102 protein-coding genes, 2 tRNA genes, 2 pseudogenes and 1 riboswitch (2 of these 107 only partly in view) are annotated in these 113,559 nt (G+C 67.9%); of the genes and pseudogenes, 51 read left to right on the top strand and 55 right to left on the bottom strand.

Features of this window, described 5'->3' with window-relative positions:
• From MMSR116_RS27875 to MMSR116_RS27860, 4 genes are all read left to right on the top strand, one after another.
• A protein-coding gene (locus MMSR116_RS27875) for an efflux RND transporter periplasmic adaptor subunit (RefSeq protein ID WP_010684167.1) crosses the window boundary here: on the top strand, positions 1 to 993 show its 3' portion. 348 nt of this gene lie to the left of the window's left edge; 993 of the gene's 1,341 nt are visible here — the last part of the coding sequence; its start codon lies beyond the left edge, outside the window; its stop codon occupies positions 991 to 993.
• Between the two features lie 9 nt (positions 994 to 1,002).
• Entirely contained in the window at positions 1,003 to 4,167 is a 3,165-nt protein-coding gene (locus MMSR116_RS27870) for an efflux RND transporter permease subunit (protein ID WP_010684166.1), read from the top strand.
• Positions 4,168 to 4,703: 536 nt separating this feature from the next.
• Entirely contained in the window at positions 4,704 to 5,399 is a 696-nt protein-coding gene (locus MMSR116_RS27865) for a VIT1/CCC1 transporter family protein (protein ID WP_010684165.1), read from the top strand.
• Between the two features lie 293 nt (positions 5,400 to 5,692).
• Positions 5,693 to 6,079: a hypothetical protein gene (locus tag MMSR116_RS27860; protein ID WP_010684164.1), complete on the top strand. Its 387-nt coding sequence runs from the start codon at positions 5,693 to 5,695 to the stop codon at positions 6,077 to 6,079.
• A gap of 44 nt (positions 6,080 to 6,123) precedes the next feature.
• Here the strand turns inward: MMSR116_RS27860 and MMSR116_RS27855 are convergent, their stop codons facing one another.
• From MMSR116_RS27855 to MMSR116_RS27845, 3 genes are all read right to left on the bottom strand, one after another.
• The gene (locus MMSR116_RS27855; RefSeq protein ID WP_010684163.1) at positions 6,124 to 6,837 is read right to left on the bottom strand and encodes a hypothetical protein; all 714 of its coding nucleotides are present in this window, start codon (positions 6,835 to 6,837) and stop codon (positions 6,124 to 6,126) included.
• Positions 6,838 to 6,937: 100 nt separating this feature from the next.
• A complete protein-coding gene (locus MMSR116_RS27850) occupies positions 6,938 to 7,411 on the bottom strand; it encodes an SRPBCC family protein (protein WP_010684162.1) in 474 nt (157 codons plus the stop codon).
• Between the two features lie 442 nt (positions 7,412 to 7,853).
• Positions 7,854 to 8,264, bottom strand: a complete 411-nt coding sequence (locus MMSR116_RS27845) for a response regulator (protein WP_010684161.1) — start codon at positions 8,262 to 8,264, stop codon at positions 7,854 to 7,856.
• A gap of 183 nt (positions 8,265 to 8,447) precedes the next feature.
• Between MMSR116_RS27845 and MMSR116_RS27840 the strand changes: the two genes are divergently transcribed.
• Complete coding sequence (locus MMSR116_RS27840) at positions 8,448 to 8,699, top strand: hypothetical protein (protein WP_083920235.1); 252 nt, start codon at positions 8,448 to 8,450, stop codon at positions 8,697 to 8,699.
• A 221-nt stretch (positions 8,700 to 8,920) separates the two neighbouring features.
• Here the strand turns inward: MMSR116_RS27840 and MMSR116_RS27835 are convergent, their stop codons facing one another.
• Both MMSR116_RS27835 and MMSR116_RS27830 read right to left on the bottom strand, forming a co-directional pair.
• Complete coding sequence (locus MMSR116_RS27835) at positions 8,921 to 9,241, bottom strand: PsiF family protein (RefSeq protein WP_010684159.1); 321 nt, start codon at positions 9,239 to 9,241, stop codon at positions 8,921 to 8,923.
• A gap of 368 nt (positions 9,242 to 9,609) precedes the next feature.
• Complete coding sequence (locus MMSR116_RS27830; protein ID WP_039893307.1) at positions 9,610 to 9,897, bottom strand: hypothetical protein; 288 nt, start codon at positions 9,895 to 9,897, stop codon at positions 9,610 to 9,612.
• A gap of 638 nt (positions 9,898 to 10,535) precedes the next feature.
• Here MMSR116_RS27830 and MMSR116_RS27825 point away from each other — a divergent pair.
• From MMSR116_RS27825 to MMSR116_RS27810, 4 genes and pseudogenes are all read left to right on the top strand, one after another.
• Positions 10,536 to 13,806, top strand: a pseudogene (locus MMSR116_RS27825) (efflux RND transporter permease subunit).
• A complete protein-coding gene (locus MMSR116_RS27820; RefSeq protein WP_010684157.1) occupies positions 13,806 to 15,194 on the top strand; it encodes an efflux RND transporter periplasmic adaptor subunit in 1,389 nt (462 codons plus the stop codon). Before MMSR116_RS27825 ends, MMSR116_RS27820 begins: the two are co-directional and overlap by 1 nt.
• A gap of 176 nt (positions 15,195 to 15,370) precedes the next feature.
• A complete protein-coding gene (locus MMSR116_RS27815; RefSeq protein ID WP_010684156.1) occupies positions 15,371 to 16,051 on the top strand; it encodes a response regulator transcription factor in 681 nt (226 codons plus the stop codon).
• Positions 16,038 to 17,423 carry a sensor histidine kinase gene (locus tag MMSR116_RS27810; protein WP_010684155.1) on the top strand — a complete coding sequence of 462 codons (1,386 nt, stop codon included), beginning with the start codon at positions 16,038 to 16,040 and terminating at the stop codon, positions 17,421 to 17,423. The genes MMSR116_RS27815 and MMSR116_RS27810 overlap by 14 nt, the downstream gene beginning before the upstream one ends.
• Positions 17,424 to 17,506: 83 nt before the next feature.
• On the opposite strand, the gene MMSR116_RS27805 is transcribed toward MMSR116_RS27810, so the two are convergent.
• Together MMSR116_RS27805 and MMSR116_RS27800 are read right to left on the bottom strand one after the other, a co-directional pair.
• Positions 17,507 to 17,803 (bottom strand): hypothetical protein, encoded by a 297-nt coding sequence (locus tag MMSR116_RS27805; protein WP_010684154.1) that lies wholly within the window; start codon positions 17,801 to 17,803, stop codon positions 17,507 to 17,509.
• 655 nt (positions 17,804 to 18,458) lie between these two features.
• A complete protein-coding gene (locus MMSR116_RS27800) occupies positions 18,459 to 20,060 on the bottom strand; it encodes a porin (protein ID WP_083920234.1) in 1,602 nt (533 codons plus the stop codon).
• Positions 20,061 to 20,552: 492 nt separating this feature from the next.
• Here MMSR116_RS27800 and MMSR116_RS31505 point away from each other — a divergent pair, with 492 nt between their 5' ends.
• Positions 20,553 to 20,828 (top strand): hypothetical protein, encoded by a 276-nt coding sequence (locus MMSR116_RS31505; RefSeq protein WP_010684152.1) that lies wholly within the window; start codon positions 20,553 to 20,555, stop codon positions 20,826 to 20,828.
• 29 nt (positions 20,829 to 20,857) lie between these two features.
• On the opposite strand, the pseudogene MMSR116_RS32105 reads toward MMSR116_RS31505, so the two are convergent.
• Both MMSR116_RS32105 and MMSR116_RS27790 read right to left on the bottom strand, forming a co-directional pair.
• Positions 20,858 to 21,061, bottom strand: a pseudogene (locus tag MMSR116_RS32105) (arsenate reductase); the annotation flags it as partial.
• Positions 21,054 to 21,413 carry an ArsR/SmtB family transcription factor gene (locus MMSR116_RS27790; RefSeq protein ID WP_010684151.1) on the bottom strand — a complete coding sequence of 120 codons (360 nt, stop codon included), beginning with the start codon at positions 21,411 to 21,413 and terminating at the stop codon, positions 21,054 to 21,056. The pseudogene MMSR116_RS32105 and the gene MMSR116_RS27790, both read right to left, overlap by 8 nt.
• A gap of 50 nt (positions 21,414 to 21,463) precedes the next feature.
• Here MMSR116_RS27790 and arsH point away from each other — a divergent pair, with 50 nt between their 5' ends.
• The 4 genes from arsH (at position 21,464) to MMSR116_RS27770 (ending at position 25,518) form a co-directional block, all read left to right on the top strand.
• Positions 21,464 to 22,210 carry an arsenical resistance protein ArsH gene (gene arsH / locus MMSR116_RS27785; RefSeq protein ID WP_010684150.1) on the top strand — a complete coding sequence of 249 codons (747 nt, stop codon included), beginning with the start codon at positions 21,464 to 21,466 and terminating at the stop codon, positions 22,208 to 22,210.
• Between the two features lie 789 nt (positions 22,211 to 22,999).
• A complete protein-coding gene (oxlT, locus tag MMSR116_RS27780; RefSeq protein WP_010684149.1) occupies positions 23,000 to 24,301 on the top strand; it encodes an oxalate/formate MFS antiporter in 1,302 nt (433 codons plus the stop codon).
• A gap of 305 nt (positions 24,302 to 24,606) precedes the next feature.
• On the top strand, positions 24,607 to 25,308 hold the full coding sequence (locus MMSR116_RS27775; protein ID WP_010684148.1) for a GntR family transcriptional regulator: 702 nt from the start codon (positions 24,607 to 24,609) through the stop codon (positions 25,306 to 25,308).
• 27 nt (positions 25,309 to 25,335) lie between these two features.
• Complete coding sequence (locus MMSR116_RS27770) at positions 25,336 to 25,518, top strand: hypothetical protein (RefSeq protein WP_039893305.1); 183 nt, start codon at positions 25,336 to 25,338, stop codon at positions 25,516 to 25,518.
• Between the two features lie 285 nt (positions 25,519 to 25,803).
• Here MMSR116_RS27770 and MMSR116_RS31500 read toward each other — a convergent pair whose 3' ends face one another.
• From MMSR116_RS31500 to MMSR116_RS27755, 4 genes are all read right to left on the bottom strand, one after another.
• Positions 25,804 to 25,941, bottom strand: coding sequence for a hypothetical protein (locus MMSR116_RS31500; protein ID WP_191991848.1), 138 nt, complete (start codon positions 25,939 to 25,941; stop codon positions 25,804 to 25,806).
• 1,108 nt (positions 25,942 to 27,049) lie between these two features.
• A complete protein-coding gene (locus tag MMSR116_RS27765; protein WP_010684144.1) occupies positions 27,050 to 28,783 on the bottom strand; it encodes a putative bifunctional diguanylate cyclase/phosphodiesterase in 1,734 nt (577 codons plus the stop codon).
• Between the two features lie 134 nt (positions 28,784 to 28,917).
• Positions 28,918 to 30,378, bottom strand: coding sequence for a methyl-accepting chemotaxis protein (locus MMSR116_RS27760; RefSeq protein ID WP_010684143.1), 1,461 nt, complete (start codon positions 30,376 to 30,378; stop codon positions 28,918 to 28,920).
• 795 nt (positions 30,379 to 31,173) lie between these two features.
• Positions 31,174 to 32,292 (bottom strand): PAS domain-containing protein, encoded by a 1,119-nt coding sequence (locus tag MMSR116_RS27755; RefSeq protein ID WP_010684141.1) that lies wholly within the window; start codon positions 32,290 to 32,292, stop codon positions 31,174 to 31,176.
• A gap of 638 nt (positions 32,293 to 32,930) precedes the next feature.
• Between MMSR116_RS27755 and MMSR116_RS27750 the strand changes: the two genes are divergently transcribed.
• Together MMSR116_RS27750 and MMSR116_RS27745 are read left to right on the top strand one after the other, a co-directional pair.
• A complete protein-coding gene (locus MMSR116_RS27750) occupies positions 32,931 to 35,372 on the top strand; it encodes a putative bifunctional diguanylate cyclase/phosphodiesterase (RefSeq protein WP_010684140.1) in 2,442 nt (813 codons plus the stop codon).
• A gap of 259 nt (positions 35,373 to 35,631) precedes the next feature.
• The gene (locus tag MMSR116_RS27745; protein ID WP_010684139.1) at positions 35,632 to 36,693 is read left to right on the top strand and encodes a DMT family transporter; all 1,062 of its coding nucleotides are present in this window, start codon (positions 35,632 to 35,634) and stop codon (positions 36,691 to 36,693) included.
• A gap of 205 nt (positions 36,694 to 36,898) precedes the next feature.
• On the opposite strand, the gene MMSR116_RS27740 is transcribed toward MMSR116_RS27745, so the two are convergent.
• The 3 genes from MMSR116_RS27740 to MMSR116_RS27730 form a co-directional block, all read right to left on the bottom strand.
• Positions 36,899 to 37,648, bottom strand: coding sequence for a flavin reductase family protein (locus tag MMSR116_RS27740; protein WP_010684138.1), 750 nt, complete (start codon positions 37,646 to 37,648; stop codon positions 36,899 to 36,901).
• A 966-nt stretch (positions 37,649 to 38,614) separates the two neighbouring features.
• Positions 38,615 to 38,704, bottom strand: a tRNA-Ser gene (locus MMSR116_RS27735).
• Positions 38,705 to 38,774: 70 nt separating this feature from the next.
• Complete coding sequence (locus tag MMSR116_RS27730; protein WP_051072193.1) at positions 38,775 to 39,182, bottom strand: tyrosine-type recombinase/integrase; 408 nt, start codon at positions 39,180 to 39,182, stop codon at positions 38,775 to 38,777.
• 51 nt (positions 39,183 to 39,233) lie between these two features.
• Here MMSR116_RS27730 and MMSR116_RS27725 point away from each other — a divergent pair, with 51 nt between their 5' ends.
• From MMSR116_RS27725 to MMSR116_RS27720, 3 genes are all read left to right on the top strand, one after another.
• Positions 39,234 to 39,866: a hypothetical protein gene (locus MMSR116_RS27725; RefSeq protein WP_051072192.1), complete on the top strand. Its 633-nt coding sequence runs from the start codon at positions 39,234 to 39,236 to the stop codon at positions 39,864 to 39,866.
• Between the two features lie 183 nt (positions 39,867 to 40,049).
• Positions 40,050 to 40,544, top strand: a complete 495-nt coding sequence (locus MMSR116_RS32310; RefSeq protein ID WP_051072191.1) for an AAA family ATPase — start codon at positions 40,050 to 40,052, stop codon at positions 40,542 to 40,544.
• Complete coding sequence (locus MMSR116_RS27720; RefSeq protein ID WP_010684135.1) at positions 40,442 to 41,170, top strand: AAA family ATPase; 729 nt, start codon at positions 40,442 to 40,444, stop codon at positions 41,168 to 41,170. The genes MMSR116_RS32310 and MMSR116_RS27720 overlap by 103 nt, the downstream gene beginning before the upstream one ends.
• A 445-nt stretch (positions 41,171 to 41,615) precedes the next feature.
• On the opposite strand, the gene MMSR116_RS27715 is transcribed toward MMSR116_RS27720, so the two are convergent.
• The 3 genes from MMSR116_RS27715 to MMSR116_RS27705 form a co-directional block, all read right to left on the bottom strand.
• Positions 41,616 to 41,858, bottom strand: coding sequence for a hypothetical protein (locus MMSR116_RS27715; RefSeq protein ID WP_010684134.1), 243 nt, complete (start codon positions 41,856 to 41,858; stop codon positions 41,616 to 41,618).
• A gap of 124 nt (positions 41,859 to 41,982) precedes the next feature.
• Positions 41,983 to 42,228, bottom strand: a complete 246-nt coding sequence (locus MMSR116_RS27710) for a hypothetical protein (RefSeq protein WP_010684133.1) — start codon at positions 42,226 to 42,228, stop codon at positions 41,983 to 41,985.
• Positions 42,229 to 42,555: 327 nt separating this feature from the next.
• A complete protein-coding gene (locus MMSR116_RS27705) occupies positions 42,556 to 42,861 on the bottom strand; it encodes a hypothetical protein (protein WP_010684132.1) in 306 nt (101 codons plus the stop codon).
• A gap of 232 nt (positions 42,862 to 43,093) precedes the next feature.
• On the opposite strand from MMSR116_RS27705, the gene MMSR116_RS32620 reads away from it, so the two are divergent.
• Positions 43,094 to 43,285: a ribbon-helix-helix protein, CopG family gene (locus tag MMSR116_RS32620; RefSeq protein WP_158169200.1), complete on the top strand. Its 192-nt coding sequence runs from the start codon at positions 43,094 to 43,096 to the stop codon at positions 43,283 to 43,285.
• 339 nt (positions 43,286 to 43,624) lie between these two features.
• Here MMSR116_RS32620 and tnpC read toward each other — a convergent pair whose 3' ends face one another.
• From tnpC to MMSR116_RS27685, 3 genes are all read right to left on the bottom strand, one after another.
• Positions 43,625 to 44,905 carry an IS66 family transposase gene (gene tnpC, locus MMSR116_RS27695; RefSeq protein ID WP_158169198.1) on the bottom strand — a complete coding sequence of 427 codons (1,281 nt, stop codon included), beginning with the start codon at positions 44,903 to 44,905 and terminating at the stop codon, positions 43,625 to 43,627.
• A gap of 121 nt (positions 44,906 to 45,026) precedes the next feature.
• Entirely contained in the window at positions 45,027 to 45,611 is a 585-nt protein-coding gene (locus MMSR116_RS27690; protein WP_010684129.1) for a glycosyltransferase, read from the bottom strand.
• Between the two features lie 349 nt (positions 45,612 to 45,960).
• Positions 45,961 to 47,163, bottom strand: coding sequence for a glycosyltransferase (locus MMSR116_RS27685; RefSeq protein WP_244625547.1), 1,203 nt, complete (start codon positions 47,161 to 47,163; stop codon positions 45,961 to 45,963).
• 518 nt (positions 47,164 to 47,681) lie between these two features.
• A riboswitch (TPP riboswitch) is annotated at positions 47,682 to 47,810 on the top strand.
• A 64-nt stretch (positions 47,811 to 47,874) separates the two neighbouring features.
• On the opposite strand from MMSR116_RS27685, the gene thiO reads away from it, so the two are divergent.
• The 6 genes from thiO to MMSR116_RS27655 all read left to right on the top strand — a co-directional run bounded on the left by thiO (position 47,875) and on the right by MMSR116_RS27655 (position 52,315).
• Positions 47,875 to 49,098 carry a glycine oxidase ThiO gene (thiO, locus tag MMSR116_RS27680; RefSeq protein WP_039893292.1) on the top strand — a complete coding sequence of 408 codons (1,224 nt, stop codon included), beginning with the start codon at positions 47,875 to 47,877 and terminating at the stop codon, positions 49,096 to 49,098.
• Positions 49,095 to 49,307 carry a sulfur carrier protein ThiS gene (gene thiS / locus MMSR116_RS27675; RefSeq protein WP_010684125.1) on the top strand — a complete coding sequence of 71 codons (213 nt, stop codon included), beginning with the start codon at positions 49,095 to 49,097 and terminating at the stop codon, positions 49,305 to 49,307. The genes thiO and thiS overlap by 4 nt, the downstream gene beginning before the upstream one ends.
• Positions 49,308 to 49,309: 2 nt before the next feature.
• Positions 49,310 to 50,113 carry a thiazole synthase gene (locus MMSR116_RS27670; RefSeq protein WP_010684124.1) on the top strand — a complete coding sequence of 268 codons (804 nt, stop codon included), beginning with the start codon at positions 49,310 to 49,312 and terminating at the stop codon, positions 50,111 to 50,113.
• Positions 50,110 to 50,763 carry a thiamine phosphate synthase gene (locus tag MMSR116_RS27665; protein WP_010684123.1) on the top strand — a complete coding sequence of 218 codons (654 nt, stop codon included), beginning with the start codon at positions 50,110 to 50,112 and terminating at the stop codon, positions 50,761 to 50,763. Before MMSR116_RS27670 ends, MMSR116_RS27665 begins: the two co-directional genes overlap by 4 nt.
• Before the next feature lie 265 nt (positions 50,764 to 51,028).
• On the top strand, positions 51,029 to 51,394 hold the full coding sequence (locus tag MMSR116_RS27660) for a hypothetical protein (RefSeq protein ID WP_010684122.1): 366 nt from the start codon (positions 51,029 to 51,031) through the stop codon (positions 51,392 to 51,394).
• A gap of 222 nt (positions 51,395 to 51,616) precedes the next feature.
• Entirely contained in the window at positions 51,617 to 52,315 is a 699-nt protein-coding gene (locus MMSR116_RS27655) for a YoaK family protein (RefSeq protein WP_010684121.1), read from the top strand.
• Here the strand turns inward: MMSR116_RS27655 and MMSR116_RS27650 are convergent.
• From MMSR116_RS27650 to MMSR116_RS27635, 4 genes are all read right to left on the bottom strand, one after another.
• The gene (locus MMSR116_RS27650) at positions 52,305 to 52,553 is read right to left on the bottom strand and encodes a hypothetical protein (RefSeq protein ID WP_010684120.1); all 249 of its coding nucleotides are present in this window, start codon (positions 52,551 to 52,553) and stop codon (positions 52,305 to 52,307) included. The two genes, MMSR116_RS27655 and MMSR116_RS27650, sit on opposite strands and share 11 nt — an antisense overlap.
• Before the next feature lie 134 nt (positions 52,554 to 52,687).
• A tRNA-Leu gene (locus MMSR116_RS27645) sits at positions 52,688 to 52,774 on the bottom strand.
• A 33-nt stretch (positions 52,775 to 52,807) separates the two neighbouring features.
• Positions 52,808 to 54,001 carry an FAD-dependent monooxygenase gene (locus MMSR116_RS27640; RefSeq protein WP_010684119.1) on the bottom strand — a complete coding sequence of 398 codons (1,194 nt, stop codon included), beginning with the start codon at positions 53,999 to 54,001 and terminating at the stop codon, positions 52,808 to 52,810.
• A gap of 12 nt (positions 54,002 to 54,013) precedes the next feature.
• Complete coding sequence (locus MMSR116_RS27635; protein ID WP_010684118.1) at positions 54,014 to 54,271, bottom strand: zinc-finger domain-containing protein; 258 nt, start codon at positions 54,269 to 54,271, stop codon at positions 54,014 to 54,016.
• Positions 54,272 to 54,485: 214 nt separating this feature from the next.
• On the opposite strand from MMSR116_RS27635, the gene map reads away from it, so the two are divergent.
• The 6 genes from map to MMSR116_RS27605 all read left to right on the top strand — a co-directional run bounded on the left by map (position 54,486) and on the right by MMSR116_RS27605 (position 60,353).
• Entirely contained in the window at positions 54,486 to 55,313 is an 828-nt protein-coding gene (gene map, locus MMSR116_RS27630; RefSeq protein WP_010684117.1) for a type I methionyl aminopeptidase, read from the top strand.
• Positions 55,314 to 55,319: 6 nt separating this feature from the next.
• Complete coding sequence (gene radC / locus MMSR116_RS27625; RefSeq protein WP_010684116.1) at positions 55,320 to 56,066, top strand: RadC family protein; 747 nt, start codon at positions 55,320 to 55,322, stop codon at positions 56,064 to 56,066.
• A 96-nt stretch (positions 56,067 to 56,162) separates the two neighbouring features.
• Positions 56,163 to 57,596 carry a circularly permuted type 2 ATP-grasp protein gene (locus tag MMSR116_RS27620; RefSeq protein ID WP_010684115.1) on the top strand — a complete coding sequence of 478 codons (1,434 nt, stop codon included), beginning with the start codon at positions 56,163 to 56,165 and terminating at the stop codon, positions 57,594 to 57,596.
• A 65-nt stretch (positions 57,597 to 57,661) separates the two neighbouring features.
• Positions 57,662 to 58,609: an alpha-E domain-containing protein gene (locus MMSR116_RS27615; protein ID WP_010684114.1), complete on the top strand. Its 948-nt coding sequence runs from the start codon at positions 57,662 to 57,664 to the stop codon at positions 58,607 to 58,609.
• A gap of 122 nt (positions 58,610 to 58,731) precedes the next feature.
• On the top strand, positions 58,732 to 59,559 hold the full coding sequence (locus tag MMSR116_RS27610; protein ID WP_010684113.1) for a transglutaminase family protein: 828 nt from the start codon (positions 58,732 to 58,734) through the stop codon (positions 59,557 to 59,559).
• Positions 59,560 to 59,603: 44 nt separating this feature from the next.
• Positions 59,604 to 60,353 carry a proteasome-type protease gene (locus MMSR116_RS27605; RefSeq protein ID WP_010684112.1) on the top strand — a complete coding sequence of 250 codons (750 nt, stop codon included), beginning with the start codon at positions 59,604 to 59,606 and terminating at the stop codon, positions 60,351 to 60,353.
• Positions 60,354 to 60,534: 181 nt separating this feature from the next.
• On the opposite strand, the gene MMSR116_RS27600 is transcribed toward MMSR116_RS27605, so the two are convergent.
• Positions 60,535 to 60,783 (bottom strand): hypothetical protein, encoded by a 249-nt coding sequence (locus MMSR116_RS27600; RefSeq protein ID WP_010684111.1) that lies wholly within the window; start codon positions 60,781 to 60,783, stop codon positions 60,535 to 60,537.
• 150 nt (positions 60,784 to 60,933) lie between these two features.
• Complete coding sequence (locus MMSR116_RS27595) at positions 60,934 to 61,563, bottom strand: carboxymuconolactone decarboxylase family protein (protein WP_010684110.1); 630 nt, start codon at positions 61,561 to 61,563, stop codon at positions 60,934 to 60,936.
• A gap of 161 nt (positions 61,564 to 61,724) precedes the next feature.
• On the opposite strand from MMSR116_RS27595, the gene hrpB reads away from it, so the two are divergent.
• The 7 genes from hrpB (at position 61,725) to MMSR116_RS27560 (ending at position 68,804) form a co-directional block, all read left to right on the top strand.
• Positions 61,725 to 64,187, top strand: a complete 2,463-nt coding sequence (gene hrpB / locus MMSR116_RS27590; RefSeq protein WP_010684109.1) for an ATP-dependent helicase HrpB — start codon at positions 61,725 to 61,727, stop codon at positions 64,185 to 64,187.
• Between the two features lie 45 nt (positions 64,188 to 64,232).
• Complete coding sequence (locus MMSR116_RS27585; RefSeq protein WP_010684108.1) at positions 64,233 to 64,658, top strand: PaaI family thioesterase; 426 nt, start codon at positions 64,233 to 64,235, stop codon at positions 64,656 to 64,658.
• Positions 64,659 to 64,730: 72 nt separating this feature from the next.
• Entirely contained in the window at positions 64,731 to 65,948 is a 1,218-nt protein-coding gene (locus MMSR116_RS27580; RefSeq protein WP_010684107.1) for an SMP-30/gluconolactonase/LRE family protein, read from the top strand.
• Between the two features lie 91 nt (positions 65,949 to 66,039).
• On the top strand, positions 66,040 to 66,624 hold the full coding sequence (locus MMSR116_RS27575; RefSeq protein WP_039893518.1) for a DUF1285 domain-containing protein: 585 nt from the start codon (positions 66,040 to 66,042) through the stop codon (positions 66,622 to 66,624).
• Positions 66,621 to 67,292, top strand: a complete 672-nt coding sequence (locus tag MMSR116_RS27570) for a CoA pyrophosphatase (protein WP_010684105.1) — start codon at positions 66,621 to 66,623, stop codon at positions 67,290 to 67,292. Before MMSR116_RS27575 ends, MMSR116_RS27570 begins: the two co-directional genes overlap by 4 nt.
• 13 nt (positions 67,293 to 67,305) lie before the next feature.
• Entirely contained in the window at positions 67,306 to 67,563 is a 258-nt protein-coding gene (locus MMSR116_RS27565; protein WP_010684104.1) for a DUF6111 family protein, read from the top strand.
• A complete protein-coding gene (locus MMSR116_RS27560) occupies positions 67,560 to 68,804 on the top strand; it encodes a CCA tRNA nucleotidyltransferase (protein WP_010684103.1) in 1,245 nt (414 codons plus the stop codon). Before MMSR116_RS27565 ends, MMSR116_RS27560 begins: the two co-directional genes overlap by 4 nt.
• Before the next feature lie 64 nt (positions 68,805 to 68,868).
• On the opposite strand, the gene MMSR116_RS27555 is transcribed toward MMSR116_RS27560, so the two are convergent.
• The 7 genes from MMSR116_RS27555 to MMSR116_RS27525 all read right to left on the bottom strand — a co-directional run bounded on the left by MMSR116_RS27555 (position 68,869) and on the right by MMSR116_RS27525 (position 75,825).
• Positions 68,869 to 69,270, bottom strand: coding sequence for a F0F1 ATP synthase subunit epsilon (locus MMSR116_RS27555; protein ID WP_039893282.1), 402 nt, complete (start codon positions 69,268 to 69,270; stop codon positions 68,869 to 68,871).
• A gap of 210 nt (positions 69,271 to 69,480) precedes the next feature.
• Positions 69,481 to 70,935 carry a F0F1 ATP synthase subunit beta gene (gene atpD / locus MMSR116_RS27550; RefSeq protein ID WP_010684101.1) on the bottom strand — a complete coding sequence of 485 codons (1,455 nt, stop codon included), beginning with the start codon at positions 70,933 to 70,935 and terminating at the stop codon, positions 69,481 to 69,483.
• Between the two features lie 41 nt (positions 70,936 to 70,976).
• Complete coding sequence (locus MMSR116_RS27545; protein WP_010684100.1) at positions 70,977 to 71,867, bottom strand: F0F1 ATP synthase subunit gamma; 891 nt, start codon at positions 71,865 to 71,867, stop codon at positions 70,977 to 70,979.
• 148 nt (positions 71,868 to 72,015) lie between these two features.
• A complete protein-coding gene (gene atpA / locus MMSR116_RS27540; protein ID WP_010684099.1) occupies positions 72,016 to 73,548 on the bottom strand; it encodes a F0F1 ATP synthase subunit alpha in 1,533 nt (510 codons plus the stop codon).
• Between the two features lie 54 nt (positions 73,549 to 73,602).
• The gene (locus MMSR116_RS27535) at positions 73,603 to 74,175 is read right to left on the bottom strand and encodes a F0F1 ATP synthase subunit delta (RefSeq protein ID WP_010684098.1); all 573 of its coding nucleotides are present in this window, start codon (positions 74,173 to 74,175) and stop codon (positions 73,603 to 73,605) included.
• A 217-nt stretch (positions 74,176 to 74,392) separates the two neighbouring features.
• Entirely contained in the window at positions 74,393 to 75,079 is a 687-nt protein-coding gene (locus tag MMSR116_RS27530) for a DsbA family protein (RefSeq protein WP_010684097.1), read from the bottom strand.
• 119 nt (positions 75,080 to 75,198) lie between these two features.
• Positions 75,199 to 75,825: a 2-hydroxychromene-2-carboxylate isomerase gene (locus tag MMSR116_RS27525; protein ID WP_010684096.1), complete on the bottom strand. Its 627-nt coding sequence runs from the start codon at positions 75,823 to 75,825 to the stop codon at positions 75,199 to 75,201.
• A 205-nt stretch (positions 75,826 to 76,030) separates the two neighbouring features.
• Here MMSR116_RS27525 and MMSR116_RS27520 point away from each other — a divergent pair, with 205 nt between their 5' ends.
• Entirely contained in the window at positions 76,031 to 77,275 is a 1,245-nt protein-coding gene (locus MMSR116_RS27520) for an argininosuccinate synthase (RefSeq protein WP_085988029.1), read from the top strand.
• A gap of 177 nt (positions 77,276 to 77,452) precedes the next feature.
• Here the strand turns inward: MMSR116_RS27520 and MMSR116_RS27515 are convergent, their stop codons facing one another.
• On the bottom strand, positions 77,453 to 78,097 hold the full coding sequence (locus MMSR116_RS27515) for a hypothetical protein (RefSeq protein WP_010684094.1): 645 nt from the start codon (positions 78,095 to 78,097) through the stop codon (positions 77,453 to 77,455).
• Between the two features lie 62 nt (positions 78,098 to 78,159).
• Positions 78,160 to 78,918: a monofunctional biosynthetic peptidoglycan transglycosylase gene (mtgA, locus tag MMSR116_RS27510; RefSeq protein ID WP_432419880.1), complete on the bottom strand. Its 759-nt coding sequence runs from the start codon at positions 78,916 to 78,918 to the stop codon at positions 78,160 to 78,162.
• A gap of 47 nt (positions 78,919 to 78,965) precedes the next feature.
• On the opposite strand from mtgA, the gene MMSR116_RS27505 reads away from it, so the two are divergent.
• Positions 78,966 to 79,937: a polyprenyl synthetase family protein gene (locus tag MMSR116_RS27505; protein ID WP_010684092.1), complete on the top strand. Its 972-nt coding sequence runs from the start codon at positions 78,966 to 78,968 to the stop codon at positions 79,935 to 79,937.
• Positions 79,938 to 80,480: 543 nt separating this feature from the next.
• On the opposite strand, the gene mmsB is transcribed toward MMSR116_RS27505, so the two are convergent.
• From mmsB to MMSR116_RS27485, 4 genes are all read right to left on the bottom strand, one after another.
• Positions 80,481 to 81,710 carry a multiple monosaccharide ABC transporter permease gene (gene mmsB, locus MMSR116_RS27500; protein WP_010684091.1) on the bottom strand — a complete coding sequence of 410 codons (1,230 nt, stop codon included), beginning with the start codon at positions 81,708 to 81,710 and terminating at the stop codon, positions 80,481 to 80,483.
• Positions 81,707 to 83,242, bottom strand: a complete 1,536-nt coding sequence (mmsA, locus tag MMSR116_RS27495; protein ID WP_010684090.1) for a multiple monosaccharide ABC transporter ATP-binding protein — start codon at positions 83,240 to 83,242, stop codon at positions 81,707 to 81,709. Before mmsA ends, mmsB begins: the two co-directional genes overlap by 4 nt.
• An 89-nt stretch (positions 83,243 to 83,331) precedes the next feature.
• Positions 83,332 to 84,405, bottom strand: a complete 1,074-nt coding sequence (chvE, locus tag MMSR116_RS27490) for a multiple monosaccharide ABC transporter substrate-binding protein (RefSeq protein WP_010684089.1) — start codon at positions 84,403 to 84,405, stop codon at positions 83,332 to 83,334.
• Positions 84,406 to 85,041: 636 nt separating this feature from the next.
• Entirely contained in the window at positions 85,042 to 85,791 is a 750-nt protein-coding gene (locus MMSR116_RS27485; protein ID WP_010684088.1) for an SDR family oxidoreductase, read from the bottom strand.
• Between the two features lie 206 nt (positions 85,792 to 85,997).
• On the opposite strand from MMSR116_RS27485, the gene MMSR116_RS27480 reads away from it, so the two are divergent.
• The 5 genes from MMSR116_RS27480 (at position 85,998) to mutS (ending at position 92,370) form a co-directional block, all read left to right on the top strand.
• Positions 85,998 to 87,731, top strand: a complete 1,734-nt coding sequence (locus MMSR116_RS27480; RefSeq protein ID WP_039893279.1) for a patatin-like phospholipase family protein — start codon at positions 85,998 to 86,000, stop codon at positions 87,729 to 87,731.
• A 98-nt stretch (positions 87,732 to 87,829) separates the two neighbouring features.
• Complete coding sequence (locus MMSR116_RS27475) at positions 87,830 to 88,027, top strand: hypothetical protein (RefSeq protein WP_010684086.1); 198 nt, start codon at positions 87,830 to 87,832, stop codon at positions 88,025 to 88,027.
• A gap of 38 nt (positions 88,028 to 88,065) precedes the next feature.
• The gene (locus MMSR116_RS27470) at positions 88,066 to 88,923 is read left to right on the top strand and encodes an alpha/beta fold hydrolase (RefSeq protein WP_010684085.1); all 858 of its coding nucleotides are present in this window, start codon (positions 88,066 to 88,068) and stop codon (positions 88,921 to 88,923) included.
• A gap of 321 nt (positions 88,924 to 89,244) precedes the next feature.
• A complete protein-coding gene (locus tag MMSR116_RS27465; protein WP_051072188.1) occupies positions 89,245 to 89,538 on the top strand; it encodes a hypothetical protein in 294 nt (97 codons plus the stop codon).
• A 114-nt stretch (positions 89,539 to 89,652) separates the two neighbouring features.
• Positions 89,653 to 92,370: a DNA mismatch repair protein MutS gene (gene mutS, locus MMSR116_RS27460; RefSeq protein WP_010684083.1), complete on the top strand. Its 2,718-nt coding sequence runs from the start codon at positions 89,653 to 89,655 to the stop codon at positions 92,368 to 92,370.
• A gap of 50 nt (positions 92,371 to 92,420) precedes the next feature.
• Here the strand turns inward: mutS and MMSR116_RS27455 are convergent, their stop codons facing one another.
• Together MMSR116_RS27455 and MMSR116_RS27450 are read right to left on the bottom strand one after the other, a co-directional pair.
• Positions 92,421 to 92,870: a response regulator gene (locus MMSR116_RS27455; RefSeq protein ID WP_010684082.1), complete on the bottom strand. Its 450-nt coding sequence runs from the start codon at positions 92,868 to 92,870 to the stop codon at positions 92,421 to 92,423.
• A gap of 42 nt (positions 92,871 to 92,912) precedes the next feature.
• Positions 92,913 to 93,989 carry a histidine kinase dimerization/phosphoacceptor domain -containing protein gene (locus tag MMSR116_RS27450; RefSeq protein ID WP_083920231.1) on the bottom strand — a complete coding sequence of 359 codons (1,077 nt, stop codon included), beginning with the start codon at positions 93,987 to 93,989 and terminating at the stop codon, positions 92,913 to 92,915.
• Between the two features lie 205 nt (positions 93,990 to 94,194).
• Between MMSR116_RS27450 and MMSR116_RS27445 the strand changes: the two genes are divergently transcribed.
• The 3 genes from MMSR116_RS27445 to MMSR116_RS27435 all read left to right on the top strand — a co-directional run bounded on the left by MMSR116_RS27445 (position 94,195) and on the right by MMSR116_RS27435 (position 97,283).
• Positions 94,195 to 95,580, top strand: a complete 1,386-nt coding sequence (locus tag MMSR116_RS27445; RefSeq protein WP_010684080.1) for an AmpG family muropeptide MFS transporter — start codon at positions 94,195 to 94,197, stop codon at positions 95,578 to 95,580.
• Between the two features lie 25 nt (positions 95,581 to 95,605).
• Positions 95,606 to 96,544, top strand: coding sequence for an EcsC family protein (locus tag MMSR116_RS27440; protein ID WP_010684079.1), 939 nt, complete (start codon positions 95,606 to 95,608; stop codon positions 96,542 to 96,544).
• A 79-nt stretch (positions 96,545 to 96,623) separates the two neighbouring features.
• Complete coding sequence (locus MMSR116_RS27435; protein ID WP_010684078.1) at positions 96,624 to 97,283, top strand: MgtC/SapB family protein; 660 nt, start codon at positions 96,624 to 96,626, stop codon at positions 97,281 to 97,283.
• A gap of 141 nt (positions 97,284 to 97,424) precedes the next feature.
• Here the strand turns inward: MMSR116_RS27435 and ilvA are convergent, their stop codons facing one another.
• The 4 genes from ilvA to MMSR116_RS27415 all read right to left on the bottom strand — a co-directional run bounded on the left by ilvA (position 97,425) and on the right by MMSR116_RS27415 (position 101,526).
• Positions 97,425 to 99,056 carry a threonine ammonia-lyase, biosynthetic gene (gene ilvA / locus MMSR116_RS27430; RefSeq protein ID WP_432419921.1) on the bottom strand — a complete coding sequence of 544 codons (1,632 nt, stop codon included), beginning with the start codon at positions 99,054 to 99,056 and terminating at the stop codon, positions 97,425 to 97,427.
• Positions 99,043 to 99,390 (bottom strand): diacylglycerol kinase, encoded by a 348-nt coding sequence (locus MMSR116_RS27425; protein ID WP_010684076.1) that lies wholly within the window; start codon positions 99,388 to 99,390, stop codon positions 99,043 to 99,045. Before MMSR116_RS27425 ends, ilvA begins: the two co-directional genes overlap by 14 nt.
• Complete coding sequence (locus tag MMSR116_RS27420) at positions 99,387 to 100,445, bottom strand: AbrB family transcriptional regulator (protein WP_039893275.1); 1,059 nt, start codon at positions 100,443 to 100,445, stop codon at positions 99,387 to 99,389. Before MMSR116_RS27420 ends, MMSR116_RS27425 begins: the two co-directional genes overlap by 4 nt.
• A 145-nt stretch (positions 100,446 to 100,590) precedes the next feature.
• A complete protein-coding gene (locus tag MMSR116_RS27415) occupies positions 100,591 to 101,526 on the bottom strand; it encodes a LysR substrate-binding domain-containing protein (RefSeq protein WP_010684074.1) in 936 nt (311 codons plus the stop codon).
• Between the two features lie 135 nt (positions 101,527 to 101,661).
• Between MMSR116_RS27415 and MMSR116_RS27410 the strand changes: the two genes are divergently transcribed.
• The gene (locus tag MMSR116_RS27410; protein ID WP_010684073.1) at positions 101,662 to 103,251 is read left to right on the top strand and encodes a catalase; all 1,590 of its coding nucleotides are present in this window, start codon (positions 101,662 to 101,664) and stop codon (positions 103,249 to 103,251) included.
• An 84-nt stretch (positions 103,252 to 103,335) separates the two neighbouring features.
• On the top strand, positions 103,336 to 103,812 hold the full coding sequence (locus MMSR116_RS27405) for a cupin domain-containing protein (protein WP_010684072.1): 477 nt from the start codon (positions 103,336 to 103,338) through the stop codon (positions 103,810 to 103,812).
• Here MMSR116_RS27405 and MMSR116_RS27400 read toward each other — a convergent pair.
• The 8 genes from MMSR116_RS27400 to MMSR116_RS27365 all read right to left on the bottom strand — a co-directional run.
• Positions 103,764 to 105,008 carry an MFS transporter gene (locus tag MMSR116_RS27400; protein ID WP_010684071.1) on the bottom strand — a complete coding sequence of 415 codons (1,245 nt, stop codon included), beginning with the start codon at positions 105,006 to 105,008 and terminating at the stop codon, positions 103,764 to 103,766. The genes MMSR116_RS27405 and MMSR116_RS27400 overlap by 49 nt on opposite strands.
• An 18-nt stretch (positions 105,009 to 105,026) precedes the next feature.
• Positions 105,027 to 106,706 (bottom strand): apolipoprotein N-acyltransferase, encoded by a 1,680-nt coding sequence (lnt, locus tag MMSR116_RS27395; RefSeq protein ID WP_010684070.1) that lies wholly within the window; start codon positions 106,704 to 106,706, stop codon positions 105,027 to 105,029.
• Between the two features lie 10 nt (positions 106,707 to 106,716).
• Positions 106,717 to 107,850, bottom strand: coding sequence for a hemolysin family protein (locus MMSR116_RS27390; RefSeq protein WP_010684069.1), 1,134 nt, complete (start codon positions 107,848 to 107,850; stop codon positions 106,717 to 106,719).
• Positions 107,851 to 107,886: 36 nt separating this feature from the next.
• Positions 107,887 to 108,366: an rRNA maturation RNase YbeY gene (gene ybeY / locus MMSR116_RS27385; protein ID WP_010684068.1), complete on the bottom strand. Its 480-nt coding sequence runs from the start codon at positions 108,364 to 108,366 to the stop codon at positions 107,887 to 107,889.
• Positions 108,367 to 108,368: 2 nt separating this feature from the next.
• Positions 108,369 to 109,475, bottom strand: a complete 1,107-nt coding sequence (locus tag MMSR116_RS27380) for a PhoH family protein (RefSeq protein WP_039893271.1) — start codon at positions 109,473 to 109,475, stop codon at positions 108,369 to 108,371.
• 37 nt (positions 109,476 to 109,512) lie between these two features.
• A complete protein-coding gene (miaB, locus tag MMSR116_RS27375) occupies positions 109,513 to 110,850 on the bottom strand; it encodes a tRNA (N6-isopentenyl adenosine(37)-C2)-methylthiotransferase MiaB (protein ID WP_039893270.1) in 1,338 nt (445 codons plus the stop codon).
• Positions 110,851 to 111,016: 166 nt separating this feature from the next.
• Entirely contained in the window at positions 111,017 to 112,756 is a 1,740-nt protein-coding gene (locus MMSR116_RS27370) for an L-lactate permease (protein ID WP_010684065.1), read from the bottom strand.
• A gap of 165 nt (positions 112,757 to 112,921) precedes the next feature.
• Positions 112,922 to 113,559: the 3' portion of a lysophospholipid acyltransferase family protein gene (locus MMSR116_RS27365; RefSeq protein ID WP_010684064.1), read on the bottom strand. 232 nt of this gene lie beyond the right edge of the window; the window shows 638 of its 870 coding nt (coding positions 233–870); its start codon lies off the right edge, out of view; it ends in the stop codon at positions 112,922 to 112,924.

The raw sequence follows: 113,559 nt of genomic DNA, 5'->3' as shown, positions 1-113,559 counted from the left end.
ATGCTGCCGGTGCGCGCCCCCGGCACCGTCGCCTTTGAGCGGCGGGTCACGCATCTCAAGCCGCGCACGCAGGGGCGGGTTCTGAGCCTCGCGGTCCAGCCCGGCGACAGGGTCGCGGCCGGCCAGACCCTCGCGACCCTCGACGCCGGCGGCATCCTCGACGCCCGCAACGGGCTGCAGGCTGCGCAGGCCGCGCTAGGGGAGGCACAGGCCTCCGAAGCGGTGGCCGCGCTGCAGGTGAAGCGCGGACTGGAGCAGCTGAAGTTCGGCGGCGTCGCCCAGGCCGAGGTCGAGCGGCGTCAGGTCGATCTCGCCAAAGCGCAAGCGGCCGTGAAGTCGGCGCAGGCGAATGCCGACCTGTACCGGGCCCAGTACCAGCGCCTCGCCCCGGCCGAAGGCGCCGCGCCCGGCACCAGCGCCGTGATCACGCCGATCAGCGGCGTGGTGACGAGCGTCGGCATCACGCTGGGCGAAGTGGTCGACACCGGGCGGGACGCCTTCACGGTGGCCGACCCTGCCCGCATCGTCGTGCTGGCACACCTTTACGGGGCTGACATTGCCCGGGTTAAGGCGGGCGACACGGCCTCGGTGGAGAGCCCGATGCCCGGTCATCCGGCCTTCGAGGGCCATGTCCGCTCGGTCAACGCGGCCCTCGATCCGGCGACGAATACCGCCCCCGCGCGGATCGAGCTCGACAACCCGCAGGATCTGCTGCGCGCCCACCAGTTCGTCGCCGTCACGGTCACCGCCGACCTCGGCCGCGACGGTGCGACCATCCCGGCGGCCGCCGTGCAGCAGACGGAAGGCGGCCCGATCGCCTTCGTGCGCAAGGCCCCCGATCAGTTCGAGCGGCGCTCCCTGACGCTCGGCATCCAGCGCTCGGATTGGGTGGAAGTGCGCCACGGGGTGGCGGCGGGCGAGACGGTCGCGACTGCGGGCAGCTTCGACCTCAAAGCCATTCTGCTGCGCGGCCTCCTCGGCTCGACGGATTGAGGGGCGGCGATGAGGAGCTGGTTCGCCCTGCTGGTCCGCCGCCGGTTCCTGGTTCTGATGATCGCCCTCGCGGCGGCGGCCGGCGGGGTCGCCAATCTCGAAGGGCTCTCCATCGACGCGGTGCCGGACATCTCGCCGAAGCAGGTGATGGTTCTCACCCTTTCGCCGGGTCTCGGTCCCCTGGAGGTCGAGCGGCTCGTCACATTCCCGGTCGAGAGCGCGATGGCCGGCGCTCCGGGGCTCTCCAGCGTCCGCTCGACCTCGCGGGCCGGGGTCTCGGCGGTCTACGTCACCTTCGACGAATCCATCCCGGTCACGGCGGCGCGGGCGGAGGTGTTCCAGCGCCTGCCCCAGGCCAAGAGTTTGATGCCGGCGGGAGTCGGCGACCCGCAGATGGGCCCGATGGCGACCGGCCTCGGCGAGATTTACCAGTTCGAGTTGCGCGGACCGGCCTACACGCCGATGCAGCTGAAGCGCATCCTGCAATGGACCATCGCGCCGAAGCTGAAGCTGACCCCCGGGATCGCCGATGTGAACATCTACGGCGGCCAGATGCCGACCGACGAGGTCCGCGTCTCGGCGGAAGCGCTGCGCCGCTACGGTGTGACCCTGGCCCAGGTCTACACGGCGCTCGCCGAGAACAACGCCGCCCGCGGCGGCGCCTACATCGAGCATAACGATCAGCAGGAGACGATCCGCGGCCTCGGCCTCGCCAAGGGCCCGGAGGACATCGCCAACATCGTCGTGGCGACGGGGCCCGGCGGCGTGCCCGTCACGCTCGGGACGCTGGGCACGGTGCAGGAGGCTCCTAAGGTCAGGCTCGGCGCCGTCACCCATGATGCGCAGGGTGAGACGGTCGTCGGCATCGCGCTCATGCGCTACGGCGGAAATGCCAGCGCGGTTGTCGAGGAGGTGAAGAAGACGGTCGCGGATCTGCGCAAGCAGCTTCCGCCGGGAGTCGAGATCGTCCCCTATTACGACCGCAGCGCCCTCGTGGACCGCACGATCCACACGGTGGAGCACAATCTCCTCGAAGGGGCGGTGCTGGTGATCGTGGTCCTGCTCCTGCTGCTCGGCAACCTGCGCGCCGGGCTGATCGTCGCCGCCGCGATCCCGCTCTCGATGCTGATGGCCTTCGCCGGGATGCGGCTGCTCGGCCTGTCGGGCAACCTGATGAGCCTCGGGGCGATCGATTTCGGGCTGATCGTCGACGGCGCCGTGGTGATGATTGAGAACGTGCTCCGCGCCCGGGGCGAGCACCCGGACCGCCCGGCCCACGACCTCATCCGCGACGCCGCCGCCGAGGTGGCCCGCCCGGTGATCTTCGCGGTGGCGATCATCATCATCGTCTACGTGCCGATTCTCGCCCTCGAGGGCGTCGCGGGCAAGATGTTCGCCCCGATGGCACTCACTGTGATCCTGGCGCTCGGCTCCTCGCTGATCGTCACCCTGACCCTGATGCCGGCGCTCGCGGCGATCTTCCTCTCCGGACGCGGGATCGGCGAGCGCGAGACGCGCCTCGTCCACGCCGTGCGCGGCGCCTACACGCCCGTGCTGCGCTGGGCCGAACGGCACGTGCTCGTGACCGTGATCACGGTGCTCACCCTGTTCGCCGGCTCCTGCGTGGTGGCCACGCGGCTCGGGGGCGAATTCCTGCCGAAGCTGTCGGAAGGCTCGATCGTCATCACATCGGAGAAGTTGCCCGGCATCTCGCTGGACGCCTCACTCGCCACGGTGACCCGGATCGAGCGGGTGCTGAAATCCTTCCCCGAGGTGAAGCGGATCGTCTCCCTCACCGGCAGCGCCGAGATCCCGACCGATCCGATGGGCGTCGAATCGACCGACAGCTTCATAACCCTCACCGATCCCTCCACCTGGACGACCGCCGACAGCCAGGAGGGTCTCGTCGCGGCCTTCGACAAGCGCCTCCGGGGGGACGTGCCGGGCGTCGCCTACAGCTTCTCGCAGCCGATCCAGATGCGGATGGACGACCTGCTGGAGGGCGTGCGCGGCGACGTCGCGATCAGCCTCTACGGTGACGACCTCAAGGTCCTGAGAGACACGGCCGATTCCATCGTGCGGGTGGTGTCGGGACTCCAGGGTGCGGCCGACGTGAAGGCCGAGGCGCAGGCCGGGATGCCGGCCCTCTCGATCCAGGTCGACCGCGCGCGGGCCGCGCGCTACGGGATCAACGTCTCGGACGTGCTCGACGTGGTCGAGAGCATCGGCGGACGCAACGCCGGGATGGTCTACGGCGACGACAACGCCATCACGGATATCGTCGTCCGGCTCGATCCGGCGGACCGCAGCGACATCGAGCGCATCCGCGCCCTGCCGGTGGGCCGGCCGGGAAAGGAGAACGGCTCTTCGATGACGGTGCCGCTCGCGATGGTGGCCTCGGTGGACGTCACCTCCGGCCCGGCACAGATCAGCCGGGAACGGCTGCAGCGGCGGATCTCGATCCAGGCCAACGTCCGGGGCCGGGACGTGCAGAGCTTCGTCGATGCCGCGCAGAAGGCCGTGTCCGACCAAGTGAAACTGCCGCCGCGCTATGCGCTGCAATGGAGCGGCCAATACCAGAACCTGCAGGAGGCGACGGCGCGCCTCTCGGTTGTGGTGCCTGCAGCCCTGGCGGGGATCCTCGTCCTCCTCGTCGTGATGTTCGGCGACATCCGGCTCGCCGGCCTGATCTTCCTCAACGTGCCGATGGCGGCCACGGGCGGCATCCTGGCGCTGGCCCTGCGGGCCATGCCGTTCTCGATCTCGGCGGCGATCGGCTTCATCGCGACCTTCGGCATCGCGATCCTGAACGGTGTGGTGCTGACGAGCTACATCCGCGACCTCGAAGGCTCCGGCCTCGACCCGAGAGAGGCCGCGACCCGTGCGGCGGAGATGCGCCTGCGTCCGGTGATGATGACCGCACTCGTCGCGGCGCTGGGCTTCCTGCCGATGGCCCTCTCGACCAGCGCGGGGGCCGAGGTGCAGCGCCCGCTGGCCACCGTGGTGATCGGCGGGCTGATCTCCGCGACGCTCCTGACCCTCGTGGTCCTGCCGGCGGTCTACCCGGTGGTCGCGGCGTTGCGTCTGCCCTTCGGTGGTTCGCGAGGCGGCGCAGTGCAGGAGCGACGGCCTTCGCCGCGCCACCAGCATGCGCGGGAAGGTGCCGATGGATGAGCGCGGTCAAGGCCGGGTTCGCTCCGGGCCGGGACGGCCAACCCATCTCGCGACGAGGCCCGCTTGAGCCACTCCCAGGGAAAGCGCACCTTCACCCGCCCGAACTCGCCGCGGTGGGTCTCCTCGCCCGGCGGATCCGTCACGATCGCCATCTGCAGGCCCTCGACCCTGGGCTTGGCCCCCGCGACCGGACGGTCGTACGTGTCGTGCCGGATCACCGGGACGGTCGTCGTCAGGTTCGCCCCCCGCATCGCCCGCACCCGCACCCGGCTGGGCGGCGCGCGCGCCGTGAACCGCCCGGCATGCGGGCCCTTGACCGTCCCTTTGGAAACGGTTGTTCGCGCTTGGCCGACGATGAGCCGGCCGTCAGTCGAACCGCAGAGAAGCGCGCGAACTCATGACGGATCGCACGGTTGAGGCACGGCATCGTGAGCCCGCCGAGCAGGCGTGTTCCACGCGGCTGCCGTCCTCGTCCCTCACGGCCTCCGGCACGACGCCGTGCTGAGTCAAACGCCACCCTGGAGATCCTGACGACCATGCGCCCCGTCCACGCCGAAAGGCATCTCATCGACCGTATCGGCTGGCTGCGCGCCGCCGTGCTCGGCGCCAACGACGGCCTCGTTTCCACCGCAAGCCTGATCGTGGGCGTCGCCGCCTCCGCCGCCAACACGGGCGAGATCCTGGTCGCGGGCAGCGCCGGCCTCGTGGCGGGCGCGATGTCGATGGCGGCGGGCGAGTACGTCTCCGTGAGCTCCCAGGCCGACACCGAGCAGGCCGACCTCGCTCGCGAGCGTCGCGAACTGACCGACGACCCGGCGGCGGAGCGGGAGGAACTGGCCCGGATCTACGTTGACCGCGGTCTCGACCATGCGCTGGCGCTTCAGGTCGCCGAGCAACTCATGGCGAAAGACGCGCTGGGCGCCCACGCCCGCGACGAGCTCGGCATCTCGGAGGTCACCACGGCGCGCCCGGTCCAGGCCGCGCTGACCTCGGCGGCGACGTTCTCGGCCGGTGCAGCCCTGCCGCTGACGGCCGCGGCGCTCTCGCCTGGCAGTCTCGCGGTCTACACGGTGTCCGGGGCCTCGTTGGTGTTCCTAGCGGTGCTCGGGGCGCTCGGCGCCAAGGCGGGCGGCGCCCCCGTCGCGCGGGCCACGGCGCGCGTGACGTTCTGGGGCGTGCTGGCCATGGCCGTGACGGCCGGTATCGGAAGCTTGGTCGGCAGGGCCGTCTGATTGCTGCCTCGCGCCGCGGCAAGGCCGCTTTGGCACCGCAGAATCCCGGAGCCTGAGTTCTGCGTCACGTCTGAGACGTGGATGGCTGATAAAATCAACTGAAATCCATTTCATCCTGCCTTGCCGGTTCTCTTCATAAGTATCGTCAAGCACTTCGTCGCTCATGCCGGAGATGTGATTGATCGGGCTGCTTCGAACCGGAACGGCTCGCCGACGCGTGGTGTTTCCGGCGGCGCTCATGTCCGGGACCCTTGCGGGGTGGCGGGCCGCGCAGTGGAGAAAGGATCCCGTCGATGGACAAGACAGTCGCTGGCCTGATCGGAGCGGTCACGCTCCTGGCCGCTGCCGACCCGGCGCAGGCCGCCATGCCCGCCCCGACCGGACTGAGGGAGGCCATGCAGGTCGAGAGTTACGGAGACCTGCTCAAGCCCATCCCGGATGCGGTAGCGCTCCTGAGGGAGTCCGACGAGGCGGCCGCGAAAGCCGAACTCCTACCGGCCGCCTCCGACGGCGAGGCTACCGTTCAGCAGGCTCAATACTACTATCACCACCATCACCATCACCACCGGTTCTTCCGGCCGTTTTATCATCACCATCACCATCATCACCACCGGTACTACCGGCGGTACCACCACCATCACCATCATCACCACGGGTACTTCGTGCCCTACGGCTACTGAGCACGCCGCGTCGGGGCGGGACAGGGCTCCCGTCGCGACGCGTCTCAGCGGGAGCTCTTCGCGGCGCCCAGAATTCGCCTGTAGGTGCCGTCGAAAACCGTATTGGTCGCTGAGGTCCATTGGGTATCGGCCGACAGGGTCTGGCGGCTCGCGTAGATGCACCGCGACTGCAGCTCGCGCTCGGCCGCCTCCGCCTCGGACATCTGCACGAGTTCGAAATCAGCCTCGGCCGGAACGATGCTCACCTGCATGAATGGCTCGTCCTTGCGGAAGACGTGGGTCTGGCCCTCGTCGGGAGCCTTGAACACCATGAAGTACATCATCGGCCACCAGTGCCTCAGGAGGGCCGGAACCGCGACCGGCACGGTTCCCGTCCGGTCGGTGTAGAAGCGCGGATGCGTCTCGGTCTTGATCGCCCAGCCTTCCTCGACCTTGAGGTCGATAAGGATCTGGTAGGTGTAGTAGGCGTCGCCGAAGCTCCGGAACGGCGGCCACTGCAGGCCGGGCTCGGGCGACTCGCCGAAATCGCCCTCGAAGGCCAGCTTGCCGTCCCGCGTGCTGACCCGCAGCTCGGCTTCGTAGGGGTAGAACAGCTCGATCCCGCCCTTGGCCGCCTCCGAGAAGGGAATGCAGTGCCAGGCATATTCCTGTGAGCCATCTGCCCGGGGTTCGGCCTTGCCGGCCCAGCCGGGAATCTCAAGACGCGTGCGCCGGGGTCGCAACCCAGGCTCGATCAGCCTGAACTTCACCTGTCGCATGCCTGGCCGTTCCCGTGCTGTCCCGACGGAGGTGACGTGTCGCCCGAGGCGTGCCCCGCCCCGACGGCGAGGCGGGAGCAGCCCTGACCCGCTGGCGCGGTTACTTGGCCTTGTCGGCGATGCCCTTCAGGCCCGCGTCGTAGACGCCCGCGATCGCCTCCTGGGCCTTGTCGTCCGGCGCACCCTTGGCCTTGAAGGTGCCGGTCCAGGTGACCTTCGATCCGCTGCCGTCCTTCTCCACCCTGATGGTCGACTTGTAGTCCTGCACCGGCAGCGGGCCCGAGAGGATCGTGTAGGTGTAGTCCATCTTCTTGTCGTTGCGGGACTGCTCCTCCTCCACGATGGTCCCGCCGCCCTTCAGGGACAGGGTGCGCTCCTCCTTGCCGCCCTTCTTCGAGAGCACGCACTTCTCGATGACGGGGTGCCAATCGCCGATGCCGCAGAACCCGCCGATGGTTTTCCAGACGGTGTCCGGTGAGGCCGCGACGGTCGCGGTCTTCGTGACTTCCAGGGCGAGGGCCGGCGTGGCGAGCACGGAGGCAAGAGCCACGACAGGCACGATAGTCTTCAGCATCTGGCGTTTCCTCAAGGATGTCGTCGTTCGCCCCTTCGCGGGGATCCCGCCAAGGTAGCGCGCGGCATCGGGCCGAACATTCCCACCCACGGATCGGTGAACGAGGGCCTTCACGGGACGGCCAGGCCCCTGGGACCCGGTGGCGTGAGTTCACGCCCGAACTCGTCTTCGGCGAAATCTCCGATGGCAGGGGTTGAAGCGGGGACCGACATGAGGCGTCGGGCACCCGGTCCACGTTCATCGGCAAATCTTCGAAATGACCAAGGTCGGGCCTCAGCAGATGCCGGGGCTGCCGAAGGACACGACCAGCCTGCCGCGCTTCTCGAAATCAAAGTTCGATCTCGTGGCGGAGGGGGTTCGCGGGTCTGATGCGATATGCCTGATCCCGATTACCGCCGCAGGCCCGACCGCGGCCAATATCCGGGGCGGCCCATGGCCGACGCTACTCGCGCAGGGGCTCCGGCTTCTGGCCATCCGGCAGGATGTCTTTGAGGTGGTCGTGCACCATTTCGGCCGTGAACGGCTTGCCGATGAAGCGGGCCCCGTCCGGCATGTCTCCGGGTCCCGGATGCACTTGGCCCGAGGCGACGACGATGGCGATGTGGGGCCAATGCCGGGCCGTCTCGCGCGCCAGGGCGAAGCCGTCACGGGATCCCGGCATCTGTACGTCGGTGAAGAGCAGGACGATCGAGGCATGCTCACGGTCGAGCAACGTCATCGCCCTATCGCCATCGCAGGCCTCAAAGGTGCGGAACCCGGCGTCCCCCAGGATGTCCATCGCATCCATGCGGATGAGGCCGTCGTCGTCCACGACGAGGGCGCAAGGCGCTGAGGCATCGGCTGGATCGGTCATCGACACTCAAGTCCGAAACCAGACGAAAGGGTCCAGACGCGCGTTTCGGATGGCTACCGACCACGCGCGCTGTCTGGGCCGGATGCGGCCCGCCGCAGATCGCCCATGACATCCGTGCGAGGCCTTGGAACGAGGTGCCGCAGCAGCACGTTTGAGGGCGAATCCTAGTCCAAGAGAGACGCTATGCGCGCAGTGACCATCGCTTCCGTTCTGGCCTTCACGGCCTTCGCCGGCCTCGGTCAGGCCGAGGCCAAGGGCTGCCTCAAAGGTGCCGTCGTCGGCGGCCTCGCCGGTCACATGGTCGGGCACGGCGTGGCAGGGGCGGCGGCGGGTTGTGCCATCGGCCACCATCGTGCGAACCGCACCACCACGACGAATACGGTTCCGACCTCCGCAGGATCGGCGTCCACGACCACCCCGTCACGCTCCTACTGAACGTCGCGCCCCGTCCAGCGGGACAGTCATCGCACGGGGAGGAAGGGCCTCGGCCCACCGCCGGGACCCTTTCGCCTCGTGGACCCGTGACCGCAGCAAGGACGCCCCCGCCCCCTCGGCGAACGTTGCCCGCAGCGGAGCACACGTCCGGTCGACGCCGGCCGAACGCGCCATGAACGAGCCGCCTCGGCGGTCCGCAGAGATCGCTGTGGTTCCGGCACCTAACCCTTCAGACAAGTGCTCATGAAAGCCTTGCGCTCGGCACCTTTCAGGCTCTTGGCCGAGGCATCCGTGTTGCAACTTTTCATCTTGGCCTGCTGCGGGGTCAGGTCCTTGGCCGGCGCAGCGGTTTTCCCGGCGAGGCAGTCCGCCATGAAGTCTTTGCGTGCGGCGCCGGTCAGCTTTTGTGTACCAGCATCCACGTTGCAGGATTTCATCCGATCCCGCTGCGCCGTCTGAGCTGCCGAGGGTGCGGGGCTCTGCGCCGCGACGGGAAGCGTGCAGGCAAGGACGAGAGCCGAGGCAAAAGCGAGCGTACGCACGGCGAAAGGCCTCCATTGATGGAGGCTGATCGTAGCCGATTGCGACAGCGCAAGTCAGGATTGAAGCTGATGCTATCCCATCAATTTGCGGCGAGGGCCGTCCTATCCGGCCACCCATCGCGACGGGCTCCGGCACGAGAACAGCGACCCGGAAACCTCCTCCAGGCGCTCATGAAGCGGCGATCGGATGTGCGTCCTTTCCGACCCTGAACGGCCTTGCGCAAGATTTTGAAAGCGGACGTGTCCTGCACCGTCACACCTTCATCCCAGCCGCAGTCTTGCGCTGGACATGACGACAGGTTTTCGAAGCGCTCGGTATCGGCTCGCGGAGATCGGGTGGTGTCTCTGCAGGCTGCCATCAACCTGTCCTAAGGATAGGCATGGCGCCGTGTGCGCTCGAACCTGTCGGCGCAGGGCTTATCGAAGAGCGCGCACGGAGGCTGAGCGCCCAAAGGTTCGGCCAGCATGGGTTGTCCGCCGATGTCGCCCAGCGCGTGACGCTGAGAATATTGCGATCGCGGATCGAAGTAGGGGTCCGACGTGTAGCTGCTCATGAACGCGCCTCCGGCAGCCATCTCGCTTTCGGACCACGCTGGCGCCATGAAACCGTACAAGGCAGCCAGAATAAGAACGATAAGCTTTTTCTGATGCGACATCGATTTGTCCCGAGCAGACCAAGTCTGAGAGGGCTTCCGGTGTTTGAGTGATGTGTCTCGGAGGCATCGCTGATCGGCGTCACTGGGTGAGGCCGCATCAATCAGCGGTCGTTGGACCGCGTAAGCTGATGCCGAGGCGGTCGTCGAGCCATTGTAAAGGCGTCCGCTCCAGCGCGATCGAGAGAGATCGATACCCTGTTCTCTTCATACTCGTTGTGTTGACGCGACGAAGATCGGGACCGGATCGATCGACGGAGAGTTCCCGCCAGCTGTCTTTTCCGATCGATGAAATGCAATTAAATACGATACCAAAATCTCAAGGCAGATTTTATTTATAAAACTAATTTTTGTTGCTGAACGTCATGGTCTGCGGACGTCCTGAGTTTCGATGAAGCGCTCTCGGCTCAGCGCGCAGTTTTTGAAATTTCGAACACGTCATTTTTCAGAAATAAAAATTGCTTCAAGATCTAAGAGCGAATTCATTCGAAGCACTATCGAGGTTGATTTATATCATCGTGAAGCTGGGCATAAGCCTCGCTCATCCTCCACACCGCGAGCCTCTTTCTGCTATCTTAGACCGAGGCCGGAGACGGGGCCCGGAGATCCGCAGAACCGGGGCGAAGAGTGCGATTGGCCGCATGGATCTTGTTCGGTTTGCCCTGAAGTTCCGCAAGAGCTTTTATGTTCTTGCCGTCGTCATGTTCCTCGCAGGCATCGGCTCGATCGCGGTGGCACCGAAGGACGTGCTGCCGTCCGTGGACATACCGGTCGTCGTGGTGGTCTGGACCTATAACGGTCTTGACGCCACCGATATGGTCCAACGCATCACGAACTACAGCGAATTTTCGCTGTCGAGCAACGTGAACAACATCCGGCGGATCGAGTCGACGTCGATCCAGGGGACCGTGACCGAGAGGATCTACTTCGATTCGGCGGTCAGCATCGATCTCGCGATGACGCAGGTCGATTCGGCAATGAACGCCATCCGCTCGCGTATGCCGCCTGGGGTGCAGCCGCCGGTGATCATGCGGTTCTCCGCGTCATCGGTGCCGGTCATCCAGATGGCTCTGTCGTCGTCCAAGCTGCCCCTCACCAAGGTCTTCGATTATGCCCAGTACCGGACCCGCCGGCGGCTCGCCGAGGTGCCGGGCTCGACCCTGCCGTCCCCGTACGGAGGCGCCCCGCGTCAGGTGATGGTCGATCTCGACCCCGCCAAGCTGCGCGCGATCGGCATGACGCCGCTCGATATCTTGAACGCGGTGCTCAAGCAGAACCTCGTCGTGCCGTCCGGGCTCGCGAAGATCGGGCGGCAGCAATACACGGTTCGGCTCAATTCGAGCCCGCTTCTCGTCGATCAGCTCAATCGCATCCCGATCAAGGTCGAGAACAATCAGCCGGTCCTTCTGCGGGACGTCGCCCAGGTGCGGGACGGTGCGCCGCCGCAGATCAACATCGTCCGCGCCGACGGTCGCCACTCCGTCCTCCTGCAGGTGCTGAAGAACGGTGCGGCCTCGACGCTGGATGTCGTGAACGCTGTCAAGGCCGCCCTGCCCGACATCAACGCGGCCGCGCCGAAGGGCATGACGATCACGCCGCTGTTCGATCAATCGGTCTTCGTCTCGGACGCCATCTCCGACGTGGTGCGAGAGGCGGTCATCGCGGCCGGCCTCACCGGCCTCGCGATCCTGCTGTTCCTGGGCTCGTGGCGCTCGACCCTCGTGGTGCTCGTCTCGATCCCGCTCTGCATCCTGACATCCCTCTCGATCCTGGTCGCCATCGGGCAGACCATCAACGTGATGACGCTGGGCGGGTTGGCGCTCGCGGTCGGTATCCTGGTGGACGACGCCACGGTGGCGATCGAGAACACCTACCGGATGTTCGAGGAGGGGTTCCCGTTTCGGCGCTCGGTGGTGGAGGGCGTCGCGGGCATCGCCAAGCCGGCGCTGATCTCGACGCTGGCGATCTGCTCGGCCTTCTCGGCGGTCTTCTTCCTCACAGACGCCCCCCGCTACCTGTTCGTCCCGCAGGCCGAGGCGGTGGTATTCGCGATGCTGACGTCCTACCTGCTGTCGCGGACGCTCGTCGCCATCCTGATCGACGTCCTCGTCGCCCCGGGAATACGCCCGGCATCACGGCGGCGCGGAGCTGGCAGCCAACGGCCTAGCGCCGCAGCGACGGCGTTCGATCCTCGGCCGGCTGCTCGGCTTCGCGCGGCGCCCGCTCCTCTGGGTGTTGAGGTATCCGCTGCGCGGCGCGCTCGCCTTCCGGGGTGCTTTCGAGCGCGGCTTCACGCGGTTCCACGCGGGCTATGTCGGCCTTCTCTCCGCCGTGCTCCGGCACCCGGGCCGCGCCCTGTGCGGCGTGCTCTCGGTCTTCGCGCTGACCGCGGCGATCTTCCCCTTCGTCGGGCAGGATTACTTCCCGCAGATCGAATCCAGCCAGATGACGCTGCATATCCGCACCCGGCCTGGCCAGCGGATCGAGCAGGCCGAAAAACGGTTCGCGCAGGTCGAGGACGTTGTCCGGCAGGTGGTCCCGAAGGACGAGCTCGGCCTCATCCTGGACAATATCGGCTTGCCGGCCTCGAATTATAATTTCGCGTTCATGGACGCGTCGTTCGTCGCCTACAATGACGGTCAGATGCTGATCAACCTCAAGGGCGAGCACAAGCCGATCTCGTTCTATGAGGCGCGCCTGCGCAAGGTCCTGCGCGACGCTTTCCCGGACGACGTCTTCTATTTCCAACCCTCCGACATCATCACGCAGATCCTGAACTTCGGCACGATCGCACAGATCGACGTGCAGGTGTCCGGGCGCCACGACGCCGAGGACCTTGCCGTGGCGCGCGACCTCGTCCGCCGCATCTCTGCCGTCCGGGGCGCCGTCGACGTCCATCTGCACCAGATCGTCGACGCGCCGCAGATGTCGGTGAACGTCGACCGCAGGCTCGCCTCGGAGATGGGCGTCAGCGAACAGTCCATCGCGCAGAACATGAATGTCTCGCTGTCGGGCTCCTTCCAGGTCAGTCCGAATTTCTGGGCCGATCCGAAGTCCGGGATGCCCTATCAGCTCTGGGTCCAGACGCCGGAATGGCGCAATGCCGACATCGACCAGCTGATGAATACGCCGGTCTCGGTCCATGCGACCGGCCATGACCGGCCGGGCATTCCGATCCTCCTGTCGAACATCGCCACGATGCAGCGGCAGCCGGAGCAGACGGTGATCAATCACGTCAACCAGCAGCCGACCTTCGACATCCTCGCCAACGTCCAGAACGCCGATCTCGGCAGCGTCCGCACCGCCGTGGACGGGATCGTCGCCGACGCCCAGGCCCGGCTGCCGGCCCCGGACAAGATCCTGGTCCGCGGCCAGATCGAGAGCATGGAGAGCGCCTTCACGCGGATCGAGATCGGGCTCGGGATCGCGCTGGTGGCGGTCTACCTGCTGCTCGTCCTGAACTACCAGACCTGGGTCGATCCCTTCGTGGTCATCGCCGCGCTGCCGCTCGCCTTCTGCGGCATCGTGATGAGCCTGTTCATCACGGGCACAGCCTTCTCGATCCCGGCTCTCTTCGGGGCGATCATGTCGGTGGGGGTGGCGAGCGCGAACTCGATCCTGCTCGTCACCTTCGCCAAGGAGCACCGGGAGGCCACGGGCTGCTCGGCGCGCGAGGCCGCCCTGATGGCCGGCCATACACGGCTGCGGCCGGTGCTGATGACCGCCTCGGCGATGTTTCTTGGCCTGATCCCGATGGCGATCGGCTCGGGCGAAGGCGCCGAGCAGAACGCCGCCCTCGCCCGCGCGGTCATGGGCGGGATCGGCATGGGCACGCTCTCGACGCTGCTCTTCGTCCCGCTCCTCTACACCCTGCTCCGGCACAATCCGATCAAGCCCCTCGAGGATTATTGATGCGCCCAGAGTCCGACGTCCACGCGTTCGACGCCCACGTGGCCGCCGAGCGTGCGCATCGCCACGCCGTCGAGATCGATCCCCTGCGGCAGGACGGGGTCGGGGAGACGCTGGCGCATGCCGATCTGCCGCCCCCGCGCAAGCGGCCCTTCCTGGTGGCTGCCCTGGCGCTCGGAAGCGCCCTCGGCCTCGGCGGCTGGCACCACTGGCAAACCTACCAGGCCTCGCTGGTCACGCAGGCCGAGACGGCCGACTTCGTCCCGACGGTGCGAACCCTGTCGGCCACCGAAGACGATCGGCCGATGACGCTGACCCTGCCCGGCCAGACCGAGGCGTTCGACCATGCCGACATCTTCGCCCGCGCCACCGGCTACATCGCCGAGCGCCGGGTGGATATCGGCTCGCGGGTGAAAAAGGGCGATCTGCTCGTGCGCATCGCCGCCCCCGACCTCGACCAGCAGGCACGCCAGGCCGAGGCCCAGCTCGGCCAGTTCCAGGCCCAGCTCGCCGTCGCCCGCGCGGATGTCGAGCAGGCCAAAGCCAACGTCACGCTGGCCAACGCCACCGATGCCCGGACCTCGACGCTGGCCGGCCAGGGCTGGGCGTCGAAGCAGAACGCCGATCAGACCCGCGCCGGCATGCTGACGGCCACCGCGGCCCTGACCGCCGCCGACGCCAAGGTGCAGGTCGCCGAGGCGAACATCACGGCACAGCAGGCCAAAGTCGACCGGCTGCGGACGCTGACCACGTTCGAGAATGTGGTCGCGCCCTTCGACGGTGTCGTGACCGCCCGCATGGTCGATGTCGGCGACCTCGTCCACGCCGATACCGGCGGAGGGACGCCGCTCTTCTCCATCGACAGCACGGATATCCTGCGCGTCTCGGTCCAGGTGCCGCAATCGGCGGCAGTGGGCATCCACGACGGCGTCCAGGCGCGGGTGCGCGTCGCGCAGATGCCGGATCGCGCGTTCGACGGGACGGTCTCGCGCAGTTCGGTCGCCCTGCGCTCCTCCGTCCGGACCCTCGACACCGAGGTCGACGTGAAGAACCCCGACGGGGTCCTGCGTCCTGGTCTCTACGTCGCCGTGACCTTCGCGGTGCCGCGCACGCATCCCCGCGTGACCGTGCCGTCCGAGGCGCTGATCTTCGATGCGACGGGTACGCGCGTCGCGGTCGTTCAGCCCGACGACACCGTGCAGCTCCGCTCGATCACAATCGCGCGCGATCTCGGCACCCGGCTGGAGCTGCGCTCGGGGCTGAAGAGCGGCGAAACGGTCGTCCTCAACCCACCGGCGACCCTGCAGGACGGCGCCCGGGTCGTTTCGAAGGGCGGTTCCGCCTCTGAGGCGCCAATCGCCAAGCTCTCCGAGCAGGCCAGTGCGGAGTGAGACGGATGGTCCAGTCCAATCACGATCTCGTAAGCTTTGCCGGCCAAATGACGCATTCCGCCAACGCAGACCGGCCGCCATTTGACAGCGCGCCCGGAGAGGATAATCCCGGCTGCCCTGCAACAGCGCAGGAGAACAAGTCGGGCGGTCGAATACAAAATAAGAAGGAAAAAAGAATGCCCAGTGTATTGGTCGTCGAGGATGATCGCCGCGTCGCCGCCGAGATCGGTTCGGCGCTCGCGGAATACGGCTTCCAGGTCGATGAGGCGCCGAGCGGGACGACCGGCCTCCGCAAGGCGATGGAAGGCAACTTCGACGTGATCGTGCTGGATCGCATGCTGCCCGAGATCGACGGCCTGTCGCTGCTCACCAGGCTGCGTGCCGCGAAGGTCTCGACGCCCGTTCTGATCCTCAGCGCGCTCTCGGCCGTCAACGAGCGCGTCGACGGCCTGCGCGCGGGCGGCGACGACTACCTCGCCAAGCCGTTCGAGTTCATCGAGCTGACCGCCCGCGTTGACGCGCTGGCCCGGCGCAAGATGGCCGCCGAGGCGGTCAACGAGCTCGTGGTCGGCGACCTGCGCCTCGACCTGATCGAGCGCGTGCTTCACTGCGCCGGGCGACCGGTCGAGCTGCTGCCCAAGGAGTTCGCGATCATCGAGTTCCTGATGCAGAATGCCGGCGTGCTGGTGAGCCGCAAGATGATCTTCGAGTCGGTCTGGGGCTACAGCTTCAATCACCAGTCGAGCGTCATCGACGTGCACATCGGCAAGATCCGCAAGAAGCTCGATCCCGACGGGATGAACCCCCGGATCCACACGGTCCGCAACACGGGCTTCATCCTCCGTGCGCCTTCTTGAGGTTCGCCGCACCAGCGGCTTCCGGGTCGCCAGCCTGTTCTTCGCGACCTTCGGAGGCGCATCGCTCGCCCTGTGCGGCTTCCTGTACGTCGACACGCGCAGCTACGGCCGCAAGGCCGCCTTCGAGTGGGTGGAGTGGGAGTCGAAGCATCTCTTGAACCTGCCGCCCCGGGCCCTGCGCGAGCGTATCGACGCATCGGAGGATTTCGCGGAAGGCGGGCGCCCGCTTGTGCTCTTCGGACCGGATCATGCGCGCCGCGCCGGCGCCCCGATCCCCTATCCGGCGACGGCACCAGTCGGGCACCCCTTCGTCCTGACGCAGCAGACGGACCACGGGGCACGCACGCTGTTCAGCCAGCTCACGCTGCTGCCGAGCGGCGAGTACGTCCTCGTCAGCCGCTCAGCCAAGGATCTCCAGTCGCTGGAGAACGCCCTGGTCGAGACCTTCTCCTGGGGTATGGCGGCCACGATCGTCATCGGCCTGATCGGCGCCGTGATCTTCGGCGTCGGATCGCTTCGTCAGAACGAGGCAATCACCTCCGCGGTGGTCCGCATCATGCGCGGCGACCTGAGCGAACGGCTGCCGACGCGTGGCGTCTCGGCCGATCTCGCTCACCTCACCCGCGTGGTGAACGACATGCTCGACCAGCTTGAGCGGTTGATGCTGGAGATCAAGGGCGTGAACGAGAACATCGCCCATGACCTGCGGACGCCGCTCACCCGGGTCGTCGGGACGCTGGAACGGTCCCTGCGCAAGGCCGACAGCGTCGAGGCGTTCCGCGCCTGCAACGAGGACGCGCTCGCGGAAGTCAAGTCGATCGTCATCCGGTTCTCAGCGTTGCTGCGCATCTCCGAGATGGAGGATCGGTTGCGCCGATCCGGGTTTACGCAGGTCGACTTGGGCCGGTTGCTCGAGGATGCCGTGGAGTATTACGAGCCGCTGGCGGCCGAACGGGGCATCCAGCTCCGGTGGAAGCGGCCAGACGGTGCCGCCGACGTGGAGGGTGACCGCAGCCTGATCTTCGAGGCCGTGAGCAACCTGATCGACAACGCCCTGAAGTTTACCCCATCGAGAGGCTGGGTCGAAGTCGCGCTCCTGCAGAACCCTACGGCTATCCGCGTCACGGACAACGGCTGCGGCATCCCGGCCGAGGAGCTGACCGCCGTCCGAGCTCGCTACCGCCGCGGCGCGTCCCGAACCGACAAGAGCGGGTTCGGCATCGGACTGAGCTTGGTCGATTCGATCGCGCGGCTGCACAGCGCGGTGTTTGACATCGCCAGCGACGGGACCGGCTGCCGGGTCACCCTGCTGTGGCCTCATCAGGACCGCGGGTCCGTTCTTCTCGGCGCCGCCCCGGTCGAAGCCGGCTGAGGCCCGCGCCCTCCCCGGTCTGCGCCGGATGGGACCGGCGTCGCCTGCCGCGGCAGCGGCAGGCGACGAACCGGCGTGATCGATCAGTAAGACGGAGCGCTGTGACGGCGCACGCGGGTATTCAGATGGCTCCACTGCCGGTTCGACGGAACGGATTCGACGTAGGCAGGCTGCTGGGGCGCATAGGCGTGGTAGCCGGTCGCTCCCTCCCACATGCCTCCCGCCTTGTCGTTGCCTTCGGCAGAGGACCACGCGTCGAGCCCGCTGCCGCTCGTCCTCGTGATGAGGCTGGGATCGATCTGCGCGCCGGAACCTTGGGCGAAAGCGGCGCCCGAGATCAGCATCGCGCCGAACGAGCAAACCAGAACAAGATTTTTCATGATCCGATCTCAGATTTAAGCTGTCGCGTCTCGGCGACGGGAGTACAATGTGAGGGAGTCTCGTTTTAAATTCCATATTTTATTGCAGAATAATTCTTTCGGTCTTTGAAGTGCTTTGAATTTATAAATTCTGTTTCAAGCGCGTCCTGTCGCGCGTGCCGCCGCAACGGTCGACGCTCTTATCGGCGGCCGATCGGGTTCAAATCCCGGTGCCCGGCCATGAACGTCCCACCGTGTGGGCCTGCCGAAGGGGATAGCGGGAGCGGCGGCAATCCGTGAGGCACCATCGGCCGGGACCCGTCTATCGCGTCAGGGCGCCCGCGGTCAGGTGCTCGAGATCGAGGCCGCAACACGAAAATGCCGACCGGTTTCCCGGTCGGCGAAGTCGTATGGGTCTGAAGCTTTGGGTTCGATTTGACCTGCCCCGGTACCTGAGCCCGTCAACTTCGAAACCGTAGCCAACGCTCGCTCGGCGACAAAAATGGCCTCCGAAGAGCTGATTCACTTGTATACTACTGTGATTGATCGGCAATAAAAATCGGTTTTAAATGCTGAAAGCGCGATCGATACTGTGTCGCCTGCAAAAAACTGAGGGCCCAGCCGTTCGGCTGGGCCCTGCCTGATCGAGCGCGGGACGAGACGTGGAGCGGCTGCGCTAGAAATCCCGCTGCACGCGGAACCGGAATTGCGCCGCGTCCTGTGCATTCACGTAGCGCAACGAATTCTTCGAGATATCCGGCGTGACACCGCTGTTGAGAGCGGTACGGATGTACTCACCCTCGACGCCGATATCGAGGTCCTTCACCGGCGTCCAGATCAGGCTCGCGCCGGTGACGATCTGGTTGTTGCCGCGCAGCACCGGGCTCGTCGCGAAGGCCAGGGCATTGGCCGCACTGGCGCCCGCAGGCGCGAAGCCGAAGCCCAGGAGACCGAGGGCGTTGCGGCCCTTCGGGTTGTAGTCGATCTCCGCGTAGCTTCCGAAGAACGCCGAGCGCCAGGTTGGCGTCCAGTAATGGAGCATCGAGGCGACGGCCGAGAAGCTCGTCGATAGCTCAAGCCGTCCCGTGGTGGGATTCAGCACGGCGTCGGCGTAGTACTGGGCGAAGGAGCCACCGCCCACTGGCGCGGCTCCGAGGGCGTCGTACGGAGCCGTGTAGTTGGCGATGCCCGTGTATGTGATAGCGCCCTGGCCGTACGCACCCTGGAGGTAGAGGGCATCGCCCGTCGCTATGAACGGCAGGTTGACCTTCAGGCCGCCCTGCAGCGCCCAGCCGTAGGCGTTCGAGGCGCGACCGGTGGGCGAGATACCGAGTGCGGTCGTCGCTGTCGTGACACCGGCCACCGTGCTTCCGGCATCGCCAGCGTTGATCTCGTGGACGGCCGCTGACACCTGTGCCGATCCCCAGGCTTGGTCGATGCGCGCGACGCCGATGAAATCGGGCATGCGGCTCTTCTGGGTCACGTCGACGAAGGCGACGTTGCCGGGCCCGACGACGATGGGAGCCAGAAAGGTCGACGGGGTGAATGGATTGAAGGCGTTGCTGTAACCCGCGAACCCGCCTGTGCCCGTGAAGGCGCCGACAGCGGAACCGGTCCCGAAGATCGGAAAGCGGCGATAGGTCGGATCTTCCATCGACGCGGTCAGTGTGAAGCCGTTCCCGAGTGTCGCCGAGTAGGCGAGCAGGTTCGTGCTGAATGTGTCCGAGCCGGCCGTGCCGCCGATCAGTTCGAAGTCATGCGCGTAAAAGTCGAAGAACGAGGCTGCCCGACCGGCCGTCAGCCCGGCGAACTGGATGAACGCCTTGTCGGCGTTGATAAAGGACTGCGTCCGACCGAATGCGTCAGCACCCAGGCCTGGAACCGCGAGGCTCTCGCGCTGACGCGATCCGGAGGTCAGGAACGGGCCGCTGCGGTTGGCGACGTCGAGGCGCAGGAAGGCACGGAGCGTGCCGTAATCCGTCTGCGTGCGCGCATCGAGGTTGATGCGCAGCAGGCCCAGATAGCCGGTCAGGTCGCCACCAGCCCCCGTGCGGACCTTGCTGGTCTGGTACAGAAAATCGTACCGCGCACGACCCGAGATGCGGATGCAGGTATCGCCGCCGGGAATATAGAAGAATCCAGCGCCATAGGCGTTGCACACGCGCACGTACTCGATCGGCGCGGCCTTCGTTGTTGGAAGATCAGCTGCCTCAGCCGCGACGCCTGAGACGAGAACGGCCGAACCGCACAACAAGAGCGTCTTAAGATCAGTCATCATGTCCCCACGTACGACGCCGCGAGCACATACGTGCAAGCGTCAACCCAAAGCTCTGCGATTGGGCCACGGGGTGCTCCCGTTTCCAGCGGCCTGTCACAGTAATTAGGAGATTTGGCCGATCACGAGATCGACAGCTTGACCGTATCGAAGCTGTCTATGTTTGACAAATAAAATGCGATTTGGATTTAAAATCGATATTATGTTCGTAAAATACATTTTCGATTACAAATCGGTCCGATAGCGCAGGCCCTTCGACTTCCGGCCTGGGGCGGCTTGGAGCGGCTTGAAGTGCATGTCGGGACGGGATCCGCATACGGGATGAACGTCCGTCCATTCGCAGGCCGCCCCTCGAAGCTTCAAATTTTGAAATCTTCATTCGCTTTTGTGATCGATTTTCGAAGTCGTGCGCCGATTTCAATTTACAAATCGGGAGCCGGTATGGTCTTTAAAGATCATTACGAGTATGAAATTGGCATTTGAGGGGAATAGACTATGCGTGAGCTGGATTTTTGGATTGCCGGCGCATCCCTGATGATCCTGGCTTGGTCGTTGTTCGGCCTGCTCGCGTTCTCGCATTCCTACGTGATGTTTTTGCCACTGAGCGAATCGCTGAAGTACGACGACGCGGGCAACACCCTGACCGGCGTGGCCTTGATCGCGGTTAGCTCTGCCTATGTGGCCGCCGTGCTCATTCGGATCGTTTGGGCGATCCGAGCCGGGCTGATCAGGGCCCTGCGCGTCGCCAGCGCCGCCACCCCGCCGGCTTGAGGCTGCGCCGTTCGAGGGGCTCCCGGTGAGGGCGTGCCTTTCTCGCGTGGGAGATCGCGCAGGGTGATCCCGGCTCGCGCAGCGAGGCACCGGATCGCAGCCCGGTTCGACGGCGTCTTGAGGGACGCGATCCCGTGAGGCTCGATCCCGGCGTTCCTGATCACAGCCTGGGCGTTTCGGGACGTGCCGCAGTCCGGGACGGGGCCGGTCACCACATCGAACGGCTCAGGGATGGGCAACGTCTCCAGCGATCGGGCAACAGCTGGACAGAGCCGCGACGGCCGGCTCGCAGACCTCGGGCCGGCCCTGGCAGCAATCCTTCATCAGGAACTCGGCCAATCCGGACAGGGCCGGATAGGCAGCGCTGTAGACGATCAACCGGCCCTCGCGCCGCGAGGCAACCAAGCCGGCGCGGCTGAGCTCCTTGAGATGATGGGACACAGTGGCGGCGGAGACGCCGACCGAGACGGCCAAGACGCCTGAGGCCAGGCCCTCCGGGCCGGCGGCTACGAGCGCCCGTACCAAGCGCAGGCGGTGTTCCTGCGCGAGGGCCGCGAACGAGGCGAGGGCTTGCGGTTCGTCCATTTTCATTTCAATCTTCAAATGAAGCTTTGAACGTATCGGAAGGCCGATTCTTGGACAAGCCCGCACGACCCTTCACCGATGACCTACCGAACCTCAGCACAGCGCACTTCGCGGTGCCAACCCGCGAACGCGTGCAAGCGGCGACGCCGTTCACGCACCCGCCGCGCTTCCTGATCCTCTATGGCTCGCTGCGGGAGCGCTCGTTCAGCCGGTTCCTCGCCTACGAGGCCGCCCGCCTGCTCGAGGCCATGGGCGGTGAGGTGCGGATCTACGACGCCCACGGTCTCCCGCTGCCCGACGACACCACCGCCGACCACGTGAAGGTGCAGGAGTTGCGCACCCTCTCGATCTGGTCCGAGGGACAGGTCTGGGTCTCTCCGGAGCGGCACGGCAACCTGACCGGCGTGATGAAAAGCCAGATCGATTGGCTGCCGCTCTCCGAGGGCAGCGTGCGGCCGACCCAGGGGCGGACTCTGGCCGTCATGCAGGTCTCCGGCGGCTCACAGAGCTTCAACGCCGTCAACAGCCTCCGCATCCTCGGCCGCTGGATGCGGATGATCACCATCCCGAACCAGTCCTCGGTGCCGATGGCCTACAAAGAATTCGATGCGGCCGGCCGGATGAAGCCGGGGCCGCTCTACGAGCGCGTCGTCGATGTCTGCGAAGAATTGATGAAGTTCACGCTGCTGACCCGCGAGCGGGCGGACTACCTCGTGGACCGATACAGCGAGCGGAAGGAACGCGAGCCGGATCGATTGAGCGACGTCGCTGCCGACGTCGGTTTCGGAAAGCGTTAGACGTCTTCCTACAGAGATCGACGGGCCGCGGCTCAAAGGTCCGAAATGGGGTGCACCCGGACCGGCAGCACTGCGCCCATCGCGGCCATTCAGATGGCTCTTGCAGCGTCTTGGATCTGGAGACCGTGAGCCAGGAGCCAGCGCGGGCGGATGCTCTTGCGCATCGGACCCGTCATTGTCCGGGCCTGATCGATCTTCGGTCCGCCCCACGCTGTACGTCTGAGGTACCATTTCTGCGGGCAGCCAGTCGTTGCCTGCGCGCCAGGGTCACCCTCTTACCTGAAGGTCGCACCAAGCTTCGAATACGAAGCTGCAGTGCCCGCTCCACGTTTCGAGTTTATCCTCTGTTTGACTTCGAACGCTTCGGCCCGAGCTGACCCTGCCATCCGGCCTGGTCTTTCTTCAACCAGCCAAGCCATCTGCATCGTCGAACATCCGAAGCGAACGGGCGCAACATGGACGACCTCACGCGTCGCCCTCAAACCCAATCCCGGCGTCGGTGACGTCGGCGCGGGCGATGAACACTTTCGAATTTCGGTCTGGATTGACGCGACGCCGGCAGAACATTCGAGCAGCACGTCCGAAGATCAATTATAATCCCACTTCAAAAACTCAAGATGTTGAATTATTTCTCTTGCCATCCGATACTGGCACACAGAATAATGCATGCCGTCATGCCAGTATCGGAGCCCGACACGTGGTTCCGGCGAGGGCAAGCGATACGGCGACGTGCACGCCAATCCTATAGCACGCCGCCGAACGTCAGCGCAGGGACGAGGGAGGAAGCTCATGGCCATGCCAGAGGCGAGATCGGATACGGCGACACCCAGTACCAACCGATGGTTGCAGATCGTGCTCGGCGTGATCTGCATGGTTGCGGCGGCCAATATTCAATATGCGTGGACGCTGTTCGTTCCCGAGATTCAGAAGACCTTCAGTTGGGACCGCGCCGCAATCCAGGTCGCCTTCACCATCTTCGTCGTCGTCCAGACCTGGCTGACCCCGATCGAGGGCTACTTCATCGACAAGTACGGCCCGAGCCGCGTCGTCATGTTCGGCGGTCTGATGACGGGCCTAGCCTGGGTCATCAACTCCTACGCCACCAGCTTGAGCGGCTTCTACCTCGGCTCGGTGGCCGGCGGTATCGGCGTCGGCTGCGTCTACGCCACCTGCGTCAACAACGCGCTCAAGTGGTTCCCGGACAAGCGCGGCTTGGCGGTCGGGCTCACGGCGGGCGGCTACGGCGCCGGCTCGGCGCTGACCATCCTGCCGATCGCCAAGATGATCGATAGCGGCAACTACGCCCAGGCCTTCTTCGTCTTCGGCCTGATCCAGGGCGCCATCATCATCGCCGCCGCCATCGCCATGCGCGCGCCGCGCAAGGATCAGGTGCCGTTCTCCACCAAGGTCCTGCAGTCGCGCCGCGACTACACGCTGGGCGAGGCGCTGCGCACCCCCGTGTTCTGGGTCATGCTGCTGATGTTCACCTGCACGGTGACGGGCGGGCTGATGGCGGTGGCCCAGCTCGGCGTGATCGCCCAGGACCTCGGGGTGAAGAACTTCCAGGTCAACCTGTACTTCTTCGCCATGGCGGCACTGCCCTTCGCGCTGATGCTCGACCGGATCATGAACGGCATCTCGCGCCCGCTGTTCGGCTTCATCTCGGACCGGATCGGACGGGAGAAGACGATGTTCATCGCATTCGCGATGGAGGGCATCGGCATCGTCGCTTTGGGCTACTTCGGCTCGAACCCGTGGGCCTTCGTGATCCTGTCCGGCGTCGTGTTCCTGGCCTGGGGCGAGGTCTACTCGCTGTTCAGCGCCACCGCGGCCGACACCTTCGGCTCCAAGCACATCGGCAAGATCTACGGCGTGCTCTACTGCGCCAAGGGCTTCGCGGCGCTCTTCGTGCCGGTGGGCAACCTGATCATGCAGGCGACCGGCACCTGGGCCACGGTCCTGTACACGGTGGCGACCATGGACCTGATCGCCGCCATCCTGGCGATCGCGGTGCTGCGGCCGATGCTCAAGCAGCACCACGCGGCGAACAACAACGCGGCGGCTCCGGCACTGACGCTGGCGCACGCCTGAGCGCAGGGCGCGGCCGCTCTCAGCGGCTCAGCGAAAGCCTCGATGAAAGTCTCGACGCCCCGGCTCCGGAATCCTGGAGCCGGGGTCGAGACGACCGGCCCAGTCGCGCGTCTTCGGCACGCAGACCGTCGGTTCCACGGCACGCCTGCTCAGCGCAGACCGCCCCGAGGCTCTGCGGGTGCACCCTCGATCGGGGGATGCACGGCTTCCCGAGCACCGCACTTCTGCTCGACATCCCGGCGGCGCTTCGGCGCATTCCCCAGACCCGAGTCCAAGATCAATTCTGTCGTTCCCGGAGTTCTACTGTGCTGCAGCCCTCCGACACCTCTCTGGGCCTCACCTCGATCGGGCAGACGGTGAGCCTGCGTGAGCAGGCCTACGACAGCATCAAGCAATCGATCCTCGCGATGGACCTCTACGACGGATCGGCGCAGATCCGGCTGAACGAACATCAGATTGCGCAAGAGCTTGGCATCAGCCGCACGCCCGTCCGAGAAGCCCTGACACTTCTGGAACGGGAGGGCTTCGTGTCCACGGTGCCACGCCGCGGCCTTTTCGTGACGCGCAAGACCAAGCGTGAGATCATCGAGATGATCACAGTCTGGGCCGCGCTCGAGGGCGGGGCCGCACATGCTGCGGCAAGGCACGCATCGGACGCCGATCTTCACCAGCTCAGTCGAGCGTTCGAAGATTTTGAGCTTTCCACCCTGCCGGAGCACGTGAAGGCCTATGAAGAGGCCAACCTCAACTTCCACCAGACGATCATCCGTCTCGGCGGTTGTGGGCTGATGGTCGAGATGACGGCCAACCTGTTCATCCACATGCGGGCACTTCGATCGATCTTCCTCCATCGGCCGGGGAGGATTGAGGACTCGTTGCGCGAGCATGCGGCCATCATCGTCGCCCTGCAGGCCCGCGACGCAGAGCAGGCTGCAATCCTCGTCCGGGATCATGCTCTCGGGCTGATCGCACACGTCGAATCGCATTGGGCTTGGCCCGAGCGATAGGCGTCATCCCTGTTGGAGGAGCGACCTATGCTACCGACGGTTCAGACCACCGACTTGCTCGGTCTGGGCTTTCTGCTCATCGGGCTCGTCGGAGCGGGCGTCGCCCGCGCAAGCTGGTTGCCGCGTTTCGCCGAGGAGCCGCGCGAGGAACTCGCGGGCGGGGCACTGTTGGTGGCGATCCTGGGCCTCGCCTTCGTGCTCGCCGAATGAGCAACGCGACCTGCGTAGGATCGAGCACTTCCCATTCGACACCGACCCGGCTTCGGGCCGGCGACGGTCGACCGGTCCCGCTTCCGGCCCCTCCTCAGTGTCGGGGGTGTGAGCAGAGTGGATGTTTCCCACTCTGCGTCCGAAGACGGGATCCGTCGAAGCGGATGCCATCTCCGCGTCGGCCGCAGCGGCATGACAGGCCGCTCCAGGCACAGGAGGCTCACCTTACAGGATGGACAAAGTCCGCCCCCGTGTCCCGTTTGCGCCCGGCGAGCCCGTCCTGGCTCAGGCCAGGGTCGGGACCGGGCCGGTGAAGCCGGCGGCCGGCTTGTCGCCATCGAAATGATTGGCGAGCGCCACCACGATCGCGATGTTGGCGAGACCCGCGAAGGGAAGGAGAGCGAGAGCGGTGAGGAGGGTCATCGGCGGCGTCCTGTTGTGCGGTGCGTGAGAGTTGATATCGCACTGCACACAGCCGACTGGTATGCCACATGCCGCACGCCAGAAATGCAGATATTGCATAGGCAGGCCGACACCATCGTCGGCCGCGAGCGATGATCAGCCAGTGAGCGTCGCCGCACGAACGCCTCGGAGGCAGTCCGTCGAGCCACAGACCAGAGAGCCTCCTTCGATTGGCCACCGCCTCATCGTCCGATCAGTGCTCATCGCGCGCGCCAGTGAGGCTCATCTCCGTGCACGCCGGGACGCAGGGCCGTTGCATTCCGCTCGACGGTCAGCCGACGGCGCCGAGTCGACGGACGGCCGCTCTCGCGATCTGCTCGAGGCTGTCTGCGCGGCTGACATAAATCGGCATGAGCCTGTCCAATTCTACAGCGTCCCTCGTCGGAGCGGGCCTGCGGCTTGCGGTCAGGTCCGGTCACCCGCCTTGCGCCCGCATCGGCCAAGCGTTGGCCTTTGCCGGCACTGCCGGAGCGGATTTCGGCAGAGATTACTTGTCGTGTTCCGGTTGCGCAGCAGCAGACAGTGTCCGGAGGCCCGCAAGGCATCATCGATCACAGGTCATCTTGGCTCAAGACTCGAGGCATTCCGCCATCGGCGCCGTTGAACGTCCTTGAAGCCCTGGCCTCAGCGAGCGCCGACAAGCCTGCGTCGGTGATGGTCCACTCGACGACGGACTGGCCTCGCAGAGGGTGCGGCCAAGCCACACCGTTCCGCTCGATCAGGCCGAGCCGTTCCAGGAGCAGATTCCGCACATCATCGGCCGCCATGGTGCGATTGCGGGCCGCGATCAGGGATAGGCGTGCGTCCTGCGTCCGTTTCAAGAGGGCGCCGACTTGTTCGCCCGTTCGCCTACGTACAGTCATCGCGCCACATTCAGGAAGTTGCTGACTTCGAAGGCTCTCAACAGCGAGACCTATTGGGCATCGCTCGGCAGGCGCTCAATTGTCGAGATCCGAGGGCGCGCTCGACAGCACCTGGCGCTCGGCGCCACGGCGAGCGCGCAGAGCGTTACGCCAACCTGAACCCCTGTGACTTCATGATGCCTTCGCCGAGCGGGTGAAGTCTGACCTCAAGCCGCCAGAGAGGACCGGGGATTCTCAACGAGGAGGTGAAGGGCCGCGGCCGCCTCCGCGACGGGCATGACGGGGAAGAAAAAGTAGCCTTGAAGTCGATCGCAGCCGATCTCGACGAGCTTGCGATACTGCTCTTCGGTCTCGACGCCTTCCGCTGTCACCAACATACCAAGTCGGTGAGCCAACTCGACAATGCTTCGAACGATCGTTTCATCGCGATCGCAATGGCCGATGTTCATGACGAAGCTGCGGTCGATCTTGAGCCGCGCGATCGGAAGTTCCCGCAGATGCGTCAGCGAGGCATAGCCGGTGCCGAAGTCGTCGAACGCGACCTCGATACCGCTCTCGCTGAGCCGGGCGAGTTCCTGCCGGACGGAACTGGACCGCTGCCCCAGGAACAGTCCTTCCGTCACTTCGACACCGATGCAGCTCACGGGCACGTCCTCGGCGGCCAATTGAGCCAACAAGCGCGTCGAGAAGCCCCGCAGATCGAAATCGGCTGCCGACGTGTTGAATTTGATCTTTTCAAACGGGACACCCGCTCGCAGCCATATGGCGGCCTGTCGGATCGCTTGCCTCTGGACCATCTGGCCAATGGCGGACATCAGGCGTGGAGAGTCGAAAACGTCCTTGAACCGTCCCGGCGTGAGGAGGCCATGCTCCGGGTGCCGCCATCGCAGCAAAGCCTCGCACGAAGCGGGTGACTTGCAGTCCGATGCGACGATGGGCTGGTAGAACAATTCGAATTCACCCCGGACGAGACCGATCTTGGCCTGCTCCTGGATGTCGACCCGGCGCTGGGTCGCCGCGAGCATGGGGGCCTGAAAGGTCACGCAGCGATCCCGTCCGAGACGTTTCGCCTGATAGAGGGCGATGTCAGCGCATTTGATCAGCTCTCCGGCCGAGGTGCCGTCGGCCGGGAAACGCGCCAAGCCGATACTGGCCGTGACATTGAACACGCCTTGGTCGAGTTCTATCGGCTGCCGAATCGTATCCTGGGCCTCTTGAATGAGGGCGGAGGTCTCCGCACCGTGATCCGGCAGGACAGCGGCAATCTCGTCTCCGCCAAGACGTGCGGCAAACCCTCGTCCGACCAGGACCGCGTGGAGCCGATCCGCCACCGTTCGGAGGACGCGGTCGCCGACGTCGTGTCCATTGACATCGTTCACGTCCTTGAAATGGTCGATATCGAGCATGAGGACGCGCAAGCCTTGCTCGTGCCGTTCCGAGTTCGTCATCAGGTCGGCGAGCAGGGCCTGAAGGCCATTCCGATTGAGCAGACCCGTCAGCGGGTCGCGGCTCGCCATGTCGCTGAGACGCTGCTGCGCGGCTTTCTGTTCCGAGATGTCGAAGCGGCAGGCGACGTACCGAACGATTTTGCGACCGGCGTCGAATTCCGGAATGATGGTCGTCGCAACCCAGTACAAGGTACCGTTCTTGTCGCGATTACAGATCTCGCCCCGCCAGGTTCGGCCCGCACGGAGCGTCCGATACATCTCTTCGAAGAACGCCTTGCCGTGACATCCGCTGTTGAGGATGCGGTGGTTCCGACCGAGAAGTTCCCCGCGGCTGTACCCGCTGATGGCGCAGAACCGATCGTTGACTTGGATGATCCGACCGGCCGGATCCGTGACGGCCACGATCAAGACATCATTGACGGCGTCGATCCAGAAATTCTCCTCGACATTGGCTGTTCTGAGACTGTTGTCTTCCGGAAGGCAATGAGCCATGAGATCACCAAATCAAGCACCTGCGCGCGTCGGACATCGAGCCAAGCTATTGCTTGACTCGACGAGCAAGGCACTCGGCAGCCCCCTTCCGTGTTCGCCCACATCTGTCCGCGACCGGTCCCGTGCGTGAGCCGTCAGCCGGTCTTGAGGAACTTTTCCATGCTGGCACCGAGGCCGGCCGATCGGGCGGCCAGCGTTTCCGAGATCTGCCGGACCATCTCGGCAAGCTTACCGGTCTCTCCGGCCGCGGCCGAGACACCCGTGATGTTGGAGGACATCTCCTGCGTCGAGGCAGCCTGTTCCTCGACCGCGCTTGCGATGGCCAGCGTCAGCTTCGACAGTTCGGCCACCTCGTCGGTGATCATCCGGATCGCCGTCACGGCCTCGCCCGTGGCTTCCTGAATGGCCCGGACCTTGTCGGTGATTTCGCCGGTCGCCTTGGCGGTCTGGCCGGCCAGTTCCTTGACCTCGGTGGCGACCACGGCGAAGCCGCGGCCGGCGGCCCCGGCGCGCGCCGCCTCGATCGTGGCATTCAGCGCCAGCAGGTTGGTCTGGTCGGCGATGGATTTGATCATGCCCACCACCGTGTCGACCTCGGCCGCGTTCGCGGCGAGATTGCGCACCGTCGCGTCCGTGGCCGCGGCCTGGGTGGCGATCTGCTGGGTGCGCTCCGACACCCGGCCGACCTGCCCCGAGATCTCGTGGATCGAACTGGTCATCTCCTCGGAGCCGGCTGCGACCGAGTTGGCGCGCTCGCTCGCCTCGTCGGCCGATCTGTTCAATCCCTGGGCCGAGTCCTTCATCTCACCGATGGCCATACCGAGCGCATCGACGACGCCGGCGACCTCGCCCGCCATCGCGACCTGCGCGGTAACCACGGACCACGTCAGCATCGGTCCAAGATAGGTGCCGTCCAAGTCGGTCATCGCGGAAACCTGCAGATCGAGGGTTTCCGGCCCGACCTTGATCTTGGTCCGATGCGGCAGGCGGCTGGCATCGGCCAGCATGTTGCGCTGGTGGTGCGGATTCTTATGAAAAACGTCGAATGACCTGCCCATCATGTCGGACACCTTGATCGGCAGATACTTCTCGATCGATTCCAGCGTCTTGCGCGAGGTGTTGTTGATATAATCGATCTTGAAATCGTTTCGTGGATCTGCCGTCATGACCGCGACGGGCATATCGTCGATCATGCGCAGCAGCCGGCTCGCTTCCTTTTTCTTGTCCGTGATGTCGCTGGCGAACTTGATGACCTTAAGGGGGCGTCCATCAGGCCCCGGGACCGGGTTGTAGGTGGCTTCGAGCCAGACCTTCGCGCCCGATCGCGCCTTGCGCTGGAACTCCCCGGCGACGAACTCGCCGCTGCGAAGCTTCTTCCACAGGTTCGCGTAGTCGGAGCTTTCGGCGACCTCATCCTCGACAAAGATACGGTGATGCTGGCCTTGTATTGCGGCCAGCTCGTAGCCGACCATGGACAGGAAGATCGGATTGGCACCCCGTATCGTGCCGTCCATCTCGAACTCGATGATCGCGAGAGACTTTCTCAGCGCGTCGAGTGTCGACTGCGATTCATTGTAGGTCGCACGGAAAAACATGGCCAGGCTCTCAAGTGATCGATTGCTTATATCTCCGGAGATTTGAATACAGCATTAAATGGCGATCCCGGATTCGAGCGCGGCATGAACGAATGCATGTCATTCGACCGTGAATATGATCCTACCTTCCGCTTTCGGTGGTCGATGGAAGAAATCGTTTCGATTGGAACGAATTTTTCGCGACGCCAGCGGGTACCTCGCTACCTGCGGGCACCGCGAGGGCAGGCCTGCCTCTTCCCGTTTCCGGGCAACCGCGTTCGAAGGCGGGCTGAACAGGTTCTCGCCCTGCATAAACTTGGATCGACACTCGAGATACGGAACGCGGGTGAGCGCTCGAACAGACCGGCTCTGCATGGCCGTCGATTGTCCGGCGCGATGCTGTGTTTGCTCCGCGTCGTATCCGGTGATCCGTGTCCATTGGACAGCACGGTCGTTCGGAAGGGTCTGATCCGGATCCGGCGTTGGCCGGGTTCGACCAATGGCGCGATGATCGTTGTGGCGATAGCCGGCGAAGAACGAGGTCTTCCTCACGCCTGCGCGGCATCCGGAGCGATCGTATCGTGCGATCAGAAGGACCGTGCCCCCTGAGCGACCCCGATGGGCCTGTGCCGTGGGCGCGGACTGTATCGGGTCTCACCGAAAGGGGTCGGCGCATCGGCGCCCGGGCGGCTTTACGGCAACGCCTTCACCGGCCGTCACGATGAGGACGGAGCGCGGGCGCCGCACGCGAACCACGGCTGCGATCCGAGCCGGGCGTACGTGCCTGGCGCCGCCGTCATGCGGGGCGCTGGGCCGTCACGCCTCGCGGATACCGGGCCTCTTGCCTGCCTCGAAGATGAACTCGACGCCGGCACCCTCCAGGGCACGGCGCACGGCCAGCAGCGTGTCGGGGCGCGACCGGACTTCGGAAGCGGGATCCTCCAGCCGGTTGAGCGTGGATACCGAGACTTTGGCCAAGGCCGCCAACTCGTCCTTCGACAGGCCGGTCAAGCCGCGTGCCGCCCGAATCTGTCCGGGCGTGAGGAGATCCTCCATCTCGGATGGCCTGTGGGCGGCGTTCGTCCCCTTCGGCCAATCCGTCGCCGCGTCGGTCGTCGACGACGAGGCACCGTAGCGGCTGCGGCCCGCCACCTTGAGGCAAACGCCGACCCATTCGCGGACCGACCCATCGCGGTTGAGCACCGGCGCACCGCGGGCATTGAACCAACGGTAGATGCCGTCCGCGCAGAGCACGCGATAATCGGTGTTGTAGGGCTCGGTGTGCTCGACCGCCGTGGTCCAGGCGGCGAGCGTGCGGGCGCGGTCGTCCGGGTGCACAGCATCCAGCCATCCCCACCCCTGCATCTGCGCGTGGGTCTGGCCGGTCAGCGCCATCCACTGCGGCATCTCGCTGGGCTCGCCATTGGCCTTGTTGACCCAGAAGACCGAGGCGGTGGCGGCGACGAGTGCATTCAGCCGATCATGGCGCTGCATGAGGGCGATCATGGCATCGTGCTGCGCGGTGACGTCGAAGACGACGCCAAGGCCCTGGCTCGGAATGCCGTCCGGACCGAGAACGACCTCGGCGTGGTGCAGGACCCAGCGCTGGGTCCAGTCTGGCCGGATGATGCGGAACTCGCGGCTGATCGGCTGGCCGGACCGCAGGACCGCGATCTGGTCGCCATGCGCGGCCCGGTCTTCGGGATGGATCATGTCGAGGCCGAAGCCGAACGTGAGTTCGGAGGCGGGGTCCAGGCCGAGGATGCGGTAGAGGCCGGGCGAGGCCTCCAACCGATCCGCGCGCAGGTCTGCCGACCAGAAGCCGACTTTGCCGGTGTCTTCGATCAACTTGAGGAAATGGCGCGACGAGATCTGGCGCGGCGGCACGCCCACCTCCGCCGGCACGGAGCGCCGCATCAAGGCACGTGTGGGCACCGCTCCGCCTCCCGACACCGATGTCGCATGCTGTGGCAGTCTTCATGTCATGGCGCCGGTTTACAATTCATTAAAATGCACGATTTCTGTCGCTAAGACTGCACGATCGCGGCCCGCGGCCGTTTTCGACGAGGGTCGAACGGTCTTCGTGTTCTCGATCGACGCTTTCCGATCATGCGTCTTCGAATTTCATGCCTCGCTAACGAACAGCCCGGCCACGAATGCTCAAGACAGCCGGTGATGGCATGAAAATCTCCATCTCCGTCGGCTCTCGAGCCGCAAGCTTCGAAAAGACAGAAAATTCGATCCAAAAATCGACGAATCGACCCGTGTTTCGCCGATCGCTTTGAGACTCCAGCAGCGCGCGTCGCTCATCCTCATGAAACAGGACGGCAAGGGACTTCTTCGGCGTAGGGGCATCACATGCGGCTTCAGAATCACGATCTCCCAATCCGGCCGCTTCCGCCGAACGCCTTGCCGGTCGCGTCCGGCGTCGAGGGCACGCGATCGGCGATCCACGCCCATCTCCAGGCTGCCCCCGGCGACAGCTCTCGCGTCCCCCAAGCGGTGGACCGGGCTGGCGTGATGGCCGGGCCGGCGTTCGAGGCGCCGCGTCCGGCCGCGCGGGGTGCGCGGTGATGAGTGAGATCATATTGCCGGCTGACACCGACGAATTGACCATGTCCGACCAGGACACGCGCCTGCGCGAGGCAACGCGCGCTGCGATGCTGGCCGAGACGCTGCAGCTCGGAAGATACACGGCGTTTACCCAGGCAGCCGTCGTGCTGGTGCTGACGGCCATCTTCTGGGAGGTCGCGTCGCACCAGTACCTCGCCGGCCTGTCCGCGTCGGTCACCGCGCTGTGCACTCTGGCCATGGTCGCCTTGCGGCGCTACCACGGTCGTCTCGGCGAGGACGCCATCGCCCGCGAGTCCTTCGTGGTGCTCCATGGCCTCGCGCTCGGTCGGGGGCTCGCGTGGGCGAGCATGCCGGCGGTCCTGCTGCCATCCCTCGACAATGCCTACCGGATCGTGGTCGGCGCGGTCTGCGCCGCCCTGATCTCGCACGCCTATGTCGCGGGCCCGATCTTCTCCCTGGCGGTGCTCGCCGTGGCCCCCGTCGTGATCGGCCTGTTCGTCGGGCTCGCCGGCTGCGAAGGCCCGGTCGGGCAGTATGTCGGGATCCTTCTCGCGATCTACGCGGCTTTCGTGTTCGTCAGTGCGCGTCGGATATGCTGTCACTCCTACCAGCGAATCCGAGACCGGGTCATCGTACGCGCGCAGAGCGAGACCATCGGGTTCCTCCTCAGGGATTTCGCCGAGGGCACGAGCGACTGGCTCTGGGAGACCGACACGGTCGGGCGTCTGCGGCAGGCTCGCGCGGCGGTCGCCGCCCTGCTCGGCATCGAGGCGGCCTGGCTGCGCCACCGGACGCTATCCGCGCTTCTCCGGGAATTCGCCGACCCCGACGGCGATGGTGCGGATGCGGCCGCGGTCGCTGCGGCCGTCGAGGCCCGCGCGCCGTTCCGCGACCGAACCATCCGGCTTCGTACGGCAGACGGGATCCGATGGCTCACGCTCAACGGCAAGCCCGTCTTCGACGCACAAGGGGCGTTCGCCGGCTATCGCGGCGTGGGCTCGGACGCCACCGAGAGCCGGGAGGCGCAAGCCCGCATCGCCTTCCTCGCGGGGCACGACAGCCTGACGGGCCTGCCCAACCGCGGCGGCTTCCAGGAAATGCTGGCGGCACTCTGCCGCGAGGTCCGCACGTCCGAGCGCCGGAGCGCGCTGTTCTACCTCGACCTCGATGGCTTCAAGGCCGTCAACGACAGCCGCGGCCATCTCGTCGGCGACCGCCTCCTGAAGGAGGTCGCCGTGCGCCTGCTCGCGATCGGCGGCCCACACGGCGGCTATCGCCTCGGCGGCGACGAGTTCGCCGTGGTCGTCCGTGACGTCGAGCGCGCCGAGGCCGAGGCGCTGGCTTCACGCATCGTGGCCGAGCTTCGGCGACCGTTCCAGATCGACGAAGCCCAGCTGGAGATCGGGGTCAGCGTCGGCATCGCCTACGTGCCGGACGATGCGATCGAGCCGGCGAGCCTGCTCATGCGCGCCGACCTTGCCCTCTACGCGGCCAAGGCGGACGGAAAGGGATGCTGGCGCACCTTCGATCCTTCGCTGGAGGAGCGGGTCGTCCGCCAGCGACAGCTCGATCTGGACATGCGCGCTGCCCTCGCGGCCGACGAGATGGAACTGCACTACCAGCCCCTGGTCGACATGAGGAGCGGCCGCGTCACGGGCTTCGAGGCGTTGCTGCGCTGGAACAAGCCAGGATATGGCTGGGTCTCGCCCGGCGAGATCATCCCGATCGCCGAGACGACCGGCTTCATCGTCGAGATCGGGCGCTGGGCCCTGCGCCGCGCCTGCACCGACGCCCGCGACTGGCCCGACCTGCGGGTCGCGGTGAACATCTCCTCCATTCACGTGCGCATGCCGAGCTTCCACGAGGAGGTGGCGGCCGTCCTGCGCGAAACCGGCCTCGCGCCGGGACGCTTGGAGATCGAGATCACCGAGTCGGTGTTGTTGGATCACGGTCCGGAGGTATTGGAGAACCTGAAGCGCCTGCGCGCGACGGGCGTCAGGATCGCGCTGGACGACTTCGGAACGGGCTACTCCAGCCTGAGCTACCTGACCGAGTTTCCGTTCGACAAGGTGAAGGTGGACCGCTCGTTCGTGCGCGACCTTCAGGGCCGCCCCGAGAAGGTTGCGGTGGTCGAGGCCATCGCTCGGATGGCGCGCGCCCTCTCGATGAACGTGACGGTGGAGGGCGTCGAGACCCGCCAGCAACTCGACGTCCTCAGGGAGAAGCGCTGCGATATCGCCCAGGGTTTCCTCTACAGTCCGGCACGCCCGGCCTCCGAGCTCGCGACCCTCATCGCGCGGATCGAGGGCGTGCCCCTGCCGCCGCCGGCGCGCGAGGATGCGCCGAGGGGCCGGCCGGTCGTAAGAGCCTCCGATGCAGCGGCTGAGGGGAAGCCGCCCTCCAACGCGCGCCCGGTGCTTTCGCTGGTTCGCGCCTTCTGACCAACAGGCGCACGTTCGCTTGGACGCGTGAGGCCCATCTGCCTTCGACGAACGGATCCCGGACGGGCCAGCGGCTTTCGGCCGGCTCCGGCCGCATCCACGGGCACGGATGAACGGCTGAGTTGGGTGATGGCCGCCGGTCTGCTTCGGGGACGAATGCAGAGACGCGAACGCCGCCGCCGTGCCTGCTTCCGCTCCTTCGCGGAAGGTCGGAGGATTCGATCTCGGGCGCTCGAGGGAGTCCTGCTACAGGTGCGGGATGAAGCGCGTCTATTCTCACCTGTGGCCTGGGGTGCCGCTGGCCCTCGTTTCGGCCGTCCTGTTCGGTGCCTCGACCCCGTTCGCGAAGCTCCTGCTCGGCACGGTGTCGCCCCAACTGCTCGCGGGGCTGCTCTACCTCGGTGCGGGCGTCGGTCTGGCAGCGGTGCATGGCGGCCGGGCTGCTCTCGGCGTTCCGGCCCGGGAAGCTCCTCTACGCCGTCACGATCGACCCTGGCTGGCGGCGGTGGTGCTGTCGGGTGGGTTGGCCGGGCCGCTGTTGCTGATGCTAGGGCTGTCGCGCACCTCTGCCGCTTCCGGATCGCTTCTGCTCAACCTCGAAGGGTTGGCGACCATGCTCATCGCGTGGGTGGTGTTCCGGGAGAACGTCGATCGGCGGCTCCTGCTCGGTGCGTCCGCCATCCTTATGGGCGCGGTCCTGTTATCGTGGAACGGCGAAGGTGTGTCCCTCGATGCGGGCGCGGCGTTGATCGCCGCTGCCTGTCTGGCCTGGGGCATCGACAACAACCTGACGCGCAAGCTCTCCTCGGCCGACCCGGTTGTAACGGCCATGATCAAAGGGGTGGTAGCGGGCAGCGTCAACGTCGTTCTGGCGCTGCTGCTGGGCGCAGCCGTACCGCCGATGGCGGTCATCGGGGCAACGGCTCTGGTCGGCTTCCTCGGCGTCGGCGTGAGCCTCGTCCTGTTCATGCTCGCGTTGCGCCACCTCGGTGCAGCGCGCACCGGAGCCTACTTCTCCCTTGCGCCCTTCATCGGCGCGGTGATCGCCGTGGCGCTCCTGCGCGAGCCGATAACGGTGCAGCTTGTCGTGGCCGGTCTGCTGATGGGAGTGGGCCTTTGGCTGCACCTCGCGGAGCGGCACGAGCACGAGCACATCCACGAGGTGATGGAGCACGAGCACGCCCACGTCCACGACGAGCACCATCCGCATCATCACGATGGGCCCGTGACGGAGCCGCACACCCACTGGCACCGGCATGAGCCGCTGCGTCACACCCATCCGCACTACCCCGACCTACACCATCAGCACGGCCATGCCTGAAGGTTCGGAGCCGGGGCGTCGGCTGCGGGGCGAAGGATCAGTATCTGCTCCCGAGGCGAAGGTGCCGAATGGCCCAGGAATGACGGCTTTCGGGCAACGGTGCCGGCCGTCCGCACGATTGGCATGGGTCGAAAGCGGGCAGGCTGCACGGGGTGAGCTTCGGCCGGTTTGCTTTCGAGCGACGATGAATGAAAACGGACCGCAGCTAACCGAGCCTGAGATCTCTATTGGGATCGAACGCATCGCGGCCGGTCTCGCGCCATCCCGCCGGGTCAAGGACACCGTCGCGAGCCCTCTCCACGTCGGGCATGCGGTAGCTCTTCTCCTCGATCTCCGCGAGCCGGGACGGAACGATCTCGATGCTCGACACGCCGTAAAGCTTCTGAAAGTTCATGATCAACGGCTGCCACTTGCCTGGATCGATGCGGTTCTCGTGTCCTTCCATCAGCAAGCCCGGATGAACATGGACACGGGTGATGCGCACCGCGAAGGCCGAGATCAGGCCCGCAACCTGGGGATCGTCGTCCATGATCCCGTGCCGGGCCGCGACGACGGCCTCCAGTTGGATAGGGCACTCCAGCGCGCGCGGGGCGGCCACGGTCTGCGACGCGATGGGTGTGAGGCCGGCCACCTCGAACTTGGACGGCTCATACGTGTAGCCCAGCCGTCGTTTCAGTTCGGGTATCGTCTCGGTGCCCGTCAGGCGCGCCAGCCTGTTCACCGCGTCAGCCTGTCTCGGTGACGCCAGATTGAGGACGCACTGACCCGTGCGGATCATGTTCTGCGGCGTCTGCGAGGCGGTCTGGAGACCGAGCATGCACCGCCAACCGAGCCACCACGCGGAGGACATCGGCGCAAGGTTGGCGGTGCCGTCCTCGTTCTGCGTGCTGATGAGGACCACCGGGGTTCCGAGGTAGAGGATCGACGGCTCGATTGTGACGTGGGGACCGTTCACGAGTGGCTCCGTGGCTTGGCGATGGACCACGTATGCGACTGCCCAGTCTGTGACGCTTCCCGCTTCTTGCGCCGCAATTCAACTTTCGCGCGCTGCATCGATTCGCATGCCGCTCGAACGCGGACCGGCGCACAGTCACCCCAAACCGCGATTGCAGAGCGGTCACTCGGATGACCGCTCCCAGGATGCACCCACGGGCTCTTCGCACGACCGGCATGAGTCGGATGCAGAACAGCGGCTCGGGGTGGCTTTCCGCCGGTCGGTTTCGGGATGCAAACCCTCCGGGGCGACATGCTGAAGCAATGCAGAGAGACTGGTGCACGGACTCAGACGGATGGTTCAGGGGACCGGCTGACGGCGGAGAGGATGTTGGTGGCCGGCTTTGTCCAGACGAAAAGTCTGCTTCCCCGCGCGCCGTCAGGACGCCGGCCCAGCGCCTGATGGTGGATGGCGCGAGCTTCGCTTCGACCGCGTAGGCCTCGAAGACCGGACGCCAGGGAACGGATCCCGTCGGTGCGAACGGAACGGCCGGAATGCTCGAAGGACCAGAAGCGACCCTTCTCGAGTTGCTTCGCAAGGCACAATCGGATCGACGCCGATTGGAAGGAGCCTGTACGCCGCCTCCGGGCACACCTTCGGGTAGCGGCGCGAGGGCGGCCAAGCCAGCCGCCGATCGCCTCAGAAGCCTCCACCGCTCGTCGCTCTCGACGGCTGCCGGGCGGTACCGCATCCTGGAAAGAGCCGACTCCTCCGTTACGAGCGGCCTGCGCTCCTCGCACCTTCCGAGCAGCGGTTGCAATTCCTTGAGCACTCGGCGCCGGAACCAGTCCATGGCCGTCTTCGGATCGCGCCACGGGCGCGCGGACGGCAGCGGCCTGGTGTGTACCACCTTTGTGCACCACCGCGACGGCCATAAGCACCAGAGATGCTTAAGCTTTATTCCGGATCAAAGGCTTAGGGAAGGTCTGGCGGAGAGGGGGGGATTCGAACCCCCGATGCCCTTGCAGGCATGCCGCATTTCGAGTGCGGTGCATTCAACCGCTCTGCCACCTCTCCAAAGCACTAGGATCATTGCAAAATCGGTGCTTTTGCAGGTCGGTTGTAAACCCTGCTTGCTACCGGATTGCTACCCAACACTCCGCGGACGCTTCTCTAGCGCCTGCGATAGGGCCTCGTCAACGCGAGCCACGACCACTTCCTGCATCCCCGGCAACACGTGGCTGTAGAGGTCCAGGGTTATGGACACCCGGGAGTGGCCGAACCTTTTAGAGGCGACCTTCGGGTGCACGCCCTTGGCCAGCATGTGGGTGGCATGGGCATGCCTGAGATCGTGCAGCCGGATCTTCGGCAGGTCTCCCGATGCCGCGATTTTGCGCCAGGCCTGGGTCAGCGTCCGAGGCTGGATCGGCTCGCCGTCCTCGCGCGTGTAGACGAACGTCCCCTCCCCTTGCCAGACGCCGAGCCTAGGCAGATCTTGAGCCTGCTCGACTCGGTGCAGCCGAAGGCTCTCAACCAGCATCGCGGGCAGCGTCACCAGCCGCCCCTTGCCCGACTTCGGCGGCTTGTATCGGACGCCGGCCTTCGTTTGCTCCGCGCTCTCGGCGATCGTCAGCTGGCCTCACTCCAGATCGACGTGCCGCCAGCGAAGGGCAACAATCTCCCCGCGACGCAGGCCGCACAGGACACCGGCGGCCGCTACCTGACGGTCACCGGCCGGCATGTGCCCGGCACGCCGACCGAGATCCGAGAGGCACCACGCCTGATTGCCTACCTGCAGGAAAGGGCGGACCAGATCCGGGCGGCTCAGAAGGCGGCTGCCGGCCTCGCCCGAGAGCAAGAGCGAAAGAAGGCGGAGAAGCGAACGCAGGAGCCGCCCAGGCAATCCACGAGCGAACGCGCCTCAGCGAGCGCGCGCGAGCGTGGCCCGCGCGACGGCTCGGACTTCTGGCGCACCGTCAACGACCGGGCGCTGGCGAACCTGGACGCGTGGATGACGAGCGTGTTCCCGAGCGTCCGCTATCAATCAGGGACCGGCGCCTACAGGGTCGATCAGCGCGACTTGGGCGAGGGGTACGAAGAGGATCTGTCCCTGCACCCGGATGGGATCCAAGATTTCGGATGTGGGGACATGGGCGATGCTCGCGCCGGTGCCCGTCCGCTCATAGACATCGTCCGAGACTACCTACCGGCCACGGACCTAGCGGCGGCGGCCATGTAGCTGTGCGAACGCCTGGGCGTCCGGCCGGAGGACATCGGGTGGCGTGGCAGCGCGGACGCTTCGTCTGATGGCCCGCAGCAACAGGGTAAGGATGGAAGCGCCCAGCACCAGGAGGGGAAGGGGCCGAAGCCGATCGCGCTGCGATGGCACCGTGACGCCAGCACGGACCCGGATCGCCCATGGTTGGTTCACAACCTCATCGCCGAGGTCGGCAAGGGGCTGCTGTCCGGGCCGTGGGGCTCGGCGAAGACCTTCATAGCTCTGGACCTGTCAGGCTGCGTTATGACCGGCGAGCCATTCGCAGGGCGCAAGGTGATGCGCCGCGGCGGCGTTCTTTTCATCGCGCACGAAGGAGCCTTCGAGATCCCGATCCGGCTCAAGGGCCTCGTCGAGGGGAAGGCGGCCGGTACGGCCATAATGCAGGCAGCCGCCGGCGAGCGCCCCGTCGATCCTAATGACATGCCGTTCGCATGGATCGAGGAGTGCCCGCGCCTCGTCGACCGCGATGCCGCCGACACGCTTGTCCTGACGGCCGATGGGGCGGGCGCGAACTGCGCGAGCGCTACGACCTGCCGTTGGCGCTCATCATCGTCGACACGGTGGCGGCTGGGGCCGGGTTCGACGACGAGAATAGCGCTGCAGAGACGCAGAAGGTCATGGGTGCGCTGGCGCGGTTGAGCCACCACACCGGCGCCTTCGTGCTCGGTGTCGACCACTTTGGGAAGGCGGTCGAGACAGGGACGCGCGGATCAAGCGCGAAAGAGGCGGCGGCGGATACGGTGCTGGCCGCCCTGGCGACCCGGGACGAAGCCGGGAACATCAGCAACATGCGGATGGCCGTGCGGAAGGTGCGCGGGGCCAGGACGGGCGTGGAGACGCCCTACAGCCTGGACGTCATCGAGATCGGCGAGGATCGGTTCGGCGATCCTGTCACGACCTGCGTCGTAACCTGGCAGACCGACCGCAAGCCCATGGTGACCGCGGTGACGGGCAAAGATCCCTGGACCAAGTCGCTGAAGACGCTACGCGACGCCATCAACAACGCATTGGCGGGTTCCGGGAAGCGTGTCAGGCCGTTCGGCGGCGCCGGACCTGAGGTCATGGCGGCTCGGCAGGATGACGTGCGGCAGGAATTCTACGCCGCCTATCCGGCCGATGGGGAGACCGACACTCAGCGTGCGGAGGCCAAGAAGAAGGCTTTCAAACGCGCCCTGCTGCAGGGCGTCGAGAATGGCCTCATCGCGACGCGCGACATCGAAGCGGCGCCCCACGTCTGGCTAGTTGTGGAGGGCGGACATGACTGAGAGCTTGCCACGGGGGACACCGGGGACGTGGGGGGACATTGTCCCCTTTGTCCCCCGTGTCCCTCCACCATCTCAGCCAAGGTGATGCGATGACGCCTATGTGGTCGCGTCGGCGTCACCGGCACCGCATGGCTGCGTTCCAACCTATGTTGTAAACCGAGTGTCACCTCATTCTGGCAGGCATAGTTTGCCGCCGGCTGTTTGAGGGGGAGCCATGACGAGAGAGTTCGTCGCGGCACGTGTGGCGCAGTTTTCGTTCGTGATCTACGAACCGCCGAGGGCCGGACTGCCGCGGCTAGCCGTCTGCTTAGGCCCAGAGCAATCGGTTCGTGGAGGGGAGGCGTTCGATAGCGAAGAGGCTGCGGAGACTCGCACAGAGCGTTGCGTGCGGGACTTCAGACGAGCCTTGGGAGAGTTGCGCGCTGATCACCTCTGAGACCGTCTTCTACCAAACGTGCTCGGTCACGAGCTGCCCGCTCTGATCGAACGTGCCCTGCCACCCGCCATCGTAGTGATGAACTGTGACGCGCGCGCTGCCCGCATCCACCCAGCTTCCGGGGACGATCAGAACCCTGGCGTTTCCCTCAATCACAGAGCGCTTCAGCGTCGTCGCACTCACGCCGATGCGCTGTGCCACATTCTCTGGGTCAACGATCCAGACACTGGGGAGATCAAGATCGAGCCTCATCGGAAAGCGCCTCTGCCGGGACACCTGAGCGTCTTCTATTGCTAAGGGCTGTGGGTTTCTTCCTCCAAATTAGGGAGAGGGCAAAAGGCTTATCCTGAACCGACATGCCCGCACGACAGACCGGTCAGGTGGCTGGATCCTCGACAACCGGCACGGCGAAGAACTTGAACGGATCTTCGACCACCCCGCTCTGCGCATCCATCGCATCCGCGCAGTGCTGACTTTCAACCGGCGTCGAAGGCCGCGATGTGAAGGTCGCGGTAGGCGCTTCCAGGCTCGCGGCTCGGATCTGCTTCTCCACTTCGCCCTCATGGGTCGAGTGGCAGAACATCCAGGGCTCGCCGTCCTTCTCGATCGTCACGTAGGCCATGTGGCTCCTCCTGCGGTTCGGGAGAGACAACGCGGCAGGAGGCAATCGGGCAGCGGGTGATCGTCGCGGTGACGCGTCACCTGTTCGCGCCTAGCCTCTCTCGAAGTTCATGGCTCGCACACCGATGGGTGCCGATGTTCGTCCCACCCGATCAGCGATCCGTTCCGCCGCCGTGGGAGCCGTCGCGGCGACCGTCGCGAGACTCGAAGCGGGGCGAGGACGCCGCCGTGATCCTCATCATCCTCGTATCGATCTTGGCGCTGTTCGCACCAATCGCGGGCGGAACGCTCGTTGGGGTGGCCGTGGCATTGTTCGGAAGATAAGCGTTCAGCCCTGCCGCCCCGGCATCCAGCGCGACATGAACCCCGGCGACCGGACGACATTGGTGCCATCCTGCCCCGCCTGCTCATCGTCTGGCAGCAGCGACCCGATCAGCTGCAGCAGGTCGTCCCGTTCTTGGCCTTGGAACAGCACGAGGAACGATCCGAGGTCGAGCTGAACCTCCGGATCACTCTCGCAGGGCCGCTGCAGCACGTAGGGCTGACCGGTTTTCAGATCCCGGGTCAAAGCATAGCGGTCACCGCGCGGACCGACGTGAAATTCTCTCGCTGCTCGCGGCGTCTGCTCAATCATGGTTGTCCCCTACGCAAAACTCGACAATCAAGCTGCGGCATATTGGCATAAAATGCTGGGAGCCAATATAACATAGGACAACAGTGCACAACTGTTGGCAACGGCGGTCACTTGCAGGATCCTTAATAGCCGTCGCGCAGCGCTTGTCGATCTAGCCTCGGCGAGACAAAGTTCTGCCTACGCAGCAAGCGAGGCGTAGCGACATCATGACCAACCTCTTCGAAGAGATGCTTTGCTTCGGCTGAAGGTCGAGACCGACCTCGCCCGAGCCGTCGAGGCCGCTGCTCGCCAGCGCGGCCAGACCATGAGTGAGTTCACGCGCCAGAGCCTGCGTGCGCATCTCGCCCGCCATGGTGCTCGTCTCAGCCCAGACGACGGCCCCTGTCCTGCCGGCCCGGCGGCCGCCCTCGCTCGTGCGGCTTGAGGGAGATCGGCATGAACACGATCTCCCGTTTCAACCTTCGCGACGAACGCAACCTTGCTACGGTCGTCGGCCCCCATCCCTGAGGCTCAGCGCAACGCCGCCCGCGCGTCGTTCCGGAAATACTTGATGCAGCGCGTGCCGGGCTACACGGGCGGCGACACCGTCCCGATGCTTCCGGACGGGACGATCCCTGGCCTCGGCTACAAGCCCGGCTCGGGCGGTACTCCTCGGCTGCCTGGGCAGGGGGGCGGCCGCGGCTCTATCCCTGGGATCCCGGACTCGGTGCCGATGACGGCGGATGAGCGCAACCGTAATTACCCACGCGTTTGATGGCAGGGTTCAAGCGCCGATGGTTTTGAGGATGGCGTCGAAGGAACTGCTGCCTGTGAGGCGCGCGGTGTCGACGACGGTGCGGATGGCGGCCTCGCCCTCGGCCGCCCACATGGCGCGGTAGCCGTTGGTCACCTTCCGCTGCACGACGGCCGGACGAAGCAGCCGCTCGGAGCCGTTGTTGGTCGGCTCGACCTTTCCGGGATAGGCGAGGAAGACCAGGAGCTGATCGCGCGCGCGGCTGATCTTGGCCTGCAGGTCGCGGGTCAGGTCACAGCGGCTCGGCGTGGCCAGGATGGCGCCGAGCTGCCGATCAAGGCTCCGGCGCTTGGCCGAGAGCGTCGAGGCAGCCAAGTCTGTGACGCGCTCGGCCAGGGCGAACACGTTCTGTAGCCAGAGTTGCAGACGCCAGGGGACGGGATCGTCGCTGGCCTCGACGGCGTAGGCAACGTCGCGGGCCAGATGAGCCAGGCAGGTCTGGTGCTCATCCGCATGGCCCTGTTGGGCGGTGTAGCGATCCGAGATCCACACTGCGGGCCGATGCCCGTCCATCATCTCGCGCACCACGACAGCACCGCGCGTCGGCGAGGCCGTGTGCACCACGGCTTGCGCCGAGTGGAACAGCCAGTGATAGGCGTTCGAGCCCTCGATGCGCACGCCGGTCTCGTCGCAGGCGACGACCTCAGCCTTGCGCAGGGTCGTGATGGCCGCGTCGCGACCAGGATGGAAGCAGCCCTGCGCGCGGCGGAGCAGGTTCATCAGCCCGCCCTGGCTGAGCGTGAGGCCGAACAGGTCGGAGAGCGCCGCCTGCAGCCGCTCATACGAGAGCGCCTGAAAGGTCTTCAGGTACGTCGCCACCGCATGCAGCCGCGGACCAAACGCGGTGCCGCGCGCCGCCTCCGGCACCGGTGCCACCACCCGCTCTCCACAGCGCGGGCAACGGACCGCGAGACGCTGGTGCTGCGTCACGATCGGCTCCACCGCGGGCAGCTCGATCTGCTCGGCGACGCTGACGATCTCTGCCGGAAGAGCGGCGTGCAGGCTGGCGCCGCAGCACGCACACGCCTCGGGACGATGCTCGACGACTGCGTCGGGATCATCGCTGACGACGCGGCTATGGCCCTCGTGACCGGGCTTGGCGCCGCCGGGCTTTGAGTGCTCCCGCTGCTCCTTGCGATCGGTCGCGGGCGGCTTGGACGAGGTCCGCGAGGTCTTCTCTGGCCGCTGCAGCCGCAGCACCAGCTCGATCAGCTCCTCGCGGCTCAGCCGTTCCAGTTCGCTGCGGCCCATCCCACGAAGGAATCAGCGAAATTCGCCCCGCGCAAGAGACGACCCGCGCAAGAGGCAAGCTTGGCTCGGCAGGAGCGCAGCCGCGGGCGTTCAACCGACGACCAAGCTACCCCGTGGGTAATTACATGAATGGATCCGTCTCGGTCTTCAACGCCTGCTCCAAGACAGCAATCATGCGTTGGGCGGTCGCATCATCGAGATGACGTGCTCCGTCCTTGCCACGCCGAATTTTCAGCGATAGAGCCTCCACCTCACGCTTATCGGAACACTCCAGAAACTCATGTACGACGCCACGATAACGCCAATCCACTCGATTGTTCAAAAGATGGTTGCGCCAATAGCTTGTTTGATCATCGACGATTTCCAGCTGATAGGCGATGTCGCTCAATTCGGGCATGACGAATCCTGGGGGAACGATCAGGTCGTCGTCGGCGTCAATGATCAGCGAGTACTCGGCCCGTGACCGAGCTAGGCTCAAGGCCTCGTTCCGGTTGAACGCGAAGTCGACCCACGGCCGTTCGACGAGCATGCCGGGCATATCGATCATCGCGGTGCGGATCACGTCCTGGGTTCCATCCGTGGAGCCTGTGTCGACGATAATCCAATGATCAATAAATGGCCGAACAGAGTCCAAGCATCTTGTAATAACGTGCGCCTCGTTTTTGACGATCATAGACAAACATATTGTCTGGTCAGATGCGTTCATGCTATGAATCCCCCGGTATACCGAGAACGCCGCGATCATTGCGGCCGCAACTGTCTATCTCAAGACTGATTGCGAAGTAAATTTGAAGTTCTAGTTTATAAAGCTTACTTATTCTTTTATCTGTTAAATAAAAATCATGTTATTTCCTGGTAGAAAATCCGATTGTGTGGCAATATTCCTCGTGGAGTACAAAACGATAACGCGGCTCGTTCAGAGAGAGAACGATCTTGATCAATTGTAGCGGATATCAAACTGCTGGAGAAATTCTGCGGAAGCAGATTGAGCCCGCACGCTCCGACGTATCTTGGAACTGCTGCCCTCGCATTCGGATACGCGAGCCCAACGGTCTTCAAATTTGCCAATCCGGCATAAAGTCCGATGTGTAAGGTACCGGCTGACAGCCCCAGGCAGGATCAGTCAATTTGGCCAGCGCCTCACGAGCCAAGGTGATGCTTCGCTGAAGGATATCGGGTGTCACATCGGCTTGCCTCATGATTTTCAAACATGCCGATATACAAAGTCGGTATTTTCCAAGATGGAATACGCTATCGGCCAATTCATGCAACATACCGTATTTATATACGGACGTATCGATGCTGACACCTTCAGCGGGCACATCTAAAGCGATGCCCGCTTCCGCGTAGGACAGTGCCGTCGCGAACTTCCCTTGCGATCTCAGATAACGACACGCACTGTAACGCGCCTCAGCGCGGTCCGGACAGATTGGTATGATCTGATCATACATCTTCAAAACGGTTTCGGCCGGTGCGCCGAGCTTCTCCATGATACACACGGCCTCGAGCAGACTCAGGTAAACCTCTTCCTCGTCGAATCCAAATTCGCCTCGCCGCAAGAAGTGGTCGAGAGCTTTGAAATGCTGGCCCGTATCGCGGTAGGATCTTGCCAAATAGAACGTATAGCGTGAGATCAGGAACGGATCTGCTTCGGTCGATAGAGCCTTCTCCATCGCCGCAATGTCGCGCAGTTCGGTCACTCGGTCGCGATGCCGCGCCCCGTCGTCGCCGTAGCGCATGAACAACGGCAGCGCCGGTGTCTCCGGATTGCCGGAACATTCCAGAAACTCGTGAATGACACCCCGATAACACCAGTTCAATTTATTACTTACGAGCTGGATCCGCCTGTATTGAATTCGATTTTTCACGATTTGGAAAGTGTATCCAGCATCCTGCAGATTCGGAAGCACGAAATCGTCCGGAATGATGAGTTCGGCGGCGGCGTCGATGATCAGCGAGTAGTCGGCATGGGGCCGCGCCAACGTGAGCGCCTCGTTCCGATTGAAGGCGAAATCCACCCAGGGCCGCTCCACGAGCATCCCCGGCAGACCAGCCAGCGCCGCTTGGACCTTCTCCCGTGTTCCATCGGTCGATCCCGTATCGACGATAATCCAGTGATCGATAAAGGGGATTACCGAGTCCAAGCAACGCTTTATAACTGGCGCTTCATTCCTCACGATCATCGAAAGACAAACCGTTGCACTGAATTCTTCCATGACCGACCTGAGAAAAGAGCGCTCAAAGAGGCGCTGATTCAAGCTGACGCATCATGAACGGAAAGCCGTTGCATTATCAACTCCGAGAAGATGGGGAAAATCTTGGAGAATGATTCTGATTTTTGAACGACTAAATCCCATTCTCAGCAATATATCAGCCTTTAATAGCATAAATATGCTGAAATAAAAGAACTAATATTGATAATTTATTGCTCGATCGATGATTCCACACGCGCTCGTCTGCGGTCCATCAAGCATCGAGATCGCATATCCGTGTTGGGATGCGCTGCGCTTGCCCGCCGGCACGAGCATATGGACTTCTGCACGACGCCACCGGCGTGACCTCGCCCTCCGGGCCGGCAACGCGTCGCGGATCGCACGCTCGCCCGCGACGTCGGGCTTTGGGGCGAGACGCATCGTGCTCTGAGCCTGTCCGTCGCCGTCGCGATCGCGTCCTCATCTCGGCGCCTTTTGGTGACGGCAGCGATACGGATGTCGCCGCCACTGGTCGCGCCCCGAAGGACGGGGTTGACCACAAGCCTTCCGGCGACCACATCTGTACCCGTTCCAGGGAGATCCCCGGCAAGGGGCTGAGAAACCGCTGGCACGTCCGTCAGGACCTGCGGCGCGGAAATCCTTTGAACCTGATCCGGCTCATACCGGCGTAGGGATTGGACCGCGGCCGCCCGCAGGGTAGGCCACAGCTTCTCACAGAAGCGCACGGCCCGATCCCCGCGGCGGCAATCCGCGGAGATGCCAGTGCCCCTGAACCGTCCCGACTCACCGATCGGCCGCCGCCGCAGCGCGGACGGCTTCGGTGCGTCAGCTGCTCTGCCGGCCCGCACCGACATCGCCGTGGTCGGCGGCGGGCTGATCGGGCTGTCGATCGCGTGGCGGCTCGCCCGGACAGGACGCACCGTGACGGTGCTTGAGCGGGAGACGATCGGGGCGGGGGCGAGCCTTGCGGCCACAGGCATGCTGGCGCCGGCCGCCGAGCACGAGCCCGGCTCGGACCCGCTGCTGCCGCTCGCCCTTGAGTCGCTCCGGCTCTGGCCGGATTTCCGCGATGCCCTGGAGGCCGAGTCGGGCGGGGCGATCGACTATCGTCCGGACGGCACCCTGGTGCTGGCGATCGGCCGGGATGAGGTCGAGCGCCTGCGCTTCCGCTACGATCTCCAGAGGCGGTCCGGGCTCGAAGCGACTTGGCTCCCGGGCAGCGAGGTACGGCGGCTGGAGCCGGGCCTGCGCCCGTCGGTCACCGCCGGGATCCACTGCAACCTGGACCATCAGGTCGATCCCCGGCTGGTCATGGCCGCCCTCGGCGAGGCCTGTCGCCGGGCCGGCGTGCTCCTCGCCGAGCGGACGCCCGTCAGCGGTCTCGACTGGTCGGGGGGCCGCGTAACGGGCATCCGTGCCGGCGAGCACGACATAGCGGCCGGCACCGTCATTCTGGCATCCGGCGCCTGGAGCGGAGAGGGAGGCCTGTTGCCGGAGAGCCTCGCCCTGCCGGTCCGACCGCTGAAAGGACAATCGCTCGCCCTCCGCACCACCGCGCGCACGGGCGGGCTTGCCCGGATGGTCTGGACCGAGCAGGTCCACATGGCCCCGAAAAGCGACGGCCAGCTCATCGTCGGCGCAACCGTGGAGGATTGCGGCTTCCGGCCAGGCGTGACCGCGGGTGGACTCTACGCGCTGCTGGAGGGGGCTCGGCGTGTCCTCCCCGGCATCGAGGAGATGGAGGTCGAGGCGGTCTGGTGCGGTTACCGACCCACCTCGGACGACGACGCGCCGATCCTCGACGAACTCGCCCCCGGCCTGGTCGTGGCCACCGGTCACCATCGCAACGGCTATCTGCTCGCCCCCGCCACCGCCGAAGCCATCGCCGAGCTGGTGACGCACGGCACGTTGCCGGCCATCGCCCGGCCCTTCGGACGGGCACGGTTCGGACGGGCCGAGCCTCTGAGGGAATCGGCATGAGGCTCTTCATCAACGGCGAGCCCCGCGAGCGGGAGGCCGACACCGTCGACACCCTGTTCCGCCTGGAGGCGGAGGAGACGGGGATCGAGAGTCCGCAGGGCGTCGCCATCGCGCTGAACGGTCGGGTGCTGCGCCGCCGGGACTGGGGCGAGACGCCGATCGTGGAGGGCGACCGCGTCGAGATCGTCCGCGCCATGCAGGGAGGTTGAGAATGGACCGAACCGTCACGCCGCTGCACCCCGACAGCGGGGAGGACAGCCTGACCATCGCCGGCGTGAACCTGTCGTCCCGGCTGTTCATCGGCACCGCTGGCTACCCCACCCAGGCGATCATGCGCGATGCCGTGCAGGCCAGCGGCGCCGGGGTGGTGACGGCCTCGATTCGCCGGGTTTCTCTCCAGGGCCACGGCTCGGATACGGTGAAGATCCTCAAGGGCAAGCGTTTCCTGCCCAACACCGCCGGCTGCGAGACTGCACGCGACGCGATCATGACCGCCGAGCTGGCCCGGGAGGCTCTCGACACCAACTGGATCAAGGTCGAGGTCATCGGCGACCGGGAGACGCTCTATCCGGACGTGACCGAGCTGATCGAGGCCTGCCGCCACCTCGTGGACGAGGGCTTCGTGGTGCTGCCCTATTGCAACGACGATCCGATCGTCTGCCAGCGCCTGGAGGATCTCGGCTGCGCTGCCGTGATGCCGATGGGCTCGCTGATCGGCTCCGGGATGGGTGTGGCCAACCCCGCCAACCTCGAGCTGATCTGTCGCCGTGCCAAGGTGCCGGTCGTGGTCGATGCCGGGATCGGCACCGCCTCGGACGCGGTGATCGCCATGGAACTCGGCGCCTCCGCCTGCCTGATCAACACGGCGGTCGCCAAGGCCGATGACCCGGTGCGCATGGCGCGCGCCATGGGCCGGGCCGTGGAGGCTGGGCGCGACGCGCATCTGGCCGGACGGATTCCGAGGCGCGGCCGCGCCGAGCCATCGAGTCCGCAACTCGGCCTCGTGGGCTCGTGAGGGCTCTGCCGTCGTCGCTGCTGGCGGTGACGGACCGGCACGGCCGCGGGCGTCCCCTCGCCGAGACCGTCCAGGCGATCCTGGACGGTGGCGGCCGCTGGATCTGGTTCCGCGACAAGGATCTGGACGCGGTTGCGCGCCGCAGCCTCGGCGCGGCTGTCTCGGCGCGCGTGCGCGCGGTCGGCGGGTTCCTGACGGTGGGCGGCGACATCGCGCTGGCGCGCGCCCTCGAAGCCGACGGCCTTCATCTCGGCGGCGGCACGGGGCCCGAGGCGGTCGCGGCCGCGCGGGCCGCGCTGGGGGAGGGGGCGCTGATCGGCATCTCGGCCCATTCACTGCAGGAGGCTGCACGGGCAGCGGCGGCCGGCGCCGATTACGTGACGCTCAGCCCGATCTACGCGACGGCGAGCAAGCCCGGCTACGGCCCCGCGCTCGGTCCCGAGGGTGTCGCGACGGCCGCGGCGACGGGGGTGCCGGTGATCGCTCTCGGCGGGATCGAGGCGGACAGGATCGCGGAATGCCGGAACGCCGGTGCGGCCGCCGTCGCCGTCATGGGCGGCCTGATGCGGACCGCGGATCCGACCGCCGCCGCGACCCGGCTCCTCGGCTCCTGGGCGACCGCCCGCTCCGCGACGACACGGGAGGCGTGAGACCCTCGGCGGCGCGGATGGCGCGGCTTGGCCCCGCGATCCGGCGAAGCACGCGCCTCGATCGCCGCATGAGTCGCGCAAACGCTTCGCTGCCAGTCCGTCCGACCTTCCGAGACCCGTCTCCATCAGGATGCATCGAAGCGGCCTATGCAAGCTGAACGGTGGCTGCAGGCGCGCTTCAGACCCGGTGCAGCGTGGCCGTGAGATGTTGCCTCCCGTGATCCGGGACGCCCCGGGGCTCCCGCGCTTCATCTGGAGACAGGTCATGACACGCATCGCTCTGCTCTCGGCCGCCGCGCTGATCGGCGCGGGCTCCCTGGCCTCTACGCAAGCCGAAGCCCGCGGCGGCGGCGCGATCGCGGCGGGCATCATCGGAGGCCTCGCCGCGGGTGCCCTGATCGGTGCCGCGACGCAGGCCCACGCGGCGCCGGGCTACGGTTATGCGGATTACGGCTACGCTCCAGCGCCGGTCGCGGTTCGGCCCGCGCCCGCCTACCGCGTCTATGAAGAGGAGGCTCCGGTCTATGCCACCCGGCGAGTCGTCACGTACGAGAGCGTGCCGGTGGGCTACGGCCCCGCTCGCCACGGGCACGGCGATTGGGACGGTGGCTACGGCTATCGCGGCTGGTAGGGCCGAAACCGCGACACTTGGTCGAAGAGGGGCGTACCGAGCGGCCGGGCATGAACCAAGTGTTCAGGCCCGTCGGGCGAAACTCCCGAAGGCTTCTCCGGAATCCGGCGACGATGTCGTCGCCTGACTCAGGTCGGGATGTGCGGCGGCTGAGCGACATGAACGTCCCGATCGACCTCGGCCGCCAGCCCGTTCCTCGACGCCCTTGCTGACGGCGAGCTCATGCTGGTCCACGACGGCGAGACGCGCACACCTGAGGCCGACCGGCATCTCGCCCTGTCATTGGCGGCCGTGGCGGGAGCCTTGAACACCGCGGGATTCTACGCGGTCGGCCTGTACGCTTCGAACATGACCGGAAACATCTCGGCCATCTCGGACCGAACCGGCACGGGCGACATCGTCCTGGCGGCGCAGGCGCTGCTGATCGTCGTCCTGTTCGTCCTGGGTGCCGCGACATCGACGCTGCTGATTCGCCATCGGCGCCGAAGGGCCGACGTCGGAGCCTATGCGTACAGCGTCTGCGCCGAGGCGGCACTCCTTGCCGGCACGGGCCTGCTCGTGCTGCCGCTCCATGACCCCGCCCGGAGCCACGTCCTCGTTCTTGGCCTGAGCTTCGTACTCGGCCTTCAGAACGCGGTCGTGACCAAGATCTCCGAGGCCCGGGTGCGGACCACGCACGTGACCGGCATCGTCACCGACATCGGCATCGAGCTGGCCCGCTGGCTGGATCGCGGCGCGACCGGGGCCGGGCCGATGAAGCCGCATGATCCGGAACGGCTTCGGCTGCACCTCGTCACCGTCGGCGCGTTCCTGGCGGGCGGCCTTGTCGGGGTGGTCGCCTACCGGCTCGTCGGTGTCGGCCTGCTGTTCGCGGCAGCCGCGATTCTCGCCGGTCTGGCGCTGCCCGCCCTCAGGCGCTGACATCGAGGAGCTGGCCGGTCATCCGGTCGGCGGTGCGGGCCACGGCCGCATTCAGCGCGAAGGCGGATTTCGAGCCGATCAGCTCGGCAGCGGCGCCGGACAGATCCACACGGTCGGCGGGAGCCAACGCCGTGGCGCCGACCGGTGCGCCGCTCGACGCGATGGTCTGCGCGGCGGTCCCGAACCGGTCGGCCGCCTGGGTCATCCCGGTGGTGGCGGTGCGTACAGCCTCGATCATCCGAAATCTCCTCCGGACGATCGTGACACGAAGCCGACAAGCGGTCGTTGCATGGGTCGCTCAAATGCGACGGATCGTGCTCGCGCAGCGGCGTGCCCCGCGCAAAGGCGGACGGCGTCGGCGGCGCGGGCCTGTGGTGCGGACGGCGGGACTCGAACCCGCACGGCCTTGCGGCCGCAAGATTTTAAGTCTCGTGCGTCTACCGGTTCCGCCACGTCCGCCCGCGCCCTCGGTAGCGGGGGCCGCGGGCGCGATCAAGCGGGCGGCGTCCAGCCGTAGAGCCAAGCGTAGCGCTCGCGCATGCCGTCCGGGCCGAGGCGGGCCATCACGGCGTCGCGCACGAACGCCAGGAGCCCGCCGGCGTGATAGGTGCGGCCGTTGCTGCGCGCGGCCTTCTGGACGCGACGGACCCGCGCGGCACGGCGCTCGGCGTACGCCGACAGAGCCGCCGGCACGTCGCGATGCTCGGCGAGGGCCCATGTCAGCACCGCGGCATCCTCGATGGCCAGGGCGGCGCCCTGTGCCAGATATGGCAGGACCGGGTGGGCCGCGTCGCCGATCAGAGCGAGCCGGCCGCGCGCGATCGGCCGGGCAACCGCCCGGTCGGCCAGCGACCACACTAGCCACGAATCGGGCAACGTCAGCAGGTCGCGCAGCGGCCCGGCGCAGCCGCGGAAATGCGCCCGCAGCACGGCTGGCTCGCCGAGCCGGCCCCAACCTTCGTCACCCACCGCCTCCGGGACCACTGCGACGACGTTGAGGAACTGGCTGTCCCGCACCGGGTAATGCACCACGTGCCGGCCCCGCCCCAGCCAGAGGCCGGTCGTCCCGCCGCGCAGGGCCTCCGGCGCCGCCTCGATCGGCACGAGGGCCCGCCACGCGGCCGCCCGACCCGGCCGCAGCGGCGCCGCGTCGAGATGCGCGCGCAGCCGGGAGCGCAGACCGTCCGCCCCGATCACGAGATCGAACCCGAGAACCTGAGGCCCGCCGGCGCTCTCGACAGTGAGGCGCGCCTCGACGTCTGTCTCGGACAGGCCCGTGACGGCGCGGCCCATCATCAGGCGGATCGCCGGCCGGCTCCGCAGAGCATCCAGGAGCAAGGTCTGCAGGTCGGCGCGATGGATCACGTAATAGGGCGCGCCGAAGCGGTCCTGCGCCCGCGGCCCGAGGGTGACGCCGCCGATGCGGCGGCCGCTGTCCAGGGCGCGCACCTCCACGGCCGGCGGCTCGCTCGCCGCCCGGCGCAGGGCCGCCGAGAGGCCGAGGGCGGCCAGGACCCGGCTCGCGTTGGGCGAGATCTGGATCCCGGCGCCGACCTCGCTGAAGCCGGTCCGGCGCTCGATGACCGTGACGGAATGACCGGCATCCGACAGCGCCAGGGCCGTCGTGAGCCCGCCGATCCCGGCCCCGACGATCCCGATCCGCAGAGGTCGAAGGTCCGAGGGCACTGCGGGCGGCGCCTACTCCGCCGCGAGCTTGGCGTCGTCGTGCCACACGCACGAGTGCGGCTCCGCCTCGTCGGCCTTCAGGCCCGCGCGGTAGCGGTAGAGCGTCGAGCAGTACTGGCAGATGATCTCGTTGTCCGCGCCCATGTCGAGGAACACGTGCGGATGATCGAACGGCGGCAGCGCGCCGATGCACATGAACTCCTTCACGCCCACGGTGATCACCGGGACGCCCGGCTCATTGTGGAAGTGCGGTACCGCCTTGCCTGCCATCCGGCCCTCGCCTGCCTCGCAACCGACCGCGCGGCGAATCTGCCCGCGCGCTCCCGGGCGCCTTGCGGCCGCTTATGCCGCCAGCCCCGCGACCGGCGCAAGCCTCGCCCGCCGACGGCGTCACGCATCTCGGTCCGGCGCGTCTTGGCCTGCCGCGCGCCACACCGTACATAGGGCGGACGACCCTCAGACGACGCCGCGAAAAGTCCCAACCATGCAGCAGGAACAGGCCACCGCGCAGGGCACGCGCCGCGCCCCGGAGCCGCCGATCCACGGGCCCGAGGGATTCGAAGGCATGCGCCGGGCGGGTCGCCTCACGGCCGAGGCCCTCGACCTGCTCATGGAGGCCACGCAGCCCGGCGTCACCACCGAGGCGCTCGACAAGCTCGCCTACGAATTTGCCATGGATCACGGCGCCTACCCGGCGTCGCTGCTGTACCGTGGTTATCCGAAATCGATCTGCACCTCGATCAACCACGTCGTGTGCCACGGCATCCCCAACGACAAGCCCCTGCGCGAGGGCGACATCGTCAACCTCGACATCTGCCTGATCCTCGACGGCTGGCACGGCGATTCGAGCCGGATGGCCTATGTGGGCGAGGTCCCGCGCAAGGCGCAGCGCCTGTGCGAGATCACCTACGAGGCGCTGATGCGCGGCGTGGCGGCGGTCAAGCCCGGCGGCTCGACCAACGACATCGGCCGGGCGATCCAGAGCTATGCCGAGAGCGAGCGATGCTCCGTGGTGCGCGACTTCTGCGGCCACGGCCTCGGGCGGACCTACCACGACGCGCCGACGATCCTGCACTACGTCGAGGCGAGCTACGATGTGCCGTTCAAGCCCGGCCAGTTTTTTACGGTGGAGCCGATGATCAACCTCGGGCGCCCCGCCGTGAAGGTGCTGGGCGACGGCTGGACCGCCGTGACCCGCGACCGCTCACTCTCAGCCCAGTTCGAGCACACCGTGGCCGTCACCGAGACCGGCGTGGAGATCTTCACGATCTCGCCCAAGGGGCTGCACCAGCCCGTCAATCCGGCCGCCTGACCGGCCGTGACGCCGCGGACGGAGGACGGTGAGGCGGGTCTCTTCGCCGACAGCGCCGTCCCGGCATCCGTCGAGAAGGAGCCGCCGCACTATCACGGCCACCGCGATCGCCTGCGTGAGAAGTTCGCGGCCGCAGGCGGCGACGCGCTTCCGGATTACGAATTGCTGGAACTTGTGCTGTTCCGGGCGATCCCGCGGCGGGACGTCAAGCCGCTGGCCAAGGCGCTGGTCGCCCGGTTCGGAAGCTTCGCCGAAGTCCTCAGCGCCGAGCCCGCCCGCCTCATGGAGGTGGACGGCGTGAGCGCCGGGGTCGCCTCGGACCTCAAGGTGATCGCGACCGCCGCCCGGAGACTCGCCCGCGGGGCGATCCGGGACCGCGCCCTGCTCGACTCGTGGTCCGCCCTCCACGACTACCTGCGCGTCACCATGGCCTTCGCGTCGCGCGAGGAATTTCGCGTCCTGTTCCTCGACAAGCGCAACCACCTCATCGCCGACGAGGTGCAGGGGCGCGGCACGGTCGACCACACCCCGGTCTATCCGCGCGAGGTCGCCCGCCGGGCGCTGGAGCTCTCGGCGACCGCGATCATCCTGGCCCACAACCATCCTTCGGGTGACCCGGCCCCCTCGACGGCGGACGTGGCGATGACCCGTGAGATCGTCGCCGTGCTGGCGCCGCTGAAGATCGTCGTGCACGACCACGTGATCCTGGGCCGAAACGGACATGCGAGCCTGAAAGGCCTGAAGCTGATCTGATCCTCCAGCCGGCTTGAGCGTTGTCGAGCGCGGATATAGCCATGACGGCGTGGCGCGCCTCTTGCCTCAAGAGCGGGAGCGTACGGGAGGAGCGAGATGGCGGTGACGGCCTTCGACGAGATGAACGGCATCGACGCCGCCGAACCGGCCGCCGTCCGCGACGCCTACGGCCAGCTCAAGGCTTGGCTCGACTCGACGCCGCCCGAGCATTTCAATACCCGCCGCAGCCAAGCGGAGCTGCTGTTCCGCCGGATCGGCATCACCTTCGCGGTCTATGGCGACAACGAATCGACCGAGCGCCTGATCCCGTTCGACATCATCCCGCGGGTGATCACCAAGCCGGAATGGGCCTTCCTGGAGCGGGGATTGAAGCAGCGGGTGACCGCCATCAACCTGTTCCTCAAGGACGTGTACGGCGCCCAAGAGTGCATCAAGGCCGGCATCATCCCCGCCGACTTGGTCTATCGCAACGCCCATTACCGCATGGAGATGCGCGGCTTCCGGGTGCCCCACGACCTCTACGTCCACATCGCGGGGATCGACATCGTCCGCACCGGCGAGAACGACTTCTTCGTGCTGGAGGACAACGCCCGGATCCCGTCCGGCGTCTCCTACATGCTGGAGAACCGGGAGGTGATGCTGCGCCTGTTCCCGGACCTGTTCTCGAAGCACCGCGTCGCGCCGGTGGAGAACTACCCCGATGCGCTGCTCGCCACCCTGCGGAGCCTTGCCCCGGGCTCAGCGACCCGTGACCCGACGGTCGTGCTGCTGACACCCGGGCGCTACAACTCGGCGTTCTACGAGCACTCGTTCCTGGCCGACAAGCTCGGCGTCGAGCTGGTGGAGGCGTCCGACCTCTTCACCAAGGACGACGTGGTCTACATGCGCACCACCGAGGGTCCGCGGAAGGTCGACGTCATCTACCGCCGCCTCGACGACGATTTCCTCGATCCCCTCGTCTTCCGCCCGGATTCGGTGCTGGGCGTGCCGGGCCTGATGAACGCCTACGAGCGCGGCTCCGTAACGCTGGCCAACGCGGTCGGCACCGGCATCTCGGACGACAAGGCCGTCTACAGCTACATGCCGGAGATCGTGAAGTTCTTCACCGGCGAGGAGCCGATCCTGCACAACGTGCCGACCTACCGCTGCCGCGAGAAGGACGCTTTCGCGTACGTGATGGACAACCTGTCGGAGCTGGTGGTGAAGGAGGTCAACGGCTCGGGCGGCTACGGCATGCTCGTGGGCCCCCACGCCAGCAAGCGCGAGCTCGATGACTTCGCCAAGAAGCTCCGCCACGCCCCCGACGGCTTCATCGCCCAGCCGACCCTGTCGCTCTCGACGTGCCCGACCTTCGTGGCCTCCGGCGTGGCACCGCGCCACGTCGATCTGCGGCCCTTCGTGCTCAATGGGGCCGACCAGATCCGCATCGTGCCGGGCGGCCTGACCCGCGTGGCGCTGAAAGAGGGCTCCCTGGTGGTCAACTCCAGCCAGGGCGGCGGGACGAAGGATACCTGGGTGCTCGACGCCTGATGTCGCTGACGTCAGGGTGGTTCACGGCGCGGCGTTCGGTCTCCACGCGATTTGGCTGAAAGACAATGCTTTCCAGGACTGCCGACAGCCTCTTCTGGCTCTCCCGCTACGTCGAGCGCGCCGACTTCGTCGCCCGCATCCTCGACGCGGCGCACCGCTTCGCCTCGCTGCCGTCGAGCTACGGCGGCGGCGAGAGCAACGAGTGGGACTCCGCCCTCGCCTCGGCCGGCGACGCGGACGCGTTCAAGACCCATTACAGCGCGGTGAATGCCGACACGGTCTGCGACTTCCTGGCCTTCAGCCCGCACAATCCGTCCTCGATCCGCTCCTGCATCGAGGCGGCCCGCGAGAATGCCCGCTCGGTGCGCACCGCGCTCACCACAGAGATGTGGGACGCGATCAACGGCGCGTGGCTGGAACTGCGCAACTACGCCGGCAAGGACCTCAACCGCGACGAGTTCGGCCGCTTCCTCGACTGGGTGAAGACCGTCTCGCTGACCTTCGACGGCTCGGCCTTCCGGACGATGCTGCGCAACGACGCCTTCTGGTTCACCCGCCTCGGCACCGCGATCGAGCGTGCCGACAACACCGCCCGCATCCTCGACGTCAAGTACCAGATTCTGCTGCCGCACGACGAGACGGTGGGCGGCAGCCTCGACTACTTCCAGTGGACCACGATCCTGCGCGAGGTCTCGGCCTTCAACGCCTATCACTGGGTCTACCGGGAGAGCATCAAGCCGCTGCTGGTGGCCGACCTTCTGATGCTCAACAAGCAGATGCCGCGCTCCTTCTCGAACTGCTACGGCGTGATCGTCGAGTATCTCGACCTCATCGCCGATGCCTACGGCCGCCGCGGCCCGAGCCAGCGGCTCGCCGGCAACATGCTGGCGAAACTTGAGGGCGAGGACATCGACCGGGTCTTCGCCACGGGGCTGCACGAGTTCGTGGAGGCGTTCATCGCCGAGAACAACAGGGTGGGCGAGGCGATCGCCAAGCAGTATCTGGTCGGTTGAGACGCCGGCCCGGATGCGGCATCCGGGCCGGCGCCTCAGCCTCTCGATTGTGCATCATCATCCCGAAGCCCGGCAGCCACCGGCCGGGATGATGCTCTGACGAACACGCACAGGCTCGGCGCATGCGCATCCGCGTGGTCCACGAGACCATCTACACCTACGAGCAACCGGCCCGCGGACTGGTGCAGGTCCTGCGCCTGACGCCCCGGGACCATGACGGCCAGTATGTCCGCACGTGGCGGATCGACACCACGGTCGACGGGCGCCTCACCGCCCGCGAGGACGGCTTTGGCAACAAGGTGCACTGGTTCACCCCGGACGAACCGGCCGACGCCCTGACCATCCGGGTCACCGGCGAGGTCGACACCGACGACACCCACGGCGTGGTGCGCGGCACGGTGGAGCGCCTGCCGGACGAGTTCTTCCTGCGCGACACGGACCTGTGCGCCGCCAGCCCGGAGCTGCACGCCTTCGCCGAGCGCGTCGCCACGGACGGGGACGCCGCGATCCTGGCCCTGCTCCATCGTCTGATGGGCGCGGTCCACGGCGCGGTCACCTACGAGCCGGGGCCCGCCACCAGTGCTGTCCCAGCCGCCAAGGCCTTCGCGGCGGGAACGGGCGTCTGCCAGGATCTGGCTCACGTCTTCATCGCCGCCGCCCGCCATATCGGCATCCCATCCCGCTACGTCGCGGGCTACCGGGCCCGCGACGACGGGCAGGCGGAGGTCGAGGCGCCGCACGGCTGGGTCGAGGCCCTGGTGCCCGATCTCGGCTGGGTGGCGTTCGACCCCTGCATCGACGTGAGCCCGTCGGACAACTACATCCGCGTGGCGACCGGACTGGATTACCTCGGCGCGGCGCCGATCCGCGGCAGCCGCACCGGCGGCGGCACCGAGACACTGGACGTGAAGCTCCGGGTCGAGCAAGGCAGGGCCGCCGCCCAATCCTGATCGTTCCGACACCGGTCCGCCGGCCGCACGAGAGCCTGAAGACGATGACCTACTGCGTCGGTGTTCTGGTCGAGGACGGTCTGGTGATGGTCGCCGATACCCGCACCAATGCGGGGCTCGACGACATCTCAACCTACCGGAAGCTGCATCATTTCAACGTGCCGGGCGAGCGGGTGATGATGCTGGCCTCGGCCGGCAACCTGTCGATCACCCAGTCGGTCCTCAGCCTGCTGCAGGAGGGGGTGCCCGGCGAGGAGGACGGCGAGCCGTCTCAGAAGCTCGTCGAGGCGCCGACCATGTTCCAGGCGGCGCAGCTCATCGGCCGGGCCATCCGCCGGGTGCGGTCGATCGAGAAGGACGGGTTCGAGGCGGCCAACATCCGCTTCTCGATCTCGCTGCTGTTCGGCGGCCAGATCGGGACCGGCGAGATGCGGCTGTATCTGATCTACTCGGCGGGGAATTTCATCGAGTGCAGCACGGACGCGCCGTTCCTGCAGATCGGCGAGCACAAGTACGGCAAGCCGATCCTCGACCGGGCCGTCAAGTATACGACCGACCTCTACGACGCCCTGAAGGTCAGCCTCGTCTCGATGGATTCGACCATGCGGTCGAACCTGGGTGTCGGCCTGCCGATCGACATCGCGGTGGCGCGCCGGAACGCGCTGACGCTGGAGGTGAATCACCGGATCGAGGCCGGAGAGGGCTACTTCCACGACCTGCGCGAGCGCTGGTCAGCGGCGCTCCGGGCCGCGCACCGGGCGATCCCGCGTCCGCCCTACGGGCCCACCACCTAGAGCCGGCGCCGATCGATCGCCTCTCGACGGGCTACAGGGCGGGCGCCCTCCCTGGGACGGAGGCCCGCGTATCGCCACCGATGAACGGGCTACGGTGGATCCGCTTGCCCGCACAGGTTCGGGCATACACGGGCCCGAATGCCCGTCCTCCCCAGGCGCCGCACCTGAAGCGGCATCAGCGTCATGACGCCGGGGCCGCGCTTCGGAGCGCCAGCCCCGCGTCGGGCATCTCCCGGACATAGCCGCGGGAGATAAGACGGCTGCGCTCGCGGGTGCGCCGCTCCGCCTCCATCAGGTCCGAGAGGGCGTCTGCGATGGCGCAACGCAGCGCGATCCCGGCATCGCCGCCGGCGAAACCGAGATAGGCGGCGCTGATGGCCTCAACCGGGCAGGCCTGATCGTCGCGTGCGGCAGCGGCTTGGGTCAGCATCGGGGCCTCCTTCGTTCCACCCGTGAACGAAAAGAGAACAAGCCACATTGGTTAACGTTCGGTCAACGGGTGCCCGATCGTCCCGGCTGGCCCCATTCCAGCCTGTGGAAAACGGCGATTTCGCCGTCTAACCACTGTGGATAAGGCCGTTCATTCGGGCATCCGCGGCAGCGGCTTGCCGTCCTGCGGAATCGCATAGCGCGCTGCGTTCAGCTCCATCGCCAGGAAGGTGTAGTAGCCCGAGATGGCCGCCAGATCGACGACGCCTGCCTTGCCGAACCGGGCCTCGGCCCGGGCGAAGGTGGCGTCCGAGACGCGCTTGTTATCCTGCAGCTCGGCCGTGAAGTCGTAGACGATCGTCTCGTCGTCGCTCATCGCCGCCGGGCGGCGGCCGTCGTGGATCGCCGCCACGATCGCGGGTGCGATCCCGGCCTTCTCGGCGATCGGCGCGTGGACGTACCACTCGTAATCCTGGGTCCAGCGCCGCGCCGTCATCAGGATCACCAGCTCCGACAGGGTGGTGCCGATCTTCGGCTTGTAGCGGAGGTAGTCCCCCATGGACCGGGCGAGGCTCATCACCTCGGGCGAGTGCATCAGCGGCTCGAAGGGTCCGAAGGGCGGCTTCCCGCGCGCCTGCTGGAACGCCTCGGCCGCCTGCTTCTGCTCCGGCGTGTAATCCTGCGGCGGGATGGTCGGCAGCCGATCCTGTGCCCGGGCCGCGCTGAGCGCGAGGGGCAGGGCGGCCAGCGCGACGGCGAGCACGCGGCAAGGATGTCGCATAGGGTCCTCTCGGTTGTCTTTTGTATCCACGACGTACCATCGCGTCGGCACGCGGCGTCGGCCAGGGGGCGGGCCGATCGACCGGTATCGTTTCCCGCACGGCGTCACACGGCGGCCGGGACGGTTGCGCTCGGCGCCGCGCCGCGCCATCAGCGGCCGCGATGGCCGGCCCCACAACCGCGCTGCCGATCGAGGCGGCGCTCCCCGATCTGCATCGCGCGCTCGCAGGGCGGAACGCGGCCGTCCTGGTGGCGCCGCCGGGCGCCGGAAAGACGACGCGGGTGCCCCTCGACCTGCTGGAGGCGCCCTGGCTCGACGGGCGCAAGATCATCCTGCTGGAGCCGCGACGGCTCGCCGCCCGGGCGGCCGCGTCCCGCATGGCGCAGACGCTGGGCGAGGCGGTGGGCGGCACGGTCGGCCTGCGCGTGCGGCTCGGCTCGAAGATTTCCGCCCGTACCCGGATCGAGGTCGTCACCGAGGGCGTCTTCACCCGGATGATCCTCGACGATCCGGAACTCGCCGGCATCGGGGCGGTCCTGTTCGACGAATTCCACGAGCGCTCCCTCGACGCCGATCTCGGCCTCGCCCTGGCGCTCGACGCGCAGGGAGGCCTGCGCGAGGACCTGCGGATCCTGGTCATGTCGGCGACCCTCGACGGCGCCCGCGTGTCGCGGATCCTGGGCGATGCCCCGGTGGTGGCCTCCGAGGGCCGGGCATTCCCGGTGGAGACGCGCTACGTGGAGCGCGACCCCAACCGGCGGATCGAGGACTCGGTCGCCGAGGTCACGCTCCGCGCCCTCCGGTCGGATCCGGGCTCGATCCTGGTCTTCCTGCCCGGGCAGGCGGAGATCCGCAGGACCGTCGAACGCCTGGCCGAGCGCGTCGAGCCGGCGGTGCAGCTCGCGCCGCTCTACGGCGCGCTCACGCCCGCCGAGCAGGATCGCGCCGTCGCCCCGGCGCCCGCCGGGACCCGCAAGGTCGTGCTCGCCACCAGCATCGCAGAGACCTCGCTGACCATCGAGGGCGTGCGGATCGTCATCGATTCCGGGCTCGCGCGGGTGCCGGTCTACGAGCCCGACCTCGGCCTGACCCGGCTCGTGACCGCGCGCGCATCCCGCGCCTCCGTGGATCAGCGCCGCGGCCGCGCCGGGCGCACCGAGCCGGGCCTGTGCTGGCGGCTCTGGTCCGAGGCCGGAACCAACGCCCTCGAACCGTTCACGCGGCCCGAGATCCTGTCGGCGGACCTCGCCGGGCTGCTCCTCGACTGCGCCGCCTGGGGCGTAGCCGACCCGCGGAGCCTCGCGTTCCTCGATCCTCCGCCAGCGCCGGCTCTGGCCGAGGCCCGCACCCTGCTGGCCGACCTCGGGGCGCTCGACGCGGACGGCCGCCTGACGGAGATCGGCGCGCGGCTCCGGGCCCTGCCGCTGCCGCCGCGTCTGGCCCGCATGGTGACGGCGGCGGCCGGACAGGGCCAGGCTCAAGCCGCCGCCGACCTCGCGGCGGTCCTTGTCGAGCGCGGGCTCGGCGGCGACGGCGTCGACCTCGACGCGCGTCTGGAGCGGTTTCGCCGCGAGAGGGGCGGTCGGGCCGGGGACATGCGCCGGTTGGCCGAAAGCTGGGCGCGCAGCGCGGGCGGAGGCCGGCAGGCCGAGCCGGCCGCGCCGGCGGCGGCTGGACCGCTCCTGGCGCTCGCCTATCCGGATCGCGTCGCCCGCTCCCGGGGCCGGGACGGCGAGTACGTCATGGCGAGCGGCCGGGCCGGCCGGATCGACCCGGCGAGCCCCCTCGCGCGGGAGACGTTCCTGGTGGTCGCCGATCTCGCCGGAGCGGCCGGCAATGCCCGGATCCTCGCAGCGGCGGCGATCGAGGCGGACGCGATCGAGCGGCTGTTCGCCGACCGGATCACGGCGCGCACGGAGATCATCTTCGACCCGCAGGTCGCCGCCCTGAGGGCACGCGCCGTCCGTCGCCTCGGCAACATCAACCTCGGCGCGCGTCCCCTACCGGTGCCGGCCACACCGGAAAGCGCCGCGATCCTGGCCTCCGGCATCGCGGCTCTCGGCCTCGACCGCCTTCCCTGGACGCCCGCCCTGTCGCAATGGCGCGCCCGGGTGCGGTTCCTGCACGCGGCCGAGGGAGCCGATTGGCCCGACCTCTCCGACCAGACGCTCGCCGCCACCGCTTCGGACTGGCTCGCACCGGCGCTCGACGGACGAACCACCCTGTCGACGATCACGGCCGACGACCTCGCGGGCGCCCTGCAGGGGCTCTTGCCCTGGCAGCTCCGCGGCCGGCTCGACGCCGCGGCGCCGACCCATGTCGAAGTGCCGACCGGCTCGCGCGTCCCGGTGGATTATGGCGCCGAGGAACCGGTGCTTGCCGTGCGGGTGCAGGAGCTCTTCGGCCTCGACCGTCACCCGCAGGCCGGCGGACGGCCGCTCGTGCTGCATCTGCTGTCGCCCGCGCAGCGCCCGATCCAGATCACCCGAGATCTGCCGGGCTTCTGGCGCGGCTCCTGGGCGGCGGTGCGGGCGGAGATGCGCGGGCGCTATCCCCGCCACCCCTGGCCGGAGGATCCGCTCAGCGAGGCGCCCACACGCCGGGCGAAGCCGCGGGGCACCTGACCGGTCACGGCACATCCTCCAGTTTCGACATCACGGACGGGACTTATGACCATCGATACGAGCAGCTTCGATCCCGCCTCCGAGGGCTGGTCCCCGGTAGAGGACAAGGGCTTCATCGCCCATGTCGGCCCGCTGCACCTGCGCGCCGCGGACGGCGCCTACGCGTTCCAGGCCGACCAGAAGCACGCCAACCTGATCGGTGTCGTCCACGGCGGCATGCTCATGAGTTTCGCCGACCGCGCCCTCGGGGAGACCGCCATGCGGGCCGCGGACGGCGCGAATTGCGTGACCATCCAACTTGAGATGAAGTTCATCGACGTCGGTCGGCTGGGCGACTGGATCGAGATTCGCCCGCAGGTGGTGAAGCGGACCGGCTCCCTGGTCTTCATGCGCGGCGACGTCCGGGAGGGCACACGCCTGCTGGCCTCGGCGGACGGCGTCTGGAAGATCCTGCGGCGACGCCCCGGCTGATCGCGCCGCCCTCACGCCGGCGCAAGGCTCCCCGGATAGAGGCGACCGTGTCCACTGGGAGGGGGTTCATCGATGAGACTGAGGGAACCGAAGATGCCGGGATCCGCCAACGGCAGCCTCACACCGTCCCGTCGCACCGTCCTGGCCGGAGCCAGCGCCGTGCTGGCGAGCGCGGGATCCGGCGCGGCGCAGCCGGAGCCGCCCAGCACGGTCACGTCACCACCGCGCGACTTCCGACCCGGCGCGGCCCCGGCCACCTACTTCACCGATCCCGACGTGATTACGGTGGACCCGGCCTTCGCGCCCTACGTGGTTCCGAACAGCGCCATCCGCCGCCTCTGGACCGGGGCCCTCTGGGCCGAGGGGCCCGCCTGGAACAGCGTCGGCCGCTTTCTGGTCTGGAGCGACATCCCCAACAATCGCCAATTGCGCTGGCTGGAGGATGACGGGCACGTCTCGGTCTTCCGCGCGCCCAGCAACAACTCCAACGGCAACAGCTTCGACCGGCAGGGCCGCCAGCTCTCCTGCGAGCACGCCACGCGCCGCGTGGTGCGCTACGAACTCGACGGGTCGGCGACGGTGCTGGCTGACAGTTTCGAGGGCAAGCCGCTCAATTCCCCTAACGATGTGGTCCAGCACGCGGACGGGTCGTACTGGTTCACCGATCCGCCCTACGGTGGTCAGCTCTACGAGGGCCTGCCGGACGAGGCGGGCGGCCCCTCGAACCCGCAGGGCCATCTGAACCCGCGGCTGGGGAAGCCGGCCGGTACCGTCCTGAAGCGTCGGACGCTGTCCAACGCGGTCTACCGAGTCGACCCGTCCGGCCGGATCGACCGCGTGCTCGCCGACGATCAGGTTCCGGACCCGAACGGCCTGTGCTTCTCGCCGGATCACCGCATCCTCTACGTTTGCTCCACCGGCAAGGGACCTGGCGATACAGGTCCAGGCGGCAAGGGCGAGATCTACGCCTTCGATGTCGGAAGCGGCGCTGCTCTGTCGAACACGCGTCTGTTCGCGGATTGCGTCGTCGACGGGATCAAGTGCGGACCCGACGGCCTGCGGGCCGACGTCGACGGCAATCTCTGGGCATCGAGCAACGCAGGGAGGGCGGTCGGCTACAACGGCGTCACGGTCTGGTCGCCGCAGGGTAAGCTGATCGGGCGGATCCGCCTGCCCGAGGTTTGCGGCAACATCACCTTCGGCGGCCCGAAGCGGAACCGTCTGTTCATGGCGGCGAGCCAGTCGCTCTACGCCCTGACGGTGAACACCCAGGGCGCCGGGCCGGCCTGACCGGTCGAGGCGACAGTGTCGACGCGGGCGTGCCGGCGGAACCGGTCGGGCAGCCATGGCTGCCGGCGCGCCTGGTGCTATCTACAGGCTCATGAACGAGGACATCGCCCCCGATCCGACCTTGAGCCGCCTGAGCGCGGCCCTGGGCGACCTACCAAAGCGGGGTTCGCCACCGGTCGAGCGCTGGAACCCGCCCTATTGCGGAGAGATCGACATCCGGATCGCGTCCGATGGGACTTGGCACCACAACGGCTCGCCGATTCGCCGGGACAAGCTGGTCAAGCTGTTCGCCACCATCCTGCGGCGCGAGCCGGACGGGCGCACGGTGCTGGTCACCCCGGTGGAGAGCGTCGGGATCACCGTCGAGGACGCGGCCTTCGTGGCGGTGGAGATGGCGGTGGACGGGACCGGTCCGGACCGGCGCATGTCGTTCCGCACGAACGTGGACGACCTCGTCAGCGTCGACGCCGAGCACACCCTGCGCTTCGAGGAGGCCTCGGACGGCGCGCTGAAGCCATATCTCCACGTGCGCCGCAACCTCTGGGCCCTGGTGACCCGGGCCCTCACCTACGATCTCGTGGATCTCGCCGAGGAGCGCAGCGTCGACGGGCAGACCTGTCTGGGCCTGTGGGCCGGCGGCGTCTTCCATACCATCGCGCCGGCCGCAGCCGCGTGAGCGACCCGCTCGCCGATTTCCTCGCCCGGGCGGCCTCCGGCCTGTCTTCGGATCCGCCGGGACCGGACGATCCGACATCGAATCCCCGCGGCGACCACAGCCTCGATCCGGACGGCTCGGCCGTGATCCCGCCGCCGCCGCATCGGCGCGCCGCCGTCCTCGCGCCCGTGATCCTGCGCGCGGGCGGCCCGAGCCTGATCCTGACGGAGCGCGCCGCCAATCTGCGCGACCATTCCGGGCAGGTCGCGCTGCCCGGCGGCAAGATCGACCCGTCCGATCCGGGTCCCGCCCATGCAGCCCTGCGGGAGGCTCACGAAGAGATCGGCCTGCCGCCAGCCGCAGTGCGCCTCCTGGGCTATCTCGACCCGTACCTGTCGGGCACCGGCTTCCTGGTGACGCCGGTGATCGGCCTCGTTGCTCCGGACGCGACCTTCCGGCCGAACCCGACGGAGGTGGCGGAGGTTTTCGAGGTGCCGCTTGCGGTGCTGATGGACCGGGACCGCTATCGCCTGCGCTCCCGGTCGTGGCAGGGCCGGACCCGGTATTTCTATGCCCTGACGTTCGGCGAGCGGCTGATCTGGGGCGTGACCGCCGGGATCCTCAACAACCTCCGGGAGAGGCTCTACCCGGAACCGGAACCCGGCGCGGTCCGCCGCTCGGCGGGATAGGCTACGAAGGGCCATGCTGCGTCGCGTCCTCGAAGAGTTCGGCCTCTTCCTCATCCCCTTCGCCCTGTTCGTGGTCTACCTCGTGCTTGTCGGCCGAAATCCGCTGCGGCGCGTCCACTGGGATGCCCATCTCTGGCGGCTCGTCCTCGCCGGCTTGGCGGTGGTCATCGGCACGCTCGTCTACGAGGGCCTGTTCTCGGAGCGCCGGGCCGGCGGCTACGTCCCAACCCACATGGAGAATGGCCGTCTGGTTCCGGGAGGCTTCCGGTGAGGCGTTCCCTCGCCCGCGCAGGTCTGTCGGCCCTTCTGGAGCGTCCCGGCGTGCGGCGGGCGCTCGCCGCCCTCGCCCTTCCCGGCGCCGAGACCCGCCTCGTCGGAGGCTGCGTGCGCGACGCGCTGCTCGGAACGCCGTCCGCCGATATCGATCTGGCGACCACGCTGCTGCCCGACGCGGTGATGGCGCAAGCCGGTCGGACGCCTCGTCTGAAGGCGGTGCCGACCGGCATCGAGCACGGCACCGTCACCCTGGTGACCGAGGACGGGCCGATCGAGGTCACGACCCTGCGCGAGGATGTCGAGACGGACGGCCGCCATGCGGTCGTGCGGTTCGGCAGCGATTTCGCCCGGGACGCCGAGCGGCGCGACTTCACCGTCAACGCGCTGTCGCTCGGGGCCGACGGCGTCCTGCACGATACGGTCGGCGGCCTCGTCGACCTGGAAGCGGGGCGCGTCCGCTTCATTGGCGACCCGGCCACGCGCATCCGCGAGGACGCACTGCGGATCCTCCGGTTCTTCCGCTTCCACGCGCGCTTCGGGACCGGGGCGCCGGATGCCGCGGCGCTCGCCGCCTGCGTGGCGGCGCGGGATGCCCTGGACCGCCTGTCGCGGGAACGGGTGCGGGCGGAGTTTTTGAAGCTCCTGGCCGCCGAGGGCGGTCCGGCCATGGTCGCGACGCTGGGCGCGACCGGGCTGCTCCAGCGGATTACGGGGGGCGTCGGCGAACACGGCCGGCTGGAGCGGGCCGCCGCGGCGTCGCTGTCACCCGTGATGCGGCTCGCGGCCCTCGCCGTCGGAAGTCCCCCGGACGCGGACCGCCTGCGGGAGCGACTGCGCCTCTCGAAACAGGAGCACGGGCGGCTGATCGGCTACGCGCAGGCCCTGGCATCCCTGCACGGCCGCGTAGAGATCCGAGGCACCGACGCGCGGAGCCTGGCGGCCGAGCACGGGGACGCGCTCCTGCGGGAAACGCTGCTGATCCTGTCGGGCGAGCCGCGGCCCACGGTCACGGACGAAGGGTGCCGGGCACTCGCGGATCTGGGCGGGGAGGGCGGTGCGCCGGTCTTTCCGCTGGCCGGCGCGGATCTGGTCGCCGCCGGCGTCGCGCCCGGACCCGCGATCGGCCGCGGCCTGGCGGCGGCCCGGAAAGACTGGCTGGCGCGCGGCTGCCCAATGGGGAGCCACGTACGGGCCGAATTGCTGGAGCGGGCGCTGGAGGGCGCCCGCGAGACCTAGAGCCCCTGTTGCGACGCGGGCTCTGGCGCGAACCGGCGTCGACTCCGGCGGAATGCGCCCTCGCTCAGAGCTTCAGGAGCGCCTTGGTTTCCTGCAGCTGGACGATCTGGCCGTTCAGCTCCTCGCGCTTCTGCAGGTCCTCGGTGGCGTCGCGCTGCATCTCGACGGCCTCGATGTCCCGGTCGAGGGATTCGTGCGTCAGCTCCTCGATCGGGGCGGCGCGCTCGGCCAGCACGGTGACGGCCGTCGGCCCGATATCGGCGAAGCCGCCGCGGACATAGATCCGCTTGCCGCTGCCCTGGCTCTCGGTGACCACGATGACGCCGACGCGCAGAGAGGTCAGCACGGGCGCGTGGCCCGGCATCACGGTCATCTCGCCCTCGGTGCCGGGCAGCTGAACGGCGGTCACCTCGCCGGAATACAGCGTCCGCTCGGGGCCGACGAAATCGAAGTGGAAGGTGGCCATCTCAGGACGATTCCGGATCCGCGACACGCTCTCCTCCCCCTTGCGGGGAGGAGGTGGAGGTGGGGGTGGTGCGGGAGGCACTGGATCGCTCGATCCTGCACCACCCCCACCCCCGGCCCCTCCCCACCTAGATCGGGCTTGCCCAATCTAGGAAAATCCAATTCTGATCTCAGGCAGGCCTGAGATCAGCGGGGAGGGGAGTGGGCAGCCTTACGCCGCCTTCAGCTTCTTGGCCTTCTCCTGGGCCTCCTCGATGGTGCCGACCATGTAGAAGGCGGCCTCGGGGAGGTCGTCGTAGTCGCCGTTCACCAGGCCCTTGAAGCCCTTGATGGTGTCCTCGAGGGCGACCTGCTTGCCCGGCGAGCCGGTGAACACCTCGGCCACCGAGAACGGCTGCGAGAAGAAGCGCTCGATCTTGCGGGCGCGCGCCACGGTCAGCTTGTCCTCCTCGGACAGCTCGTCCATGCCCAGGATCGCGATGATGTCCTGGAGCGCCTTGTAGCGCTGCAGGGTCTGCTGGACGCGGCGGGCGACGTCGTAGTGCTCCTCGCCGAGGATGGCCGGCGACAGCATGCGCGAGGTCGAGTCCAGCGGATCCACCGCCGGGTAGATGCCCTTCTCGGCGATCGAGCGCGACAGCACGGTCGTGGCGTCGAGGTGGGCGAACGAGGCGGCGGGCGCCGGGTCGGTCAGGTCGTCGGCCGGCACGTAGATGGCCTGCACCGAGGTGATCGACCCCTTGTTGGTGGTGGTGATGCGCTCCTGCAGGGCGCCCATGTCGGTGGCGAGCGTCGGCTGGTAGCCCACCGCCGACGGGATGCGGCCCAGCAGCGCCGACACCTCGGAACCCGCCTGCGTGAAGCGGAAGATGTTGTCGACGAAGAACAGCACGTCCTGGCCGTCGTCGCGGAACTGCTCGGCGATGGTGAGGCCGGTGAGCGCGACGCGCGAGCGGGCGCCGGGCGACTCGTTCATCTGGCCGTAGACCAGGGCGCACTTCGAACCCTCGGCGGAGCCGTGCTCCTTCGGATCGACGTTCACCTTGGACTCGATCATCTCGTGGTAGAGGTCGTTACCCTCGCGGGTGCGCTCACCCACGCCGGCGAAGACCGAGTAGCCCGAGTGCACCTTCGCGATGTTGTTGATCAGCTCCATGATCAGCACGGTCTTGCCGACGCCGGCGCCGCCGAACAGGCCGATCTTGCCGCCCTTCGCGTAGGGAGCGAGCAGATCCACCACCTTGATGCCGGTGACGAGGATCTGCGCCTCGGTCGACTGCTCGGCGTAGGAGGGGGCCGGCTGGTGGATGGCGCGGAAGGTGTCGGCCTGGACCGGGCCGGCCTCGTCGATCGGCTCGCCGATGACGTTCATGATGCGGCCGAGCGTGTTCATGCCCACCGGAACCTTGATCGGCTCGCCGGTGTCGGTGCACTCCTGGCCGCGGGTCAAGCCCTCGGACGTGTCCATGGCGATGCAGCGGACGGTGTTCTCACCGAGCTGCTGGGCCACCTCGAGGACGAGGCGGGCGCCGTTGTTCTTGGTCTCCAGCGCGTTCAGGATCTCGGGCAGGTGGCCCTCGAACTGCACGTCGACCACGGGGCCGATAACCTGGGTGATCTTGCCGACCTTGTTGGAGCCGGTGCCGGGGAGTGCGGTGTTCGCCATCGTTAACCTACCCTTCAAGCTGTGCGGTCAGGTCGCGTGCCTCAGAGGGCTTCCGCACCCGAGATGATCTCGATGAGTTCCTTGGTGATCATGGCCTGACGCGTCCGGTTGTAGATCAGCGTCTGCTTCTTGATCATCTCGCCCGCGTTGCGGGTCGCCGAGTCCATGGCGCTCATGCGCGCGCCCTGCTCGGAGGCGGCGTTCTCCAGGAGCGCCCGGTAGATCTGCACCGTCAGGTTCTTCGGCAGCAGCGTCTCGAGGATCGCCTCCTCGGAGGGCTCGAATTCCAGGGCCGCGTTGCCGGCGGTCGCCTTCGCGCTCGTGTCGGCCTCGGGCAGCTCGGCCGGGATCAGGCGCTGCGCAGTCGGGATCTGCGAGATGACCGAGCGGAACTCGGAGTAGAACAGGGTCGCGACATCGAACTCGCCGGCCTCGAAGCGGGTGAGGATCTTGTCGGCGATCTCGGCGGCGAACTCGTAATCCACCGGCCGGTTGCCGCGGATGTCCATGCTCTCGACGATCTGGTCGCGATACTGCCGCCGCAGCATGTCGAGACCCTTCTTGCCGACCGTCATGATCTTGAGGGTCTTGCCCTCGGCGGTCAGCTTCTGGGCATACTCACGGATCGCGAGGCGGACGATCGACGAGTTGAACGCGCCGGCGAGACCACGATCGCCGGTGCAGACGACCAGCAGATGCGTCTGCTCCGAGCCCGTGCCGGACAGGAGCTTCGGGGCACCGACGCCCCCCACGAGGTTGCCCGCGAGGTTGCCGAGCACCGCGGACATCTTCTCGGCGTAGGGGCGCCCGGCCTCGGCGGCCATCTGCGCCCGGCGCAGCTTGGCGGCCGCGACCATCTGCATGGCCTTGGTGATCTTCTGCGTCGCCTTCACCGAGGTGATGCGGTTGCGCAGGTCCTTCAAGCTCGCCATCGGGTGAGGTCCAGGTCCATTTGAAAGGGCCTCTCCTCCCCCTTGTGGGGAGGAGCCGGAGGTGGGGGTGGTTCAGGATGGAGCGGCACGGTGCCTCCTGCATCCCCCCCACCCCTAACCCCTCCCCGCAAGGGGGAGGGGCGGCGCCTTAGGCGATCGACTTGGCGACGCTCTCGACGACGCTCTTCAGCTTGCCGGCGTTCTCGTCCGACAGGTCCTTGGAGGCGGCGATCGCGTCGAGCAGGTCCTTGTGCTTGGAGCGCAGGGTGCTGAGCAGCGCGTCCTCGAACGGACGGACCTTGCTGACCGGCATCTTGTCAAGGTAGCCGTTCACGCCGGCGTAGATCACCGCGACCTGCTCTTCCATCTTCAGCGGCGAGAACTGCGGCTGCTTCAGGAGCTCGGTCAGACGCGAGCCGCGGTTCAGCAGCTGCTGGGTCGAGGCGTCGAGATCGGATCCGAACTGCGCGAAGGCCGCCATCTCGCGATACTGCGCGAGCTCGCCCTTGATCTTGCCGGCGACCTTCTTCATCGCCTTGGTCTGGGCCGAGGAGCCCACGCGCGACACCGAGAGGCCGACGTTCACCGCCGGGCGGATGCCCTGGTAGAACAGGTCGGTCTCGAGGAAGATCTGACCGTCGGTGATGGAGATCACGTTGGTCGGGATGTAGGCCGAGACGTCGTTGGCCTGGGTCTCGATGACCGGAAGCGCGGTCAGCGAGCCGTTGCCGGCGGCGTCGCCCATCTTGGCGGCGCGCTCCAAAAGCCGGCTGTGGAGGTAGAACACGTCGCCCGGGTAAGCCTCGCGGCCCGGCGGACGGCGCAGCAGCAGCGACATCTGGCGGTAGGCCACGGCCTGCTTGGAGAGATCGTCGTACACGATCACGGCGTGCATGCCGTTGTCGCGGAAGTACTCGCCCATGGCGCAGCCGGCGAAGGGCGCGATGAACTGCATCGGGGCCGCGTCGGACGCCGTCGCGGCGATGACGATGGAGTATTCCAGGGCGCCCTGGTCCTCCAGGACCTTCACGAACTGGGCCACCGTCGAGCGCTTCTGGCCGATGGCGACATAGATGCAGTAGAGCTTGGCCTTCTCGTCACCGCCCGCGGCGTGGCCCGGCTTCTGGTTCAGGATCGTGTCGAGGGCGATGGCGGTCTTGCCGGTCTGGCGATCGCCGATGATCAGCTCGCGCTGGCCGCGGCCCACCGGGATCAGGGCGTCGATCGCCTTGAGGCCCGTGGCCATCGGCTCGTGCACCGACTTGCGCGGGATGATGCCCGGCGCCTTGACGTCGACGCGGCGACGCTCGGTCGACTGGATCGGGCCCTTGCCGTCGATCGGGTTGCCCAGCGCGTCGACGACGCGGCCGAGCAGACCCTTGCCGACCGGCACGTCCACGATGGCGCCCGTGCGCTTGACGGTCTGGCCTTCCTTGATCTCGCGGTCCGAGCCGAAGATCACGATGCCGACGTTGTCCTGCTCGAGGTTCAGGGCCATGCCGCGCACGCCCGACTCGAACTCGACCATCTCGCCGGCCTGGACGTTGTCGAGGCCGTAGGCGCGGGCGATGCCGTCACCGACGGACAGGACCTGCCCGACCTCGGTGACCTCGGCCTCCTCGCCGAAGTTCTTGATCTGCTCTTTCAGGATCGCGGAGATCTCGGCGGCGCGGATGTCCATACTCGGGCCTCTGTCGCTGATGCGTCTATGCGTGTTCGGGTCGGATGGGGGCGCTTACCGCGCGGCCCGCATCGCGAGGCGGATACCGTTGAGCTTGGTCTTGAGCGAGGCGTCGACCATGCGCGAGCCCATCTTCACGACGAGGCCGCCGATCAGGCTCGGGTCGACGACGAGGTCGAGGTCCACGTCGGCCTTGGCGATGTCGCGCAGGGACGCCTTCATCTCCTCGATCACCGTGTCAGAGGGCTTCTCGGCGACCCGCACCTCGGCGCGGACGATGCCCTTCGAATCCTGGACCAGGGTCCGGAACGCGGCGATCATGTCGGGCAGGGCGAAGAGGCGACGGTTCGAGGCTGCGAGGCGGATGAAGTTGCCCGCCAAGCCGCCGATCCCCGCCTTGTCGAGCACGGCGCCGACGGCGGCCGCCTGCTCCTCGGCGCTGAAGACCGGGCTGCGGACGAGGCGGCGCAGGTCCGCGCTCTCCTTCAGCAGCGTGTCGAATTGATTGAGGGCTTCGGCGACCGCGTCGACCTGGCGCTCGTCGCGCGCGAGCTCGAATAGGGCGGAAGCGTACCGGCCCGCCACGCCTGCGACCAGGGGACCAGCCTCGGAACCGTTCTGCGCCACCCGTCGCTCTCTTCTCTGGTTGCCCGCCCGCTCCAAGCGCTCCAGCGGGAGCGCGGTGCGAGACCGTTCGGGACGTGGGATCGCGCCGGCAGCGGGCAGGGTCGAGAACTGCCCTCGCGGCGCGGCGACCGCCTAGCATGCCAGCATAGCCGCACGCAACACGCGAGGCGCGCCTCGCTGCGCGCCAGGACGGCGGAAGTGTGACGCGGGACAGGACTCAGCAGGCGAGCCGGTCGCAGCGCCGCACGCTGGCGATCATCTTCGCCATGGCACGGGCGCCCGGATGGCCGAGGATACCGCTGTTGCCGAGAACGTAGGAGGGCGTGGCGTAGAGCCCGAGATCGGCGGCCATCCGCATCTGGCTCTTCAACGCCGCGCGGACCTCCTCGCTGTCGGCGATCTCCTCCACCTCCGCCTGCGGGATCCCCATCGCGGCCGCGGCGGCCAGCGCCCCTGGCCCGTCGATCCGGCCGGGCTTGCCGAGGAGCGTCTGATAGAAGCGCCACGCGGCGTCGGAGCCGAGCCTGCGCTGCACGGCCAGCATCACCTTGGCGGCCTGTGCCGATTGAGGCGACAGGATCGGGTTGTGGACAAGCCCGATGCGCAGCTCCGCGTCGCTGTCGTGGAGGGCGACGACGTCGGCGGCGGCCTTCCGGCAGTACGGGCAGTTGAAGTCGAAGAACTCGTAGAGCGTGGCTCCAGCGTCCCGAGGGCCGACATAGGTGACGCCGCGCAGGGCCGGGATCTGCCCGGTGATCTCGCCGGGCAGCATCGAGTTCGCCACCGCCTTGCCGTCGTCGCCGGTGACCGCGACGCGCTGGCCGTAGGATTGCGCGGCTGCGCGGCCGATCCCCGTACCCAGCAGAGCGCCGGCGGTGACGAGAAGGCGTCGGGAAATGGGCATGGGGCTCGTCCGGGGCATCGCTGTCCCGCTCCGGCCGCACCGAAGCGGAGCCTGACCGGAACCAGGGGGTCGAGTCGGTTTGATGGCGAACCGGGATGAACGGGATCCTAAACCGGATCCTATTTGAGCCCCTTCGGCCGGTCGCCGGTGGCCCAGGCCAGGGCCAGTTCCAACCGGTCGTTGCCCCAGAACAGCTCGCCGTCATCGGCCAGGAAGGTCGGCGCGCCGTAGATCCCGCGCGAGCGCGCCTCCTCGACGCAGACCCGCAGCTTGGTTTTGTTGGACTCGGCGGCGGCGGCGCGCACGGTCTGGGTCCCGTCGAGGCCGAGCGAATCGAGGATCTCGGCGACCGCCGTCGGCTCCGCGATCGAACGCCCCTCGGCGAAGCTCGCGCGGAACACCGCCTTGGTGAACGGCACGAGCCAGTCCTGGTCCTGGCCGTAGACGGCGACGCGCACGGCGCTGAGGCTGTTCTGGGGGAACTGGGCGGGTCGGGTCAGCGGCGGCAGGTCGAGGCGCGCCGCCTCGCGCTCCACGTCCCGCCACATGTTCTTGCCCTTGGCCGGGTAGAGGTTGAACGGCGAGGTCGTCCAGCCCTGCGAGGCGAAGAGCGGGCCCACGAGGAACGGCCGCCAGCGAATAGCGACGCCGGCCTCCGCGGCGGCTGCCTCGACGCGCATCGCCGCAAGGTACGAATACGTGGAGGCGAATTCGTACCAGAACTCCAAAATTGGCTGGCGCGCCATAGACTTCGCTTCTCCGATACACGCTCGCGGCGATGACGACTGGCAACGCCCGGGCCAACTTACGCACGGCCGCAAGGCCGCCGTGAGGCGAAACGCGGCCGATCCTCCGGCAACGGCCTACGCACGAGATGGCGCGCCGGTTGCAGGTCGGTGACACCCGCGATAAGCCGCAGACGCAGCGCCAGATCCCTCGCCCAGTCCCGGAATGAGCATGTCCGTCCCAGCCAAGAGCCCCGTGAAGAAGGTCGTGCTGGCCTATTCCGGCGGCCTCGACACGTCGATCATCCTGAAGTGGCTGCAGACAACCTACGGCTGTGAAGTGGTGACCTTCACGGCCGATCTCGGCCAGGGCGAGGAGCTGGAGCCCGCCCGGCGCAAGGCGGAACTCCTCGGCATCAGGCCCGAGAACATCTTCATCGAGGACCTGCGCGAGGAATTCGTCCGCGACTACGTCTTCCCGATGTTCCGGGCGAACGCCGTCTACGAGGGTGTCTACCTGCTCGGCACCTCGATCGCGCGGCCGCTGATCGCCAAGAAGCAGATCGAGATCGCCGAGAGGGTCGGGGCCGACGCGGTCTGCCACGGCGCCACCGGCAAGGGCAACGATCAGGTCCGGTTCGAGCTCGGCTACTACGCCCTGAAGCCCGACGTGACGGTGATCGCCCCCTGGCGCGAATGGGACCTGCGGTCCCGCGAGCAGCTCATCGCCTTCGCCGAGCAGCACCAGATCCCGATCGCCAAGGACAAGCGCGGCGAGAGCCCGTTCTCGGTGGACGCCAACCTCCTGCACGCCTCCTCGGAGGGCAAGGTGCTTGAGGATCCGGCCGTCGAGGTGCCGGACTACGTCTACTCGCGCACCCTCTCCCCCGAGGAGGCGCCCGACCAGCCGACGATCGTCACGATCGGCTTCGAGCGCGGCGACGCCGTCTCGATCGACGGCGAGGCGCTGTCGCCCGCGAGCCTTTTGGCCAAGCTCAACGAGCTCGGCCGCGCCAACGGCATCGGGCGCCTGGACCTCGTGGAGAACCGCTTCGTCGGCATGAAGAGCCGCGGCATGTACGAGACGCCCGGCGGCACGATCCTGCTGCCGGCGCACCGGGCCATCGAGTCGATCACGCTGGACCGGGGCGCCGCCCACCTCAAGGACCAGCTGATGCCGCAATACGCGGAGCTGATCTACAACGGCTTCTGGTTCTCGCCGGAGCGCGAGATGATCCAGGCGCTGATCGACAAGAGCCAGGAGAAGGTCACCGGCACCGTGCGGCTGAAGCTCTACAAGGGCGGCGTCCACGTGATCGGTCGCGAGAGCCCGCACTCGCTCTACGACCAGGATCTCGTGACCTTCGAGGAAGGGGCAGTCGCCTACGACCACCGCGACGCGGCGGGCTTCATCAAGCTCAACGCCCTCCGGCTGCGGACCCTGGCGCAGCGCAGGAAGCGCGAGGGCTGATCTCCGGCCGATCGACAGCGCCATCGTCCCTGCGGGCGGAGCGAAGCCATCCGGTTCGCGGCACGCTCCCGAGCGTGCCGCTGCCCCCGGGGTTCGCTCGGCGCATGCCGACGAACAGGCGCGCCGGCCAGACGCGGGAGCCGCTGCCGATCCGAGTCCGTCGACCCCGCGGTGGCGTCAGGCGGGTCCCCAACCTCCGCCGGAAAGCCGGAAGTCGCCCGGCCCGAGGTCGGCATAGCGCAGGAAGATCTGCAAGGCCGGCTGCGATTCCCGGTGAAGCCGGACGAGGCGGGTCTCGGCATCCTCGTCATCGTTCGCCGCCGCCTGCGGGACGGCGGCGAGGTGCCGCTTCATGGCAGCGATATAGGAACCGTCGCCACCATACGGCCGCTGCGGATCCACCCGCGGCACGCCCTGCGCCGCATCCCAGCCGAAGCTGAGCCGCGGAATCAGCGCGAGGTGCTCCGGTGTCACCGCGAAGGTGATGTGCTCGGGCGTCTCGCCGGTCTCGGCGTCCCGGAAGACATCGCCGACCGCGCCCGGATCGAGCTTCGCCAGAGCGTTGTGATACTGGTACCGGCCGGGCTTGAGCTGCGCGTTCTGCACGAACACGGCGAGACCGTCCTCGAGCGCCCGGTGCTCCTCCTCCGCCCCCTCGTCGTCGCCGGTCACGTTGGCGATGTCGCCGTCGCGGTCGAGGCTGCCATAGGGCGCTTCCGGGTGAATCGTCGGCGCGCCCGGCTCGGCGCCGCCCCAGGCGACGACCATCCGGCGGATGAGGGCGATGCGCTCCAGGGTCAGGTCGTAGACGGCGTCGCTCATCGTATGTCGGTCCCGGGTGTCGCGCTTCTCCCGCTCGTCTTACAGAGGCGGTCCGGCGCCTGCTACCGCCGCAGGCAGCCGGTGAGCCCCTCGATCCGGCCCATCATGGCCTGGATCCGCGCGGCACGGCGTCTGACCCCCGGGGAGGGGCGGCCGGCGCTGCGGGTGATCGGGTTCGGCAGGACGGCGGCCAGCAGCGCCGCCTCCCCGGAGGTCAGACGGCTCGCATCCTTGCCGAACCAATGCCGGCTCGCGGCCTGCGCGCCGTAGATCCCGTCGCCCCACTCGGCGACGTTGAGGTAGATCTCCATCATGCGGCGCTTGCCCCAGAGCGTGTCGAGCGCCAGCGCCAGGGGGATCTCGATGGCCTTGCGGATGTACGAGCGCCCCGGCCACAAGAAGACGTTCTTCACGGTCTGCATGGCGAGCGTGGAGGCGCCGCGGCTCGGCGAATCGTCGTCCTCCACAACGTCACGGATCGCGCCGAAATCGACGCCGTGGTCCAGGCAGAAGCGCTGATCCTCCGAGGCGATCACCGCCTGCGACAGGGTCGGCGCGATGGCGGACAGCGGCACGGGATCCCGGCTCACCGGCTGGAGTGTCAACCACCGCCCGAGCATCAGGGTCGACGGCGGCATCACCGCGCTATAGACGAGCGCCAGCGTCAGAGCGACGACGAACCCGATGGCGGGGAGCAGAAACAGCCCCCCGACGATCCGGCGGACAAAGCGGGAGCGCCGCGGGCGCGCGAGCGGAAGGTCGCGTCCCGCCGCCTCGCGCCTGCGTCCTGCCCCGGCCACCGTGATCTCGTTCCCGTGCAACTGACGATCGATTGGTTTCCGCAAGGCCAGGACCGGACGTAAGCCCGATGACCCCGACCCCCTCAACGCAGGCACCGACCGGTTCGGTCAAGCCAGGCCAGCCCGCCGTCGATTTTACCCACAGGTTGACGGAAGTCGCCGGGACGGTGGAAACCTTCCTGGTCGAGCGCCTCGGCCCGACGATCGGCCCCGGCGAAATCGACCGGCCGCCGCGCCTCATGGAAGCGATGCGCCACGCGGTGCTCGGCGGCGGCAAGCGCCTGCGCCCGTTCCTCGCGATCGAGACCGCCCGGATGCTCGGCGGCTCCGAGGCCGCCGCCCTGGCGGCGGGCGCGGGTGTCGAGCTGGTCCACTGCTACAGCCTCGTCCACGACGACCTGCCCGCCATGGACGACGACGACATGCGCCGCGGCAAGCCGACCGTGCACAAGGCCTACGACGAGGCGACCGCGATCCTGGTCGGCGACGCCCTCCAGACGCTGGCCTTCGAGATCGTGGCCGATCCGGCCTGGCAGCCGGATCCTCGGATTCGCGCCGACCTCGTGCTCGGTCTCGCCCGCGCCTCCGGCCTCGGCGGGATGGTCGGCGGCCAGCTCCTCGACCTCACCGCCGAGGGACGCTTCGGCGCGGCCAACATGGACGTGGACGACACCCTGCGGATGCAGGCGATGAAGACCGGTGCCATCCTGGCCTTCTCGGTGGAGGCCGGCGCGATCGTGGGCGGTGCCGACGAGGGCCAGCGGGCGAACCTGCTGCGCTACGGCCTCGCTCTGGGGCAGGCCTTCCAGATCGCAGACGACATCCTCGACCGGGAAGCCTCGCCCGAAGCAATGGGAAAGGCCACCGGCAAGGACAAGGATGCCGGCAAGGCGACGCTGGTCGACCGCCTCGGCATCGACGGCGCCCGGGCCGAGTGCGACCGCCTCGTCGGCGTTTGCGAGGACGCGGTCTCGTCCTGGGGAGAGGGCGCCCGGATCCTGCGGGATGCCGCCCGATTCACGGTCGCGCGCAAGACCTGACGCCGGCTCATTCGGGCACGACCTCGGCCATTGACCGGGCCGTTGTCTCCGAACGGTTCGGGCGAAGCCGGATGGCGGGGCTTGCCTGTTCGCAGCCCGGAATCCCGTCTGTCGGCTTCGGCGGTCGGCTCGTTGATCCGCCGTCGGGAACACCCGGCCGCGTCCTGAGTGATTGAGCCTGGCTGATACGGTTGCCGGTTGAACGCTTCGGTCAAGGCGTCTCCCACGGTCATCGCGAGCGAAGCCAAGCGACCCGCGCAGCGCGACCTCGAGTGGTTTGGCGCCGCGTGGATCGCTTCGTTCCGCTCGCAAGGACGGATTGGTTGGAGCCACCGATGTCTTCAGCGGGAAACGCTGGGATTCCGTGCGCCGATCTCTGCCGCGATCGTGGCCTCGTCGACGGCCCCACCGCCGCGATCGGTCGGGAGAAACGGCGTCCGGCACCTTTGCCGCCCCGGGGTCGCCGGCTCGCGACTGCATCGCCTGCGGCAACTGGAGGAGGTGCCCGGCGATCGGACGCGTCGCCGTCCGCTCCAGCCCCGATCAGTGCCGGTTGTTCTTGTTGTGGACGTCCAGGCAGACGGCGGCCAACAGGACGACGCCCTTGATCACCTGCTGATAGTCGACGCCGATCCCCAGGATCGACATGCCGTTGTTCATGATGCCGATGATGAACGCGCCGATCACGACGCCCGAGACCTTGCCGATGCCGCCGGCCGCCGACGCACCCCCGATGAAGCAGGCCGCGATCACGTCGAGCTCGAATCCGACCCCGGCCTTCGGGTTCGCGGTGTTGAGCCGCGCCGCGAAGATCATGCCCGCCAGCCCCGCCAGCGCGCCCATGTTGGCGAAGGTCAGGAAGGTCAGCCGCTCGGTCTTGATCCCGGAGAGCCGCGCGGCCTTGATGTTCCCGCCCAGCGCGTAGATCCGCCGCCCGGTCGTCGTCCGGGTGGTGACGAATCGGTAGAGCATCACCAGCACGAACATCACGAGCAGGACGTTGGGCAGGCCGCGATAGGCGCTCATCTGGTAGGCGAAGGCGAGGATCACGATCGCGGTCACGCCGTTGCGGATGATGAAGGTCGCAAGGGGATCGGCCGGGCCGCCGTTCCTGAGCCGCACCTGCCGGCGCCGCCAATTCAGGCCGACCAGGATCGCCGTGAGCAGGGAGGCGCTCAGGAGGGCCGTCCAGGGGCCGGCGAAGTTCGTGAGGAAGCCCTTGGCGAGGAGCTGGAACACCTCCGGGAAGGGGCCGATCGAGGCGCCTTGGAGGAGCGCCAGCGTCAGCCCACGGAAGACCAGCATGCCCGCCAAGGTGACGATGAAGCTCGGGATGGCGAGGTAAGCCACGAAGTAGCCCTGCAACCCGCCGATGGCCGCGCCTACCGCGAGGCACACGACCGTGGCGGTCAGCGGATCGAACCCGAAGCGCACCATGAGCAGCGCCGCGAGCGCACCCACGAAGCCAACCACTGATCCGATCGACAGGTCGATATGGCCGGCCACGATGACCAGCAGCATGCCCAGCGCCATCACGACGACGTAACTGTTCTGCAGGATCAGGTTGGTGAGGTTCAGCGGCTGGAACAGCACCCCGCCGGTCGCGTACTCGAAGAACACGGTGATGACCGCCAGCGCGAAGACGAGCCCGTATTCGCGCAGCTGCGCTGTCTTGAAGGTCCCCCGTCGCGCCTGCGGCTCGCCACCGGCCTGGGCGCCGGGCAGGATCTCGGTCGGGGACATCATGGGCTTGCTCACAGAGATGTCGGTCATCCGTTCACGTCCTTGGAGCGCATGATCGCGCGCATGATCGCTTCCTGGCTCGCGTCGGCGCGCGGGAACTCGCCCACGAAGCGCCCCTCGTTCATCACGTAGATCCGGTCGCAGAGGCCGAGGAGTTCGGGCATCTCGGAGGAGATCACCAGCACGCCCCGGCCACCGTCGGCCAACTCATTGATGATGCTGTAGATCTCGTACTTGGCGCCCACGTCGATGCCACGAGTCGGCTCGTCGAGGATCAGCACCTTGGGGCCGGTGAACAGCCACTTGCTCAGCACGACCTTCTGCTGGTTGCCGCCCGAGAGGTTCACGGTCTGCTGCGCCACCCCGAAGGAGCGGATGCGCATCTTGGTGCGGTAGTCGCTGGCGATGCGGTGCTCCGCGTCGGTGTCGATCACCGTGGCGGTGGACACGCCAGGCAGGTTCGCCAGGGTCGTGTTCTTGGCGATGTCCTCGCCGAGGATCAGGCCCAGTTGCTTGCGGTCCTCGGTGACGTAGGCGATGCCCGCCGCGATGGCCCGGTCGATGGAGGAGACGTCGACGTCGACACCGTCGATGCGGACGCTGCCGCCGATGCCCTGGCCGTAGGACCGGCCGAACAGGCTCATGGCGAGTTCGGTCCGGCCGGATCCCATGAGGCCGGCGATCCCCACGATCTCGCCCTTGCGCAGGTTCAGGCTGACGTTGTGCACCATCACCCGGTCCGCATGGACCGAGTGGCGCACCGTCCAGTCGCGCACCTCGAGGAGCAGGTCGCCGATCCGCGGCTCGCGGACGGGGTAGCGATTCGCCATCGTGCGGCCGACCATGCCGCGGATGATGCGGTCCTCGTCGATCGCCGCTTTCCGGCAGTCGAGCGTCTCGACGGTGGTGCCGTCGCGCAGGACGGTGATCCGGTCAGCCACCTGGGAAATCTCGTTCAGCTTGTGCGAGATCAGGATCGAGGCGATGCCCTGCGCCCTGAAGCGGCGCAGCAGGCGCAGCAGCGCCTCGCTGTCGGTCTCGCTGAGGCTCGCGGTCGGCTCGTCGAGGATGAGCAGCCTGACCTTCTTGGAGAGCGCCTTGGCGATCTCCACGAGTTGCTGCTGGCCGACGCCGAGATGGGTCACCAGCGTGTCGGGATCCTCGTCGAGCCCCACCAGCGCCATCAGCTCGCGGGCGCGGGCGTAGACCCGGTTCTGGTCGATGATTCCGAAGCGTGCGGGCTCGTTGCCGAGGAAGATGTTCTCGGCGATGGACAGGTAGGGGACCAGAGCGAGTTCCTGATGGATGATGACGATGCCGAGGCGCTCGCTGTCGGAGATGTCGCGGAAGTGCCCGGGTCGGCCCTCGTAGGTGATCTCGCCCTCGTAGGAGCCGTGCGGGTAGACGCCGCTCAGGACCTTCATCAGCGTCGACTTGCCGGCGCCGTTCTCGCCCACCAGGGCGTGGATCTCGGCGGGTTCGACCGTGAGGTTGACGTCGTTGAGGGCCCTGACGCCGGGAAACGTCTTGGAGATGCCCCGCATTTCGAGGACGGGCTGCATGCGCGCTCTTCGGCTCGGTCGTCACGGTCGAAACCCGCGCCGGCGGGCGGGCGCGGGTCGGAGGGGGCCGGGCCGCAGCCCGGCAGCGGTCACTTGAGCTGGTCGAGGGTGTAGTAGCCCGTGTCGACCAGCGCCGCCTTCCAGTTGGCCTTGGTGACGATCACCGGCGTCAGCAGGTAGGACGGCACGACCTTCTTGCCGTTGTTGTAGGTCTTCGAGTCGTTGATCTCGGGCTGCCGGCCACCCTCGATGGCGTCGATCATCGCCACCGTCACCTTGGCCAGCTCGCGCGTATCCTTGAAGATCGTCGCCGTCTGCTCGCCCGCGATGATCGACTTGACCGATTGCAGCTCGGCATCCTGGCCGCTGACCACGGGGAGCTTCATGGTGCCCGAGCCGTAGCCGACGCTCTTCACCGACGAGATGATAGCGGTGGAGATGCCGTCATAGGGTGAGAGCACGGCATCGAGATGCGCGGTGCCGTAATAGGCCGAGAGCAGGTTATCCATGCGGGCCTGGGCGGTCGCCCCGTCCCAGCGCAGGGTCGAGACCTTGTCCATGCCGAACTGGCCCGAGCGCACCACCAGCGTCCTGGCGTCGAGGTAGGGCTGCAGCACCGACAGCGCGCCGTCGTAGAAAAAGTAGGCGTTATTGTCGTCGGGTGAGCCGCCGAACAGCTCGATGTTGAACGGCCCCTTCCCGTCCTTCAGCCCGAGCCCATCGACGATCGAGGTCGCCTGCTGCACGCCGACCTTGTAGTTGTCGAACGTGGCGTAGTAATCGACGTTCGCTGTTCCCTTGATGAGGCGGTCGTAGGCGATGACCTTCACGCCGCGCTCCGCTGCCTTCGCCAGTACATCACTGAGCGTCGTGCCGTCGATCGAGGCGATGACCAGGACTTTCACGCCCTTGGTCAGCATGTTCTCGATCTGCGCGAGCTGGGTCGGGATGTCGTCGTCGGCGTATTGCAGGTCCGGCTTGTAGCCCTTGGCCTTGAGCAGCTTCACGATGTTGTTGCCGTCGTCGATCCAGCGCTGGGACGACTTCGTGGGCATGGCCACACCGATCGGATCACCGCCCGCCGCCTGCGCGGGCGGTGCGGCCAAGCCGCTCAAGAGGGCAGCTCCGAAGAAAAATTTCCGAATCGTGTGCTTGCCGAACATAATCCCCCCGCCGTTCTTGTTCTAGAAATCCGGACGATCACACAGATCCCGATCCGGATCAAAGGATCGATGATTTCGCTATTGCTAGGTTAAAAGCCATCAATAGCTGTTGTCGTTGCGCATCTGAAAGGGGCTATTTGCCATGACATCGACAATCGACGCGTTTTTATTATTAACTATGCGAGACGGCATGTGCTTTTTACTTAGCAGGTGCCAGCAGCTTGAGGTCAGTCTGATCGAAGTCGGCGCGCCGGGCGCTTGTCTTCTCCCCACGGCGACCGGATTTGAGCCCAGCCGTTCTTCGGCGCCTGATTTGTATGAGTTATAGCGCGGGCCGTCAATCGCGTGCGGGCGCATCGAGGCTCAAAACGCAGGTCTTTGGATGAGCCGTGCCGGTCCGCGCAGACCCTGCCGGACAGCGTACCCCTGCCCGGGGAGGCCAGGCGTCGGCGGGCCCGGGGCCGGCGCCGGAAACGCCACTGGTTTCCGCAGCGCCAGCCGGTTGTGGCGCGTCATTTCAGGGCGAGAGAGTTCAGTTCGAGGGATCGCCTCCAACCGTCTCCGTCTCGTGTTGCGTCTCTTGTCGCGTCTTATGGGGCGGAGGCGAGCGTCGCGATGCCCGCGTCCTTCGCGCCTTCAGCCGCGTCCGACGAACGGCATCTTGGTGGCCATGATGGTCATGAACTGCACGTTGGTCTCCAGCGGCAGGCTCGCCATCGTCAGGACCGCCTGTCCGACATGGTCCGCGTCCATCACCGCCTCGGCGCGGAGCGACCCGTCGGCCTGGCGCACGCCGGCCTTCATCTTGCCGCCCATAGGCGTGTCGGCGTTGCCGATGTCGATCTGGCCGCAGGCGATGTCGTAGGCGCGCCCGTCCAGCGAGGTCGCCTTGGTCAGGCCGGTCACCGCGTGCTTGGTCGCCGTGTAGGCGATCGAGTTCGGCCGGGGGGCGTGGGCCGATATCGAGCCGTTGTTGATGATCCGCCCACCCCGGGGGTCCTGGTCGCGCATGAGACGGAAGGCGTGCTGCGTGCACAGGAACAGCGCCGTGAGGTTGGTGTCGACCACCTGTCGCCACGTCTCCAGCGGCAGATCCTCCAGGGGCACCGCCGGTGCACCGATGCCGGCATTGTTGAAGAGGAGGTCGAGGCGGCCGAACGCCGCGTGCGTGCGGGCGAAGAGATTGGCGATCGACGCGGGGTCGGTCACGTCGGTCGGCACCGGCAGCGCCCGATCGCCGATCTGGGCGGCCACCTCTTCCAGGGGGGCCGGCCGGCGGCCGGAGAGCACGACGGTCCAGCCACCGCCGGCGAGCGCCAGGGCGGCGGCCTTGCCGACGCCCGTCCCCGCCCCGGTCACGATCGCGATCCGATCCGCCCTCGACATGCCGTCCTCCCGGTCCAATTTCCGTCCGCCTGTAGCGGATGGCGTCCGCGGCGCGAAGAGTTTCGGGTTTCAGATGCCGCACGCGGTCACGACGGGCGGCCGGTGGACTATGATTTGACGGGCGGCGGGCGAGAGGAAGGACGGGGGACGATGCGGCGATGCCCGGTGGGAGGTCCGCGCCATCCGGCTGATCCGGCGGTGACGGCGTGAGCACGCCCCTGATCCCTTTTCTCGCGGGGCTCGACGCGGCCGCGATCGAGGCGGTGCGCGCCCGCATGGTGCCGCTCGCCGTCCCGGCCGGCCACACGCTGTTCGAGCAGGGCGCGCGGGGGGATGCGCTCTACACCCTGGTCTCGGGGGCGATCGGCGTCTCGGCGCGCGATCACAACGGGAAGCCGACGCGGCTCGCGCGCCTCCGGCCACCCGAGACCTTCGGCGAGATGGCCCTCTTATCGGATGCGCCGCGGGCGGCCACCGTGATGGCGCTCCGCGATTCGCACTGTCTGCAGCTGACCCGCGAAGCCTTCGAGGCGGTCATCGCCGAGCATCCGCACACGCTCCTCTACTTCGCCCGCATGCTGGCAGACCGCATCCGCGCGATCTACGACGGCTATTCGTTGCACCACGCGCCGCGCGTCTTCACGATCCTCGCGGTAACGGAGGGTCCCGACCCGGCCGCGCTCGCGCCGCGGCTCGCCGCAGCCCTCGACGCGCTCCTGCCGGGGGAGACCAGCTGCCTCACCGACTGGCCTGACGGGGCCGACGAATCGTGGTTCCAGGAGTTCGAGGGCCGGAACGCGCGCACGATCCTGGCCGCGCGCGAGATCGATTGTCCCTGGTGCCGGCAGAGTCAGCGCCGGGGCGACCACGTGCTGCTGCTGGCCGAGCCGGACGCGCCGCCGCGGCCGGGGGCGGCGGCCTACCTGAAGCGTGTGCGCTCCGACTGGATCCGCATGGACCTAGTGGTCCGGCAGGATGCCGGTGCGCGGCGCCCGAAGCCCCTGCATCCCGCGGTGGCCGCCCTGCGGGCGGCCCTGCGGATTCAGCTGCGTGACGACCGCCCGGCGGATCTCGAGCGCCTCGCCCGGCTCGTCAGCGGCACGGCCCGGGGCCTCGTCCTCGGCGGCGGCGGGGCGCGGGGGCTAGCCCATCTCGGAGTCCTGAAGGCCCTCGACGAGGCCGGCTGCGCGCCCGACTTCGTGGGCGGCACCAGCATGGGCGCCATCATCGCGGCGAGCCTCGCGATGGGCTGGAGCACGGCGGAGATCCACGCGCAGACCGAGGCGTTCTTCGCCTCCAGCAACCCGATCAACGACTACACGCTGCCGCTCCACGCCCTGACTCGCGGCGCCAAGGTCGATGCCGGCCTCGCCGCGCGCTACGGCGGCGCGCGGATCGAGGATCTGTGGCTGCCGTTCTTCTGCGTCTCGTCGAACCTCACCACCGGCAACACGATGGTTCACCGGTCGGGCGACCTGCCGAAGGCCCTGCGGGCCAGCATCGCGATCCCCGGCCTGCTGCCGCCGGTCCTCTGCGACGAGGGTGTCCTGGTCGATGGCGGCATGATGAACAACCTGCCGGCCGATGTCGCCGCCGACATGGAGCGCGGGCCGGTCCTGGCCGTCGATGTCGGGAGCGACCGAGCCTTCCAGGACATGCCGACGCGGGGATGGAGCGGCCGGCTCATGCGCAAGCTGATCGGCTCGCCCCTGGCGATGCCGGGCCTCGCGCCGCTGCTGCTGCGCGCCGCCACCGTGTCGAGCGATGCCCAGAGCCTGATGGCCGCGGCCCATGCCACGGCCGTCTTGAAGCCCCAGCTGTCCGGAATCGATCTCCGGGCGTGGTCGCGGTTCGAGGAATCCGCCGAACTCGGGTACCGCGAAACCCGCGCGGGCATCTCGGGCGGGGCGCTCGCGCGCTGGCTCGACCCGGTGCGCTGATCGGTCCTCGTGCGGCACCGCACGCTTGCGACCGCGGACCCTGTAACCCGGCGCGCCGCGCGCCGATCTCCCGAGAGAGACACGCGGAGCACATGACCATGACCCACATCCCTTCGAAGCCGATCGACGGACGCGCTTTCGCTCCCGGCAGCACTGCGATGTCGTTACCCGCCGGCGGAGGCCTGCTCGAGGGGGCGGCCTTCGTGCTGCTGTGCCTCCTGACCCGGACGACGCCGGATCGTCTCCGGGACCAGCTGTCGCCCGAGGCGGGCCCCTGTGCCACGCTCGGGTTCTGAGCGCCGCGCGCCCGCGTCGTGACGGAGCCTCGCCCGATATGGACGTGACAGGCGTCAGCTTTCGCCGGATCGCACTGCCGGACGTGACCCTGCATGTCGCCGAGGCGGGGCCTGCGGAGGGGCCGGCGGTGATCCTGCTGCATGGGTTTCCGGAGTTCTGGTACGGCTGGCGCCACCAGATCGCGCCCCTCGCCGAGGCCGGCTTCCGCGTGATCGTGCCGGACCAGCGCGGCTACGGGCTCAGCGACAAGCCGGAGGGTCGGTCGGCCTATCACCTCGACCGGCTCGCGGCCGACGTGGTGGCCCTGGCCGACGCCTGCGGCGCGCCGACCGTGCGGCTGGTCGGCCACGACTGGGGCGGACTCGTCGCGTGGTGGGTCGCGAGCCTCTACCCGGCGCGGATCGAGCGCCTGGCCATCCTCAACGCGCCGCACCCCGCCATCGTCGGCGACTACATGTGGCATCATCCCGGCCAGTGGCTCCGCAGCGTCTATGTCGGCCTATTCCAGCTTCCCCGACTTCCCGAGCGGCTGCTCACCGCCGACCGGTGCCGCGCCCTGCGGCATGCCCTGGTGAGAACCAGCCGGCCGGGCGCTTTCGCGCCGGCCGACCTCGAACGCTACGTCGCGGCTTGGCGCCAGCCCGGCGCGATGACGGCGATGCTCAACTGGTACCGCGCCCTGGTCCAGCTGGAGCGGGCCGAACCGCCCCGGGTCCGGGTGCCGACACTGATCCTCTGGGGGAAGCGGGACACCGCCCTTCAAGCCGGACTCGCGCAGTCGAGCCTCGCCTTCTGCGACGACGGCCGGATCCGCTGGTACGAGCGCGCATCCCACTGGCTGACGCACGAGGAGCCGGCCGCCATCGCCGCGGATCTTGAGCGCTTCCTGGCCTGAGCACCTGCTCCGACCGGAAAAGGTCTTCGTCACCTGAGATCATCGGAGCGAGCGGGACCGCGGACAGGTCCTGTCCCGGGCGCGCATCAACCTGTCGCGCAGGGGATGGCGTCAACGCACGACAAGATTGTATCAGATATTCAATCTCGCCTTTAAGTTCTGATCACTGCTGCCTTCGTTCATCGGGCGTACGGATCAGAGCACCCGATAATCCATGATTTCCTATTGGGACAAAGTCTATTTTTCTAAATTGCCGTGGAACATTCCAATCCAGCAGCCCTTAGGTTGTCGCTCATGAGGGCGGATCGGAGATAGCACATCATGTCTTTTCGCACGCTTTTGACCGCCGGCCTGTTCGCGGCTGGTCTTGTCGCGGGCACGGCAGCCGCCCAGGCCGCGCCCGCGATGCCGCAACCCGGCCTTGTCGAAGGCGGTTTGGTCGAGCACGTCGTCATGCATCGCCACCATCGGATGCATCGGCATCGCACCACCCGTCATGAGCGCCGGATGCGCCGCATGAACACGCATCGGCACGGCAACCCGAACGCGAAGAACCCCGCCCTCCGCGGGCACCAGCAGAATCTCGGCAACACCACGAACGGCCCCCGCTACTGAGGACCGGCCGTTCCGCGCGCCGGAACCGCTGCCATCCACCATCGAGGCGGCTTCTCCCCAGCCGCCTCGGTGCCCGCGTCCTGATTTGCGGCCCGCGCTCTGCTAAGAGGCGGCATGGCCCGAACCGCCGTCCGCCCCGCCGCCGACACGACGCACGCCACCGGCCTCGATCCGGTGGGCGCCACGCCCATGATGGCGCAGTACATCGAGATCAAGGCCGCCAATCCGGACTGCCTGCTGTTCTACCGGATGGGCGACTTCTACGAGCTATTCTTCGAGGATGCCGAGATCGCGTCCCGGGCGCTCGGCATTGTGCTGACCAAGCGCGGCAAGCATGCGGGATCCGAGATCCCGATGTGCGGCGTGCCCGTCGATCGCGCGGACGATTACCTCAACCGCCTGATCGCCCTCGATCATCGTGTCGCCGTCTGTGAGCAGACCGAAGATCCCGCCGAGGCGAAGAAACGCGGGCCGAAATCGGTGGTGCGCCGGGAGGTCGTGCGCCTCGTCACGCCCGGCACGATCACCGAAGACCGGCTCCTGGACCCGGCCCGGGCCAACCTCCTGCTGGCGATCGGCCGCCGCAAGACCGGGGAGGGGGCGGTGGCCTACGGCCTTGCCGCGGTGGACATCTCCACCGGCCGCTTCGCCTTGAGCGAGGTGGCCGGCGGCGACCTCGCGGGCGCCATCGCCCGGCACGACCCGCGGGAGATCGTCCTGTCGGAGGCGATCCATGCGGATCCGGCCCTCGCCCGGATCTGGCAGGAGAGCCGGGCCGCCATCGTACCGCTGGCCCAGGCCGAACTGGAGCCCGCCGCCGCCGAGCGGCGTCTGCGCGAGCAGTTCGGGGTCTCGACCCTTGAGGGCTTTGGTCAGTTCAGTCGGGCCGAGATCGCGGCGGCCGGCGCGGCGCTGCTCTACATCGCCCGCACGCAGCTCGCCGCGAGGCCGCCCCTGGCGGTCCCGACCCGGGAGGATGCGGGCGCGACGCTCGCCATCGACGCGGCGACGCGGGCGAATCTCGAACTCACCCGCACCCTGTCGGGAGAGCGCGCGGGAAGCCTCCTCGCCACGATCGACCGAACCGTGACGGCCAACGGCGCGCGGCTCCTGGCCGAGCACCTCGCCGGCCCGCTCACCCACCTCACCGCCATCGCCCGGCGTCACGCGGCCGTGGCACATCTCGTCGAGGATCGGGGGCTGCGCGGTGCGTTGCGCGATGCCCTGGCCCGGTCGCCGGACCTGGCCCGCGCCCTGTCGCGGACCGGCCTTGGCCGGGCCGGTCCCCGCGACCTCGCCGCCATCCGGGACGGTCTCGCGGTGGCGGCGGATCTCGGGGCACGCCTCGCGGCCGTGCCGGATCTGCCGGAGGATCTCGCCCGTCTGGGCGAGCATCTGTCCGGTGCCGATCCCGACCTGATCGCGACCCTGTCGGCGGCCCTTGCCGACGAGCTTCCGCTGAGCCGGCGCGACGGCGGCTTCGTCCGCGCGGGCTACCACCCCGAGATCGACGAGGCGCGAACCCTCGGCCAGGATTCGCGCAAGGTCATCGCGGCCCTGCAGGCCCGGTACGCCGAGCAGACCGGGTGCCGCACCCTGCGGATCAAGCACAACAACCTGTTGGGCTACTTCATCGAGGTCCCGCAATCCGTGGGCGAGGCCTGCCTCAAGGGCCTCCAGAGCGAGTTCGTCCACCGGCAGACCATGGTGGACGCGATGCGCTTCACCAGCGTCGAACTGGGTGAGCTGGAATCGAAGATCTCCGGTGCCTCCGACCGCGCGCTCGCCCTGGAGGGCGCGGTGTTCGACGATCTCGCCGCCCGGGTGCTCGCGCGGGCCGAGCCCGTCGCCGAGGTGGCGGAGGCGCTCGCAGGACTGGACGTCGCCGCGAGCCACGCCGAACTGGCGGTCGAACTCGACTGGCGGCGGCCGGTGGTCGACGATTCGCTGAGCTTCGTCGTGATGGGCGGCCGCCACCCGGTGGTCGAGGCGGCCCTGCGACACGCGGGCGAGCCGTTCATCGCCAATGATTGCGATCTCTCCGGCGACACCCGCGGACGGATCCGGCTGATCACCGGGCCCAACATGGGCGGCAAGTCGACCTTCCTGCGCCAGAACGCGCTGATCGCGGTACTCGCCCAGATGGGCGCCTTCGTGCCGGCCGCGGAGGCGCGAATCGGGCGGGTCGACCGGCTGTTCTCACGGGTCGGCGCCGCCGATGACCTAGCCCGCGGCCAATCGACCTTCATGGTCGAGATGGTCGAGACCGCCGCGATCCTGAATCAGGCGACCCGGCGCTCGCTCGTGATCCTCGACGAGATCGGCCGCGGCACCGCGACCTTCGACGGTCTCTCCATCGCCTGGGCCTGCCTGGAGCATCTGCACGAGGCCAATGCCTGCCGGGCGCTCTTCGCCACGCACTTCCACGAGTTGACGGCCCTGGGCGACCGCCTGGCGCGGCTCGAGAACGCGACGCTGAAGGTGGCCGAGCACCGGGACGGGGTCGTGTTCCTGCACGAGGTCGTGCCCGGGGTGGCCGAGCGGAGCTACGGCCTGCAGGTGGCGCGGCTGGCGGGCCTGCCCGGCAGCGTCGTGACCCGGGCCGGCGCGATCCTCAAGAGCCTCGAGAAGGCGGAGCGGGGCCGCCCCGCCCGCGCGCGGATCGACGACCTGCCGCTCTTCGCCGCCCTGGCTCCGCCGCCGCTGCCGGAGCCGCCGCCCGAGGACCCCCTCGGCGCGCTCCTCGACGCGATCGATCCCGACGCGCTGACGCCGCGGGAAGCGCTGGACGCGCTCTATCGGCTGAAGCGGGAGCGGGCGGGCAAGGGCTAGGCGAGCCGCACAGTCGCGACTCCGGGGATTTCAGAGCGGTGTGGAGGGCCTCAGGCCGGAGCCGGGGAGAAGCCGTCCGGACAGCTGGGCTCGCGCCGGCCGGCGCGGCGATCCGCGACGTAATCGAGGGTGCTGGCCACGACCCGCTCCGAATAGGGCTTCGCGATCACCCCGATCGCCCCGGCGAAGTCCTCCGGGATGCGCTTGGCGTTCGCGGTCATGAACACCACCGTGGTGCGCCGGTCCGCCGACAGCGCCCGGGCCACCTCGATGCCGGTGGGTCCGTCGACCAGATGAATGTCCACGAGGGCGACGTCCGGCGCGGTGGAGCGCCCCATCGCGATGGCTTCGGCCGCGTTGCCGGCGACGCCCACCGTCACGTGCCCCAGATCGTCCAGAAGGCACTCCAGCTCCAACGCGATGAGCGCCTCGTCCTCGACCACGAGGATTCGGAGGGCCGCCGCATTGGTGTCGCCCAGCTCCATATCCACTCCGTTCATCGACACGGGAGCCGGTGAGCTTGAAGCGTCACGGCCGAATCCTCAAGACGCGCCCCGGATCGGAATATCGATCTCCACGGTGGTGCCGGGCTCGGCATCCGACCACGCGATGGTTCCGCGCATCTGCCGGACGACCATCTCCACGAGGTTGCGCCCGAAGCCCGCCGGGTTGGGTGGAGCCGCCGCGAGCCCGATCCCGTCGTCCCGGATCGTCAGATGCATCCCCGACTCGGTGCGGCGGGCCGCGATGGAGACGCGGCCCTCGCGCTCGTCGGGGAACGCGTGCTGCAGGGCGTTCGCGGTCAGCTCGTGGATCAGCAGGGCGAGCGGGGCCGCCATCGCGGCCGCGACCGCGATCGGCTCGACATCGGCCTCCACTCGGCGCCGGTCCGGATCGAGGCCGGCGTTCATGTCGGCCAGGAATTCGGCCGCGAACTCGCCGAGGTTGAAATGCGTGCAGTCGCCCTCCGAGTAGAGCATCCGGTGCGCCGTCGACAGCGCCCCGATCCGCTCGGCCATGCTCTGCAGCGCGTCGCGGGCCTCCCCTTCCGGCGTCCGGCGCGCCTTGAGCAGCATGAGCGACGAGATCACCTGAAGATTGTTCTTCACCCGGTGATCGACCTCGTGAAGCAGCGCGGTCTTCTGCTCCAGCGCGGCGCTCAGGTCCTGCGTCCGGGCATCGACCAAGCGCTCCAAGTGGTCGTTCGTCCCGCGCATGATCAGTTCGAGCTGGTGGACGTGGGTCATGTCCGCCTGCGCCGCGTAGAAGAACGCCACGCCCTCCGCGTCGCGGACCGGTGTGATGGTCATCGCGTTCCAGAACGCCGTCCCGTCCTTCCGGTAATTCAGCAGTTCCACCGAAATCGGCTCCGCCGACCGGATCGCTCCGCGGATCCGCTCGACGGTCGCCCGGTCAGTCGCAGGGCCCTGCAGCATGCGGCAATTGCGCCCGACGATCTCGTCAGCCCCGTAGCCGGTCGCCGCCAGGAAGGCATCGTTGGCCCAGGCGACGGGGTTGTCCGGCGCGCGGGCATCCGTGATGACCATCGGCGACGGGCTGCGCGCGAACGCGTCGACCAGCGCCGTGGGTGGCGGACTGGGCTTGGCTCGGACACTCAACGCATCAATCCATACACAGGCGACGACACCCGTTTGACCGGCGGCGCCTGCGAAACGCCGCGCGCCGCAGGACGGGGGCACCGCGTTAAGCAAGCTTCGATCAAGATTGAGGCAAAAGACATCACAATCCAGCGAAAAAACCTGCGGCGTAAGGCTGCCACGATTTCGCGGGATCAAGGCCACGCAGGCTCAGGAGTTCCATGCCATGGCCAACCAGCCGCCGGCCGCGCACCGCTTCCGGCTCCGCGACATCGTGGAGGACCGGCGCATCGCGCTGATGCTTGCATTGGGCTTCTCCTCGGGACTGCCGCTGCTCCTTGTGCTCGGGACCTTCACGCTCCGGCTCGCCTTCTCGGACATCGATGTGCGGGCGATCGGCCTGTTCAGCTACGTGGCGCTGCCTTACTCGCTGAAGTTCCTGTGGGCTCCGGCCATCGACCGCCTCAACGTCCCGGTGCTGGGTGCTCGTCTCGGGCGTCGCCGGGCCTGGATGGTGACTACCCAGGCCGCCGTCGCTCTGTGCCTCGTTCTGATGGCCTTCTCGGACCCGAAGACCAACCTCGCGCTCCTCGGCCTCGGCGCCTTCCTGGTGGCGTTCTGCGCAGCAAGCCAGGACGTGGTCATCGACGGCTGGCGCATCGACGCCGCCGGCAGCGACTTCCAAGGCATCCTGGCGGCGACCTCGAACCTCGGCTACCGCCTGGGCCTGATCACCGCCGGCGCCGGCGCGCTGTTCATCGCCTCGGCCGGCGGTTGGACGCTGGCCTACCTGATCATGGCCGCGCTCATGCTGGTCGGGATGATCGCTGCCCTGCTGGCTCCGCCATTCGACACGCATCGCGCGGCACAAGTGGAGGAACCGGGCCGATCGCGGCTGTGGTCGATGCGCCGGGCCGTGCTCGAGCCGCTGACCGAGCTCCACGGTCGCTTCGGCACCGCCCTCTGGGGCATCCTGCTCCTGGTGGCGCTCTACCGGTTGCCAGACTTCCTGTCGGGCGTGATGGCGAGCCCCCTCTACCGCACCCTCGGCTTCGACCTGAAGGAGATCGCCACCGTCACCAAGCTCTACGGGATCTGGATCGGAATCGCGGGCGGCTTCGCCGGCGGCTGGGCGCTGGCCCGCCTCGGGCTGTTCCCGACCCTGCTGCTCGGCGCATTCCTGGCCGCGTCCTCGCACCTCGCCTTCGCGTGGTTGTCGGCAGGCCCAGCCGACATCTGGCGCCTGACCGTGGCCATCTCGATCGAGAATTTCTGCGGCTCCTTCGCGGGGATCGTGCTCATCGCCTACATGTCGAGCCTGACCAGCATGGCCTACGCGGCCACCCAGTACGCGCTGTTCTCCTCGCTCTACGCCCTCCCGGGCAAGCTCGTGGCGGGCTCGTCCGGCTTCGTCGTCGCGGCGATCGGCTATCCGGCCTTCTTCGTGATGACGTCGCTGGTGGGAATACCGGTCCTGATCCTCGCCCTTGCCGTCGGGCGACGGAGCGGCCGCTTGGCCGATGCGGTGCCGGTACGGGACGCGGGTGAGCCGGGGAACCGCATACCGGGGGCCGAACTTCCTTCCACGGCGCGAGCCCCCGGGGCCGCGTGAGCGGGACAGAACCAGGAACCCACGGATGAGCACGAGCGACCTGACCCGCGCCGACGAGACTCTGCCGGCGGCCACGCCCGAGACCGCCCTGAGCGGGGCCGACCTCGCCGCCCTCCGCCGGGCCGTGCGGATCCTGGAGCGGCCGAGCCTGGCGGCACGCCTCTCCGCGGCGGCCGGCGCGCCCCTCGACATCATCGGTCGCTCGCTGCCCGCGCCCATCACAGAGGCGGTCGGCCGCAGCACGGAGGCCGCCATGCGGGGCGCCATGCGCGTCGCCCTGGCGACGCTGCCGCGCACGGAACTCGCGCCGGCCGAGGGTGAGGGTGTCGTGGCCGCCTCCGCCAAGGCCGAGAGCCGGGTCGCGCGGATGCTCGGCTCCGGCGAGACCAAGCATAAGGCGATGGCGGCCCTCTCGGGCGCGGTCGGGGGCGCCTTCGGCCTCGCGACGCTGGCGGTCGAGCTTCCGGTCTCCACCACGTTGATGCTGCGCTCGATCGCTGAGATCGCCCGCGAGGAGGGCGAGGATCTGGAAACAGCCGAGAGCGCACTGGCCTGCGTCCAGGTCTTCGCGCTGGGCGGACGGGCGGCTGCGGCCACCGAGGCGGGATCGGCCCTCACGGAGAGCGGCTACTTCGCGGTTCGTGCCGCCTTGGCGAAGACGCTGGCGGAAGCAGCGCGCTACGCCGGCAGCAAGACACTCCTCGACCAATCGGCCCCAGCCCTCATCCGCTTCACCGCGCAGATCGCGGCCCGGTTCGGTCTCGTGGTCTCACAGAAAGTCGCCGCGCAGGCGGTTCCGATCCTCGGTGCGTTCGGCGGCGCGGCGGTGAACGCCGCTTTCATGGACCATTTCCAGAGCACGGCTCGGGCACATTTCACGGTCCGGCGCCTGGAGCGGACCTATGGCGCAGCGGCCGTAAGGGCGGCCTACGAGATCGAGAAGGCGGCCCTCGGGATCGCTTGATAGCCGGCTCATATTCCGCGAGACTTCCGACCGTCGACGACGGTGTGTCAGGGAGGTTGCGCTGATCGGCAATGGCGAGATGGTGGCCCGGCTGGCTCTGGCGGCCCTTTTCGGCAGCGTGATCGGCCTGGAACGCGAACGCCTGCTCTGGGCGGCCGGATTGCGGACCCACATGCTGGTCTGCGTCGGCTCCTGCCTGATTATGCTGGTCTCGGCCTTCGGGTTCTCCGACGTGCTCGGAATGCAGCACGTGGTGCTCGATCCCTCCCGTATCGCCGCGCAGGTGGTGTCGGGCATCGGCTTCCTCGGAGCGGGCACGATCCTGCTGCGCGGCGAGGTGGTGAAAGGCCTCACGACCGCGGCCAGCCTCTGGGGCGTCGCGGCGATCGGCCTGTCGATCGGCAGCGGGCTCTACGTGCCGGCCCTGGCGGCGACGGCGCTGATCGTCGGCATCCTGGCCGGGGTCAAGCCGTTCGAGGAGCGCTGGCGGGACCGGATGCGGGCCCAGACCCTGCGTCTGATAGCCCGCAAGGGAGCCCTGTCGATCGACACCCTCAATGCGGCGTCCGGCGAGCGCGCCTCGCGGGTGCGGACCTTCGCGGTCCGCCCGAGCGCTGACCCGGACCTCGACGAGGTCACCGTCACCTTCGTGCGCCTGTCTCGGACGAGCTTCGAGGCCATCGCGGCGAAGCTGCGGGCGCTGCCCGACGTCACGGCGGTGGAGGAGGGGGAGGAATAGACCTGCCAGGCACGCCGCGCATCATCGCGAGCGTCGTAATACGACCCGGGGCAGCGCGCCGTCTGTATGCTGTCTCGATGATGCGCGATTGCGTCACGCCCGCAAATGCGAGGGGCGGGAGAGCGACAAACCGGTTCACGCTCACCCTGCCCCGACGCTTTCCCCATCGAGGAACAGCCGGTAGGCCGGATTCTCGGTCTCGTCGGTGGCCGGGTAGCCGAGCGCCTCGATCGCAGCGTCGAACCGCGCGCGCTCCGCGGGGGGCACAGCGATGCCCGCGAGTACGCGGCCGTAATCGGCGCCGTGGTTGCGGTAGTGGAACAGCGTGATGTCGAAATCCGGACCGAGGGCGTCGAGGAACTTCATCAGCGCGCCCGGCCGCTCCGGGAACTGGAAGCGGAACAGGCGCTCGTGCGCCACGCCCACGGCCCGGCCGCCGACCATGTAGCGGACGTGCACCTTGGCCATCTCGTTGTCACTCATGTCCAAGACGCGGTAGCCGGCCTCACGCAGGGTGGCGATGAGCGCCTGCTTCTCGCGCTTGCCGCCGGTGACGTTGATCCCGACGAAGATCTGCGCCTCCGAGCCGGCCGCGTGGCGGTAGTTGAACTCCGTGATCGCCCGGGGCCCGAGGGCGTTGATGAAGGCCCGGTAGGCGCCAGGCCGCTCCGGGATCGTGACCCCGATCAGCACCTCCCGCTGCTCGCCGATCTCGGCACGCTCGGCGATGTGGCGAAGGCGGTCGAAATTCAGGTTCGCGCCGGACGAGATGGCGATCAGCGTCCCGTCGCCGCCCTCGCGCTCGGCGTAGAGCTTGGCGCCGGCCAGACTGAGCGCCCCGGACGGCTCCGACACCGCGCGAGTATCGTCGAAGATGTCCTTGACCGCCGCGCACATGGCATCGGTGTCCACGGTGATGACCTCGTCGAGGTGCGCGCGGCAGAGCCGGAAGGTCTCCTCGCCGGCCTGCCGTACGGCGACGCCGTCGGCGAACAGGCCGACCGAGGGCAGGCTGACCCGCGTGTCGGCCGCCAGCGCCGCGGCCATGCAGGCGGCGTCCTCGGGTTCGACGCCGATCACCTTGGTGCCAGGCCGCAGGTACTTCACGAAGGTGGCGATTCCGGCGGCGAGCCCGCCGCCGCCCACGGGCACGAAGATCGCCTCGATCGGGCCGGTATGCTGCTCCAAGATCTCCTTGCCTATGGTGCCCTGGCCGGCGATCACGTCCGGATCATCGAAGGGATGCAGGAAGGTGAGGCCCTGCTCGGCTTCGAGCGCCTTGGCCTGGGCGAGCGCCTCGTCGAAGGCATCGCCGTGCAGAACCACCTCGGCCCCGCGGGCCCGGCAGGCATCGACCTTGATGGAAGGCGTAGTCCGCGGCATCACGATGACGGCCCGCGCGCCGAGCTTGGCGGCGGCCAGTGCCACGCCCTGCGCGTGGTTGCCCGCCGAGGCGCAGACTACGCCGCGGGCGATCTGGTCCGGGCTCAGACCCGACATCTTGTTGTAGGCGCCACGCAGCTTGAACGAGAAGACCGGCTGCAGGTCCTCGCGCTTCAGCAGAACCGGGCGGCCGAGCCGCTGAGTCAGGCGCGGCATGGGGTCGAGCGGGCTCTCGATCGCCACATCGTAGACGCGGGCGGTGAGGATCTTGCGGATGTAGTCCGTCACGGTTTGGCTTCTCGACCGGCGCACTGGGCTCTGCCGGCCAGATAGACCCTCCCGCCAGCGGATGCGAGCGCGTGGGACGCGATGCAGGTCAGCCCAGCCGATCGACCAGCGCCGCCACCCATACGACCAGCGCCGCCAACTGCGCCATGAACGTCCCGGCGGAGGCCAAGTCTTTCACGACGCCGATCATCGGGTGGTGCGCAGGGTGGACGTGATCGCAGAGCTTCTCGACGGCGGTGTTGAGGAACTCGGCGGCGAGCATCAGCATCAGGCTGACCAGCAGGGCGACGCGGACCCAGAGGGTTGTGCCGAGGAGGAGGGCCACCGGGACGCCGAGCGCCAGGAGCATCAATTCCTGCCGCACCGCCCGCTCGGTGCGCGCGCCGTGAAGCAGCCCGCGCCAGGAGTTCAGGAAGGCGAGGAGCAGAGCATTCATCGCAACGCGGTTTCCGGTACGGACCTGCTGATCCACTTGGCCAGAAGGGGCCCGGTGAGCAGCACCACGAACAGACGCAGCGTCTGGACGGCGAGGACGAAGGAGACGTCCGCCTTCGAGCCGACCGCGATGATCGCCACCGAATCGAGCCCGCCCGGACTCGTGGCGAGGACCGCGGTGAGGAGATCGATCGGCAGCAGCAGGGTCAGCCCCCAGCCCCAGGCCGCGCAGAGCGCGATCACCGAGAAGGTCGCCACCAGAATACCGGGCAGGGCCGTGACGGTCAGGCGCAGGGTCTCCCGGGTGAAGCGCAGGCCGACATAGATGCCGATGCAGGCATAGGCGATCTCGAGGAGCGGGACCGGCAGGGCCATGCGAACCACGCCGGTGGCGTGGAGCAGGCTGCCGAGGACCATCGGTCCGACCTGCGCGCCAGCCGGCACCCGCAGGGCGAGCGCGGCGCCGGCGCCCAGGACGGCGACCGTCAGGGTCGCCAGAAGGGAGAGGGGCCCGGTCACCTCGCCGGCTCCCGCGGCGGCGCCCGGGATGGGAGATTCCATGAGGAACCGCGCGGCCAGCGAGGCCGAGAACACGACGGCGGCGACGCGCACGTACTGCATGAAGGCGACGAGGCGCGGGTCGGCCCCGAAATCCTCGGCCATCGCAACCATGGCGGACGCGCCGCCGGGAGACGAGCCCCAGGCCGCCGTGGTCCCGGGAAGCACGCGCAGCCGCGTCAGGATCCAGCCGACGAGGCCGCTGACCGCGACGGTCACCAGCACCACGGCGACGATGAGCGGGCCGTCCTCCAGCAGCGTCTGGGCGATCTGCCCGGTCACCGCGTGCGCCACGAGGCAACCGATCGCCGCTTGCGAAGCCTGGAAGGCCGGTCGCGGCACCCGGAGCCGAGAGCCGCCGACGCCGAACGCGATCGCCGCGATCATGGGCCCGAGCAGCAGCGCAGCCGGAAACTGCGCGCGCATCAGCCCGTAGGAAACGATGGCTGCGACGGCGATAAGGGCGACCCAGAGGCCGAAGGTGCGGAGCGAGGGCAAGGGAACCGGCGAAGTATCCACCCGCTCAAGACGGTCGGGCGTAAGACCCGCGCTACACGGCAATATTGGCTCTGTCACGGCGGAGTTTCGGCACGGCGGCCCCGCATCTCCGTCAAGGCTGACAGTTTCTCGCCGGCCGAGCCCCTTACAGGATCCCATCGCCGTCGCGACAGGCGGCCGTGCCGGGCGGCGCATGCGCGCGGAAGAAGGCCGCGAGACTGGCGAGCCCCGTGCCACGGGGATCGCTGGCCCGCCAGATCAGCGCCACGGTACGGCCCAGCCCGTCAACGTCGAACGCCCGCGTCACCGTGAGGCCCGTCGGGTCCGGCCCGGACGGCACGGCCAGGGCCGGCAGCAGCGTGTATCCGGCACCGGCCGCCACCATCGACCGCAGCGTCTCAAGGCTCGTGGCGTGGCGGCCGACCGAGGAGCCGGCGCCGCACGCCGCGATGGCCTGGTCGCGCAGGCAGTTCCCTTCGTCCAGAAGCAGGAGGTCGGGTCCTGCGATCTCCGTCGCCGAGAGGGCGCCGCCGCGGGCGAGGGCGTGCTCGGACGGGCAGGCGAGCCAGAAGGGTTCGATGAAGAGGGGCGAGACCGCCAGCCCCTGCTGCGCCACAGGCAGGGACACCAGGGCGGCGTCGATGCGCCCGTCGCGCAGGCCTTCGATGATCTCGGCCGTGCGCGATTCGGACAGCGAGAGCATCAGCAGCGGGTACTGCTCGCGCAGCGGTCGCATCACCAACGGGAAGAGATACGGTCCCAGCGTCTGGATCGCCGCGAGTACGAGTCGCCCCGTCAGCGGAGCGCCGCGCCCCTCGCTGGCCAGCGCGAGGAGCCGCTGCGCCTCGGCCAGGACCACACGCGCCTGCCGCACGATGACCTGCCCCGCCTCCGTGAGCAGCACCCGGCGATTCGAGCGTTCGAACAAGGTGAGCCCGAGCGCGGTTTCCAGCTTGCGGACCTGCACGCTGAGCGTCGGCTGGCTGACGTTGGAGCGCTCCGCCGCTCGGCCGAAATGGCCTTCGTCCGCGACGGCGACGACATACTCAAGGTCGCGGAGGGATAGGCCGGCGAGGTTCATAGATCACGTCTATCAGAACCTTTGTGACGATGCATTTGCCTCGGGGTTCCACCGGGGTCATAACCACGCACCAGAACGGTTCCAGGCTGGCCCCGTTGTCACCGAGAGCCTTCGCAGAACGGAGAGACGGTACGCATGAGCGATCAACGCCCGATCCTGACCACCCGCCAGGGCCACCCGGTCCGCGACAACCAGAGCACCCGCACGGTCGGTGAGCGCGGCCCCGCGACGCTCGAGAACTACCAGTTCATCGAGAAGATCACGCATTTCGATCGCGAGCGCATCCCGGAGCGCGTCGTCCACGCCCGCGGCGCCGGCGCCCACGGCTGGTTCGAGGCTTACGGCAAGATCGGCGACGAGCCGGCCTCCAAGTACACCCGCGCCCGCGTGCTGAACGAGACTGGCGTCAAGACGCCGATGTTCGTGCGCTTCTCGACCGTCGCCGGCGCGAAGGAGAGCCCTGAAACCGAGCGTGACCCGCGCGGCTTCGCGGTCAAGTTCAAGACCGTCGACGGCAACTGGGACCTCGTGGGCAACAATCTGAAGGTCTTCTTCATCCGCGACGCGATCAAGTTCCCCGACATGATCCACGCGTTCAAGCCGGATCCGGTGACGAACCGCCAGGAGGCGTGGCGCTTCTTCGACTTCGTGGCCCAGCACCCTGAGTCGATCCACATGGTGACGCACCTGAAGTCGCCCTGGGGCATCCCGGCGAACTACCGCGAGATGGAAGGCTCGGGCGTCAACACCTACAAGCTGGTCAACGACCAGGGTGAGGCCGTGCTCTGCAAGTTTCACTGGGAGCCGAAGCAGGGCGTCCGCAACCTGACCTCGCAGCAGGCCTCCGAGATCCAGGCGAAGGATGTCGGCCACGCGACCCGCGACCTCTACGACAACATCAAGGCCGGCAATTTCCCCGAGTGGGAATTCTGCGTCCAGATCATGCCGGACGGCCCGAACGACCACCTGTCGTTCGACCCGCTGGACGACACGAAGCTGTGGCCGGTCGACCAGTTCCCGCTGCTGCCGGTGGGCCGCATGGTGCTCGACCGCGTGCCGGACAACTTCTTCGCCGAGGTCGAGCAGTCGGCCTTCGGCACCGGTGTGCTGGTCGACGGCATCGACTTTTCGGACGATAAGATGCTTCAGGGTCGGACGCTGTCCTATTCGGACACGCAGCGCTACCGCGTCGGCGCCAACTACCTGCAGCTGCCGATCAACGCGCCGCAGCCGGGCGTAAGGGTCTACTCGAACCAGCGCGACGGTCAGATGGCCTACACGGTCGACGGCACCGGCCCGAACAAGCACATCAACTACGAGCCCTCGACCCTGGCCGAGGGCCTGCGCGAGGCGCCGAAGCCCGCGAAGGACTACCACCAGCCGGTGGAGGGCCGTCTCGGCCGGTATCAAACCTCGCGTTGCGAGGACGACTACACCCAGGCCGGCGTTCGCTACCGCTCCTTCGCGGACTGGGAGCGCGACGACCTGATCGCCAACCTCGTCGCCGATATGAAGCAGTGCCCCGAGCCGATCCAGCTCCGGATGGTCTGGCACTTCTGGCACGCGGACGAGGATTACGGCCGCCGCGTCGCCGAGGGTGCCGGGATCGATCTGGAGAAGGCCAAGGCGCTGCCGCCACTGCCGGGCCGCGCCGCCCCGGGCAAGCGCCTGCAGTCCGAGACCTACTCGGACGGCTCGCAGGCGCATCGGGTCGCCGCGGAGTAGGCCTGGCGGTCTCGATCGCACTCGGAGCCCGCGCGGTCACTCGGCCGCGCGGGATTTTTGTTTGAACAGAGGGCGAGGGCTGTGATGGCGCATGTCGTGCACCACCGTCTCGGCCCGAACGCTGTCATCGGTGGCATGCGTGTCTCCTATCTGGCGCGCAGCGACGAGACGGCCGACGGGCTTGGCATCTACCGGGTCGACATGGATCCGCGCACGCCCGGCGCCGGATTGCACCGCCACGCCCGACTGACAGAGACGTTCCAGGTGGAGGCCGGCCGGCTCGCGCTTCACATCGAGGGGACGGATCACGACCTCGGCCCGGGCGAATTCGCGCTGATCCCGCCCGGCGTTTCCCACGCCTTCGCCAATCGCGGCGACCGGCCGGTGCGCTTCACGCTGAGCTTCGCGCCGGCCCTCGGCCGTGAGGGATTCTTCGAGGGGCTCGCCCGGCTGGCCGCGAACGGTCGCCTTTCGGATCAGGCCGCGATGACCGACCTGATGGCGCGCTATGATCAGGAGCCGCTGGCCGGGTTGGCCGGGTGGAGCGCGGTCGACGGCTGAGCGGAGGCATTTTGCGGCTCCGGCTCCGCCGCGCTGACCCTTCGGTCGCGGCCGGCGGCCTGACCGATCAGGATCGCCACGACGGCGATGCCGACGAACAGCGCCCCCGGTACGCCCCATCCGCCTGTGGCCTCATGGGCGAGGCCGAACACCAGCGGGCCGAGGCAGGCGCCCGTGTAGCCGATGCCCTGTGCCATGGCCGACAGGCCCGCGGCGCTCGCCGCGTCGGCGGCGCGCAGCACGATCAGGGTCAGTCCGAGGCCGAAGCATCCGCCGACCCCGAAGCCGAGCGCGCCGGCGGCCGGGATGCGCAGCGAATCCGCCCCGAAGGCGAGGACCAGGAAGGCCGCGGCGGTGAGCCCCGGGATGGCGATGATCCAGGCCCGCTGATCCCGGGCGCGGGCGGCCAGCATGGCGGTCAGCAGAGCGCCGGGGGCCTGAACCAGCGTGGTCAGCGAGGCGTAGAGCCCCGCATCCAGCGGTGTCAGGCCGCGCCCCTGGAGGAGCAGCGGCAGCCAGCCGAATAGGATGTAGGCGAGCGACGATTGCAGGCCCATGAAGCCCGTCACCCACCACGCCAGCGGGTTGCGGAGCAGTCGCCCGGCGGAGGGCGCGGCGGTCGAGACCGTCCGGCGGGCGAACGGGATCCACAGGAAGGCAGCGGCCAGCGCCGGCAGCGACCAAATCGCCAGAGCGGAGGGCCAGCCCCCGCCCAATGCGTGCTCCACCGGCACCGCCGCCCCGGCGCCCGCGGCCGCCCCGAGGCAGAGGGTCATGGTGTAGAGGCCGGTCATCAGGCCGCCGCTGGCAGCGAAATCGCGCTTCACCAGGGCCGGCAGGAGCACGTTGTCGAGCCCGATGCCGATGGCGGCCAGCGCCGTCCCGGCGAAGAGCGGCCAGAGACCGCCGAGGCCGCGCAGCGTCAGGCCGGCCGCCAGGATCGTGGATCCCGCCAGCACGGCGAGGTCAGGGCCGATTCGCCGGATCAGCGGCGCGGCCAGGGCGCAGGCAATGCCGAGGCAGAGTACCGGTAGCGTCGTGAGGATTGCGGCACCGCCGGCGCCCAAGCCGGTCCCGTCGCGGATGGTCGCCAGCAGGGGGCCGACCGTGCTCAGTGCCGGCCGCAGGTTGAACGCGACCAGCATCAGCGCGAGCCCGAGCAGGAACCGGCCCGGAGCGGTGCGATCGGGGGTCACGTGAGGCTCACGCGGGGTTCACGGTTGCCGACGCGCGATCAGGGCGCCGCCGAGGCAGGCGGCGAGCATCAGGGCGAAGGCAGCGTCGCCGATCCGGCGGTACAGGGTGCCTCCGATGATCGGGGCGGGCAGATCGGCATCGAGCCACGTTTCCTCGTCCAGTTTGGTCTGGGCGACGATCCGACCGTGCGGGTCGACCACCGCGGAGATCCCGGTATTGGCGTCGCGCACGAGGGGCAGCCCTTCCTCGACGGCGCGCAGGCGTGCCTGCGCGAGGTGCTGGCGGGGACCCGGCGTGTCGCCGAACCACGCGTCGTTGGTGACGTTCAGGATCAGGCCGGGCGCCACCGGTACGGCCTGACCGGCGGGCAGGATCGCACCGGGAAAGATCGCCTCGTAGCAGATCGTCGCCGCCACCGGTGGCAGGCCCGGAACTGTCAGGATCCGCTGGGCGGCGGCCGACCCGGCGGAGAAGCCGCCCGGGATCGCCACGAACTGGCGCAGGCCGAGCGCCCGCAGGGCGGCGTCGAGCGGCGCCGGAAGGTACTCGCCGAAGGGAACGAGGTGAACCTTGTCGTAGGTGTCGGAGATCGCACCGCCCGGGCCGATCACCATCACGGCGTTGAAGTAGCGCAGCCGCTCGCCGGGCAGCGGCTCCTCCGCGCGGGCCGCGCCGGTGATCAGGTGCTGACCCGGCTTGAGGCCGGCCGCGACCTTGGCCAAGGCGTCGGGATCGCGCTGAATCAGGAACGGGAAGGCGGATTCCGGCCAGACGATGTGGGTCGGCTCGGCCTCGCCGGCCCCTACGGGACGCTGGCTCAGCTCGATGTAGCGGTCCACGATGTCGGCCCGGTTCTCGGGCCTGAACTTGGCGTCCTGAGGCAGGTTCGGCTGCACGAGGCGCAGCCGAACGCCGGCCACGGCCGGATCGGGCGGTCCGAGGCGCGCGGCGCCGTAGAGACCCATGCCGATCAGCACGATTGCGGCCGCCGCGCTGGGACCGTACCGGCTGCGCGGGTGCGATCCGGTGGCGAGCGTCGCGGGCGCGGCGCAGATCAGGACGGCCAGGATCGTCAGGCCGTAAAGCCCGATCTCCGCGGCCCACTGCATCAGCCAGAGGTTCTGGGCGAGCGCCATCCCGAGGGTGTTCCAGGGAAAGCCCGTGAACAGGTGGCCGCGGAGCCACTCGGCGCCGCCGAGCCCGAAGGCCAGGGCGGCGATTCGCGCGGGCCCGCGCCCCCACAGGAGGCCGGCCGCCCCGAAGCCCGCCCCGTAGAATAGGCCTAGCCCGAAGGGCAGGCCGATGACGCCGAGCGGTAATGCCCAGAGGAACTCGTCCGCCTCCACGAGGAAGGCCTGTCCGAGCCACCACAGGCCGGCGGTGAGGTAGCCGAAGCCCCACGCCCAGCCGAGCAGGAAGCACGGCCAGAATCGCCGAAGGGTCGTGAGGCCGGCGGAGGCCCCGTCCTGGAGCCAGACCGCGACGGTCAGGGAAAGGATGAGGGCCGGCAGCATGCCGTAAGGCGGCATCGCCAGGGCCCCGAGCGCGCCGACGATCCAGGCCAAGCTGAGTCGGCGCCATCCGGTCAGGCGCAGGATGACCAGGACCGCACCGCGCGGGGGACCAGACGCCGGCTCCCGCGCAGATACGCCCGGCGCCGCGGAGGAGCGGGCATAGCCGTCCGCTAGTCGAGTCATGCCGCGCCCGTCACGGGTGCGGCGTCTCGGTGACCGGCGCGCTGGAGGGCGGGGGCAAGGCGAGGGGGACCACAGTGGCGATCCGCGCCGCGCCCTTGTGGAAGCGCAGGCGCTTCAGGCGCCGGGGATCGGCGTCGAGCACCTCGAACTCAAGGTCGCCCGGACCGGCGATCAGTTCGCCGCGCGACGGGACGCGCCCGGCCAATGTCACGATCATACCGCCCAGCGTGTCGATCTCCTCGGCCATCTCACCGACCGCCGCCACCAGATCGACGCCGGTCGCCTCAGAGACCTCGGCCAGCGGCGTGCGGGCATCGGCGACGAACACCTCGCCCTCGCCGTCGACGCGCTGGACATGCTTGTCCTCGGCGACGTCGTGCTCGTCCTCGATGTCGCCGACCACGACCTCGATCAGATCCTCGATCGAGATCAGGCCGTCGGTGCCGCCGTACTCGTCGATGACGAGGGCCATGTGGGTCCGCGTCGCCTGCATCCGCACCAGCAGATCGATCGCCGGCATGGAGGGCGGCACAAACAGGACCGGACGCTGGATGCGCGCGGCCGCCAGGGTCGTCGTCAGGTCGACCTTGCCGAGGTCGAGCCCGCGCGGAAGCCGGGCCGCCACCCGGCGAACCCGCGGCGCGACCGACGCATCCGCGACCCCGTCGACGCCAGGCTCCGCGGCCTTGACGGCGGCCGGGGCGCTGCGGCGGGCCGGCTCGGCCTTGGCGGCGATGTGGTCGACGAGATCGCGGATGTGGACCATGCCGCGGGGATCGTCGAGGGTCTCCCCGTAGACCGGCAGACGGGAATGGCCGGCGGTGCGGAACAGCTTGAGCAGATCGCCGAGGCTGGTATCGTTGGACACCGCGACGATGTCGGCCCGCGGGATCATCACGTCGTCGACGCGCACCTTGTGCAGGCCCAGAACGTTCTTGAGCATGATCCGCTCGAGCGGGGTAAGGCCGCTCTCGCCGGCATCCGGCTCGGCCAGCGCCTCCTCAAGGCCCTCACGCAGCGAATCGCGCGGCTTGAGGTGGAGCGCCTGGAGCAGGCGGTCGTACCAGGGCTCCCGCGTCTGGGATTCGCCCTCGGTGGAACTGGGCGCGGCCAGGGCCGCGCCGCGACTTCGATCGTTGGTCATGTCTCTCTGATCTGGGAGCGTTCGGGCGTCGTGCGCTCAGGCGTAGGGGTCCGGGATGCCGAGGGTCGCAAGGGCCGCGACCTCAAGGGCTTCCATGGCATCGGCCTCGGCCTCGCCGATCTCGTGGTCCTGACCGAGACAATGCAGGGTGCCATGGACGAGGAGGTGCGCGAGGTGATTCTGGAGCGGCTTCGACTGCTCCGCACTCTCGCGCACCAGGGTCTCGTAAGCAAGGACCACGTCGCCAAGCGGCGTCGCGGCTTCGAGATGCCTAGGCTGAGAGGCCGCCGGGAATGAGAGGACGTTGGTCGGCTTGTCCTTGCCGCGCCATGTCCGGTTCAGCTCCCGGACGGCGGCGTCGTCCGTCAGGACGATGCTGACCGCGACGGGGCCCGCCGGGTTTTCGGGGACGATGGCCAGCCCGGCCTCCACGGCGCGGATCACGAGCGATTCGAGATCCGGGATCGCGGTCTCCCAGCGCTCGTCCTCGACGGCGAGATCGATCTCATGCGGCATGATCACACCAGCGGCCGGCGCCTGGGGTTCGGATTCCGGTCGGCCTCGCTGACGCCGTGGGCAGCGCGCTCGTAGGCGGTGACGATCCGGCGGACGAGGTCGTGGCGCACCACGTCGACATCCTTGAACCGGACATGGCCGATCCCCTCGACGCCCTCCAGCACGCTGACGGCCTCGACGAGACCGGATTTTTGACCGGGCGGCAGGTCGATCTGGCTCGGATCGCCCGTGATGATCATCCGCGAGCCCTCGCCCAGGCGCGTGAGGAACATCTTCATCTGCATGGAGGTCGTGTTCTGCGCCTCGTCGAGGAGCACCACGGCATTGGTCAGGGTCCGGCCGCGCATGAAGGCCAGCGGCGCGATCTCGATCGTGCCGGTCTGCAGACCGCGGTCGACGTGGCGCGCCTCCATGAAGTCGTAGAGGGCGTCGTAGATCGGCCGCAGGTAGGGATCGACCTTCTCACGCATGTCGCCCGGCAGGAAGCCCAGCCGCTCGCCGGCCTCCACCGCGGGCCGGGACAGGATCAGCCGCTCGGCGTGGCCCTGCTCCAGCAGCGACACGGCATGACCCACGGCGAGCCAGGTCTTGCCGGTGCCGGCCGGCCCCTCGGCGAAGACCAGCTCGTTGGTGCGCAGGAGCTTGATGTACTCGTCCTGCGCCGGGTTGCGCGCCCGCACGGCTCCGCGCTTCCGGGTGGCGATCTGCTCGAAATGCGGCTTGTCGGCCTCGGCCGCGATGACCTCGGCCGGGAACAGGGTCGCCTGCGCGGAAGCCTCGCGGATGGCACCGTCGACGTCGCCGAGCGTCAGCGTGCTTCCGCCGGTGCGCACCCGCGCGTAGAGCTTCTGGAACACGCGCCGCGCCGTCTCCGCGGCGTCGGCCGGGCCTTTGATGACGAGATGATTGCCCAGTGCCGTCGCGGTGACGTCGAGCCGGCGCTCGATATGGGCGACATTCTGGTCGTACTGGCCGAAGACGAGGCTCGCGAGGCGGTTGTCGTCGAAGGTCAGAGGCACCTCGACCGCCTCGTCCGATCCGGGCGGCCGCGCCGCCGGGCCGCGACCTCGCAGGGCGCCGCGCGCGCCCCCACCGTCCGATGCGCTCAAGCCGTGATCCTCGCCGCCATCCCGACCGCCCACATCCTCACGCCGCCGCAGCCTCCGAAACGAGCCGCCCGAACAGGCTGTTGGCGCCGGCCTCGGTGATCCGCACCGGCACCACGTTGCCTATATGGTGAGGCGCGGCGTCGAACTGGACGGCGAGCAAGTGCGGCGTCTTGCCCGCGACCTGCCCCGGATGCCGTCCGGGCTTCTCGACCAGGACATCGAAAATCCGGCCCTCGGCCGCCCGCTGGTAGGCGTGGCGCTGGCTGTCGAGGAGCGCCTGCAGCTCCGCCAGCCGCGCCGCCATCACGGCCTCGGGCACGTGGTCCGCGCGATCCGCGGCCGGCGTGCCGGGACGGGGGCTGTACTTGAACGAGAAGGCACTTTCGAAGCCGACGTCGCGCACGATCCGCAGGGTCTCGGCGAAATCCGCGTCGGTCTCGCCGGGGAAGCCGACGATGAAGTCGGAGGACAGGGCGATGTCGGGCCGCGCCGCGCGCACCCGGTCGATCAGTTGTCGGTACTGGTCGCCGGTGTGCTTCCGGTTCATGGCGGCCAGGATCCGGTCCGAGCCCGACTGCACGGGGAGGTGCAGGTAGGGCATCAGGGCCGGCACCTCGGCATGGGCCCGGATCAGCGCGTCGTCGAAATCGTTCGGGTGGCTGGTCGTGTAGCGAATCCGCACGATCCCGGGAATCCGCGCCACCGCGCGAACCAGCTCGGCGAGGCCGACCGGCGCGTCGTCGGCACCGGCACCGTGATAGGCGTTGACGTTCTGGCCGATCAGCGTGATCTCGCGCACGCCGCCCTCGGCGAGCCGCTCCGCCTCGGCCAGCACCGCCCCGACCGACCGCGAGACTTCGGCCCCCCTCGTGTAAGGCACCACGCAGAAAGCGCAGAACTTATCGCAGCCCTCCTGCACCGTCAGGAAGGCGGAGGTCCCGAGGGTCCGGCGACGGGGCAGGTGGTCGAATTTGTCCTCGATCGGGAATTCGGTGTCGACGACGCGCCGCTCGCGGGAGCGGGCCAGGAGGTCGGGCAGGCGGTGATAGCTCTGCGGACCGACCACCACGTCGACCGCAGGTTGGCGCGCTTGAATCTCGGCGCCCTCGGCCTGGGCAACGCAGCCGGCCACGACGATGCGGGTGTCGAGGCCCTGCGCCTTCCGCTCGCCCTTCAGGACTCGCAGGCGACCGAGTTCCGAATAGACCTTCTCGGCGGCCTTCTCGCGGATGTGGCAGGTGTTGAGGATCACCACATCGGCATCCTCGACCGAGTCGGTCGCCCCATAGCCCTCAGCGCCGAGGACGTCGGCCATGCGGGCCGCGTCGTAGGCGTTCATTTGGCAACCGTAGGATTTGACGAAAGCCTTCTTCAACGCGTGCCGTCCCGAACCAATCCGCTCACGTTCTCGCGCCCGCCCGTGGGAAGGGGCTGGCGGGGGCCTGTAGCACGGATCGTGCGGCCCGTCGCGGCGCCAAAACACGACCGGCCGCCCGAAGGCGGCCGGTGCAGGTGCGGTGCGGAGGCTTCCGCCGCCGGCCTCAGTGCGCGGCCGGGGCCGCGGCGGGCAGGTCGATGACCATGTGCTGGAAGAACGGCACGTAGGCCTGCAGCATCACGAACAAGCCGACGAGGCAGGCGAGCGCGATCGAGTGCCAGAACACGAAGCGGAGGATCTTGCCTTCCTGGCCGAAATAGCCGGTGGCCGTGGAGGCGACGACGATCGACTGGGCGTCGATCATCTTGCCCATCACGCCGCCCGACGAGTTCGCCGCCGCCATCAGCACGCCGGAGAGGCCGAGCTGCTCGGAGGTGATCCGCTGCAAGCCGCCGAACAGCACGTTCGAGGCCGTGTCCGATCCGGTGAGGGCGACGCCCAGCCAACCGAGCAGCGTCCCGAAGAACGGGTAGAGGATGCCGGTGCCGGCGAAGGCGAGGCCGAGGGTGGCATCGACGCCCGCGTAGCGGGTGAGGACGCCGAGCGCGAGCATCGCCGAGATCGTGATCAGCGAGTAGCGCAGGGCCCAGATGGTCTCGAAGTAGGCCGTCACGAGGCGCAGCGGCGAGAACCGCATGATCAGGCCGGAGATGATCGCGGCGATCAGCACGCCCGTGCCCGTGTAGGACATGTAGGTGAACAGGAAGACGGCGCCCTCGGGTACGGGCTTGGCCACCACCGGCGGCACCTTCATGATCACGTTGTGCAGGCCCGGCACCTCGTACTTCCAGGTGAAGAGCGGGTTGACGATGCCCTTGAACCAGCCGGTTCCCCAGACCGCGACGATCACCGAGAGGACGATCCACGGCACCCAGGCCATCAGGATCTCGCCCTGCGAGGCGGTACGGGCGCCGACATGGACCGGAGGCGGCATGTCGGGCACCCCGGCGCCGAGCGCCACCGGGCGCGGACCGGCGACGGCCAGCGACGGATCGTGCCCGCGCAGAGCCGGCGACGACCAGATCTCCTTGGGCTGCCAGATCTTCAGGAACAGCACGAGGGCCAGCATCGAGACGAGCGAGGCGCCGATGTCGACGATCCACGGGTTCACGTAGTTGGAGATCAGGAACTGCGCGACCGCGAATGAGGCGCCGCAGACCAGGATCGGCGGCCACACCCGGATCATGCCGCGGAAGCCCGCGAACACCCAGATCAGCCAGAACGGCACGATCAGAGAGAACAGCGGCAGCTGCCGGCCGATCATCGCACCGAGGATCTCCGGCGGATAGCCGGTCACCGAGGCCAGGCCCTGGATCGGCGCGCCGAGCGCTCCGAAGGCGACGGGGGCGGTGTTGGCGATCAGCGACAGGCCAGAGGCCGCGAGCGGCGAGAAGCCGAGGCCGATCAGGATCGCGCCGGTCACCGCGACCGGCGTGCCGAAGCCGCCCGCGCCCTCGAAGAAGGCGCCGAACGCGAAGGCCACTAGGAGGAGTTGCAACCGACGGTCGGCCGTGATGCCGGCCACCGACTGCTGCAGGATCGCGAACCAGCCCTTCTCTACCGTCAGCCGGTAGAGGAAGATGACATTGAGGATGATCCAGCCGATCGGGAAGAAGCCCGTGACCATGCCGAGGATGGCGGCGCGGGTGGCGAGGTCGGTCGGCATGCCGAAGCCGACGATGGCCACCAGCAAGGCGAGGCCGAGGGCGATGACGGCCGCGATATGGGCTTTCACGCGCCCGCTGGCGATCATGGCGAGCAGTGCGATGACCGGCACTGAGGCGGCGAGCGTCGAGAGCCACGGGCTCCCGAACGGATCGTAAACCTGATTCCAGGTTTGCACCGGGCGTCCTCCACAAATCCCGACTGTTACGGGTTGCGGCCTAGCTACCAGAGAGGTTCAGCCCGCTCAATGCGCTGCATCATGTATTCTCGCGGTCTCTTCTATGGATCATTTTCCGATGAAGATCTGATCGTTCGGGTGCCGGGTGCGTCCCCTTGCCCGTGCTCAGACCGCCGCGATCTCAGGGCCGTGCAGGCCCAGGCCGGCTGGTTCGGCCGGGGCCTCCTCCCCGGGCTCATCCCCGCCGCGTCCGGTGCGTAGAATCTGCAGGGTGCGGCGGACCTCGGCCTCTGCGGCGGCCGTGGCAGCCTTGCGGTCGGTGCTGGCCTCGAAGACGATCGGCGCACCCCAGACCACGTGCACGTCGACCGGCCCTTCCTGCACGAAGGCGGCGAGGTGCGGGGCCAGCTCCGTGTCCCCGAACCAGGCGATCTCGGCGCGCTCGGCCCGCGTCGCCGGCAGGCCGTTGCGCCGGGGATAGGCGATGGCCAGCGGCTGCAGGCGAATCCGGCCGCGCCCGGCCTCGGCCTGCAGGGCGGCCCGCGCGGCGCCGACCAGGGAGGAGCGGAACGGCAAGAGCCGCGTGCCATCGCCAGTCGTGCCCTCGGCGAACAACACCACCAGCTCGCCCTCGGCAAGGCGATGCCCCATCGCGGTGCTCACCGCGGCTGTCGCCCCGCGCCGCTGCCGGTCGATGTAGAGCGTGCGCTGCAGTCCCGCGAGGGTGCTGATCACCGGCCAGCCGGCGATCTCCGACTTCGCCACGAAGGACAGCGGTCGCAGGGAACCGATCGCGATGATGT

The organism is Methylobacterium mesophilicum SR1.6/6, assembly GCF_000364445.2.
GTDB classification, from domain to species: domain Bacteria; phylum Pseudomonadota; class Alphaproteobacteria; order Rhizobiales; family Beijerinckiaceae; genus Methylobacterium; species Methylobacterium mesophilicum_A.
The sequence above is the reverse complement of the archived record's forward strand: the minus strand, read 5'-3'. Positions and strand labels throughout refer to the sequence as shown.

What these genes read in the sequence shown, in the direction of transcription:
- MMSR116_RS27595 (WP_010684110.1), bottom strand. Translation starts at nt 61,563, where the DNA reads ATGCGACATCCTTGCCGCGTGCTCGCCGTCGCGCTGGCCGCCCTGCCC.
- chvE (WP_010684089.1), bottom strand. Translation starts at nt 84,405, where the DNA reads ATGTTCGGCAAGCACACGATTCGGAAATTTTTCTTCGGAGCTGCCCTC.
- MMSR116_RS27555 (WP_039893282.1), bottom strand. Translation starts at nt 69,270, where the DNA reads ATGGCCACCTTCCACTTCGATTTCGTCGGCCCCGAGCGGACGCTGTAT.
- tnpC (WP_158169198.1), bottom strand. Translation starts at nt 44,905, where the DNA reads ATGGGCCGCAGCGAACTGGAACGGCTGAGCCGCGAGGAGCTGATCGAG.
- thiS (WP_010684125.1), top strand. Translation starts at nt 49,095, where the DNA reads ATGAGGCTCTTCATCAACGGCGAGCCCCGCGAGCGGGAGGCCGACACC.
- MMSR116_RS27470 (WP_010684085.1), top strand. Translation starts at nt 88,066, where the DNA reads ATGGACGTGACAGGCGTCAGCTTTCGCCGGATCGCACTGCCGGACGTG.
- MMSR116_RS27620 (WP_010684115.1), top strand. Translation starts at nt 56,163, where the DNA reads ATGGCGGTGACGGCCTTCGACGAGATGAACGGCATCGACGCCGCCGAA.
- MMSR116_RS27615 (WP_010684114.1), top strand. Translation starts at nt 57,662, where the DNA reads ATGCTTTCCAGGACTGCCGACAGCCTCTTCTGGCTCTCCCGCTACGTC.
- MMSR116_RS27410 (WP_010684073.1), top strand. Translation starts at nt 101,662, where the DNA reads ATGAGCGATCAACGCCCGATCCTGACCACCCGCCAGGGCCACCCGGTC.
- MMSR116_RS27745 (WP_010684139.1), top strand. Translation starts at nt 35,632, where the DNA reads ATGAAGCGCGTCTATTCTCACCTGTGGCCTGGGGTGCCGCTGGCCCTC.
- MMSR116_RS27800 (WP_083920234.1), bottom strand. Translation starts at nt 20,060, where the DNA reads ATGATGACTGATCTTAAGACGCTCTTGTTGTGCGGTTCGGCCGTTCTC.
- MMSR116_RS27445 (WP_010684080.1), top strand. Translation starts at nt 94,195, where the DNA reads ATGGCCAACCAGCCGCCGGCCGCGCACCGCTTCCGGCTCCGCGACATC.
- MMSR116_RS27710 (WP_010684133.1), bottom strand. Translation starts at nt 42,228, where the DNA reads ATGGCCTACGTGACGATCGAGAAGGACGGCGAGCCCTGGATGTTCTGC.
- MMSR116_RS27545 (WP_010684100.1), bottom strand. Translation starts at nt 71,867, where the DNA reads ATGGCGAGCTTGAAGGACCTGCGCAACCGCATCACCTCGGTGAAGGCG.
- oxlT (WP_010684149.1), top strand. Translation starts at nt 23,000, where the DNA reads ATGGCCATGCCAGAGGCGAGATCGGATACGGCGACACCCAGTACCAAC.
- MMSR116_RS27600 (WP_010684111.1), bottom strand. Translation starts at nt 60,783, where the DNA reads ATGCTGACCCAAGCCGCTGCCGCACGCGACGATCAGGCCTGCCCGGTT.
- MMSR116_RS31505 (WP_010684152.1), top strand. Translation starts at nt 20,553, where the DNA reads ATGCGTGAGCTGGATTTTTGGATTGCCGGCGCATCCCTGATGATCCTG.
- MMSR116_RS27655 (WP_010684121.1), top strand. Translation starts at nt 51,617, where the DNA reads ATGCTGGTCCACGACGGCGAGACGCGCACACCTGAGGCCGACCGGCAT.
- MMSR116_RS27690 (WP_010684129.1), bottom strand. Translation starts at nt 45,611, where the DNA reads ATGAACGCATCTGACCAGACAATATGTTTGTCTATGATCGTCAAAAAC.
- MMSR116_RS27515 (WP_010684094.1), bottom strand. Translation starts at nt 78,097, where the DNA reads ATGAGCGACGCCGTCTACGACCTGACCCTGGAGCGCATCGCCCTCATC.
- MMSR116_RS27750 (WP_010684140.1), top strand. Translation starts at nt 32,931, where the DNA reads ATGAGTGAGATCATATTGCCGGCTGACACCGACGAATTGACCATGTCC.
- MMSR116_RS27790 (WP_010684151.1), bottom strand. Translation starts at nt 21,413, where the DNA reads ATGGACGAACCGCAAGCCCTCGCCTCGTTCGCGGCCCTCGCGCAGGAA.
- MMSR116_RS27650 (WP_010684120.1), bottom strand. Translation starts at nt 52,553, where the DNA reads ATGATCGAGGCTGTACGCACCGCCACCACCGGGATGACCCAGGCGGCC.
- MMSR116_RS27715 (WP_010684134.1), bottom strand. Translation starts at nt 41,858, where the DNA reads ATGAGGCTCGATCTTGATCTCCCCAGTGTCTGGATCGTTGACCCAGAG.
- mmsB (WP_010684091.1), bottom strand. Translation starts at nt 81,710, where the DNA reads ATGACCGACATCTCTGTGAGCAAGCCCATGATGTCCCCGACCGAGATC.
- MMSR116_RS27770 (WP_039893305.1), top strand. Translation starts at nt 25,336, where the DNA reads ATGCTACCGACGGTTCAGACCACCGACTTGCTCGGTCTGGGCTTTCTG.
- MMSR116_RS27845 (WP_010684161.1), bottom strand. Translation starts at nt 8,264, where the DNA reads ATGACCGATCCAGCCGATGCCTCAGCGCCTTGCGCCCTCGTCGTGGAC.
- MMSR116_RS27425 (WP_010684076.1), bottom strand. Translation starts at nt 99,390, where the DNA reads ATGAATGCTCTGCTCCTCGCCTTCCTGAACTCCTGGCGCGGGCTGCTT.
- MMSR116_RS27475 (WP_010684086.1), top strand. Translation starts at nt 87,830, where the DNA reads ATGACCCACATCCCTTCGAAGCCGATCGACGGACGCGCTTTCGCTCCC.
- MMSR116_RS27585 (WP_010684108.1), top strand. Translation starts at nt 64,233, where the DNA reads ATGACCATCGATACGAGCAGCTTCGATCCCGCCTCCGAGGGCTGGTCC.
- MMSR116_RS27850 (WP_010684162.1), bottom strand. Translation starts at nt 7,411, where the DNA reads ATGCTGAAGACTATCGTGCCTGTCGTGGCTCTTGCCTCCGTGCTCGCC.
- mmsA (WP_010684090.1), bottom strand. Translation starts at nt 83,242, where the DNA reads ATGCAGCCCGTCCTCGAAATGCGGGGCATCTCCAAGACGTTTCCCGGC.
- MMSR116_RS27820 (WP_010684157.1), top strand. Translation starts at nt 13,806, where the DNA reads ATGCGCCCAGAGTCCGACGTCCACGCGTTCGACGCCCACGTGGCCGCC.
- MMSR116_RS27505 (WP_010684092.1), top strand. Translation starts at nt 78,966, where the DNA reads ATGACCCCGACCCCCTCAACGCAGGCACCGACCGGTTCGGTCAAGCCA.
- MMSR116_RS27530 (WP_010684097.1), bottom strand. Translation starts at nt 75,079, where the DNA reads ATGCCCATTTCCCGACGCCTTCTCGTCACCGCCGGCGCTCTGCTGGGT.
- MMSR116_RS27605 (WP_010684112.1), top strand. Translation starts at nt 59,604, where the DNA reads ATGACCTACTGCGTCGGTGTTCTGGTCGAGGACGGTCTGGTGATGGTC.
- MMSR116_RS27485 (WP_010684088.1), bottom strand. Translation starts at nt 85,791, where the DNA reads ATGTCGAGGGCGGATCGGATCGCGATCGTGACCGGGGCGGGGACGGGC.
- hrpB (WP_010684109.1), top strand. Translation starts at nt 61,725, where the DNA reads ATGGCCGGCCCCACAACCGCGCTGCCGATCGAGGCGGCGCTCCCCGAT.
- atpA (WP_010684099.1), bottom strand. Translation starts at nt 73,548, where the DNA reads ATGGACATCCGCGCCGCCGAGATCTCCGCGATCCTGAAAGAGCAGATC.
- MMSR116_RS27855 (WP_010684163.1), bottom strand. Translation starts at nt 6,837, where the DNA reads ATGCGACAGGTGAAGTTCAGGCTGATCGAGCCTGGGTTGCGACCCCGG.
- lnt (WP_010684070.1), bottom strand. Translation starts at nt 106,706, where the DNA reads ATGACTCGACTAGCGGACGGCTATGCCCGCTCCTCCGCGGCGCCGGGC.
- thiO (WP_039893292.1), top strand. Translation starts at nt 47,875, where the DNA reads ATGCCAGTGCCCCTGAACCGTCCCGACTCACCGATCGGCCGCCGCCGC.
- MMSR116_RS27610 (WP_010684113.1), top strand. Translation starts at nt 58,732, where the DNA reads ATGCGCATCCGCGTGGTCCACGAGACCATCTACACCTACGAGCAACCG.
- map (WP_010684117.1), top strand. Translation starts at nt 54,486, where the DNA reads ATGCAGCAGGAACAGGCCACCGCGCAGGGCACGCGCCGCGCCCCGGAG.
- MMSR116_RS27805 (WP_010684154.1), bottom strand. Translation starts at nt 17,803, where the DNA reads ATGAAAAATCTTGTTCTGGTTTGCTCGTTCGGCGCGATGCTGATCTCG.
- MMSR116_RS27520 (WP_085988029.1), top strand. Translation starts at nt 76,031, where the DNA reads ATGAGCATGTCCGTCCCAGCCAAGAGCCCCGTGAAGAAGGTCGTGCTG.
- MMSR116_RS27390 (WP_010684069.1), bottom strand. Translation starts at nt 107,850, where the DNA reads ATGACCAACGATCGAAGTCGCGGCGCGGCCCTGGCCGCGCCCAGTTCC.
- atpD (WP_010684101.1), bottom strand. Translation starts at nt 70,935, where the DNA reads ATGGCGAACACCGCACTCCCCGGCACCGGCTCCAACAAGGTCGGCAAG.
- MMSR116_RS27575 (WP_039893518.1), top strand. Translation starts at nt 66,040, where the DNA reads ATGAACGAGGACATCGCCCCCGATCCGACCTTGAGCCGCCTGAGCGCG.
- MMSR116_RS27840 (WP_083920235.1), top strand. Translation starts at nt 8,448, where the DNA reads ATGCGCGCAGTGACCATCGCTTCCGTTCTGGCCTTCACGGCCTTCGCC.
- MMSR116_RS27435 (WP_010684078.1), top strand. Translation starts at nt 96,624, where the DNA reads ATGGTGGCCCGGCTGGCTCTGGCGGCCCTTTTCGGCAGCGTGATCGGC.
- MMSR116_RS27760 (WP_010684143.1), bottom strand. Translation starts at nt 30,378, where the DNA reads ATGTTTTTCCGTGCGACCTACAATGAATCGCAGTCGACACTCGACGCG.
- mutS (WP_010684083.1), top strand. Translation starts at nt 89,653, where the DNA reads ATGGCCCGAACCGCCGTCCGCCCCGCCGCCGACACGACGCACGCCACC.
- MMSR116_RS27465 (WP_051072188.1), top strand. Translation starts at nt 89,245, where the DNA reads ATGTCTTTTCGCACGCTTTTGACCGCCGGCCTGTTCGCGGCTGGTCTT.
- MMSR116_RS27830 (WP_039893307.1), bottom strand. Translation starts at nt 9,897, where the DNA reads ATGTCGCATCAGAAAAAGCTTATCGTTCTTATTCTGGCTGCCTTGTAC.
- MMSR116_RS27580 (WP_010684107.1), top strand. Translation starts at nt 64,731, where the DNA reads ATGAGACTGAGGGAACCGAAGATGCCGGGATCCGCCAACGGCAGCCTC.
- MMSR116_RS27865 (WP_010684165.1), top strand. Translation starts at nt 4,704, where the DNA reads ATGCGCCCCGTCCACGCCGAAAGGCATCTCATCGACCGTATCGGCTGG.
- MMSR116_RS27405 (WP_010684072.1), top strand. Translation starts at nt 103,336, where the DNA reads ATGGCGCATGTCGTGCACCACCGTCTCGGCCCGAACGCTGTCATCGGT.
- MMSR116_RS27870 (WP_010684166.1), top strand. Translation starts at nt 1,003, where the DNA reads ATGAGGAGCTGGTTCGCCCTGCTGGTCCGCCGCCGGTTCCTGGTTCTG.
- MMSR116_RS27815 (WP_010684156.1), top strand. Translation starts at nt 15,371, where the DNA reads ATGCCCAGTGTATTGGTCGTCGAGGATGATCGCCGCGTCGCCGCCGAG.
- MMSR116_RS27635 (WP_010684118.1), bottom strand. Translation starts at nt 54,271, where the DNA reads ATGGCAGGCAAGGCGGTACCGCACTTCCACAATGAGCCGGGCGTCCCG.
- ybeY (WP_010684068.1), bottom strand. Translation starts at nt 108,366, where the DNA reads ATGCCGCATGAGATCGATCTCGCCGTCGAGGACGAGCGCTGGGAGACC.
- MMSR116_RS27455 (WP_010684082.1), bottom strand. Translation starts at nt 92,870, where the DNA reads ATGAACGGAGTGGATATGGAGCTGGGCGACACCAATGCGGCGGCCCTC.
- MMSR116_RS27765 (WP_010684144.1), bottom strand. Translation starts at nt 28,783, where the DNA reads ATGGCTCATTGCCTTCCGGAAGACAACAGTCTCAGAACAGCCAATGTC.
- MMSR116_RS27415 (WP_010684074.1), bottom strand. Translation starts at nt 101,526, where the DNA reads ATGAACCTCGCCGGCCTATCCCTCCGCGACCTTGAGTATGTCGTCGCC.
- MMSR116_RS27565 (WP_010684104.1), top strand. Translation starts at nt 67,306, where the DNA reads ATGCTGCGTCGCGTCCTCGAAGAGTTCGGCCTCTTCCTCATCCCCTTC.
- MMSR116_RS27670 (WP_010684124.1), top strand. Translation starts at nt 49,310, where the DNA reads ATGGACCGAACCGTCACGCCGCTGCACCCCGACAGCGGGGAGGACAGC.
- MMSR116_RS27525 (WP_010684096.1), bottom strand. Translation starts at nt 75,825, where the DNA reads ATGGCGCGCCAGCCAATTTTGGAGTTCTGGTACGAATTCGCCTCCACG.
- MMSR116_RS31500 (WP_191991848.1), bottom strand. Translation starts at nt 25,941, where the DNA reads ATGACCCTCCTCACCGCTCTCGCTCTCCTTCCCTTCGCGGGTCTCGCC.
- MMSR116_RS27860 (WP_010684164.1), top strand. Translation starts at nt 5,693, where the DNA reads ATGGACAAGACAGTCGCTGGCCTGATCGGAGCGGTCACGCTCCTGGCC.
- MMSR116_RS27440 (WP_010684079.1), top strand. Translation starts at nt 95,606, where the DNA reads ATGAGCACGAGCGACCTGACCCGCGCCGACGAGACTCTGCCGGCGGCC.
- MMSR116_RS27660 (WP_010684122.1), top strand. Translation starts at nt 51,029, where the DNA reads ATGACACGCATCGCTCTGCTCTCGGCCGCCGCGCTGATCGGCGCGGGC.
- MMSR116_RS27705 (WP_010684132.1), bottom strand. Translation starts at nt 42,861, where the DNA reads ATGATTGAGCAGACGCCGCGAGCAGCGAGAGAATTTCACGTCGGTCCG.